Below are 113,884 nucleotides of genomic sequence, written 5' to 3' on the forward strand. Positions count from 1 at the left end.
CCGCGGTGGTGGCCCAGGAGTAGCGGGTGCGTGCCCGCTCCAGCGCGGCGGTGGCGTAGGCGAAGCGGCGGATCCGGTCGCCGAGCAGACCCCGGATCGCCGCGCCGAGCGCCGCCGGCTCCCGGGGTGGCACCAGGTCGCCGGTGCGTCCGGCCACCACCGTGTCGATCAGCCCGCCGACAGCCGTCGCGACCACCGGTACGCCGCAGGCCATCGCCTCCAGCGGGGTGAGCCCGAACGGCTCGTACCAGGGGGCGGCCACGAGCACGTCGGCCGACCGGTACCAGCGGCCCATCTCCTCCCGGGGGACCGCGCCGACCAGCCGTACCCGGTCGGCGACGCCGAGCGAGTGGGCCAGCGCGCGCAGGCGCAACGCGTACGGGTCGGTCTCCAGCAGCCCGGCCGGCGGCCCGCCGACGACGACGCACTCGGCATCCGGCACCTCGGCGACGGCCCGGATGACGTCCTGGAAGCCCTTGCGTTCGACCAGCCGGCCGACGGTGAGGACGCGGGCCCGGCCGCCGTCACGGTCGGCGACCGGGCCGAGCGGGGAGAACGTCGTGAGGTTCACCCCCGACGGCACGACAGTCATCCGGGACCGGGGCACGCCCATCCGGACCAGTTCGGCGACCTCGTCCTGGCACTGGGCGACCACCCGGTCCACCGAGCGGCCCAGCTTCCGCTCGTGCTCGACCCGGCCCGGCGGGCTGGTGTCCTGCACGCCCTGGTGGCGGCGCTTGACGGTGCCGAGCGCGTGGTACGTCTGCACCATCGGCACGCCCGCGCGGCGGGCCGCGGCGAGACCCGCCAGCCCGCTCATCCAGAAGTGCGCGTGCACCACCTCGGGCTGCCAGTCGCCGGTGCGCCACCGGTCGGCCAGCCACTGCCCGAACGACGGCATGTACGGCAGCAGGTCGTCCTTGGCCACCGGTTCGGCCGGCCCGGCCGGTACGTGGACCACCTCGTACCCGTCCGGGGTGCGGACGCTCACCGGCAGGTCCACCGCGTCGAGGCGGGTGTAGACGCGCACGTCGTGACCGGCGGCCGCGAGCGCGGCGGAGAGCTCCGCGACATGCGTGTTCTGGCCACCGGCGTCCTCCCCGCCGAGGACGGCGAGCGGGCTGGCATGCTCCGAGATCATCGCGATGCGCATACTTCCTCCTCCAGCAGCCGGTCCCAGTCGGCGAGGAATCGATCCAGGCCGTAGCGGTCCCGGGCGGCGGCCCGGGCCACGGCGCCCGCCCGGCGGGCGGACTCCGGGTCGTCCAGCAGGCCACGGGCGGCGTCGACGAGCGTGTCGACGCGGGTGGACAGCGCGCCCGCGGCAGGCGGCACCGCCTCCACCGCCTCGGTCGTGGCCAGTGCCACCACGGGCATGCCCATGGTCATGGCCTCGACGAGGCTGAGGCCGAGTGAGGTCCAGCGGCACAGGTGCAGGTACGCGCGCCGTTTGGCGAGTTCGGCGTGCATGGCGTGCTGGGGTACGTCGTCGTGGCTGGTCAGCCGGTCCTCGGGCAGGCCGAGGTGGGCGGCGAGACCGTCCACCTTCATGCCGTAGACGTCCAGCGGCGCCAGCGCGGCGAACCGGGCGAGCAGGTCGGTGCCGGTGACCCGCCAGCGGCGTACCGGCTCGTTGATGACCACGGCGAGGCGGTCGAGTTCCCCGGTCCACTCGACGTTCGGCGGTACGACGCCGTGGTCGACGACTGTGGTCCTGGTCGTGCCGTTGTCCCAGAACAGCTCGTTGAACGCGGTGACGTGCGTGAGCAGCAGGTCGTCGCGGTCGGCCATCGGGTGCCGGGTGTTCGGCACGTCGCCTTTCGGGGTGTTGTGCTCGACGTAGATGGCCGGCACGTCCCGGCCCGGCCGGCGGCCGAGCCACTCCGCCGCCAGGTCGAGTTCCTCCGGGCGTTGCAGGATCACCAGGTCCACGTCGGTGTCGCGCAGGTCTTCGGGAGTGACTTCGACGGCGCTGTCCGGCCACGGGTAGGTGCGCGCCCGGCCCAGCCCGTACGGACCCCGGTCCGGCGTGACCGGCACCAGGTAGCGGTGCTTGCCGTGCACGAAGGAGGTCGTCCACGACCCGTGGACGTGCCACAGCAGGATGTTCATCCGGCCACCCCGCCCGCCACCGGCGCCGGCACGCCGAGCAGCCGCAACGCCTCCAGGACCCGTCCCGGCTCGACAGCCGACAGGCACGGGTGGCCGGGGACCGGGCAGACGGTGGCGCGGGTGTCCCGGCACGCCGCCCCCGCGTCGCCCAGCCGCACCGTCGGCACCCGGTAGGGCCCCCACTGCCCGAACGGCACCGTCGGCGCGAACAGGCTCACCACCGGCACGCTGAGCGCGGCGGCCAGGTGCGCCGGGCCGGTGTTGCCCACCACCAGCGCCCCGGCGCCGGCGATGACCGCCGCCAGGTCGTCCAGCCCGGTCCGCCCGCCCAGGTCGACGCCGCCCGCCGCGGCGACGCGCGCGGTCAGCTCCCGCTCGTCCGGTCCGCCGGTGACCACGACCCGGTAGCCTGCGGCGCCGAGCACGCGGACCACGCGGGTGGCCAGTTCCTCCGGGCAGGCGCGGGTCTCCACCGACGATCCGGGGTGCAGGACCACGTAGCCGGGCTCGCCGGCGTCGGCCGCGCGCGGCGGAAGCCGGTCGGTGCGGATGCGCAGCGCCGGTTCGTCGTGGCCGGGCAGCGCGAAGCCGGCTGCGGCGGCGAGGGACAGGGCGCGTTCGGGTTCGGGTACGCCTGCCGGGACGCGGTGGCGGACGTCGAGCAGGCTGCCGGGGTAGTCGTCGCTGATGGCGCTGATCCGGGGTACCCCGGCCAGGCGCAGAAGCAGGGCCAGGGGCAGGGCGGACTGGTGGAAGGAGGTGAACACGACAGCCTCGTCGGCGCGTACCTCCGACAGCCGGTCGGTCAGCGCGCGCACGGCGCCGGGGTCGACGGGTGGGGCGGGCGCGTCGATCCACGGCAGCGGCGCCTCGATGATCTCGTCAACGCCTGGGAGCAGTTCGGCGGCGGCCCGGCCGCGTGGCCCGCACAGCAGCACCACCCGCTGCGCGCCGGCCGCGACCGCCCGGATGCCCGGCCCGGTCACCAGCACGTCGCCCGCCGCGTCGCTGCGCACCACCAGCACCGTGTCCCGGCGTGACCGGCGCGCGGGCTGCGGCGCGGCCGTCAGGCGCATCCGGGCCAGCACGATGCCCACCGCGTCCGGCAGGTCGGCCGCGACAGTGGGCGCGGCAGCCACCTCGGCGGCCCGGGTGGCGGGCGTGGGCACCATGATCGCCGCGGCGCCGGCCGCCGCGGCGGCTGCCGTGTCCGCGCCGATGTCCCCGATCACCACGCAGCGGGTCGGCGTGGTCCCGACCGCGGCCGCGGCCTCGTGCACGAGGCCGGGCGCGGGCTTGCGGCAGACGCACCCGTCGGCCTCGGCGTGCGGGCAGATCGCCCAGTGGTCGAACGGCCCGAGCAGTTCCTCCACCCGGGCGTTGACCAGGCGCAGGTCGTGCGCCGTGAAGCAGCCCCGGGCCAGGCCGGACTGGTTGGTGACCACCGCCAGCCGCAACCCGGCCGCCCGCAACCGGTCCAGCGCCTCCCGGGCGCCCGGCACCGGCCGGACCTTCTCCGGGTCGCCGTTGTACGGCACGTCCTCCACCAGCGTGCCGTCCCGGTCCAGCAGGACCGCGTCGTACAGGCCGGACGGGAACCGGTCAGCACCCGGGTCAACCCGGGCTGACCTGCACTGATCCCGCTCGTGGTCCCGTCGCACGGGCGGCGGGTTCCCGAGGCCCCGAGGAGTAAACGTCGACGTCGGCGCCAGGCCGCCCCGCCGGTGCCGCACAGCCGGGTGCACGCCTGCCACGACCGGCCCGGTCCGGCGATACCCGCCGCCCCGGAGAAGCTAACCCGCATCGCCGTTAGTGACGGCCCGCGCCGGGGTACCGCTCGGTGATGGCGGTTGTGGAGAAGGTGATCGACGCGCCCCCGGAGCAGGTCTTCGAGGTGCTCGCGGACGGGTGGACGTACAGCGACTGGGTGGTGGGCACCGCGCACGTGCGGGACGTGGACGACACGTGGCCGCGCGTCGGCAGCCGGCTGCACCACCGGGCCGGGCCGTGGCCGTTCTCGCTCCAGGACAAGTCGACGGTGCTGGAGTGCCAGTCGCCGCACCGGCTGGTGCTGCGCGCCGGGCTGTGGCCGGCCGGGGAGGCGATCGTGGCGTTCGCCCTGGAGCCGCTGGACGACGGCAGGACCCGGGTGACGATCGGCGAGGACTTCGCCGCCGGACCGCTGCGGTGGGTCCGGACCAAGCTCAACGACCTGGTGCTGCATCTTCGCAACCGGGAGACGCTGGCCCGGCTGTCCGACATCGCGACGAGGCAGAAGCCGGAGCGGTGATCGATCGGTGGCGGGGCGTCTGTGCGGCTGCCGCGCGAGGGACTGGCTACCCTCTCAGGTGAACCTGTCGGCTGACCGAGGATGTCCGTGATGATCGAACCCGTGCAGTTACCCTCCCCGTGGGGGGATGCGCGCCTGACCGTCGTCGTTCCGACCTACAACGAGGCGGGCAACCTCCCGGTGCTGGTCGAGCGCCTCCTCGCGCTGCCGCTGCCGGGGCTGAAGGTGCTGGTCGCCGACGACAACTCCCCGGACGGTACCGGCGAGGTCGCCGACAAGCTGGCCATCGAGCACCCGGACCGGGTGACGGTGCTGCACCGCCCGGGCAAGGAGGGTCTCGGCCGGGCGTACGTGGACGGCATCGGCCGGGCGCTCGACGACGGCGCGGACTTCGTCGCGCAGATGGACGCCGACCTGTCGCACCCGCCGGAGGCGCTGCCCGGCATGCTCGGCGCGCTGCTGTCCACCCAGGCTTCGGTGGTCATCGGCTCGCGCTACGTGCCCGGCGGTGAGCTGGACGAGAACTGGCCGCTGTACCGGCGCGCGCTCAGCGGCTGGGCGAACCTGTACGTGCACACGCTGCTGCGGGTACGCATCCGCGACCTGACCGCCGGCTTCAAGATCTGGCGGGCGGATGCGCTGCGCGCGATCGGGCTGGACCGGGTGCAGTCCAACGGCTACAGCTTCCAGGTGGAGATGCACTACCTCGCCACCAAGCTGGGCCACACGATCCTGGAGGTGCCGATCCGCTTCGAGGAGCGCCGCGACGGCGACTCGAAGATGACCACCGCCACGAAGATCGAGAGCGCGCTGATGCCGTTCAAGCTGCGCAGCCGGCACCGCAACCTGGATTCCTGACCCGCTCTCCCGCACGTCCACCGCGCCCTCACGCTGCGTCATTGTCACCGCGCGTGAGGGCGCGGTCGTCCCGCCACTTTCCTCGTCGGCCCCTTTGCTCTGCAGCCATCGGCGCAGCACCACCCTGAGCAGGGACGCTGTCCGGGACACCGTTTCACCGGGCGCCCGCCGCGGACACGGTGCGTGACCGATGCGTATGCGGGTGCAGAGCAAAGGCGGCGGTGCGTTGATACCGCCGGGGCAGCGCCGAATACTCGGCGTGACACACCGTGAACGGCCGTCAGCCGTCGATTGCGCGGCGGCGATCAGCAGTCGGCGCAGTTGGCGGTCAGCCGACACCGCTTTGAGCGCCTCGTCGCGAACAGCTCGCAGATCTTGGTAGGAAACGGCCCCCACAGGGGCACTTCCGTACCAAGATCTATGGCTGCATCCGGGTGGAGGCGCGGTCGGGTCAGCGGTAGACGGTGCGGTGGGCGGCGGCGATCGTCCGGGCGTACACCGCGCCGGTGACGGCCCGGTCGCGGGCCAGCGCGGCCCGCGCCGCGTTCGCCCCCGGCGCGCCGTGGACACCGCCGCCCGGGTGGGCGGAGGCGCTGGCCAGGTAGAGCCGGTCGACCGGGGTGTCGGCCCGGCCCAGCCCGGGGATCGGCCGCAGGAACAACTGCTGGTACGCCGCGGCAGTGCCGCCGCCCAGCGCTCCCCCGACCAGGCTCGGCTCGGCGGCCTCCAGGTCGGCCGGGCCGGCCACGTGGCGCCCGACGATCGACGCCCGGAAACCCGGCGCCGCTGCCTCCAGCACCTCCTCCATCCGCTCCACGTGCCCCGCCACCTCCTCGGCCCGCCAGTTCCGGCGGAACGGCAGGTGGGTGTAGGACCAGAGCGACTCGGTGCCGGGCGGTGAGTGACTCGGGTCGGCCACCGACATCTGTCCCACCAGCAGGAACGGATCCCGTGGCAGCTCGCCGCGGGCCAGCTCGGCCGCGTACGTGGTGAGGCCGTCGAGGTCGGCGCCCAGGTGCACGGTGCCGGCGCCGGCCAGGTCGCGGTTCTTCCACGGCACCGGCGCGGACAGCGCCCAGTCGACCTTGAGGGTGGAGCCGTCCCACTTGAAGTGCGCCAGGTCCTCGACCATCCGGGGCGGCAGCGCCGCCGCGCCGACCAGGTCGAGGAAGAGCGCAGGCGCTGGTACGTCGGCGAGCACAGCGCGCCGGGCCCGCCAGTCGGTGCCGCCGGCGGTGCGTACGCCCATCGCCCGGCCCCGGGCGGTGAGCACCCGCTCGACCCGGGCGCCGTACGTGATCCGCCCGCCCCGCTCGACCAGCCGCGCCACCAGCGCGTCGGTGATCTTCTGGGCGCCGCCCACCGGCACCGGCCAGCCCACCTGCTGGCCGAGCATGGCGAGCAGCCAGCCGTACACGCCGGAGCCGGCCTCCTCCGGGGACAGGTCGGTGTGCAGGGCGCATCCGGCCAGCAGCACAGTGCCGCCCTCGCCCTCGAACAGCTCCGCGCCGAGCTTGCGGACCGGGAGCACGAGGCGGCGGGCGAGCCGGAGCGCGCCGCCGACCCGGAGCTGCCGCAGCAGGCCCAGCCCGCCGCGTACCGGCGGGAACGGGGTGGTGATCGTCTGCAACATCGGCTCGGAGACCTGGCACCAGTCGGCGTACGCGTGCCGCCAGCGCTCCCCGTCGCCGGGCGCGAACGCCTCCAGCGAGGCGGCGGTGGCGTCCAGATCGCGGTTGACCACTGCGGCCCGGCCGTCCGGTAGCAGGTGCGCCAGCACGTCCGGCGCGTGCGTCCAGGACAGGCCGTGCCGTTCCAGGCCCAGCCCGTCGAGCACCGGGGAGGCGTAGCCGAGCGGGTAGAAGGAGCTGTAGAGGTCGCTGAGGTAACCGGGCGCGGTCACGTACGCGGAGCGGACGGCCCCGCCGGGCGCCTCGGTGGCCTCCAGGACCTCGACGTCCCAGCCGGCGTCCACCAGCAGGTTCGCGGCCACCAGCCCGTTGTGCCCGGCCCCGATGACGACGGCGTCTGCGGTGGAGGTCATCCGATCCGCCTACCCGGCCGGTCACCGGGCGAAACGCGTTTGCCCAGCCCATGCCGGGGCAAGCACGGCCGCATGTACACGGTTGCGCAGCTCATTGGTGGAGTGTGGGGCGCCGGCGGCGAGGGCGGCGAGCTGGTCGTCCACGATCCGGCGGACGGGTCGCCGGTGACGCGGACGCCGGTCGCGACGGCCGACGAGGTGGCCAAGGCGGTGGAGGCGGCCCGGGGCGTGGCGGCGGAGTGGGCCGCGACCGCGCCCGCGGACCGGGCCGCGGCGCTGCACCGGGCGGCGGACGCCGTCGAGGCGGCGGCCGACGAGTTGGCCGAGGCGACCACGGCGGAGATGGGCAAGCCGCTCGACGACGCGCGGGGCGGGGTGGCGGCGGGCGTCGGCACGCTGCGACAGTACGCCGAGCTGGCCCCGCTACGGGGCGGCCGGACGCTGCACGGCGCGCACGGCGCGCTGGACTTCATGGCTCCCGAGCCGCGCGGCGTGGTCGCCGCGATCACCCCGTGGAACGACCCGGTGGCGGTGTCCTGCGGCCTGCTCGGCGCAGCGCTGGTCACCGGCAACGTGGTGGTCTACAAGCCGAGCGAGCGGACCCCTGCCACCGGCTGGCTGCTCGCCCGCGCGCTGGACTCGGCGTTGCCGGCCGGGGTGCTGTCGCTGATCACCGGCGGCGGCGAGGTGGGCGCCGCGCTGGCCGGGCAGGAGCTGGACGTCATCGCGCACGTCGGTTCCACTGCGACCGGCCGGGTGATCGCCGCCGCGGGCGCGCGTACCGGGGCGAAGGTGCTGCTGGAGAACGGCGGCAGCGATCCGCTCGTGGTGGACGCGGACGTCGACCCGATCTGGGCGGCCGAACAGGCGGCGCTCGGCTGCTTCGCCAACGCCGGTCAGATCTGCGTGGCGGTGGAGCGGATCTACGTGCACCGCGACGTCGCCGAGGGCTTCCTGGACGCGCTCGTGGCGCGCGCCGAGGCGCTCACAGTGGGCCCCGGCCGTGACCCGGGCACACAGCTCGCGCCGCTCGTGGACCGGCGGCACCGGGACCACGTGCACGGGCAGGTGACCGCCGCGCTCGCCGACGGTGCCCGGGTACGCGCCGGCGGCGTGCTGCCGGACGGACCGGGCGCGTTCTACCCGGCCACCGTGGTCGAGGGCTGCCGCCACGACATGGCGCTGGTCCGGGAGGAGACGTTCGGGCCGGTAGCCCCGGTGGTGGTGGTCGACTCGTTCAGCGAGGGGCTGCGGTGCGCGGCCGACTCCCCGTACGGGCTGGCCGCCACAGTGCTGACCGGCTCGATGAGCCACGCCCAGCGCGCCTGGCGGGAACTGCCGGTCGGCACCGTGAAGATCAATTCGGTGTTCGGCGGGGCGCCGGGTGGCGCGGCCCAGCCGCGCCGGGGCAGTGGCCAGGGCTTCGGGTACGGCCCGGAGCTGCTGGACGAGTTCAGCACCGTCAAGGCGGTGCACCTGGAGGCGCCGGGCGGCGGCCACTGGTGAGACGGCACAGAGCGAGCCCGGGACCGCCTCGGTCCCGGGCTCGACGCGTACCCCCAGGGGTCAGCGACCCCCGCGGGCCTTGCGGGTCGCGTTGTTGTTGGCCTTCTCGATCGCCGTGACCAGTTCCGGCTTGGTCATCCGGGACCGGCCACGCACGTCCAGTTTCTTCGCCACCTCCATGAGGTGGTCCTTGGTGGCGTTGGCGTCCACCCCGCCGGCCGTCGGCGCGCGCCGGGCCGGGCCGCCGCCTTCGGCCTGCTTGTCGCTGGGCCCCTTGCGGCCCTTGGGCTCCCAGTGGTCGCCCACCTTCTCGAACTCGTGCTTGACCGCGGCGAAGGCGGTGCGGTGCGCCCGCTCCCCCTCGCCGTACGTCTCGACCGCCGAGTCGTGTGTCTTCTCCCAGGTCCGCTGCGCCTTCGCCGGGGAGCGCCGCAGCGTGCTGGGCAGTACCTCGCGCCCGGGCATCTCGTCCTCCTTCTGGAGTCTCGATCGGGTGTCTGGTGTGGTTCCCTCCCGCCCGGCGGGCAAACCGGCACCCGGTTTGTCGATTTCCCCCCGGGGGTACCGCCCGGCCACGCCCGGTGGCGGGGCCTGGAGGAGGCGGACATGACCGTGACGACACCACAGACGGTCGACGGCCGGACGCGGTCCCGTCTCCCCCGCCGGATCCGCCAGCTCAACTGGCGCACCTGGCGCGGCGTGCTGGTACGCAGCGGCAAGGGCTTCGTCACTGACAACTGCGCGGACTGGGCCGCGGCGCTCACCTACTACGGCGTGCTGGCCCTGTTCCCGTCCACGATCGTGGTGGTCGCGCTGGTCGGCCTGGTCTCCGACGGCCCGCGCACCGTCGACACCGTGATCGACCTGGCCCGGGAGATCGGCGCCGGCTCGGTGGTCGGCAACGACGCGTTCGTGGGCGTGGTGCGCAACGTGGTCGAGCAGCAGGGCTCGGCGAAGGTGCTGCTCAGCTTCGGTCTGCTCGGCGCCCTCTGGTCCGCGTCCGGGTTCATCGGTGCGTTCACCCGCGCCTCCAACGCGATCTACGGGGTACGGGAGGGACGGCCGTTCTACCGGCTGCGCCCGTTGCAGATCGGCATGGCCGCGGTGACGATCGTGCTGCTGGCGGTGGTGGCCACCGGGCTGATCGTCAGCGGCCCGGTCACCGACGCGGTGGGTGACCTGCTGCACGCCGGGGCGGTGGCCCGCACCACGTGGTCGGTGGCGAAGTGGCCGCTGCTCGCCGTGGTCGCGATGACGCTGCTGTCGCTGCTGTTCTGGATCGCGCCGAACGTCCGCCAGCCGCGGTTCCGCTGGCTCACCCCGGGCGGCGCGCTGGCGCTCGTGGCCTGGGTGCTCGCCTCCTTCGGCTTCGGCCTGTACGTGGCGAACTTCGGCTCGTACGACGTCACGTACGGCAGTCTCGGCGCGGTCATCGCGTTCCTGGTGTGGCTCTACCTGTCCAACTGCGCGCTGATGCTCGGCGTGCAGGTGAACGCCGAGCTGCAACGCGGGCGGGCGATGCAGGCGGGGGTCGAGGAGCCGGACGACCCGGTGCTGCCGCCGCGCTCCCCGGCCGACGACGAGAAGGCGGACGGGGAGAAGACGGCCGACCGGTTGCCGCCCGGATGACCGGCTCTCCCGGCCCGCGCCGGTTTACCGGCGATCCCCCGGGGCATCTCCCAAGGCATGGAACGTGGCAGCAGCAAGCACTCGCCCAGGGTCGACGACCAGATGAGCAGCGAGGTCAGCGGTCTCGTCCAGAGCACCGGGACCGGCGGTTCGCGGGCCGAGGAGTTCCGGATCCCCGAGCCGGCCGGCGAGGACCAGCCGGAGGCCACCACGGCGCCGGCCGGGGAGCTGCGCAGCGGCACGCCGCAGGGCATGAGCTCCGAGGACGTCGAGGCGCGCAGCCGGCTGGGACGGTTCATCACCATGACCGCCCTGCCCGGTGACCGGGAGGCGCTGCTGGCAAACGCGCGGGAGAACGAGGCGCCGACGGACATCGTCGCCGCCCTGGAGACCCTGCCTGCGGGCGCCCACTACCAGACGATCTCCGAGGTATGGGCCGCACTCGGGCACAGGAACGAGACGACGCGCTGGTGAGCGGGCCGGCCCACGGCCCGTACGAGACACACACCGGCGGAAGAGGAGGAACCCCGACATGAGTGGCGTTACCGAGCACGTGGACGTGGACGTCCCGATCCGGACCGCGTACGACCAGTGGACCCAGTTCGAGGAGTTCCCGCACTTCATGGACGGCGTGCAGGAGGTGCGGCAGCTCTCCGACACGATGACCCACTGGACCGTCGAGATCGCGGGCGTGAAGCGCGAGTTCGACGCCGAGATCACCGAGCAGCTGCCGGACGAGCGGGTGGCCTGGCGCTCCACCGGGGGCACCCAGCAGGCGGGCGTGGTGACCTTCCACCGCCTCGACGAGGGGCACACCCGGGTCACGCTCCAGATGGAGTTCGAGCCGCACGGCGTGGTCGAGCAGGCCGGCGACAAGCTGGGCGTGGTCGACCGGCGCGCCAAGGGCGACCTGGAGCGGTTCAAGCAGTTCATCGAGCGGCGCGGTCAGGAGACCGGCGCCTGGCGCGGCGCTGTCGACCGCCCCACCCCCTGAGCCACCTCCCCCGTACCCGAGTTTCGATGGCCGCCGGCGGTGCCGGCGGCCATCGCCGTGTCCGGCCGTTTGCGATCATCCGGTCCGGGTACCGCAGGGGAATGACCGACAACGACCGCCACGTGTGGCGCGACGAGGACCGCACTCCCCTGCACGAGCTGGACCAGGCCATCGCCCGGTCGGCCACGGACGGCCAGGGCGACGACGTCACCGCCAACGACGCCGGCGAGGAGGCCGCGTTCGGGCACGGCCCGGAGGCGGTGGACCGGGGCGCCGGCCCGGAGGCCGAGCGGCGTGAGATGACCGATGCGGACCGGGCCTACCGGCCGTCGACGATCGGGCGGACCGGCCCCGACAGCATGTGATCCGCCGGCGGCTGCGGCACCCGTGCCGATGCCCGCAGCCGCCGGATTCATGCTCGGCCGAAACGACAAAAAGTGCGGTACGGACGGCCGGGAAAACGGACAGCCCATCTAGAATCGGCCGAACGGCTGACGGCACTCCCCCTGATGCGCGCAAGACTTTCGGGATGCAACAGGGCTCCGGTTTCCTCTCCAACCGTCAGCGCAAGCTCGCGTGGCTGGGCTTCCTGCTCGCCGCGCTCCAGGCTCCGGTCTCCGCCCGGTTCACCGAGGACAGCTCCTGGCTGTTCAGCCTGGTGGTGGCGCTGATGGTCGCGACCGTGATCATCGCCGACGACGGCGCCCGCCGCCGCCCGGCCGACGCCCGCTCCTCCGACTGAGTCAGCGCGTGCCGGGGCGCGCCTCGTGCCCCGGCATCCCGCGGCTGCGGCGGCGCTCCTTCATCTCCGCTTCGTAGAGGTGCCGCCGGCCCTCGACCAGCTCGTCGCGGGCCTGCCGGTCCAGCTCCCGGAAGAGCGCGTAGTACCCGTCGTCGAAGTCCTCGACGATCTGGAACGTCCACCGCCCGGCGATGACGTTGCGGCCGAGCAGTTCCCTGTCGATCCGCTCGGCGAGCGCCGGGTGACCGGCGGCGCGGAACATCTCCACCGCGTCGTCGAGCATCAGGTCGGCGTGGCCGATGAGCTGGTGCATCTCGTACAGGTGGCCGCGGGCCCGCTCGACGCACTCCAGGGCCTCGCTGAGCTTGCCCAGCGCCTCGACCGTGGCGTCACTCACTCCCTCCGGGCGCCGGTGTGCCCGGTCCGGTCCGTCGGCCCGCTGTCCCATCGTGTCCCTCCGTGACCCCGGTCGCGTGGTCTGCGTACCGGACTTCTGCCCCCGCACGGGCGACTCAATCCCGCCGGACGACGAGACGGCTCCCCCGGACGACCCGGGCATCCCCCGCTCGGCCGAGGCCGGCCCGCGGCGGGCGGCGTTAGCCTCGGACACCATGCGCGTGCCGAACAACCGGGTCGCGACCCGCCGCTCCGCGGCCGTGGCCGCGCGGACGACCCTCACCTCGCTGACCGCCACCGTCGGCACCGCCGGCCTCGCCGCGGCCCACGCGAACCCCGGGCTGCTCGCCGAGGTCGACCAGCACGCCGCCGGGGTACGCGACAGCCTCGACGGCGACCGCCGGCCACTGACGGTGGCGGCGCTCGCCGGGTACGTCGAAGGGCTGCGCGACGCGGCGGCCGAGTACGGCTGGACGCCGCCGGCCGAGCCGGTGGACTGGTCCGAGCCGGACTGGACGCTCACCCGCCTGCTCGCGGTGTGCCTGCTGGCCCGCGGGCTGGACCCGCGCCACCTGGCCTGACCCGGACACGGCTACGGGGCGCCCGCGATCGCCCCGCGGACACCCCGTCACCCGTTGCCGTCAGCCGTTCGGCCGGCGGAACTGCTGTGTCTCGTCCCCTGCCTCGCCGGAGCGGTACGTGCCCGCGCCCGACATGGACGACTGCTGCGCCGCCGGTGCCGGTTGCCCGCCCCGGTCGGCCATCCGCCGCTCGTAGTCGCCGCGGCCGGCCTGCTGCGCCTGCCGCTGCTGCCGGATCGCCCGGGACTCCTCGGCGGCCCGGTGCAGCCAGCCGTCCCAGCGGTCCTGCATCGGCTTGACCAGACCACCACCGACACCGACGATCAGGATGCCGGCCACGGTGGCGAGGAACGCCACGAGCACCGGTGTGGTCACCGTGGTGGCGATGCCCACCTGGTTCAGCGCGGCGATGATGCCGAGCGCCAGGATGAAGATCGCCGTCACGTCGGCCAGCACCCGGCCGTACGAGAGCCCACCCAGCGCGCCGGAGACCAGGTCCCGGACGGCGTTGGCGATGGCGGCGGCGATCACCACGATCACGATCGCCACGAAGGCCCGCGGCAGCCAGGACACCACCCCGCGGATCAGGTCGCTGATCGCGTTCGGTCCCCACACCCCGAAGGCGAACTGCAGGGTGAACAGCAGGACCGCGTAGTAGGCCAGTTTGGCCAGGATGTCGCTGGCGTCGTACTTGGTGCGTTCCAGGGCCCGTTTGACGCCGCCGCGTTCGACGGCGCGGTCGAATCCCACCCGTTCCAGTGCCGCGTCCACGATTTTGAGGACGGCTCGGGCGATGAGCCAACCCACGACGAGGATCGCGATGAACGCGATCGCCCGCGGTACGAAGAGCAGCACCGACCTCCAGAAGTCGGTCCAGGCCGCACTGATGTCGACCTGTCCGACCGCGAGGGTTTTCGGCATGATGTCCCTCCTGTCGCGTGAACTGCGCCGCCCGCATACCCGGTGACCTGGGCAGCACGCCGAGCCGGACCGGGGCAATTTCCCGACATGCCCTGCCGAACCGGTCTGACCTGCCCGAACATCCGCGCCGCCCGGCACCCGCACCCGCCACGGACGCATGATCGGAACCACCCGGCCACGCTCCGGTTAGGCTGCGGTCATGCCAGGCACCGTCGGTCGGGTTCCCACACCGTCCGCCCCCGCACCGGGAGCGCCCACCGATCCCGTCGTCGGCGGGCAGGCGGCCGGGACCGCCCACCCGTGGGCCGGCACGTCGCTGGGCGCTCCGCACACCTGGGATCCCGCGGTACGCGCCGTGACGGACGTGGTGCTCGCCTCCCCCGTACCGATGGCCCTGCTCCTCGGTGACGACCTGGTGGTCTTCTACAACGACGGGTACGCCGAGCTGATCGGCGACCGGCACCCGGACGCGCTGGGCCGGCCGGCGGCCGAGGCGTTCGCCGAGGTGTGGCGCGACCCGAGCGCCGGCGAGGCGCTGGAACGGGTCTACCGGCACGGCGAGCCGTTCCTGCAACGGGAGGCGGTGCTACCGGCCGACCGGCAGGGCCCGGCCGAGCCGGCCGTGTTCACCAGGGGCCACTGCCCGGTACGCGACTCCACCGGCCGCATCGTCGGCGTGCTGACCGTCTCGGCGCAGACCACCCAGCTGACCCAGCAGTTGCAGAGCCTGAGCGACTTCGCGGCGGCACTGGCCGGCACGCTCACGCTCGACGACGTGGCCCGGGTGACGCTGCGCTACTGCCTGCACTCCTTCGACGCCGACCGGGTGTCGTTCGCGGTGGACGAGGGCAGCGCGTGGCGGCTGGTCCGCCGCATCCGCGGCGAACTGCTCGACGAGGCCGACGAGCGGCTGCCCCCGCTGTGGCGCCGGATGTCCGCCGAGTCACCGCTGCCCGCGGTGGTGACCGCGCGCAGCGGCGTGGCCTCGTTCACCGCCGACGGGCAGCCGCTGCGCGGCGTCGCGGCGGACCGGCACGACGAGAAGATCCGCGCGCTGGCGGCGCTGCCGCTGCGTACCACGGTGGTCCGGGGCTCGCTGACAGTGGGCTACCGGACGCCGCGCCCCTGGTCCCCCGCCGAACGGGCGCTGCTGACCGCCTCCTCGGAGCTGGTCGGCCAGGCCGCCGAGCGGGCCCGCCGCTTCGAGACCCAGCACGGCACCGCCCAGATGCTGCAACGCAGCATGCTGCCGGAACGGCTCCCGGACCTGCCCCGGCTGCGCATCGCCGCCCGCTACGACCCGGGCGTGGACGGCAACGCGGCCGGCGGCGACTTCTACGACGCGTTCCTGCTGCCGACCGGCGCGCTGGGCGTGGTGCTGGGCGACGTGGCCGGGCACGACGTGCAGGCCGCCGCCCGGATGGGCCAGGTACGCGCCGCGCTGCGCGCGCTCGCCCTGGTCGACTCCCGGCCGGACGCGGTGCTCGACGGGCTGGACCGGCTGGTCGCCAGCCTCGGCGTCGAGGGCGGCACCCAGGAGCTGTTCGTGACAGTGGTCTTCGGCGTGGTCGAGGCGGACCGGGAGCTGGTCACGCTCGCCAGCGCCGGTCATCCCGCGCCGCTGATCCGGCGCGCCGGACCCGGCGCGGCGGTGGCCGAGTTCGTCGACGTGCCGCCCGCTCCTCCGCTGGGCCTGGGAGGGCGGGCGCGTACCGCCACCGTGCCGTTCCGCCCCGGCGACACCCTGCTGCTCTACAGCGACGGCGTGGTGGAGCGGCGCTGGCAGGACCTGGCCGCCGGGATGGCCGGGCTGGGCGCGGCGGTGACCGGGGCGGCCGGCGGCGACCCGCGCGCGCTGTGCGCGGTGGCGACCGCGTCGGTGCCGGGCGCCACCGAGGACGACGTGGCGGTGCTCGCCGTCGAGTACGCAGTGCGCCCCAGCCGGTCGGCGAGCATGGAGGTGCCGGCCGAGCCGACCGCGCCGAGCCGGGTCCGGCACTGGATGACCGCGCAGCTCGGCGAGTGGCGGGTGCCGGAGGCGGTGATCGGCGCGGCGGTGCTGTGCACGAGCGAGCTGACCACCAACGCGCTGCTGCACGCCGGCACCGCCGCCCGGGTCGAGGTCGACCTGTCCGCCGAGCGGCTGCTGGTGTCGGTTGCCGACTCGGGCACCCGGGGTCAGGTCACCCGGGCGCAGACCGACACGCTCAGCAGCCGCGGCCGCGGGCTCGGCCTGATCGAGGAGCTGAGCGACGCCTGGGGCACCGACCCGACGGTACGCGGCTCGACGGTCTGGTTCGAGATCCTCATTCCGGCGGGTGAGCCGCGCGTCGGCGACGCCCCGGCCGGGTAGGAGCCGGACATGGCCGACGACAAGCGACGCGGTGTCCTGTTCGACGTGGACGGCACCCTGGTCGACACGACGTACCTGCACACGGTGAGCTGGTGGGAGGCGCTGCGCCAGGCCGACCACCGGGTGCCGATGGCGCGGATCCACAGGTCCATCGGCATGGGCTCGGACAAGCTGCTCGACCACCTGCTCGGCGCCGAGCGGGACCGGGACGCCGACGGCCGGCTGCGCGACGCGCACGACGCGCTGTACGCGGAGTACTGGGAGCGGCTGGCGCCGCTGCCCGGTGCCCGGGAACTGCTGCGCGCCTGCGCCGAGCGCGGGCTGCGGGTGGTGCTGGCGACCTCGGCCGCCGAGCACGAGGTGACAGCGCTGCGGGCCGCGCTGGACGCGGACGACGTGATCGACTCGGTCACCTCGTCGGCCGACGCGCAGGAGAGCAAGCCGGCGCCGGACATCCTGGTCGCCGCGCTGGACCAGTCGGGGCTGACCGCCGAGCGGGTGGTGTTCGTCGGCGACTCGGTCTGGGACGTGGCAGCCGCCGGCAAGCTGGACATCCCGTGCATCGGCCTGACCTGCGGCGGCACCGGCCGGGCGGAGCTGGCCGGCGCGGGCGCGGTGGCGGTCTACGACGACCCGGCGGCGCTGCTGCACGCCCTGCCGGACAGCGCCATCGGCACGCTCGGCTGACCGGCGGTCGACCGGCGGGCACGCGCACGCTTAACCGGACCCGCTTCGGGGCACTGCTGGACTCCACCGCCCGGCCGCCGGGCGCCGGAAGGGTGGTGTCGTGGAACCGGTCGATGTCGCGTTCGCTCTGCTGGGCGTCGGTGCGCTGCTGGCCGGGGTGCTGCCCCGGGTCCTGGAGCGGCGGCCGCTGTCGATGCCGATCGCGTTCCTCGGGCTCGGCATGCTCGTGTTCGTGCTGCCCACCGGTCTGCCCACACCGGACCCGCTGCGCTGGCCGGAACTGACCACCCACCTCACCGAGGTCGGGGTGATCGTCGCGCTGATGGGCGCCGGCCTGAAGATCGACCGTCCGCTGAGCTGGGCCCGCTGGTCGTCGACGTGGCGGCTGCTCGCGATCGCCATGCCGCTGTGCATCGCCGCGGTGGCGCTGCTCGGCTGGTGGTGGGCCGGTCTGGTGCCGGCCGCGGCGCTGCTGCTCGGCGCGGCGCTCGCGCCCACCGACCCGGTGCTCGCCTCCGACGTGCAGGTGGGCGAACCGACCGATGTGGAGGACTCGGAGGACGAGGTGCGCTTCGCGCTCACCTCGGAGGCGGGCCTGAACGACGGGCTCGCGTTCCCGTTCGTGTACGCGGCCATCGCGATCGCCACCACCGGGCTCGCGCCGTCCGGCTGGCTCGCCGAGTGGTTCGCGGTGGACGTGTTCTACAAGCTCGCCGCCGGGGTGGGTGGCGGGCTGCTCGTCGGCTGGCTGCTCGGCAAGCTGTTCTTCCGTGCCCCGAGCAAGCTGCGGCTGGCCCGGCACTCCGAGGGCTTCCTCGCGCTGGCCGCGACGTTCCTCGCGTACGGGCTGGTCGAGGTGATCGGCGGGTACGGCTTCCTGGCCGTGTTCGTGGCCGCCCGCGCGATCCGGGCCGCCGAGCGTACGCACGAGTTCCATTCAGTGCTGCACGACTTCGCCGAGCAGGTGGAGCGGCTGCTCACGGTGCTGTTGCTGCTGCTGTTCGGCGGCGCGGTGATCGGCGGGCTGCTCGCGCCGCTGACCTGGCCGGCGGCACTGGCCGGGCTGGCGCTGGTGCTGGTGATCCGGCCGCTGGCCGCGTGGCTGTCGCTGCGCGGGGCGCCGGGCAGACCGGCCGAGCACTGGGTGATCTCGCTGTTCGGCATCCGCGGCGTCGGCTCGTTCTACTACCTGGCGTACGCCACCAGCAAGACCGACTTCCCGCAGGCGGATCTGGTCTGGGCCACAGTCGGTCTCGTGGTGGTGGTGTCGGTGGTGGCGCACGGGATCGCCGCGACACCGGTCATGCAGTTGCTGGACCGGGAGGGCGAACGCACCGGCGAGGACACGCGGGCCGGGTCGGCGGCGCAACCGGTGGGCGCCACCGGCTGACCGGCCCGGGCCGAGGGCTGTCAGCCCAGCCGGGCGGCGAGCGCGCGGCCCAGGTCCCGGCCGGAACGCCAGGCGGTCTGCACGCGCGGGCGGCCGAACGCGTCACCGGCCAGGCCGATGCCGTCGTCGTCCAGGTGGAACGTGGCGCTCCCGGCGTGCGCGGCCGGGGACGCGTACGTCCAGCGGTGCACGTGGGCCGACACCGCCGGCTCGGGCAGTCCGAGCAGGTCGCGGACCGCCTGCTCGATCGCCGGGCGGGCGGCTGTGGGCTGGAGCAGGTGCCCGGCGGCGAACTCGGCTGTGGTGTGCGCGACGAGCACCGGCGCGCCGTCACCACGGCGGTCGCCGTCGTCGCAGACCAGGCTGAGTACGGGGTGGCCGTTGACGAACGCCCCGCGGAAGTCCGTCCAGCGGCGGGCCGGGAAGTGCAGCACCCCGCTCAGCGCCGGCGACCAGCGTTGCGCGGCCACCGCCCGGGTCGCCTCGGCCAGCGCCGGGTCCAGCAGCAGCGCCGCCTGCGGGCCGGGCATGGCGAGCACGACCGCCTCGGCCTCGGCGCCGTCCACCCGGAGGCCGGGCTCGACGCTCATCACCAGCCGGTCGTGCGTCACCGGCAGGTCGCCTGCGAGCTGCTCGACGAGTGAGCGCAGCCCGCGCGGGGCGGCCCAGCGCATCGGGCCGGTGACCTGCTCGCGCCCGCCCGGCCCGTACGCGACGAGCGTGTCGGTCCACTCCCGCGCCAGCCCGGCGGCCCGCCACCGGTCCACCACGGCGGCGAAGTCCGGGTCGTCCACCGTGAAGTACGCGGCGCCCAGGTCGGCCGGGCGGCCGTCGAAGCGCTTGCTGGCCATCCGCCCGCCGGTGACCCGGGCCCGTTCGCGTACCCGTACCGGGACACCGGCCCGCGCCAGCTCGGTCGCACACGCCACCCCGGCGACGCCCGCACCGACCACCACCACGCCCGCCCGCTCCGCCGTCACCAGCTGATCGTAGGCGGCGGGCGGCATGAACCAGCCGGGCCGGGGGTAGTGGTACACCTGTTCGAGGAGAGGTGATCAGCATGGCCGACCGCGCCAACACCAACGGCAGGAACGTGAACCCGGACGCCGCCGTCAAGGACCCGGACGACTGGGTCACCGGCGACGAGCCGCCCACCGCCGCCCAGGAGTCGTACCTGCACACCCTGGCCCAGGAGGCGGGCGAGCCAGTGCCGGAGGGCCTGACCAAGGCCGAGGCGTCCCGGCGGATCGACGAGCTCCAGGCGGAGACCGGCCGGGGCCGCTGAGGTCAGCGCGGGGGCAGGCGGTGCAGTTCGACCCGGTCGAGCCGCCCCGCCGCCACCCGGGCGGTCAGGTAGGTGGCGTACGGCTGCGCCCGCCGGTCGGTGGGTGAGCCGGGGTTGAGCAGGCGCAGACCACCCGGGGCGACGGTGTCCCAGGGGATGTGCGAGTGCCCGAAGACGAGCAGGTCGCAGTCGCCGTACGCGGCGGCGCAGCGCTCCTCGCGGCGGGTCTTCGGGCCGGTCTCGTGCACCACGGCGACCCGCAGGCCGTCCAGCTCGACCCGGGCCACCTCGGGCAGCCGGGCGCGCAGCTCCGGCCCGTCGTTGTTGCCGTACACGCCGACCAGGCGGCGCGACCGCTCCTCCAGCGCGTCCAGCAGCGCCACGTCCACCCAGTCCCCCGCGTGCACCACCAGGTCCGCGGCCTCGACGGCCGCCCACAGCGCCGCCGGAAGATCCCGCGCCCGCTTGGGCACATGCGTGTCCGCCATGATCACGAGTTCCACCCCCTCATCCTCCCCCACCCCCCGTTCCCGGGGTCGATCATGAAGTTGGCGGCACTCAGGGAGATCGACTTCGGCGTCAACCTCATGATCGACGCGAAGCGGGCGCGGGGTTGCGGTGGGAGGTGGGGGCCGGGGCGCGGGCGGCGGCGTCGGTGATGCGGCCGGCGGCGATGATCAGGCCGATGTGTGAGTACGCCTGCGGAAAGTTGCCGACCTGCTCGCCGGTGTCCGGGTCGATCTGCTCGGCGTACAGGCCGAGGTCGTTCGTGCGGGCGGCGAGCCGTTCGAACAGCCGCCGGGCCCGGTCCAGCTCCCCCGCCTCGGCCAGGCAGGCGGCCAGCCAGAACGAGCAGATCACGAACCCGGCCGGGTCGCCGTCCCAGCGGCGCAGCAGCCCGTCGCGGGACAACCGCCGCTCCAGCACGTCCATCGTGGCGCGCATCCGCGGATCGTGCGCCGGCAGGAAACCGACGAGCGGCATGACCAGCACCGAGGCGTCCAGGTCGTCGGACCCGAACGCCCCGGTGTACGCGCCGACCCGCTCGTTCCAGCCGTGGGTGAGCACGGCCGCCCGTATCTCGTCGCGCGCGGCGACCCAGCGTGCCACGTCGGCGGGCTCGCCGATGCGGGAGCCGAACCGGACCGCCCGGTCCAGCGCGGTCCAGCACTCCACCTTCGACGACACGTAGTGCCGCTCCGGGCCGCGCCCCTCCCACATCCCCGCGTCGGGCCGGTGCCAGCCGCGCTCGGCCTGGTCGGCGAGCGTACGCAGCAGGTCGCGGACCTCGGGTGACATCGGGTCGAGGTAGTACCGCATCAGCCAGGCGGCGTCGAGCACCTCGCCCAGCACGTCGTTCTGCCGCTGCCGCCAGGCGTCGTTGCCGACGAGCACCGGCCGGCTGTGCTCGTACCCGGCCAGGTGGTCGAGGTCGTGCTCGGTCAGGTCCCGCTCCCCCTCGACGCCGTACATGATCGGCACCGGCTCGTCGCCGATCCGGCCCATCGCCCGCGCCACCCAGGTGAACTGCCGGTCCGCCTCGTCCGGGCAGGCCGCCCGCCAGAGCGCCTGGAGGGTGAGGCTGAAGTCGCGCAGCCAGACGTAGCGGTAGTCGTAGTTGCGGTCGCCGCCGAGCCGCTCCGGCACCGAGGTGGTGGCCGCCGCGACGACCGCGCCGCTGGGCGCGTACGTCATGCCCTGCACCGCGAGCGCGCTGCGCCGCACCTCGTCGCGGTACTCGCCCCGGTAGTCGTGCAGCGCCGACCAGGACCGCCAGCCGGCGACCGTCCCGGCCACCACCTCGGCGGCGTCGGGCAGCGCGGGCGCGGCGCCGGCGTACGTCGGGGCGTACCCGAGGGTGAAGCGGTGGGTGCTGCCGGCGCGGGCGGTGAACCGCCCGGCGGCGGCCCCCTCGGCGACTGTCAGCGGAACGTCGGCGCGCAGCTCCAGCCGGCAGGCTCCGGCGGTGGCGGCCACCACCCCGTCGCGTTCGGTCAGGTAGGCGCCGACCCGGCCGTACTCGAACCGCGGCGCGTACTCGACGCACATCGGCACCTCGCCGGTGAGCCCCTCGACCAGCCGGGCGAGCACCCGGGGCGAGCGCATCCCGATGTCGTGACCGCGCGCGCCGGGCTCCAGCGCCAGCGCGTCGGTGACGGCGACCGTGCCGGTCGCCGTGGTGAAGACGGTACGCAGCACCAGCGTGTCGTCCAGGTAGGACCGCGTGCTGGTGGCCGCGCCCTCGGGGCGGATGCTCCAGTGCCCGGCGTCGGAGTCGAGCAGCCGCCCGAACACCGACGGGGCGTCGAACCGGGGTGGGCACCACCAGTTGACCGAGCCGTCGCGGTCGACCAGCGCCGCGCTGCGCCCGTCGGCGAGGAAGCCGTGCTCGCTGATGTGTCGGGTCGGCACGGGTGTGGCTACCCGGCCCGGGGCACCGGCATGCCTCGCCACATCGGTCCGGCCCGGCGCGTTACCGCTGCCCGGCGCCGGGAACGCGGCGGGTTGACGAAGGAGGATGCTCATGACCAGACCCTCGACTCCGACCGCGGCCTGGCAACCCGGAATGCCGGGCAGCGACAACCTCCCGTCCGGACCGGGCGGTCGCCCGACGCCGCCGAGCGGGGACGGGCACGGCCCGCATGCCGGGGCGCCGACCGTCACGATCGGCTCGTACCCGGACTATCCGTCCGCCCAGCGCGTGGTGGACTATCTGGCCGACAACCGGTTCCCGGTGGAACGTACCTCGATCGTCGGTACGGACCTCACGCTCGTGGAGACCGTGATGGGACGGCTCACCACGGGCCGGGCGGCCCTGCTCGGGGCCGGCACCGGCGCCTGGTTCGGTTTGTTCATCGGCTTGTTGTTCGGCATCTTCACCGCCGGGAACTGGCTGGCGGTGATCCTGGTCGGGCTGGTGATCGGCGCGATCTGGGGTGCGGTGTTCGGCGCTGTCGCGCACGCCATGAGCGGTGGGCAGCGTGACTTCACGTCGGCCAGTTCACTGCGCGCCGCCCAGTACGCGGTGACTGTGGACGCGGAGATGGCCGGCCAGGCCCAGCAGCTGCTGAGCCGGATGCACCTGACACCGACCGGCGCCACCGCCCGCTGACCGGCGGTACGCGACATCGAGGGAGGGCCCCGCCGGGGTCCTCCCTCGCCGCGTCAGTGGTACGCCCGCTCTCCTGCACGCAGCGGCACGTCCACCCGGTTCTCCGGCGGCGCCAGCGGGCAGGCCCACCTGTCGTCGTAGGCGCAACTCGGGTTGTAGAGGTAATTGGCGTCCAGGCGGACCCGGTCACCGGGGAGCACTGTCAGGCCCCGCCCGAAGGTGCCCTTGACCGTGTCGGTGAGGTACCGGCCCCCGCCGTACGAGCCGTCGCCGCAGGTGCCGTCGCGCAGCGGCAGGAACAGCCCGCCCCCGTACGCCTCGATCCACCACAGCGTGAGCGGTCCCCACGGCGTCCCGGCGACCGCGACCCGCCGGTACGCGACCACTCCGTCCGGGCCGCCGGTGTCGATGCGCAGCTCACCGGAGGCGGGGCGCAGCGGCGCCTCGACCACCGCCGACGGGTCGGGCGGGTACCAGCGCAGGCCGGTGAAGCCGGGCCGGTCGGCGGGCGGCACCGGGCTGCTGGGGTGGGTGCGGAACAGCTCGTCGCGCGCGGCCCGGAACCCGGTCAGGTCGAGGTCGGACAGGTAGAGCCGGGCCACCCGCTCCCGCCAGTCGAGCAGGTCGAGATCGTCCATCCCCCGACCCTAGCCGGGGTCACCCGTTCAGGTTTCAAAGACTCACCCGCGCCTGGCCAACCGAGCACGACAGAGGGACTTGTTTAAATTTTAAATAGTGCTAGTCTCGCAGGATGACGGAGAGCCTGGACGCGGAGCGGATGGCCTGCTGGCGCGCGTACATCGAGTCGAGCCAGCGGCTGTTCACCCGGCTCGAGGACGACCTGCGCGCCGACAGCGACCTGAGCTTCGCCGACTACCACGTGCTGGTGCTGCTCTCCGAGGCGTCCGGCCAGCGGCTGCGCATGGGTGAGCTGGCCGACCGGCTGGTGTTCTCACCGAGCCGGCTGACCTACCAGATCACCACGATGCGCAAGCGCGGCCTGGTCGCGAAGGAGGCGTGTCCGGCGGACCGGCGCGGCAGCGAGGCAGTGCTCACCGCGGCCGGCCTGCTCGCCCTGCGCGAGGCCGCGCCGCACCACCTGCGCTCCGTACGCGCCCACCTGATCGACGACCTCGACGACGCCGAGGTCGCCTGCCTCACCCGGGTCTTCGAGCGGCTCGGCCGGCGCCTGCGCGCCGACCGCACCGCGTCGTCCACCCCGGCCGACAAGTAAGGAGTCCCGCGATGCCCGCGATCACCGTCGACGACGTCCTCGTCCTGCCCCGCCTGCCCGAACTCGGCGAGGCCACCGAATACCGCCAGGTCCGCCGGGTCACCACCGCCCCCAGCGGGTACGAGGGCGAAGGCTTCCCGGTCCGCCGGGCCTTCGCCGGCGTGCCGATGACCGAGCTGGACCCGTTCATCCACCTCGACCAGATGGGCGAGGTCGACTACGCGCCGGGCGAGCCGAAGGGCACCTCCTGGCACCCGCACCGCGGCTTCGAGACGGTGACCTACATGATCGACGGGATCATGGACCACCAGGACTCGACGGGTGGCGGCGGCACCATCACCGACGGCGACACCCAGTGGATGACTGCAGGCAGTGGCCTGCTTCACATCGAGGCGCCGCCGGAGCACCTGGTGATGAGCGGCGGGCTGTTCCACGGCCTCCAGCTCTGGGTCAACCTGCCCCGGGTCGCCAAGATGAGCGCGCCGCGCTACCAGGACATCCGCGGCCGGGAGTCGGCGCTGCTGACCACGCCCGACGGCGGCGGCCTGATCCGGGTCATCGCGGGCGAGGTCGCCGGGCACCGGGGTCCGGGCTCGACGCACACGCCGATCACCATCGCGCACGTCACGTTGCAGCCCGGCGCCGAGCTGAGCCTGCCCTGGCGGTCCGACTTCAACGCGCTGGTGTACGTGCTGGCCGGCCGCGGCACGGTCGGCACCGACCGGCGGCCGATCCACCTCGGCCAGCTCGCCGTGCACGGTCCCGGCGAGGCGTTGCGGATCACCGCCGACCGGACGCAGGACTCCAACGCCCCGGCGCTGGAGCTCTACCTGATGGGCGGCCAGCCGATCCGCGAGCCGGTGGCGCACTACGGCCCGTTCGTGATGAACACCCGCGCCGAGCTGATCCAGGCGGTCGAGGACTTCCAGGCCGGCCGGCTCGGGGTGATCCCGACCGGGCGGGTGCCGCACAGCGACGGCCAGGGCGACCGGCCCTGACCTGCTACGGGCGCCCCGGTTCGCCGGGGCGCCCGGCCGGTCTCAGGAGACGGCGAAGATCCCGGCCACCCCGAGGATCACCATCAACAGGACCGCCACCAGCGCACCCCGCTCCCCCTCCACCGCCTGGTCGCGGTCGGTCACGGTGTTCGTCGTCTCGGCGGGCATCTCGGTGCCTCCTCGGTATCGCGATCCAGGGGTCCGGCGCACCCCTGACGCGCGGCACCCACGCCGACCTGCTGCTCGACGTGCGGGGCCCTGCCGGGGGTCCTACCGTGTGAGGACGTCGTCGACCTCGGGGGTGGAACGTGACTCTGCGGGACTGGTTCCTCACCGCACAGGAACGCGCCAACCCGAGGTCAGAGTTACCCGTCTGGACCGATGGAAACCTCGCCGAGCCCCTCATTCACGGTGCCGCGTACTTCGACCGCCTGGTCAGCGAGGTGGAGTCGCTCACAGCGGGCGACCACCTGTTCTTCACCGACTGGCGCGGCGACCCGGACGAGCGGATGCGCCCGGACGGCCCGACGGTGGCGCAGTTGTTCGCCCAGGCCGCCCAGCGCGGGGTCATCGTCAAGGGCCTGATCTGGCGCTCCCACCTCGACACGCTCTCCTACAGCGAGGAGGAGAACCGCGACCTCAGCGAGGCGATTCGCGCGGCCGGCGGCGAGGTGCTGCTCGACCAGCGGGTCCGGCGCGGCGGCTCGCACCACCAGAAGCTCGTGGTGCTGCGCCGCCCCGGCGAACCGCGCCGCGACATCGCCTTCGCCGGCGGCATCGACCTGTGCCACAGCCGCCGCGACGACGCCGGCCACGCCGGCGACCCGCAGCCGATCGGCATGTCCCCCCGGTACGGCCCCACGCCGCCCTGGCACGACGTGCAGCTGGCGGTGCGCGGGCCGGTGGTCGGCGCGCTGGACACCACGTTCCGGGAGCGGTGGACCGACCCGATGCCGCTGGACTCGGAGAACCCGATGGCGTACCTGCGGGACCGGCTGCGCGGCTCCGACCTGCGCCCGGACCCGCTGCCCGAGCAGCCCGCCGACCCGCCGCCCTGCGGGCCGCACCACGTGCAGGTGTTGCGCACCTACCCGGCGGTGCGGCCCCGCTACTCCTTCGCCCCCGACGGCGAGCGCACGGTGGCCCGCGGCTACACCAAGGCGGTACGCCGGGCCCGGCGGCTGATCTACCTGGAGGACCAGTACCTCTGGTCGACCGAGGTGGCCGAACTGTTCGCGCAGGCGCTGCACGAGCACCCGGACCTGCACCTGGTGGCGGTCGTGCCCCGGCACCCGGACGTGGACGGCCGGCTCGCGCTGCCGCCCAACATGGTCGGCCGGGAGCAGGCGCTGTCGCTGTGCCACCGGGCCGCGCCGGAACGGGTGCACGTGTTCGACGTGGAGAATCACGACGGGACGCCGGTGTACGTGCACGCCAAGGTCTGCGTGGTGGACGACGTCTGGGCCAGCGTGGGCAGCGACAACTTCAACCGCCGGTCCTGGACGCACGACAGCGAGCTGTCCTGCGCGGTGCTCGACGACACCCGCGACGAGCGGACGCCGGCCGACCCTGCCGGACTGGGCGACGGCGCCCGGGTGTTCGCCCGCGACCTGCGGCTGAGGCTGTGGCGCGAGCACCTGGACCGTGATCCCGGCGGCGCGCAGGACGACGACCTGCTGGACCCGGCGGACGCGGTCGCGGCGATCACCGCGGCGGCGGATGAGCTGGATCGATGGCACGCCGGGGGCCGGGCCGGTCCCCGTCCGCCGGGCCGGTTGCGGCCCCACCGCCCGGAGCGGTTGCCCTGGCGTACGCGGCTCTGGGCGCTGCCCGCGTACCGGCTGGTCTACGACCCGGACGGCAGGCCGCTGCGGGCCCGGCGGGCGGGCACCTGGTGAAGGTCCGCCACCTCGTCCGGCACGTTCGGGCGGGCCGGGTACGCGAACGACACGCGCGGCGAGTAGAAGCCCCAGCAGACGTGCAGCGGGTTGGTCGGCCGCAGCGCGTGGACCGGGTGCTCCGGCGCCGGGAACTCCACCGACTCGACCTCGAACGGTGACACCGGCTCGGCCACGTACGGGTAGTCGGTGACGATCAGCTCGCCGTCGCGGCGGGTGAGGTAGCGGTGGTGGCCGTTGTGCGCCTCGGTGCCGGTGTGCCCGATCCGGGCGGTGACCCGGATCAGCAGCGTGCCGTCGGCGGCCCGGGTCTCGGCGGTGAGCTGATCGCCGCGCAGGTCGAGGCGGGTCTCCCCGGCGGCGGCGGGAGCGCCCCGCGCGGCCGCGTACCGCCGGACCCGCTCGCTGGAGGCGAGGTAGTGCGTCCACAAGCCGCCGGGCGTCTCGCCGTCGGGCGGGTCCATGTCCGCCAGTGAGACACCCAGGTAGGTGAGCGAGTACGCCCCGAAGCCGGAGGTCTGCGTCTCGTCGTCGACGACGTACTGGCAGACGAACACCTGCCGCTGCGGGTGCGGGCGCAGACCGGCCGGAACCAGCGTCTCGACCGCGCCGGGATCCGCCGGGAGCCAGCTGAACAGCAGCGTCCGGGCGTTGATGACGAGTTGCGGCGCGGCGGGATCCAGCACGGTGCCTCCGTTGACGTGTCGCTACGGACGCTACGGGCGGTCCCGTCGGCGGGACAACGACAGAAAGGCGACACTTCGCCCACCTGTCGGATTCCACGTTGACCGGTCGGGGTACGACCGGGACCGACCGGTCAGCGCCACCCCACCACCCTGCCGAGCGCGATATCGACCGACTCACGTCTTTCGTGGCTGCTTACACCTTAAGTACATCGTACTTTCGGCTAGATTTCCGCAGCACGATCGGGCTATGGTGGCTTCCGAACGTACGACCGAAACCTAAACCTAAGCGTCACGTCTTTTTTCTTCCGTGGACGAGGTGCAGGGAGGACCACCCATGACCGCTCCCACGATCAGCGCCCGGGCGACCACGCCGGCCGCCTCCGCGAAGCTCGACCCCCGCTCGCTCACCGACAGCGCCGCCGACCTGCTCGCCGCGATGGCCGCGCTGCCCGCCGACCACCCGTCGCGGCCGGCGCTGCGCGACCGCGCCATCGAGGCGTGGCTGCCGCTGGCGAACCACCTGGCCCACCGCTACAGCGGCCGGGGCGAGCCCAACGACGACCTGGCGCAGACCGCAGCGATCGGCCTGATCAAGGCGATCGACAAGTTCGACCCGTCGCGCGGCGTCGACTTCGCCGGCTACGCCATCCCCACCATCATCGGCGAGCTGAAGCGCCACTTCCGCGACCGCACCTGGGACATCCGGGTGCCGCGCCGGCTCCAGGAGCTGCGCCTGGCGATCTCCGACGCCAACAGCACGCTGCTCCAGACGCTCGGCCGCTCGCCGACGGTCGCCGACATCGCCGCCCACCTCAAGCTCACCGAGGAAGAGGTGCTGGAGGGCCTGGAGGGCGCCCGCGCGTACAACGCGGTGTCGCTGTCCACCCCGACCGGCGACGGCGAGCGGGCCACCGAGCTGGGCGATCTGCTCGGCGGCGAGGACGGCGAGTTCGAGCTGGCCGAGATGCGTGTCGCCCTCGGCCCGGCGCTCGCCACGCTCGACCAGCGCGAGCAGAAGATCCTCACGCTGCGCTTCTACGGCAACCTGACCCAGTCGCAGATCGCCGAGCAGATCGGCGTCTCGCAGATGCACGTGTCCCGGCTGCTGGCCCGGGCGCTCACCAAGCTGCGCGGTCAGCTCGACGGAACGTACTAGCAAGGGGCGCGGCGGCCGGGTCGGCGGACCCGGCGCGGCGGCCCACCCGGCCCGGTCGGCGGTGCGCCGGCCGGGCCGTTCCGCGTTCCGGGGGCAGCGCGGACCGTCCGGCGGCGCGGTGCGAGAGTGGGGCCGTGCTCGCCGACATCCCGCTCGACCTGCCGGTCCGCCCGGTCCTGCCGGCGCTCGTCGGCGCGCTGCGCGAGCGCGGCGCCGCCGTCCTGGTGGCGCCGCCCGGCACCGGCAAGACCACCACCGCGCCGCTCGCGGTCGCCGACGCGGTCACCGGCCGCGTGGTGATCGCCCAGCCCCGGCGGGTGGCCGCCCGCGCCGCCGCGCACCGGATGGCCGCCCTGCTCGGCGAGCGGGTCGGCGACCGGATCGGGTACGCGGTGCGCGGCGAGCGCCGGACCGGGCCGCGTACCCGGGTCGAGGTGGTGACCACCGGCCTGCTGGTCCGCCGCCTGCACCACGACCCGGAGCTGCCGGGCGTGGACGCGGTGGTGCTCGACGAGTGCCACGAACGGCACCTCGACGCCGACCTGGCGCTGGCGTTCAGCGTCGAGGCCCGCGCCACACTACGCCCGGACCTCTGGCTGCTGGCGATGTCGGCCACCCCGCAGACGGACCGGTTCGCCGCGCTGCTCGGCGCCGGCGACCCCGCTCCCGTGGTACGCGCCGAGGCCGCGCTGCACCCGGTCGAGCGGGTGTGGGCGCCGCCGCCGCGCCCGGTGACGCCGCCCGGTGCCGGCCGGGTCGACCCGGCGCTGCTCGACCACGTGGCAGCCACGGTCCGCCGGGCGCTGCGCGAACGCGACGGTGACGTGCTCGTCTTCCTGCCCGGCGCGGGTGAGATCGGCGCCGTCGCGCGCCGCCTGGCCGCCCTCCGCGACATCGCGGTGCTGCCGTTGCACGGACGGCTGCCCGGGCCCGCCCAGGACGCGGCGCTCACCCCTGCTGCCGGACGGCGCGTGGTGCTCGCGACGGCGGTGGCGGAGAGCAGCCTGACCGTCCCCGGCGTCCGGGTGGTGGTGGACGCCGGACTGAGCCGGGTGCCCCGCACCGACCTGGCCCGAGGGCTGGGCGCGCTGGTGACCGTGCCGGTGTCGCGGGCCGGGGCCACCCAGCGCGCCGGCCGGGCCGGACGGGAGGCGCCCGGGGCGGTCTACCGCTGCTGGTCGGAGGCGACGCACGAGCGGCTCGCCCCGCAGCCCGAACCGGAGATCGCCACCGCCGACCTGACCGGGTTCGCGCTGGAGCTGGCGGCCTGGGGCACACCGGACGGCACCGGGCTGGCGCTGCCCGACCCACCGCCGCCGGCCGCGCTCACTGTGGCGCGGGAGACGCTGACCACGCTCGGCGCGGTGGACCACGACGGCCGGATCACCGCGCGGGGACGGGCGGTCGCGGCGGCGGGCACGCATCCCCGGCTGGCGCGGGCGCTGCTGGACGGCGCGCCCCGGGTGGGTGCCGACCGGGCCGCCCAGGTGGTGGCGATCCTCGGCGAGGACACGCTGGGCGGGACGGGAGACGACCTGCCCGCCCGCTGGCGCCGGCTGCGCGACGGCGCCGACCCGGCCGCCACCGCGCGCTGGCGCACCGAGGTACGCCGCCTGCGCGCCGCCCTGCCCGCCGACCGGCACCCCGCCGACACGCGCGCCGACTCGACGCCGCACCGCAGCGGGAGCGGTGGACGGTCGGCGGGGAACGAGCGGGAGCGCCTGCCGGACGATCTGGCCGCGGGGCTGCTCGCCGGACTGGCGTACCCGGAACGGCTGGCCCGCTCACGGCGGCCGGGCGGGTCGGCGTACCTGATGGCCGGCGGGACCGCCGCGGAGCTGGCGCCCGGGTCGGGGCTGACCGGAGCGGCGTGGCTCGCCGTCGCGGTGGCCGACCGCTCCCCCGGCGCGCCCGCCGCCCGGGTGCGGCTCGCCGCGCCGATCGACGAGGCGACCGCCCGGGAGGCCGGGGCGGCGCTGCTGGACACCGGACGGGAGGTGGCCTGGTCCGGCGGGGACGTGGTGGCCCGCGAGGTGGTCCGGCTCGGCGCCGTCGAACTGGTCGACCGGCCGCTCACCGCGCCGGACCCGGAGCTGGTCGCGGCGGCGCTGCTGGACGGGCTGCGACAGGAGGGGCCGGGCCTGCTGCGGTGGACGCCCGAGGCGACCGCGCTGCGCCACCGGCTGGCGTTCTGCCGCCAGGCGCTCGGCGACGGCTGGCCGGACGTCTCCGACGCCGCGCTGATCGCCGGCGCGCCCGTCTGGCTGGGCCCGGAGCTGGCCCGCGCCCGGCGCCGGGCCGACCTCGGCCGGGTGGACGTGGCGGCGGCGCTGCGGCGGCTGCTGGACTGGCGGCAGGCCGCGCGGCTGGACGAGCTGGCTCCGGAGCGCCTGGAGGTGCCGAGCGGCTCGCGGATCCGGATCGACTACGCGGACCCGGCCGCGCCGGTGCTGGCGGTCAAGCTCCAGGAGACGTTCGGCTGGCGGGACGTGCCGCGCATCGCCGACGGGCGGGTGCCGGTGCTGCTGCACCTGCTCTCCCCCGCCGGGCGGCCGGTGGCGGTCACCGCGGACCTGGCCTCGTTCTGGCGCACCGGATACCCGCAGGTACGGGCGGAGCTGCGCGGACGCTACCCGCGCCATCCGTGGCCGGAGGACCCGACCACAGCCGAGCCGACCCGCCGTGCCGCTCCGCGACGGCGGTGAGGGCTACTCCTCGACGACGTCGGCGATCACGACGGTGATGTTGTCCGGGCCGCCGGCCCGCAGCGCCAGGTCGATCAGCCGGGCCGCGCAGGCGTCGCGTTCCGGCTGCTCGCTGAGCACCTCGGTGAGCGTGTCCGCGCGGACCACGTTGGAGAGGCCGTCGCTGCACAGCAGCCAGCGGTCACCGGCCCGGGGCACCATCGTGGCGTACGACGGGGAGACCTCGTCGCCCTGCAACGCCTGGGTCACCACCGCGCGGCGGGGGTGGCTGCTGGCCTGCTCGGCGGTGATGACGCCCTGATCGACGAGCATCTGCACGAACGTGTCGTCCCGGGTGACCTGCTTGAGCACGCCCTCGCGGTACAGGTAGGCCCGGGAGTCCCCGACGTGCGCCAGCGCGAGGCAGCTGCCGGTGCGGGCGAACAGCAGCGCGGTGAGCGTGGTGCCCATGCCCTGGCGTTCCGGGTCCTCCTCGACGGCCTGCCGGATCTGCGCGGTGGCCAGCTCGATCCCGCCCTGGAGCGCGGCGACGAGCGCGTCCTCCGGCGTCTCCACGTCCAGCGGGGCGATCGCGTCGATGGCGATGCGGCTGGCCAGGTCGCCGGCCGCCATGCCGCCCATGCCGTCGGCGACCGCGACCAGCCAGGCACCCGCGTGCTGCGCGTCCTGGTTACCGCTGCGGATCAGCCCACGGTCGCTCGCTCCGACGGAACGAAGCTTCAGGGTCATGGGTCGCAGCCTGCCAGGTCGAGGGCTCGGATGTCTCTAGGAGATCACTGACATCGTACGTGGCGCGCCGAATCGCACCGCGCCCGGGCGCGCGCGCCTCATCGGGCCGGATCGATTGACAGCGGCGGAACGCGATGGAAACATCGGGCTGATATTGGGAGCGCTCCCAGCTCCTGGCCTCCCCCACCACCCCCGAGCACGGAAGGAACCTCCGTGACCCGATTCCGTCGTCGGCTCGCCGCACTCGCGGCCACCACGCTGGCGCTCACCGGCCTCACCGCCGGCCCGGCGAGCGCCGAGGTGCCGCCGGACGCCCCCGAACAACTCCGCAACGGCGACTTCAGCGCCGGTGTCTCACCCTGGTTCTCGTACGGCACCGGCGACCTCGCGGTCGTCGACGGCCGTCTCTGCACCTCCGTCGCGGCGGGCACCGCCAACCCGTGGGACGCCGGCATCGGCCAGGACGCGGTGCCGCTGACCCAGGGCGCCGAGTACGAGCTGTCCTTCGACGTCTCCGCGACCCCCGGCGCGGCCGTCAAGGCGGTGCTCCAGCTCGGCAGCGCCCCCTACACCACGTACGCGAGCGTCGACGCGACCGCAACCGGCACCGCGAAGCGCGTCACCACCACGTTCACCTCGCCGGCCGACAACCCCACCGCCCAGCTGATCTTCCAGGTCGGCGGCAGCGCCCAGGCGCAGACGTTCTGCCTGGACAACGTGTCGCTGCGCGGCGGGGAGCCGGCGCCGCCGTACGAGCCGGACACCGGCCCCCGGGTCCGGGTCAACCAGGTCGGCTACCTGCCCGGCGGGCCGAAGCACGCGACTGTGGTCACCGAGGCCACCGAGGCGCTGCCCTGGCAGCTCAAGTCCGCCGGCGGCGCGGTGGTCGCCAGCGGGCAGACCACGCCGCGCGGCACCGACGCGGCCTCCGCACAGAACGTGCAGACGGCCGACTTCTCCGCGTACCGCACGCCGGGCACCGGCTACACGTTGACCGTCGACGGCGAGACCAGCCACCCGTTCGACATCTCCGGCGCGCTCTACGACCGGCTGCGCGCCGACTCGCTCCAGTTCTTCTACGCCCAGCGCAGCGGCATCGAGATCGACGGCGACCTGATCGGCGAGGAGTACGCCCGCCCGGCCGGCCACCTCGGCGTCGCGCCCAACCAGGGCGACACCGACGTGCCGTGCCAGGCCGGCGTCTGCGACTACTCGCTGGACGTGCGCGGCGGCTGGTACGACGCGGGTGACCACGGCAAGTACGTCGTCAACGGCGGCATCGCCGCCTACCAGCTCCTGAGCACGTTCGAGCGGACCAAGACGGCCGAGACCGCCGGCGGCGGCGCCGCACTGGGCGACTCCACGCTGCGGCTGCCCGAGCGCGGCAACGACGTGCCGGACGTGCTCGACGAGGCCCGCTGGGAGCTGGAGTTCCTGCTGCGCATGCAGGTGCCCGCGGGCGAGCAGCTGGCCGGGATGGTCCACCACAAGATCCACGACCGGAACTGGACCGGCCTGCCGCTGCAGCCCCAGGACGACCCGCAGCCGCGCGAGCTGCACGCGCCGTCCACAGCCGCCACGCTGAACCTGGCCGCCGTCGCGGCGCAGTGCCAGCGGCTGTACGCCCCGTACGACGCCGCGTTCGCCGCGCGCTGCGGCACCGCCGCGAAGACCGCGTACGCGGCGGCCAAGGCGCACCCGGCGATCTACGCCTCGGCCAGCGACGGCACCGGCGGCGGCGCGTACGACGACACCAACGTCACCGACGAGTTCTACTGGGCCGCCGTCGAGCTGTGGCTGACCACCGGCGACAAGGCGTACCTGGCCGACGTCACCGGCTCGCCGCTGCACACCGCCGACGTGTTCGCCCCGAACGGCGCGTTCGGCTGGCAGAGCGTCGCCGCGCTGGGCCGCCTCGACCTGGCCACCGTGCCGAACACGCTGCCCGCCGCGGAGAAGACCCGCATCCGCGAGTCGATCACCGCCGCCGCCGACAGCTACCTGGCCACGATCGCCGGCCAGGCGTACGGGCTGCCGTTCCCGGGCAGCGCCGACGCGTACGTCTGGGGCAGCAACAGCAACCTGGTGAACAACGCCATCGTGCTCGCCACCGCGTTCGACCTGAGCCGGGACGCGAAGTACCGGGACGGCGCGGTGCAGGCCGCGGACTACCTGTTCGGCCGCAACGCGCTGAACATGTCGTACGTGACCGGGTGGGGTGAGCAGCACGCCCGCAACCAGCACAGCCGGATCTTCGGCCACCAGCTGAACCCGGACCTGCCGCGCCCGCCGGCCGGTTCGCTCGCCGGTGGTCCGAACGCCGCGCTCCAGGACCCGTTCGCGGCGAACCTGCTCGCCGGGTGCGCGCCGATGTTCTGCTACGTCGACGACATCAACTCGTACGCGACGAACGAGGTGGCGATCAACTGGAACTCGGCGCTGGCGTGGCTCGCGTCGTTCCTGGCCGACCAGGGTGACGCGGGCGCGGTGCCGGCGTCGTCCTGCGCGGTCACGTACACCACGCACGGGAGCTGGCCGTCCGGCTTCACCACCCAGGTGACGGTGCGCAACACCGGCACGACGGCGGTGAACGGGTGGAGCCTGCGCTGGGCCTTCCTCGGCGACCAGAAGGTGGGCCACGCGTGGTCGGCGCAGCTCGGCCAGAGCGGCGCCACTGTCACCGCGAAGAACCTGTCCTGGAACGCGAAGCTGGCACCGGGCGCGTCCACCACGTTCGGCTTCAACGGGATCGCCTCCCGGTTCCCCAACCCGGATCCGGGGCTTGTCACGCTGAACGGAAAGGCCTGCACGGTCTCCTGACCGGGATTCGAGCTCCACTCAGGCGCCATCGCAGGACCGGGTACGGTCCTGCGATGGCGTACCTGTTCCTGCTCGGCGCGATCACCGCCGAGGTGATCGGCACCAGCCTGCTCAAGGCCACCGACGGCTTCACCCGGCTCTGGCCCACTGTCGGCCTCGCCGTGGCGTACCTGTCCGCGTTCGGCCTGCTCTCGCTCGCAGTGAAGGACATCCCGGTCGGCGTCGCGTACGCGGTCTGGTCCGGCCTCGGCACCGCCGCCATCATGGCGATCGGCGCCGCGTTCCTCGGTGAGCCGCTGAGCGTGACGAAGGTGGTCGGGGCGGGACTCGTCATCGCCGGGGTGGTGGTGCTCAACCTCGGCGGCGCGCACTGAGCGCGGCCCGGCTCAGGCCGCCCGCCCCGCCGCCCGCCCTGCCGCCCGCATAAGCCGGAGTTGCCCGATCTCGGCCACGTTCTTCATCAGCTCGGCGTTCACCCACGCGGCCAGGTCCGCGACGGTGAGCCCGGCGTCGGCGGGCCAGGGGTACGCGGACGGCCGGTCCAGGCCGGCCTCGGTCAGCCCGTCCAGCGTGTCCGTCCACTCCGACCGCAGCTCCCGCAGCCACGCCACAGTCTCCGCGCCCGGTCCGGGCCAGCGGATGTCGTCGCGCTCCCGCGCCGGCCGCTGCCGCACGTGGTCGGCCGCGACCGACCACCACCAGCCGATGTGCCAGGTCAGCCACGCGATCGTGGGCACCGGGACCGGGTCCGGCTCGGTGTCGGCCCAGTCGGCACGCCACCCGCCGGCCGGGTCCTGGCGCATGGTCCAGCACAGCGCGGCCGGTTCCCAGAGGAAATCACCCGGCTCCAGCCGGTCGAGGTGGTACTCGGCAAGCGCCCAGGTCAGGTCGAACTGCCGGCGCAGCAGGGCGGTCACGGAGGCGGGCACCGCGCGATCGTGGCACGGTCCGCGCCCCCGGTCGACCGGTTAACACGCCCGCCCGGAAGCGGCGTGTCGCCCCGGAACAGAAGGGTTGTCCCTCCGGCGTCATGCCTCTCGGTCATATTTATGACTGAGAGGCATAACGCTCGGAAGCTCATCCTTCCCGCGGGGAGCTGCCGGCCGCGATTGTCACAGCCACGCCGGGCCGAGCGCCGTTTCGGTGCCGCCACGTCACCGGCCGGCCGAGAATCGGGTGTGGGCGGCAGCCAGCCGGTAGCCGCGACGCGCTCGCCGACACGGTCCGTCCGATGCTCGGCGACGGCGGTTTCACCGACTGGACCGCACGGCTGCTCGGCGACGCAACATGCCTCCCGAGCCCTCGGGTGTGACAGGGGTCGCCGGTTCCGGGACGCCGCGACAGCTGGCCCACGCCTAGCGTCGATCGCATGGCCCTCGCCGGACGCCGCTGATGGGACGCCTCTCGCCGCTCCCGCCGCCCGGGCCGCTGCGCACGCTCGCGTACGCCACGCTGGTGAACACCGTCGGCGCGGGGCTGTGGCTGGCGGGCGGTGCGCTCTACCTGACCCGGGACGTGGGCCTCTCCGCCACCTCGGTGGGCGCCGGGCTCACAGTCGCCGGGCTGGTCGGGCTCAGCGCCAGCGTGCCGCTGGGCGCGCTGGCCGACAGGTGGGATCCGCGTACGCTCCGGGCCGTCCTCCAGGTGGGTCAGGCGGTCGCCGCGCTGGCGTACCTGCTGGTCGGTTCGTTTCCGGCGTTCCTGGCGGTGGCGGTGCCGGAGGCGCTGCTCGCGGCCGGCAACCTGGCGGTACGGGCGGCGCTCGTCGCGGCGGTGGGCGGCCCGGACGGCCGGGTGCACGCGTTCGCGACGCTAAGGGCGGTGGCGAACCTGGGCATCACCGTCGGTACCGCGCTGGCCGGGATCGCGCTCGCCGTGGACACGCACCGGGCGTACCAGGTGCTGATCGTCGGCAACGCGGCCACGTACCTGCTCTCGGCGGCGCTGCTGCTGCGCCTGCCGCCGCAGCCCGTCGCCGCCGCGTGGCCGGCCGGCGCGGCGCACAGGTCAGCCGGCCCACACGGGCCAACCGGTACGCGACGGGGACCGCTGCGGGACGGGCGGTTCCTCGCGGTCAGCGGCGTCTCGGCGGTGCTCAGCACGCACGTGACGGTGCTCGTGCTCGTCGTGCCGCTGTGGACTGTGGACCGGGCCGGCGCGCCGCCACCCGTGGTGTCGGCGGTGCTGCTCGCGAACACGGTCCTCACCGTGCTGCTCGCGGTCCGGCTGAGCCGGGGCGCCGAGCGGGCCGCGCCGGCCGCCCGGAAGCTGCGCCGGGCCGGGCTGGTGCTCGCGGCGGCCACACCGTTGTACGCGGCGACGGCCGTCCTGCCGGTGCTCCCCGCGGTCGTCCTGCTGCTCGTCGCCACTGCGGTGTGGACGGTCGGCGACCTGTGGCACGGCGCGGCCGGCGCGGGCCTCGCCTACGACCTGGCCCCGCCCGGCGCGATCGGCGCCTACCAGGGCGCGGACGGCCTGCTCGCCGGGCTGGCCCAGGCGCTCGGCCGGGGCCTGCTCACGCTGCTGGTGCTCGGTGGCGGGCCGGTCGGCTGGCTGGTGCTCGGCGGGATCCTCGCCGCCGCCGGGCTGGCCGCCCCGGCTCTGGCCCGCCGGGCGATCGCGAACCGGCCGGCGCCGGAGGCACGGGCCGCCGGTGTGCCCGGGTGAGCCGCGTGTAGCAGCATGGCGGGATGACCGACCAGCAGAGCATCACCATCCGTCCGGGTGGGCCCGGCGACGCGCCCACGCTGCTGCGGCTGCTCGACAGCGCCACCGCATGGCTGACCGAACTCGGGCGTACCGACCAGTGGGGCACCGAGCCGGCGTCGATCGACCCGCGCCGCATCGCCCAGGCCGAGGCGTGGGCCACCGGCGACGGCCTGTACCTCGCCGAGATCGACGCGACGGTGGCGGGCGCGCTGGTGGTGGGCGCGGCGACCGAGTACGTGCCGCCCGCCACCGAGCCGGAGCTGTACGTGAACCTGCTGGTCACCGACCGGGCGTACGCCGGGCGCGGGGTCGGGGCGCGGTTGCTGGCGTACGCGGCGGAGCTGGCCCGCGAACGTGGCGTCGGCCTGCTGCGGGTGGACTGCTTCCGCAGCCCCGACCGGGCGCTCGTGCGGTTCTACGAGAGCTGCGGGTTCACCGCCACCGAGCCGTTCACGGTGGAGCGGCCGGGCCGCCCGACGTGGACCGGGCAGATGCTGGAGCGCCGGGTCGGCTGAGTCAGCCGATCTCCTCGTCCACGAAGCACCAGCGCCACGACTCCCCCGGCTGGACCGACCGCATCACCGGGTGGCCGCTCGCCTCGAAGTGCTTCGTGGCGTGCTGGTACGGCGACGAGTCGCAACAGCCCACGTGCCCGCAGGTCAGGCAGGCGCGCAGATGCACCCAGTCCGGGTTGCCGATCGCCACGCAGTCCGGGCACTCGGTGGTGGTGTCGGGTTCGGCCGTGCCCGCCTCAGCCAGGTGCCGGCAGCTCATTCGACGACCTCCTGTCGCAGCATGGACTCCTCCAGATCCAGATCACGATAGGCGCGGGTGAGCACCTCCTCCGGGATCTGGCCGGAGTCGCGGGCGGCCCGGAACACCTCCCGCTCCGCGTCGATCATCTCCTGCCGCAGGCGCGCGTACGCCTGGGAGGGGGTTTCCCGTTCGGTGCCGCCGAGCCGTTCCCAGGCCAGGTTGGCCCGGGAGGTGGTCAGCCCGCGAAGGCGTTCCACCACCGCCTCCGGCGCGCCGGCGGCCAGTTCGTCGAGCCGTTCCCGGGCCGCCCGGCTGGCCCGCTGCTGCACCCCGGCGGCGGACAGCGCGTCCTGCACCGGGTCGTCCGGGGGCAGCCGCAGCCGCCGGGCCACCCAGGGCAGCGTGGCGCCCTGCCCGACCAGCGTCGCGACGATCACCGCGAAGGCCAGCCAGATGAGCAGCGCACGCGGGTACGGCGCGTCGTCGGCCAGTGTGAGCGGCAGGCCCAGCGCGGCGGCGAGCGTCACCACGCCCCGCATGCCGGCCCAGCCGATGACGACGGGGAACTGCACCGGCGGCGCCGGGTCGCGCTGCCGGATCCGGGGCACCAGCCGGGCCAGGTAGGTGGCCGGGAACACCCAGACGAACCGGGACAGGAAGACGGCGGCCAGCACCGCGGCGGTGATCGCGGCCAGCGAGCCGAACGGTTCGTCGAGGTCGCGGACCACCTCCGGCAGTTGCAGGCCGACCAGCAGGAACACCAGTCCTTCGAGGAGGAACCGGATCAGCCGCCAGAACGCGGTCACCTGGAGCCGGGAGGCGGCCGACAGCAGCGTGGGCAGCTTGTGCCCGATGCCGAGGCCGGTCACCACCACCGCGACGACGCCGGAGGCGTGGATCTCCTCGGCGGCGAAGACCACGGCGAACGGCACGATCAGCGACAGCGCGTTGTCCAGCACCGGGTCGGTGATGCGCTTGTGCAGGTACCCGAAGACCACCACGCCCAGCAGGCCGACCAGGATGCCGCCGCCGGCCGCGACGACCACCTCGCGGGCCACGTCGCCGACGCCGACGCCGCCGGTGGTGGCGGTCGCGGCGACGATCGCCACCCGCAGCAGCACCAGCGCGGTGGCGTCGTTGACCAGGCTCTCGCCCTCCAGGATGGTGACGACCCGCCGGGGCAGGCCGACCCGCCGGGCCACCGCGGTGGCGGCGACCGCGTCCGGCGGCGCCACCACCGCGCCGAGCGCCAGGCAGATCGCGTACGGCAGCTCGGGCAGGAACCAGTGCACGACGGTGCCCACCACGAACGCGGTGAAGACGACCAGCCCGACGGCGAGCAGCAGGATCGGCCGCAGGTTGAGCCGGAACGCCGGCACCGACGTCTCCAGCGCCGCCACGTAGAGCAGCGGCGGCAGGATGCCCACCAGCACCAGGTCCGGGTCCAGCCGCACGTGCGGGAAGAACGGCAGGAAGGACAACGCGAGGCCGAGCACGACCAGCAGGATCGGCGCGAGCAGGCCGAGCCGGCGGGCCAGCGCCGCACCGAAGGTCGCGATGGCCAGGAAGACCACGACCTCGAACAGAGCATCCACGAACGACGAGCCTAAGCGCCGACGGGGTGATGTGTGATCAGGCGGCGGAGCGCAGCTTCGGCAGCACCTCGGCGCCGAACGTGTCGATGAACGCGCGCTGCTCCTGCCCGACGTGGTGCAGCGCGATCTGGTCGAAGCCCAGCGCCACGTACTCCTCCAGCCAGCCGATGTGCCGGCCCAGGTCGGCGGAGACGTTCACGGTCTCGGCGACCTTGGACATCGGCACATCGGCGCTCGCCACGTCGAAGTGCTCGGGGGTCTCCAGGTCCCAGCAGACCGGCGGCGCGAACACGTTGCTGCGCCACTGCTCGTACGCGATCGCCTCGGCCTGCTCCTGCTCGGGCGCCCAGCTCACGTGCACCTGGAGGTGCAGCGGGCCACGTCCGCCCGCGTCCCGGTAGGCGTCGATCATCTGCCGCAGGTGCTCGACCGGCGCGTTGACGGTGATCAGCCCGTCGGCCCACTCGGCGCACCAGCGCGCGGTGGCGATGCTCACGGCGGCGCCGACCAGTGCGGGCGGCTCCTCCGGCCGGGTCCACAGCTTCGCCCGGTCCACCGTGACGAGGCCGTCGTGGCTGACCTCCTCGCCTGCGAGCAGCGCCCGGATCACGTCGACGCACTCGCGCAGCCGGGCGCTGCGGATGTCCTTGCGCGGCCAGACCTCGCCGGTGATGTGCTCGTTCGCCGCCTCGCCGGTGCCCAGCGCGGCCCAGAACCGGCCCGGGTACATGGCGCCGAGCGTGCCGATGGCCTGCGCGATGATCGCCGGGTGGTAGCGCTGGCCGGGGGCGTTCACCACGCCGAAGGACAGGTTCGTGGCCTGGAGCGCGGCGCCGAGCCAGGACCAGGCGAACCCGGACTGGCCCTGTCGCTCGCTCCACGGCGAGAAGTGGTCGGAGCACATGGCCGCGTCGAAGCCGGCGCGTTCGGCGTGGATCACCGCCTCCAGCAGCCGGGCCGGGTGGATCTGCTCGTGGGATGCGTGGAAGCCGAACGCCGTCATGGTCGCCACTCCTACCCGTGACGGCGTCCGGCCAATCGCGTCTACTCGGAGTGCGCCCCGGCGCCCGCGCCGGCCTCGCCCTCGCCGATCCACACGGTCTTGGTGTTGCAGAACTCGCGCATGCCGGCGGCGGACAGCTCGCGGCCGTACCCGGAGTTCTTCACACCACCGAACGGCAGCTCCGGATAGGACGTGGTCATGCCGTTGACGAACACGTTGCCGGCGTCCAGGTCGACGGCGAAGCGCTCCTGCTCGGCCGGGTCGTTCGTCCAGGCGTTGGAGCCGAGGCCGAAGCTGGTGCCGTTGGCGACCTCGATCGCCTCGTCGTACGAGCCGACCCGGTAGAGCCCGGCGACCGGCCCGAACACCTCCTCGGACCACATGCGCATCTCCGGGCGCAGGTCGGTGACCACGGTCGGCGGGTAGTACCAGCCGTCCCCGGCCGGCTTCTCGCCGCCGCAGAGCACAGTCGCGCCCTGGTCCACCGCGTCGGTGACCTGCGCGTGCACCTCGTCGCGACCGCGCTCGCTGGCCAGCGGGCCGACGTCGGTCCCGTCGTCCATCGGGTCGCCGACGCGCAGCGCCGCCATCCGGGCGGCGAACTTCTCGGCGAACGCGTCGAACACGTCGGTGTGCACGATGAACCGCTTCGCGGCGATGCAGGACTGCCCGTTGTTCTGGCAGCGGGCGGTGGTGGCGACCTCGGCTGCGGTGTCCAGGTCGGCCGAGGGCATCACCACGAACGGGTCGCTGCCGCCCAGCTCCAGCACCGTCTTCTTGATCTCCCGGCCGGCGATCTGGGCGATGGACCGCCCGGCCGGCTCGCTGCCGGTGAGCGTGGCAGCGCGCACGCGGGGGTCGCTGAGGATCCGGTCGACCGCGTCGGAGCCGACCAGCAGCGTGGTGAACGCGCCCTCGGGGAAACCGGCCCGGCGGAACAGGTCCTCCAGGTAGAGCGCGGTCTGCGGCACGTTCGAGGCGTGCTTGAGCAGGCCGGTGTTGCCCGCCATCAGGGCCGGGGCGGCGAACCGCATCACCTGCCACAGCGGGAAGTTCCACGGCATCACCGCGAGCACCGGACCGATCGGCTGGTAACGCACGTACGCCCGCTTCGCCTTGACCGCGGCGGCGTCGGCCGGCTCGTCCGCGAGCATCCGGGGCGCGTTCCCGGCGTAGAAGCGGCAGGCGGTGGCGCACTTGGTGACCTCCGCCTTCGCGGCGGCGTACGTCTTGCCCATCTCGGTGGTCATCAGCCGGGCCGTCTCGTCGCGCTCGGCGTCGAGCAGGTCGGCGGCGGCGAGGAGCCACCGGGCCCGCTGCGCGATCGTGGTGTCGCGCAACTGCCGGAAGGCGAGGTCGGCCCGCTCGATCGCGGCGTCGATCTGCTCGTCCGACATCGCCTCGTACGTCTTGAGCACCTGTCCGGTGGCGGGATTGGTGGTGGCGATGGGCATGTCGTACTCCTGTCACTCGAACAGCGAGTGCCGCACGCCCGGCTCCTCCCGGCGGCGCGCGGCGCGGCGGCGCTGGATCACGACCAGGTCGACCACCGCCACCACGGCGAGCAGCGCGCAGACGACACCCAGCCAGGCGATGTCCGCGGCGAACGCGAGCACCGCGAAGACGGTCATCACGACCAGACCGAACGTGGCGAGCGCGAGCCGCAGGTTCAGGGCGCTGTTCGCGTGGCCGACCGTGCCACGGGCGCGGCGGGGCTGTGATCGGGTCATTCCTGGGGCCTACCCCGGCACGGGCGGGGATAACCGGCCGGCGCGGGAACGCCGGTGATCCGGGACACCCGGCGGGCGGTCGCCGGATGCGCCCGGCGGGCGGGTGCGTTACTTCGGGGTGCCGGTTTCCGGCGGAGATCCCGCGGAACGGTGGAGAGGATGGCATGACCACGACTCAGGCCGTACCCGTGACCGTCGCCGTGTCCCGGCGCGCCGACCCGGCGCGTACCGACGAGGTGGTGGCGTGGATGCGGGCCGGGACGGCGCTGGCGGAGAGCTTCCCGGGCTTCCTCGGCGCCGGTTTCGTCCGCAGCGCCCCCGGGTCCGGCGAGTGGCACGTGATGTACCGCTTCGCCGACGCGGACACCCTGCGCGACTGGGAGGACTCGCCGCAGCGGCGCTGGTGGCTCAGCTCGGCGCAGGGCATCGTCGAGCACACCCGGGTGGAGCGGCGCACCGGCATCGAGGGCTGGTTCGCCCCGCCGGTGGACCACGTGGTCGAGACGTTCGGCGAGCCGGAACCGGCCGCGCCGCCGCGCTGGAAGCAGGCGGTCACGATCTGGCTGGCGTTCTTCCCGCTCAGCCTGGCCGCCACGCTGCTGACCACCCGGTTCCTCGCCGGCGTGCCACTGGCCGGGCGGACGCTGCTGATGACGCTCGTGCTCACCCCGCTGATGACCTACCTGGTGCTGCCCCGGATCACCCGGGCGCTGCACCGGTGGCTGCACGGCCGGCCTGCGCCGACACGACAGATGTGAACGACAGTGGTCGATGCCTGATAGCCGACAGAACCGCCACCGGCTCTCCGCCGGGGCATAGGGTCGACGCGCCCGTTGCCGCCGCCGGACGGGGGACCGATGAGACGCTGGATCGCCGCGCTGGCCTGCCTGGCGGCGCTCGTCGCGCTCGCCTGTGACGGCTCCGGCGAGGCGTCACCCCGGCCTTCCGGCACACCCGCCCCCGGCGAGCCCCGGGTGCTGGTCGCGCTCGGCGACTCGGTCAGCACCGGCTACGGCTCCTGCCTGGTGCTGGTGAGCTGCGAACGCAACTCCTGGTCGACCGGGGACGGCCTGCGGGTGGAGAGCCTCTACCGGCGGCTGCGCGCCGACGCGCCGGGGCTGCGGGCGTACAACCGGGCCGTGCCCGGGGCCCGCGCGGCCGCGCTGACCGGCCAGGCCCGGTCGGCGGTACGCGACAGGGCCGACCTGGTCACCGTGCTGATCGGCGCGAACGACGCCTGCCGGGGCGACGTCGACGACATGACGCCGGTCGCCACCTTCCGCGACCAGGTCGACGCGGCGCTGGGCGTGCTGCGCGAGGGCCGGCCGAAGGCCCGGGTGCTGGTGGTCAGCATCCCGGACCTGTACCGGCTCTGGCAGATCGGGCACACCGAGCCCCGCGCCGTGCGGGCCTGGTCGCGGGGCGTATGCCCGTCGCTGCTGGCCGACGCCACGTCGACAGCGCCCGCCGCTGCCGCCCGCCGGGCCCGCGTCAGGGACCGGATCGAGGCGTACGACGGGCAACTGCGCGCCGCCTGCCGGGCGTACGGGTCACGCTGCCGGTGGGACGGCGGCGCGGTGCACCGCCATCGCTTCGACCTGGACCAGGTCAACGCGCTCGACTGGTTCCACCCGAACGCGACCGGGCAGGGCCGGCTGGCCGAGGTGGCCTGGAACGCCTCCGGCTGGTCAGGGCTGACGCGGGCCCGGTAGCTGCCGGGGGCCGGCGGCGCGGTAGAGGGCGCGCGTGCGGTCGGCCAGTTCCTTGGTGGCCGACGAGTTGGCCCAGGTGCCGAGCACGATCGCCGCGCCCGGCACGACCTTGGCGAACATCCGCTTGGCGGCACGCACCCCGGCCATCCGGGCCAGCCGGACCCCGAGCTGGAGCATCACCCGGCCCAGCGCCCGGTCACCGGCGGAGCCGAACAGCGCACCGGCCCGCTCCCGGCCGGCGGCCACGCCCAGCGCGAGACGGGCCGTCTCGGCGACCTTGTGCACCCGCTGGAGCACCAGCAGGTCGGTGGCCCGGTCCGGGTGCGCCGGGTCGACGCCGTAGGCGGCCGCGACGTGCAGCACCAGCCGGGCCTGGGTCCAGGCCAGCACGCCCACGTCGATCACCGCGCCGGGCAGCCCGGCCGCGCCGGACACCGCACCGGAGAGCCGGGCGTGGTTGACGAACTTGCGTACCGCCTGGTCGGCCAAGTGCTCCGGCGGGGCGGCCGGTCGCAGCGCCCGCTCCCGGGCGGCCCACTGGGCGGCCTCCGGGCCGAGCCGGCGTACCGCCTCCAGGGCCAGGTGCTCCGGCGCGTACTGCGGGTCGTCCCGCATCCGGTCCCACAGCTTGGCCGGTGGTGCCTCGGGCGCCCCCACCGGCGGGACGGGGGCGGCGGGGACGGCGTTGGGCTCCCCGTCGACGGGGGCGGGGTCGGTCACGAAGGGCTCCGGAGGCTCGTGCGGCGGGGGTGACGCGGGTCAGCGCCGGCGCGACTGCAGCCGGTTCGCGATCTGCCGCAGCCGGGCCTGGTTCTCCGGCTTCGACATCTCACGCCGGCCGCGGTCGACCAGCTGCTGGCCCCGCGGCGACCGCAGGAAGGCGGTGATCCGTTGCATCAGCGACATGAGGGTCCTCCCGTCCTGCGGTCCCCTTCATGTGTACCTGGGACCGGCAAGCCCTTGATACCCGAATCGGCCCTTCGGCAACCACCCGTCCGGGTCAGCCCAGGATCTCGGCCACCACTTCGCCGGCCCGCCACTCGTGCTGGGCGTACGCGTCCGGGAACGCCGAGATCTGCACGGCCTGGGCGGCCACGGAGAGCGGCAGGCTCTGCCAGCCGGGGATCTCCGCCAGCGCGGACAGGAACGCCTTCGTGGCGTACTCCGGGTCCATCAGCTGCTCGACGGTGCCCCAGCCGCTGCTCGGGCGCTGCTGGAACAGCCCGACCGAGTCGTGGTCCCAGCCGATCGCCTGGTGCGGGTAGTTCTGCGACTCGGGCAGCACGCCGCTGGCGTAGTTGAGCAGGGTGCTCTCCTGCATGGCGGTCGCCACCGCGATGACGAGGGCGCGGCGCGGCATGCCCATCTCCTTGCCGGCCTGCACGATCTTCTTCGCGTTGTTCATCTGGGTGCGGTCCAGGCCGGCGACCGGGACGATCTGCCGGACGGTCTTCTTCGGCTTGGGCTTGGCGGTCGCCTTCGGGCTCGCCGTCGCGGACGGGCTGGCGCTGGCGCTGGGGGCGGCGGGGGCGGTGCTCGGCCGGGCCATGGCCCGGGACGCCGGGTCGACCGCGGCACGCTCGGCGACCTCCGCCGAGGGCGCCGGGTCGGCGGCGCGGTCCGGGGCACCGAAGCCGGCCTGGCTGACGCCGACCAGGCCCAGGCAGCAGGCCGCGCCGGTGGCGACCGCCAGCTTCGTCCGGCCGGGCCGGGGGTTCGTGGGTGCCCAGAAGCGGGTACGCCGGACCAGTCCCCGGAGTGTGGCCAACCGATTGGTGGAGGGGGTATCGTCCGAACGGTCAGCCGGGCGGCCGGAGCCGAACGGGTCGTCGAGGTTGCCGTCGTTACGCATCCGACGAGGCTAGGCAGGGCAAACCGGGATCACCCAGGCCCAAAGGGTGGCCCTCGCCACACTTTGGCCGTTCCGAAGCGGACGGCCCATCCCAGTGCGACCCGGCGGACCACGGACCTCGGGAACCGGACCAATCACCCGGCCTGCAACCCGCGCAGCGGCCCGGGCAGGAACGCCGCAGACCTCCCGGTCCCGCCCGATGATCGACTAACTCGTCCGTTCGGACGATCCGGATATGGGTCGCCGGACCGGGGCGTAGCCGAATCGTGATCATCATCCGGGCATCGGACGTGGCCGTAACGGAATGGACCACCCGCCCCGGTACGTTGGCCGAACCGGGGACGCCGCACGCTCGGCGCTCCCCCGTACGCGTCGACAGGGAGGACCCCACCGGTGCTCGATCCACACGAGCTCTACGAACTCACCGACGAGCTGCCCGAGCTCGGCCAGCCGGTGCTGATCCAGGCGCTCACCGGCTTCGTCGACGCCGGCAACGCCACCCGGCTGGCCCGGGAACAGCTGCTCACCTCGCTCGACGCCCGGGTCATCGCCCGCTTCGACGTGGACCAGATCTTCGACTACCGCTCCCGCCGCCCGGTGATGACCTTCGTCGAGGACCACTGGGAGTCCTACGACGCCCCGGCGCTGGAGCTGCACCTGCTGCACGACGACGACGAGACCCCGTTCCTGCTGCTCACCGGCCCCGAGCCGGATCTTCAGTGGGAGCGTTTCGTGGCCGCCGTCGCCGGGCTCAGCGCCCGCCTCGACGTCCGGCTCACAGTCGGGCTCAACTCGATCCCGATGGCGGTGCCGCACACCCGGCCCAGCGGCGTCACCGCGCACGCCACCCGCAAGGAACTGATCGCCGGGCACGAGCCGTGGCTGCAGAAGGTGCAGGTGCCGGCCGGCGTCGGTCACCTGCTGGAGTACCGCCTCGGCGAGCAGGGGCGCGACGCCCTCGGCTTCGCCGCGCACGTGCCGCACTACGTGGCCCAGGCCGAGTACCCGGCCGCCGCCGAGGCACTGCTGTCCGCCGTGTCCCGCAGCACCGGCCTGCTGCTGCCCGTCGAGGCGCTGCGGACCGCCGCCGAGGCGGTCCGGGTGGAGATCGACCGCCAGGTCACCCAGACCGAGGAGGCGGCGACGCTGGTCCAGGCGCTGGAGGAGCAGTACGACACGTTCGCCCGCGGCCGGGGCGAGAAGAGCCTGCTCGCCGGCGAGACCGGGCCGCTGCCCACCGCCGACGAACTCGGCGCCGAGCTGGAACGCTTCCTCGCCGAGCAGACCCGACCCGGCGACACCCCGGAGCGCTGACCGGGCGGGGCGGGCGGGGATGCGGCAGGCTGGGGGCATGCGCCTGGCGACCTGGAACGTCAACTCGGTGAAGGCCCGCCTGCCCCGGCTGCTCGACTGGCTGGCCACCACGAAGCCCGACGTCGTGTGCCTGCAGGAGACCAAGTGCCCCGACGGGGCGTTCCCGGTCGCCGAGGTGGGCGAGCTGGGCTACGAGGTGGCCAGCCACAGCGACGGGCGGTGGAACGGCGTCGCCGTGCTGTCCCGGGTCGGGCTGGCCGACGTGACTGTCGGCTTCCCGGGCGAGCCCGGGTTCCCCGAGCCCGAGGCCCGCGCCATCTCGGCCACCTGCGACGAGCTGCGGGTCTGGTCGGTGTACGTGCCGAACGGCCGCGCGCCGGACGACCCGCACTACGCGTACAAGCTGGCCTGGTTCGCGGGGCTGCGCGACGCCCTCGAATCGGAGGTGGCCGGCGCGCTGCCGGTGGCCGTCTGCGGTGACTTCAACGTGGCGCCCACCGACGCCGACGTCTGGGATCCCGCGCTGTTCGTCACCTCCACCCACGTCACCCCGGCCGAGCGGGCCGCGCTGGCCGCGTTGCGTGACCTGGGACTGGAGGACGTGGTGCCGACGCCGATGAAGGGGCCGCACCCGTTCACGTACTGGGACTACCGGGCCGGGATGTTCCACCAGAACAAGGGCATGCGGATCGACCTGGTGTACGCGAGCGCGTCGTTCGCCCGCGCGGTCCGCTCCGCGTACGTGGACCGGGAGGCCCGCAAGGGCAAGGGCCCCTCCGACCACGCCCCGATCGTGGTCGACGCGGACCTGACACCGGCCGTCGAGACGTTCTGAGGGCAGCGCTCGTTAGGGTGGACACATGGCTGTCGTGAAGATCAACGCGATCGACGTCCCGTCCGGCGCCGGCGAGGAGCTGGAGAAGCGGTTCGCGGCCCGGGCCGGCGCGGTGGAGAACTCCCCCGGTTTCCTCGGCTTCGAGCTGCTGCGCCCGGTCGCCGGGGACACCCGCTACTTCGTGTACACGCGCTGGGAGACCGAGGAGGCGTACCAGGCGTGGGCGCAGGGCCCGTCCCGGGCCGCGCACGCCGAGGGCGGCGAACCCCGCAAGCCCGTCGCCACCGGCGCCACCCTGCTGGAGTTCGAGGTCGTCCAGCAGGTCCCCGCCAAACCCTGACCCGCCCTCCCCCGTCCCGGCCCTCGGGCCCTCCCGGCCCCCGGCCTTCCCCGTCGATCATGAAGTTGACGGCGTTCGCGGTCCGAATTGTCGCCGCCAACCTCATGATCGTCGGAGTGAGGGCGGGAGCGAGAGCGTCGGGTAGCGGTCAGCTCGCCAGGGACGCGAAGACGATCACGTTGTCCTGGTAGCCGGTACGGCCGCCGACCCACTCGCCGCCGCAGGTGATCAGGCGCAGCTCGGCCGGACCCGAGTCGCCGTAGACCCGGGCGGCGGGCAGGTTCGCCTTGTCGAAGTACTCGACGCTGTCCACCTTGAAGGTCACCACGCTGCGGTCGGCGCGGGTCACCTGGATCCGGGCGCCGGGCTTGAGCGAGCGCAGCCGGTAGAAGACGGCCGGGCCGCTCTTGGTGTCGACGTGACCCACGATGATCGCCCGGCCCGGGTCGCCGGGCACCGCTCCCCTGTCGTACCAGCCGGTCTGGTCGTGCTCGGTCAGCGGCGGCACGTCCACCGAGCCGTCCTTCGCCTGCCCGACCGGGGTGACCGGCGCGTTGACCTTGATGGCCGGCACGGCCAGGCGTACCGGCCGGCTCGCCGGCTTCCGGACCGGGGCGGCGGCACTCGCCGGGGCCACCGCGCCCGACCCGTTCGACCGGCTCGACCCGGTGGACGCGTCGGCGAAGTCGAACGGCCCGGCCGTGCGCCCGAGCCCGGCCCCGGTGGCGAACACGCCGACCAGCACCAGGACCACTGCCAGCGGCTTCGACCAGGAGCCCCGGCCCCGGTCCCGCCCGCCCGGCGACGCCGGTGGCGGTTCGACGGGCGGCGGCCCGGCGGGCCGGGGACGCAGGGCCGGCGGATCGGCCGACGGCGGGTACCACGGTCGCGACGCGGCGGGCGGCGGCATCCACGGCCGCGACCCGGAGACCGGCACGGCCGACGACCCGGTCCCGGCGGCCGGACTCTCCCCCGAGCGCGGGCCGGTCCGGGGCGCGGCGGCCGGGTCAGCCCTGGAGAACCGGGCGACCTCGGCAGGCGGGCCGGCCCGGGACGGGCGGGCGGCATCGGGCGGTGGTGCGGCGGGCGGGGGCAGTGCCAGGAACGGCCGGCCGGAGCGCCGTGCTCCGGCGGGCGGCGGAACGAAGTGCTCGGCCATGACCGGCCTCAGCGTCCGGCGGCGCCGCGGGCGTGCCGGCGGGACGCGGCCACGCCGAGCCCGGCGCCGACCACTGTCACCGCCAGCCCGACGGGCACCAGCAGGCCGCCGAGCCCGGGGCCGGCGGTGCCGCCGAATCCGGTCGCCGGGCCACGGCTGGGCAGGTGACTGGGCGGGTGGGTCGGCTGCCGGGTGGGCTGCCCCTGCTTGACCACCTGGAGCATGGTGGAGGCGGTCTCCCCACCCGGGCACTCCAGCTTCACGCGGTAGTTGCCGGGCCGGGTGCGCTCGTGGACCATCGGCGAGGCGGTGAGCAGGCCGCGCTGCGGCTGCACCTGGATCCTGCCGAAGGCGTCCGAGGTCACGATCGCCGGCACGGTGTTGTTCCGGCAGCTGGCCCGGATGCCGACGAGGTAGCCGGGCGAGACGGTGCCCGGGGTGACCTCCACGAAGATCACGTCGGCCGGGGGCTGTTCCGGCACCGGCTCGGCGGCGCGCGGCGCGGCCTGGGCGGGCAGCGCGCCGACCAGCGGGGCGGCGCACGCGGCGACCGCGACCAGCAGCGCCTCACGTACCCTGAACGACCCCATGACCCCTCCCGGCGTACGGGATGAATCCTCTCACCCCCGGCCGCACATCACATCCGATCCGGGTCGCGTAGGCTCGGGTCGCTGTGACCCTCCCCGACATCGCCGCCGGCCGCATCCGTACCTTCCATCCGCGTCGCGGACGGATGAGCGAGCGGCAGCGCGACGCGCTCACCCGGCTCTGGCCCGCGTACGGCCTCGAGATCGCCGCCCTCGACGGGCCGTGCGATCCGACGGCGCTGTTCGGACGACGGGCGCCGCTGGTGCTGGAGATCGGCTCCGGCATGGGCGACGCCACCGCCGCGATGGCGGCGGCCGACCGGGACCGACACTATCTGGCGGTCGAGGTCCATACGCCGGGAATCGCCAACCTGCTCGACCTGGTGGAACGCCACGGTCTGGACAACGTGCGGGTGGCCGAGGGCGACGCGCTGGACCTGGTCCGCGCCATGCCGGAGGGCTGCCTGGACGCGGTGCACGTCTTCTTCCCGGACCCGTGGCCGAAGACGCGCCACCACAAGCGGCGGATCATCGCGCCGGCGCACGTGGCGCTGCTGCGGTCCCGGCTGGCTCCGGGCGGCACGCTGCACTGCGCGACCGACTGGGCCGAGTACGCCGAGTCGATGCGCGAGACGCTCACCGCCGACCCGGAGCTGGTCGACGTGTACGGCGGTTACGCGCCCCGTCCGGCGCACCGGCCGGTGACGAAGTTCGAGCGGCGCGCGCTGACCGCGGGCCGGGAGGTCTTCGACCTGATCCACCGGCGGCGCTGAACCCGGTGCGCTGAACCCGGTTGGCGCGGCGTGGTGTGATCCAGGCACGATGGGAGCCGCCATGACTCTCACCGCCGCGCTGCCGAAGACCGCCGATCCCGACACCCTCTACGACGCGTTCGCCTCCTGGGCGTCCGAGCGCGGCCTGGACCTCTATCCCCATCAGGAGGAGGCGGTCATCGAGATCGTCTCCGGCGCGAACGTGATCATGAATACGCCGACCGGCTCGGGTAAGAGCCTGGTGGCGATCGCGGCGCACTTCGCGGCGCTGGCCGACGACCGGACGACCTTCTACACCGCGCCGATCAAGGCGCTGGTCTCGGAGAAGTTCTTCGCGCTCTGCGAGGTCTTCGGCGCGGAGAACGTCGGCATGCTCACCGGCGACGCCAGCGTCAACGCGGACGCGCCGATCATCTGCTGCACCGCGGAGATCCTGGCCAACCTGGCGCTGCGCGAGGGCCGCCGCGCCGACGTCGGCCAGGTGATCATGGACGAGTTCCACTTCTACGCCGAGCCGGACCGCGGCTGGGCCTGGCAGGTGCCGCTGATCGAGCTGCCGCAGGCCCAGTTCGTGCTGATGTCGGCCACGCTCGGCGACACCACCCGCTTCGTCGACGACCTGACCCGGCGCACCGGGCGGCCGACCGCCGTCGTCCGCTCGGCCGAGCGGCCGGTCCCGCTCCTCTTCTCGTACGCGACCACGCCGCTGCACGAGACGCTGGAGGAACTGCTGGAGACCAAGCAGGCCCCGGTGTACGTCGTGCACTTCACCCAGGCCGCCGCGCTGGAACGCGCCCAGGCGCTGATGAGCGTGAACGTCTGCACCCGCGCCGAGAAGGACATGATCGCGAGCGCGATCGGCAACTTCCGGTTCACCTCCGGCTTCGGCAAGACGCTGTCCCGGCTGGTCCGCCACGGCATCGGCGTGCACCACGCCGGCATGCTCCCGAAGTACCGCCGCCTGGTCGAGACGCTCGCCCAGGCCGGCCTGCTCAAGGTCATCTGCGGTACGGACACGCTCGGCGTCGGCATCAACGTGCCGATCCGTACCGTGCTGTTCACCGGCCTGAGCAAGTACGACGGCACCCGCACCCGGCTGCTCAAGGCCCGCGAGTTCCACCAGATCGCCGGCCGGGCCGGGCGGGCCGGGTTCGACACGCTGGGCCGGGTCGTGGTGCAGGCCCCCGAGCACGTGATCGAGAACGAGAAGGCACTCGCGAAGGCCGGTGACGACCCGAAGAAGCGCCGCAAGGTGGTGAAGAAGAAGCCGCCGGAGGGCTCGATCGGCTGGGGCGAGCCGACGTTCCAGCGGCTGGTCGAGGCCGAGCCGGAACCGCTCACCTCCAGCTTCCAGGTCAGCCACTCGATGCTGCTCAACGTGATCGGCCGCCCCGGCGACGCGTTCGCCTCGATGCGGCACCTGCTCACCGACAACCACGAGGACCCGGCCGCGCAGCGCCGGCACATCCGCCGGGCCATCGCCATCTACCGGGCGCTGCGCGCGGGCGGCGTGGTCGAGGAGCTGCCCGAGCCGGACGAGACCGGCCGCCGGGTACGCCTCACCGTCGACCTCCAGCTCGACTTCGCGCTGAACCAGCCGCTGTCACCGCTGGCGCTGGCCACGGTCGAGCTGCTCGACCGGGAGTCGCCGTCGTACGCGCTCGACGTGCTCAGCGTGATCGAGTCGATCCTGGACGACCCCCGCCAGGTGCTGTCCGCGCAGCAGTTCAAGGCCCGCGGCGAGGCGGTCGCCGCGATGAAGGCCGAAGGCATCGAGTACGAGGCACGCCTGGAACTGCTCGACGAGGTGACCTGGCCCAAGCCGCTGGCGGAGCTGCTGGACTCCGCGTACGAGATGTACCGGCAGGGCCACCCCTGGGTGGCCGACCACCAGCTCTCCCCCAAGTCCGTGGTCCGGGACATGTACGAGCGGGCCATGACGTTCCCCGAGTACGTCCAGTTCTACGGGCTGTCCCGCTCCGAGGGGCTGGTGCTGCGGTACCTCGCCGACGCGTACAAGACGCTGCGGCAGACCGTCCCCGAGGACGCGAAGACCGAGGAGCTGGTCGACCTCATCGAGTGGCTGGGCGAGCTGGTCCGCCAGGTCGACTCCAGCCTGATCGACGAGTGGGAGCGGCTGCGCAACCCGTCGGACGTGGCCGAGGTGGCCGCCTCGCTGGACGACCGGCCGCCGGCGGTGACCCGCAACGCGCGGGCGTTCCGGGTGCTGGTGCGCAACGCGATGTTCCGTCGCGTCGAGCTGGCCGCGCTGCGCCGCTGGGACCTGCTCGGCGAGCTGGACGCGGGCGACGGCTGGAACGCCGACGCCTGGGCCGACGCGCTGGAGCCGTACTTCGAGGCGTACGACTCGATCGGTGTGGGGCCGGACGCGCGCGGGCCGGCGCTGCTGATGATCGAGCAGGGCCGCGAGCGGTGGACCGTCCGGCAGATCCTGGACGACCCGGACGGCGACCACGACTGGGGCATCAGCGCCGAGATCGACCTGGCCGCCTCGGACGAGACAGGCGCGGCGGTGGTCCGCGTCACCGACGTCGGCCAGTTGTAGCGGCGTCGGCTGACGTACGCCGCGGGGGCGGAACCGGTCCGGTTCCGCCCCCGCGATCGTGTCCGATCAGTCGCGCGGGGCCTGGAACGCCACGCGACGACGACGGAACACGACGAACAGCACCGCGCCGGCCGCGAGCACGGCGGCGCCGACACCGGCGAGCGTGGCCGCCGGCGCACCGGTGATCGGCAGGCCGCCGCCGGTGCCACCGTTGCCGTCTCCGGAGCCACCGGTGCCCGGGCCGCCGTTGCCGACGGCGACGACGATGCGAGCGGTGTTGTTCGCCGGCTTCGACTCGGTCGAGGACGTGGCGCCGTCGACCACGATCGTGCCGTCGGTACCCGGCGTCGACTTGATCTTCAGCTGCACGGTGGGCTTGATCCGGCCGTAGCCGGAGGCCATGCTCGGGAACTCGCTCTCGAAGTTGCACCGCAGCTTCGCCGACTCGGGCAACGTCGTGCCCGGCTGGCCGTCGGTGTAGCACCACTCGCTGGGCAGCAGGACGGTGCCGCTCGGTGCGGTGATGAGGACACCGGGGCCGCCGCCGTCGGACGGGCCGTGGTTGACGACCTCGTAGGTGAGGTCGACGGTCTGGCCGACCGCCCCCTTCACCGGCGCGGCGGTGACGGCGACGTCGAGGCTGTTCTTCTTGCTCCAGAACCGGAAGTCGGCGTAGTTGTCCGACTCGTCGAGCTCGCGCTCCACGACGGCCTTGCGGGCCTGACCCGCCTTGACCGCCTTGGCGTGCAGCTTCTCGGCGGCGGTGGCGAACGACGGGCCGTTGCCCTTGGTCGCCGCGGCCTTCTTCGCCGTCTCCGCCTCACCGGCCAGCGCGGTGCTGAACAGGGCGTAGTTCTCGTCCGGGCCCGGCAGGTTGCGGCCGAACGTGATGTTGAACAGCGACTCGCCCGTCTCGTCGTCGAACAGCAGCAGCCCCTCGCCGGGCTTGAGCGTCAGCGGCACCGTGCAGGTGACCTGGCTCGGCCCGTAGACGTACGGCGGACCGCTGGCCTTCGGGTAGTAGCCGACGTAGGTGCAGTCGCTGTACCGCTCGACGAAGGTGGCGCCGGTGGGCAGGTCGACCCGGACGGTGAAGTCGGTCGCCGGGCTGTCGCCCTCGTTGAGCACACCGCTGTAGAGCGGGACCCGGTCGCCCTCACCGACCGGCTTGGACCTGTCGTTCAGGTCGTCGGCGGCGGCGACCAGATCGGGGCCCGAGGCGCGGATCGTGACCGGGAAGCTGATCGTGTTGTCGCCGGGGTTGGCGTCGTCCTGTGCGCCGGCGATGGTCACGCCGACCGAACCGGCGTCACCGGGGGTCGCACCGGTGCGGCTGGCCAGCGAGAGCGGATAGATGAGATCGGTCTGGCCGGCCACCAGGCCACCGACGGTGCAGGTGACCTTCCCCGCCGCGAGCTTGCAGGAGTCGTTCCAGTCCGGCACCGAGGCGACCACGTCGGACGACAGCTTGCCCAGGTCGAGCGTGACGGTCACCGCCGTCGCGTCGGCCTGGCCGTAGTTGTAGACGTACATCCCGACCGTGGTGCCACTGTTGTCGATCTCCGCGACGGGGTCGCTGCTGAAGGACACGAACAGGTCGGGCAGTTCGTCGGCGGCGTGCGCCGGGGTCGACGGGGCGAAGAGCGCGGTCGTGGCCAGCAGCGCCGCGGCGGCGGCGAGGCGGGGCCATCGGGCCGTGAGGGATCGCATGGGTACTCCGGGAGAGAGGTGTGGAAGAACCGCACTCTAGGGGACGGATCGATCGCGCGGTGTCCCGTCCGGATCGGCGGGCCGTCGGCGAACGGATCGACAATGCCCCTTTCGCACCCTGGGCGATGTCAGACCCGTCGATTAGAATGTATGTACTAATCGAGCTGCTGACCTGGGAGGATGCTCGTGACTGCGCCCACCTCCGCGACCCCTGTCACCCCCTACGCCACCCTCCTCGGATTCACCCGGTACGTCGACCGCACCGGCCCCACCAAGGCCACCTTCGTCGGCGGGCTGCGCCGGCAGCGGGCCAGCCGGCACGGCTTCAACCCGCACGGCCAGTTCGTCAAGGCGCTCAAGGCCGACGTCGCGTTCCACACCGGCGGTACGCACCTCGCGCAGGTCGCCGACCTGGTCAAGCCGCGCTGGCGACCGCTCTACGAGGCGCTCGTGCCGGGCGCGACCCGCTGGCTGCACTCGCTCGGCGAGCCGGCCGGCGTCGACCTGGCCCAGACGCGCGACGCGCTGGCCATGCTGGGCGACCTGCCCGTGAAGATCAACCCGCAGTTCGGCGTCCGGTACGCCGACGGCCGGGCCGAGGCGATCCGGCTGCACTTCGACGAGGCGCCGCCGAGCGAGGAGACGACGCTGGCCACACTGCACCTGATGGCCCGGCACATGGACGCGGTGCTGCCGCACGCCGAGCCGGTCCTGGTCGACGTGCGGCGCGGCGAGGCGCACCGGATGCCCGCCGACGTCAAGCCCGAGCAGATCGAGCAGTGGCTGGCCGGTGAGGCGGCCGCGTTCCGGGCCATCTGGTCCACCGCCGCCTGACCGACCGCCGCGGCACGCCATCCGGCGCACCGCGACCACGCCGCCGGACCGCGTACCCGGCGGCGACCGCCGCGCCGCCCACCTACCGAACGGCCGCCCCGCCACCCGGGGCGGCCGTTCGTCGTCCCGGGCGGTGCGCCGCACGGCGCCCAGCCGGTGGTCGTACAGCGGACGGCATCGTCCCGTGTCTGCTTTCCTCCTCCGGGCTCAGGTTGGTGGCATATATGGGCATCCGTCGGGAACACCCCCGCGTGGCCGCCCTCCCTGACACCCCCCGCCGTTCGCCGTTCGCCATCAGTCGTCCGTCGTTCGCCGTCGTCGAGGAGCAACAGTGGTAACAAACGACTCGTCCGTCGTACCCCCGCTACGGACCGCCCGCGCCCCACGCCCGGTACGTGGCCGGCTCATCCTGCTCGGGCCCGCGTTCGTGGCAGCGGTCGCCTACGTCGACCCCGGCAACTTCGCCACCAACTCCACCGCCGGTGCCCGGTACGGCTACCTGCTGGTCTGGGTGGTCGTGGCGGCGAACCTGGCCGCCATGCTGGTGCAGACGCTCACCGCCAAGCTCGGCCTGGCCACCGGGCGCAGCCTGCCGGAACTGTGCCGGGAACATCTGCCCCGGCCGCTCAACCGGGTCATGTGGGCGCAGGCCGAACTGGTCGCCATGGCCACCGACCTGGCCGAGGTGATCGGCGGGGCGGTCGCGCTGTACCTGCTGTTCGGCGTCCCGCTGCTGCCCGGCGGCCTGATCATCGGCGCCGCCTCGTTCGCCATCCTGGCGCTGCGCGCCAGGGGTTTCCGGACGTTCGAGATCGCCATCGCGGTGCTGCTCGGCGTGATCGTGCTGGCGTTCGCTGTCAACCTGGTCAGCGCGCAACCGGACGTGTCCGACGCTGCGGCCGGGCTGCTGCCCCGGATGCAGGGCACCGACAGCATGCTGCTCGCCGCCGGCATCCTGGGCGCGACGGTGATGCCGCACGTCATCTACGTGCACTCGGCGCTGACCCCGAACCGGCTGCCGGCGGAGGGCGAGACGCAGCGGCGCGTCGTCGCCAAGGGCCTGCGGGTCGACGTGCTGATCGCGCTGGGCATCGCCGGCGCGGTCAACCTGGCCATGCTGCTGGTCGCCGCTAGCAGCTTCCACGGCACGTCGATCCCCGGCACCGACACCCTCGAAGGCGTGCACGCCGGGCTCGCCACCACGCTCGGCACGGCGGCGGCGGTCGGCTTCGCGGTCGCCCTGCTCCTGTCCGGCCTCGCCTCCACGAGCGTCGGCACGTACGCCGGCGAGATCATCATGCAGGGCTTCCTGCGCCGCCGGATCCCGCTGCTGGTACGCCGGATGATCACCCTGCTGCCCGCGCTCGCGGTGCTCGCGATCGGCGTCGACCCGACCCGCGCGCTGGTGCTGTCCCAGGTGGTGCTGAGCTTCGGCATCCCGTTCGCGCTGATCCCGGTGGTGATGTTCACGCGCCGCCGGGACCTGATGGGCAGCCTGGTCAATCGCCGGGCCACCACCGCCGCCGCGGTCGCGATCACGGCGTTCGTGGTGGCGCTCAACGCGTTCCTGCTCTGGCAACTGGCGGCCTGAACACACCCGCGCCCGTCCGGCCCGGTGGGGCTGGACGGGCGCGGGTGATTCGGGGCTCAGGCGGCCAGGTACTTCTCCAGGTCGTCCAGGATCTTGTTGGCGGCGCCCACGCCGATGCCGGTCATCCAGATCTCGTCGGAGACCACGTGCGCCTTGCCGGCCTTGACCGCGGACAGGCCCTTCCACAGCGTGCCGCCGGTGACCTTGGCCTGCTCGGCGGCGGCCTTCTCGCCGTACGCGGTCACGAACACCACGTCGCCGTCGGCCTCGGCGATGCGCTCCGGGCTGACCCGGTCCATCCGCTTGTCCTCCTTGCCGGCGAGCATCTGCCGCTCGGGGCGGCCCAGGCCGGTGTCGCCGACGACGATGCCGGAGAACGAGTCCGGCCCGTACAGGCGGATCTCGGTCGGCATGAAGCGCACGATGGAGACCTTGCGGGACGAGGCGTCGCCGAGCTTCGCGCCGAAGTCCTTCGCCCGCTTCTCGTACTCGGCCAGCAGGTCCTTGGCCTGCTGCTCCTTGCCCAGCGCCGCGCCGTCGAGGAGGAAGTTCTCCTTCCAGGTGACACCCACCTTCTCGGTGAACACGGTCGGGGCGATCTTGGACAGCTCGTCGTAGAACTTCTCCTGGCGGAACTTGCTGCCCAGGATCAGGTCCGGGTTGAGCGCGTTGATCGCCTCCAGGTCCGGCTCGGTGAGCACGCCGACCTCGGTGATCCCGGCGAGCTTGTCCGCGCCGAAGTAGGTGGGCCAGCTCTTCGCCTCACCGGCGGTCGCCGCGCCGACCGGGGTGACGCCCAGCGACAGCGCGGTGTCGATCTTGTCGGTGTCGAGCACGACCACGCGCTTCGGCTCGGCGGGCACCTTCGTGGTGCCCATGGAGTGGGTGATCTCCCGGGTCTCCCCGGTGCCGGTGCCGGCGACGGGGTCGCTCTCCCCGCAGGCGGTGAGGCCGACGCCGAGTGCGAGGGCGGCGGTGAGTGCGACGGCGAGACGACGCATCAGGTTCCTTTCGGTGGTGCGGGTCGGCGCGCTCAGGCGTCGCCGACGGGGGCGCCGGCCGTGGCCGGCGTGACGGCCGGAACGGCCGAGGTCTGGGCGGATCCGGTCTGGGCGGATCCGGTCTGGGTGAGGGCGGGCACCACGAGCGGGGCGCCGCTGACCGGGCAGGGCACGACCACGCAGTCCAGCCCGAACACGTCGCGAACCAGGCCCGCGGTGAGGATCTCGCGCGGCTTGCCGGCGGCCACCACCGCGCCGTCGCGCATGGCGATCAGGTGGTCGGCGTACCGGGCCGCCTGGTTGAGGTCGTGCAGCACGGCCACCACTGTCCGGCCGCGTTCGGCGCGCAGCCGGTGCAGCAGGTCCAGCACCTCGACCTGGTGGGCCAGGTCGAGGAACGTGGTCGGCTCGTCCAGCAGCAGCGCGTCGGTGTCCTGGGCCAGCGTCATGGCGATCCACACCCGCTGGCGCTGCCCGCCGGAGAGCGTGTCCACCGGGCGGTCGGCGAGCGCGCTGACGTCGGCCAGCCGCATGGCCTCCTCGACCGCCCGTCCGTCCTCGGCCGACCACTGCCGCCACCAGCGCTGGTACGGCTGCCGGCCGCGCCCGACCAGGTCGGCCACGGTGATCCCCTCGGGCACCAGCGGGCTCTGCGGCAGGACGCCGAGCCGCCGGGCCACGTCCCGGGTCGGCAGGTCTCGGATCGCCGCGCCGTCGAGCAGCACCGCGCCGCGCCGGGGCGTGAGCAGCCGGGCCATCGTGCGCAGCAGCGTCGACTTGCCGCAGGCGTTCGGGCCGACGATCACGGTGAACGTGTCGGCCGGCAGGTCGAGGTCGAGTCCGTCCAGCACGGTGCGGCCCTCGTAGCCGACGACCAGGTCGCGGGTGGACAGCAGCGCGGTCACGACCGCCTCCCTCGGGTGCGGAGCAGCACGAAGATCAGGTACGGCCCGCCGATCGCCGCGGTGAGCACGCCGGCCGGCAGTTGGGTCGGCGCCAGCAGCCGGCGGGCACCGAGGTCGGCGAGGACCAGCAGCAACGCGCCGAGCAGCGCGGCGCACAGCAGCGGCGGGCGCTCGGCGCGGACCAGCCGGCGGGCCACCTGCGGGGCCACCAGCGCCACGAAGTCGACGGCGCCGACCTGGGCGGTGACCATGGCGGCGGCCAGCACACCGGTGCCGGCCAGCCCCATGCGCCGGGCCACCGGCCGCAGGCCGATCCCCCGCGCGGTGTCGTCGTCGAGCGCGCTGCTGCGCAGCGCCCACCCGGCCCAGAGCAGCACCGGCAGCAGGACCGCGAGCGTGCCGGCGATCCAGGCCGCCTCGCTCCATCCCTTGCCGGCGAGCGTGCCGATGAGCCAGATCTGGGCGCGCAGCCCGTCGATCGGGTCGGCGGTGAGCATGACCACCTCGATCAGCGCCCGGAACGCGAACGCCACCGCCACACCTGCGAGCACGAACCGCTGGGCCGCCAGGCCGTGCCGGGCGCCGAGCGCGAACACCACCACCGCGGCGGCCAGGCCGCCGAGCAGCGCCGCCGGCGCCACCAGCACCGCCGCCGCGCCGCTGGTCAGCGCGATCGTCGCGGCCAGCCCGGCGCCCTGCGTGACACCGATGACGTCGGGGCTGGCGAGCGGGTTGCGGGCCACGCTCTGGATCAGCGTGCCGGCCACGCCGAAGGCCGCCCCTGCCACCGCCGCGAGGACCGCGCGAGGCAGTCGCAGGTCGCGCACCACGAGGTCGTACGGGGTGCCCGCACCGGAGAGCGACCGCACCACGTCCACCGGGGCGACGTACGGCGTACCCAGCGACAGACTGACCACCACCGCGACGCACAGCAGCACGAACAGCACCGCCGCCACCACAAGGGGCCGCCACCGGAACGGCACCACCACCGCCCCGACCCGCAGCACTCCACGCCCCCGCGGCCGTCGCACCCCACCCCGTTGATCTTGCACTTCGGGCCCCTCGGGTGCCCGGAATGCCCCCTTCGTCGGGGCGGCAAGTGCAAGATCGCGGGAGCCGGGGGTGGGGGCGGGGGCGGGCGTGGGGGTGGTCATGTCGTCACCGTCTTGGCTCGGTGGACCAGGAAGGCCAGGAGCGGGGCACCGAGCAGGGCGGTGATGATGCCGGCCGGGATCTCGCCGGGCGGGGCGACGAGGCGGCCGGCCACGTCGGCGGCGAGCAGCAGCGCGGGGCCGAGCAGCGCGGCGACCAGGAGCGTCCACCGCTGGTCCGCGCCCACCAGCACCCGGGCCAGGTGCGGCACGGCCAGCCCGACGAAGGCGATCGGCCCGGCGGCGGCCACCGCAGCACCGGTGAGCAGCACGCCACCGGCCCCGGCGGCGAGCCGGACCAGTGCGACCCGGTGCCCGAGTCCCCGGGCCACGTCGTCGCCGAGGGCGAGCGCGTCCAGACCGCGGGCGGCGAGCGCGGCCAGCACCACCCCGGCCACCACGAACGGCAGCACCTGCCCGGCCACGCCGACGCCCCGGCCGGTCAGCCCGCCGACCACCCAGAAGCGGTACTCCTCGAACGTGCGGGCGTCGATGCTGAGCAGCGCGTACACGATGGCGCCGAGACCGGCGTCGAGGGCCGCGCCGACGAGCGCGAGGGTGACCGGGCTGGCGCCCTCGCGGGTGCGGTTGGCGATGGCGAACACGAGCAGCCCGGCGAGCAGTGCGCCGGCGATGCCGAACCAGACGTACCCGGCGAGCGTGCCCACCCCGAACACGGCGATGGCCAGCACCACACCGAACGACGCCCCGGCGCTGATGCCGAGGATGCGCGGCTCGGCCAGCGGGTTGCGGGTCACCGCCTGGAACAGCACCCCGGCCAGCGCCAGCGCCAGGCCGACGACGAGCCCGAGGGCGGTACGCGGCAGCCGCAGTTCCCGGACCACTGTGGTGGCGTCTCCGCCGTCCGGGGACACGAGCGCGTGCCACACCTGGTCGACGGGGAGGTGCCGGCTGCCGAGCGCGAGGCTGGCCAGCAGCGCCAGCAGGAGCAGGAGCGCCGCCGCCACGGTGACCGCGACGCGGCGGACGGTGCCGCGGCGGACGGGAGTCCCGGCCCGCGCGGGCCGGACGGCGACGGTGGTCACGAGGGGGCTTCGCCTTCCGATTAGGTGCGCCTTACCTTAGCTGACCTGGTAAGGCGTACCTAAGCGGGCACTGTCGATGGGGTTGCGCCTCCACCGGGGGGAGGCGCGATGGTGGGCGCATGGACGGTGCGGAGCGCTACTCGATCGGTGACCTGGCCCGGCGGACCGGGCTGCCGGTGAAGACCATCCGGTTCTGGTCCGACCGCGGCATCGTGCCGCCCACCGACCGGGGACCGGCCGGCCACCGCCGCTACGACGCGGCGGCGGTGGCCCGGCTCGACCTGGTACGGACGTTGCGCGAGCTGGGCGTGGACCTGCCCACCGTGCGCCGGGTGGTGGCGCGGGAGGTCAGCCTGGCCGAGGTCGCCTCGGCGCACGCGGACGCGTTGACCGCGCAGATCCGCCTGCTGCGGTCACGCCGCGCGGTGCTGACAGTGATCGCCCGGCGCGGGGCCTCCCCGTCCGAGGCCGACCTGCTGCACCGGCTGGCCGGCCTGGCCGCGCGGGAGCGGCGGCGGCTGGTCGACGAGTTCCTCGACGCGGCGTTCGGCGGCCTGACCGATCCGGGGTTCGCGGGGATCAGGCGGTCGCTCACGCCGGAGCTGCCCGACGATCCGGACGACGATCAGATCGAGGCGTGGGTGGAGCTGGCCGAGCTGGCCCTGGACCCGGGATTCCGGGCCGGGCTGCGCCGGCTGGCCGAGCAGCACGCGGCGGACCGGGAAGGCGCCGAGGGCGTACGCCGGGACGTGGTCGCCGTGGTCCGGGAGGAGGTGGCCCCGGCGCTCGCCGACGGCATCGAGCCGGCCGCGCCGGAGGCCGATCCGATCCTGGCCCGGGCGGCGGGCCGGTACGCGCGGCTCTGCGGCCGCTCGGACGACGGCGACCTGCGCCGGCGGATGCTGGACCGGTTGCGGACCGCGAGCGACCCTCGCCGGGAGCGGTACCTGGAGCTGCTCTCCGTGGTCAACGGCTGGCCGCCGGCCGAGAGCCTGGCGCCGGTGCTGGACTGGTCGATCCGGGCACTGCGCGCCCGGCAGCACCTAGCCTGAGGACATGCGATTCGACAGGCACACGGTGGTGCTCCTGGTCCGCCCGGACGACGCGCCGGACCTGCCGCAGGACGCCCTCGACCGGATCCAGGACGCCCACCTGGCGCACCAGGCCGGGCTGGTGGAGCAGGGCGCGGTGCTGGCGGCGGGGCCGTTCCTGGACGGCGACGACGGGCGTGTCCGCGGTTTCGTGGTGCTGTCGGTGGACCCGCAGATGGCCCGTGAGCTGTACGCGAACGACCCGGCGGTCCGCGCGGGACGACTCGTCGCGCAGGTCAGCAGCTGGATGGTGCCGGAGGGTCAGGTCCGCTTCGAGCAGGTGCCGGTCCCCCGCTCGATGCTGGAGGCAGCGGCCGGCGACTGAGTGTCGCGGCCGGCAGCGCCCGGAGCGGGGCGCGGTCAGTCCTCCGGGGCCTGCCGGCTGCCCGGCACCACAGGCGTCGGCCACACCCCGGCGCGGGCGGCCACCGGCACCTCGACCTGCTGGTCGGCCCAGACGTACGTCTCGGGCAGCAGGTCGGTGATCGGGATCGCGCGCAGCCCGTCGGCCGGGCCGACGATCACCTTGATCGACGGGAAGTAGTCGAGCAGCACCTGACGGCAGCGTCCGCACGGCGGCAGGACGCCCCGGCCGCGGTCCCCCACCGCGACGATCGCCTCCAGCTCGCCCGCGCCCTGGGTCGCGGCGGCACCGAGTGCGACCACCTCGGCGCACGGGCCGCCGGTGAAGTGGTAGACGTTCACGCCGCTGAACACCCGGCCGTCGGTGCTGCGTACGGCGGCGGCGACTGTGTGGTTGTCGCTGCGGCAGCGCAGCTTCGCGACGGCGGTGGCGGCCTGCACGAGCGCCCGGTCGGTGTCCCGCATGATCATCCCCGCCCCTCGTCGGCCTCGTCCGTCGGCCTCGTCGGCGGCAACTTTATCCGGCGGGGACGGCCGCACCAGGGAGGGCACGCCCAGCGCCGGTAACCCGGGGGCGGTCCGCCGCGCGGCTGCCTATCCTTGGCGACGACATGCAGAATCCAGCCGTACCCGCCGCCCCTGAGACCGCCCGCGACCTGCACCGCCGCCTCGCCCCCCTGATGTTCCGCGATCAGCGCCGGATCCAGCGGCGGCTCGACGGCGTGCGCCGGCTGCGCGACCCGCAGCGGCGGGAGGCGGCGCTGGCCGAGATCGCGGCCGAGGTGACCCGGGCCGAGGCGCGGCTGGAGTCGCGCCGCGCGGCCGTCCCGGCGATCGCCTACCCGCCGCAGTTGCCGGTCAGCGAGCGCAAGGACGACATCGCCGCCGCGATCCGCGACCACCAGGTGGTGATCGTGGCCGGTGAGACCGGCTCCGGGAAGACGACCCAGCTACCCAAGATCTGTCTGGAGCTGGGGCGCGGGATCACCGGCCTGATCGGGCACACCCAGCCCCGCCGGCTGGCGGCCCGCACGGTCGCCGACCGGATCGCCGACGAACTCGGCACCGAGCTGGGCGACGTGGTCGGCTACAAGGTGCGTTTCACCGATCAGGTGGGCGACAACAGCCTGGTCAAGCTGATGACCGACGGCATCCTGCTGGCCGAGTTGCAGACCGACCGGATGCTGCGGCAGTACGACACGCTGATCATCGACGAGGCGCACGAGCGCAGCCTCAACATCGACTTCATCCTCGGCTATCTCAGGCAGCTCCTGCCCCGACGGCCCGACCTCAAGGTCGTCATCACCTCGGCCACCATCGAGACCGACCGGTTCGCGAAACACTTCGCCGACGCCGAGGGCAACCCGGCGCCGGTGGTCGAGGTGTCCGGGCGCACGTACCCGGTGGAGGTCCGCTACCGGCCGCTGGTCGAGGTCACCGAGGCCGAGGAGGAGGACGAGGCCGACGAGGAGAACGTCCGGGACCAGATCCAGGCCATCGGCGACGCGGTCGAGGAGCTGGCCGCCGAGGGGCCGGGCGACATCCTGGTGTTCCTCAGCGGGGAGCGGGAGATCCGGGACACCGCCGACGCGCTGGGCAAGCTGGTGCAGTCCAAGCGGTCGCTGCTCGGCACCGAGATCCTGCCGCTGTACGCCCGGCTGTCCACCGCCGAGCAGCACCGGGTCTTCGCCGCGCACTCCAACCGCCGGGTGGTGCTGGCCACGAACGTCGCGGAGACCTCGCTGACGGTGCCCGGCATCAAGTACGTGGTGGACCCGGGCACCGCCCGGATCTCCCGCTACTCCAGCCGGCTCAAGGTGCAGCGGCTGCCGATCGAGCCGGTCTCGCAGGCCAGCGCCAACCAGCGCAAGGGCCGCTGCGGGCGTACCTCGGACGGCATCTGCATCCGCCTCTACGACGAGCAGGACTTCGACTCCCGCCCCGAGTTCACCGACCCGGAGATCCTGCGGACCAACCTGGCCTCGGTCATCCTCCAGATGACCTCGATCGGGCTCGGCGACGTCGCGGCGTTCCCGTTCATCGACCCGCCGGACCGGCGCAACGTCACCGACGGCGTGAACCTGCTGCACGAGCTGGGTGCGCTCGACCCGGCCGAGACCGACCCGGCGAAGCGGCTCACCGCGCTGGGCCGGCGGCTGGCCCAGCTCCCGGTCGACCCCCGGCTGGCCCGGATGGTCCTCGAGGGCGAGCGCAACGGCTGCGCCACCGAGGTCGTGGTGATCGCCGCCGCGCTGTCCATCCAGGATCCCCGGGAACGCCCGGCCGACAAGCAGGCCCAGGCCGACCAGGCGCACGCCCGGTTCGCCGACAAGGAGTCCGATTTCGTCGCGTACCTGAACCTGTGGCGCTACCTGCGGGAGAAGCAGCGGGAGCTGTCGTCCAGCGCGTTCCGCCGGATGTGCAAGGCCGAATACCTCAACTACCTCCGGGTACGCGAGTGGCAGGACATCGTCAGCCAGTTGCGCCAGGTGCTGCGTACCTCCGACAAGGGTGAGGGCCGGCGCGGCGCCGGCGCCGACCTGCCCGAGGAGATCGACACCCCGAAGGTGCACCAGTCGCTGCTGCCCGGCCTGCTGTCGCACCTCGGCCTCAAGGACGCGCAGAAGCACGAATACCTGGGCGCTCGGGGCGCGAAGTTCGCGATCTTCCCCGGGTCGGCGCTGTTCAGGAAGCCGCCGCGCTGGGTTATGGCGGCCGAGCTGGTGGAGACGTCCCGGCTGTGGGGGCGGGTGGCCGGGCGGGTCGAGCCGGAGTGGGTCGAGCCGCTGGCCCAGCACCTGGTGAAGCGCAGCTACAGCGAGCCGCACTGGGAGAAGAAGCAGGCCGCGGTGATGGCCTACGAGAAGGTCACGCTGTACGGCATCCCGATCGTCACCTCCCGCAAGGTGAACTTCGGGCGGATCGACGCAGGTCTGAGCCGAGAGCTGTTCATCAGGCACGCCCTGGTCGAGGGCGACTGGCAGACCCACCACCAGTTCTGGCGGGACAACCAGAAGCTGCTGACCGAGATCGAGGAGCTGGAGAACCGGGCCCGGCGCCGCGACATCCTGGTCGACGACGAGACCATCTTCGCCTTCTACGACCAGCGGATCCCCGCCGACGTGGTCTCCGGCCGGCACTTCGACTCGTGGTGGAAGAAGACCCGCCGGGAGCAGCCCGACCTGCTCACGTTCACCCGCGAGCTGCTCGTCAACGACGGCCGGGGCGGGGTGGACGAGGAGGACTTCCCGGACCAGTGGCGGGCCGACGGGGTGACGCTGCCGCTGACGTACACGTTCGACCCGACCGCGCCCACCGACGGCGTCACAGTGGACATCCCGCTGCCGCTGCTCAACCAGGTGCCGGCGGAGAGCTTCGACTGGCAGGTGCCGGGGCTGCGCGAGGAACTGGTGATCGCGCTGATCCGGTCGCTGCCCAAGCCGGTACGGCGCAACTTCGTCCCGGTGCCCGACTACGCGCGCGCCGCGCTCGCCGCGATCACACCGGGCGAGGAGCCGCTGCTGGCCGCGCTGACCCGGCAGCTGCGCCGGATGACCGGGGTGACGGTCCCGGCCGACGCGTGGGACCTCGGCAGGCTGCCGCCGCACCTGCGGGTCACGTTCCGGGTGCTCGGCGACGACGACAAGCCGGTCGCCGAGGGCAAGGACCTGCCGGCGCTGCAACGCGAGCTGCGCCAGGAGGTACGCCAGGTCGTGGCCGCCGCCGCGCCCGACGTCGCCCGGACCGGGCTGACCGAGTGGTCGATCGGCGCGCTGCCGCGCACCATCGAGCAGGTACGCGCCGGCTTCGCGGTGACCGCGTACCCGGCGCTGGTGGACGAGGGCGCGACGGTCGGGGTGAAGGTGTTCGACTCCGCCGCCGAGCAGGAGGCCGCGCACTGGGCGGGCACCCGGCGGCTGCTGCGGCTGACGATGCCGTCACCGGCGAAGTTCCTCCAGGGGCGGCTGAGCAACGAGGCGAAGCTGGCGCTGTCCCGCAACCCGCACGGCAGCGTGCCGGAGCTGATCGAGGACGCGGCCGGCGCGGCGATCGACAAGCTGATCGGCGACGCGGGCGGCCCGGCCTGGGACGCCGAGGGCTTCGCCGCGCTGCGCGACAGGGTCCGCGCCGACCTGGTGGACACCGTGGTCGAGGTGATGGAGCGGGTACGCCGGGTGCTCGCTTCCGCGTACGCGGTGGAGCAGCGGCTCGGCGCCACCCGCAACCTCGCCGTGGTGGCCGCGCTGGCCGACATCCGCAACCAGCTCACCGGCCTGGTGCACAAGGGTTTCATCACCGAGACGGGGTACGCGCGCCTGCCCGACCTGCTGCGCTACCTGACCGCGATCGAGCGGCGGCTGGACCGGTTGCCGGGCAACCCGCAGCGGGACAAGCAGCAGCAGGACCGCGTCGCCGTGGTGCAGAAGGAGTACCAGGACATGCTGGCCGCGCTGCCCCCGCCGCGACGTGCCTCGGCGGCGGTCCGCCAGATCCGCTGGATGATCGAGGAGCTGCGGGTGAACGTCTTCGCCCAGGCCCTGGGAACCCCCTACCCCGTCTCGGAGCAGCGAATCTACCGAGCCATGGACGACGCCGAGTCCCGCTGACCCACACCCCCGCCCGCCGCCCCCGCCTCGTCGATCTTGCACTTGGTGCCCCCGCGCAGTGGCATTCGCACCTTTCGCCGGGGCCGAAAGTGCAAGATCGCGCGGGAGAGAGGCGGCGGGAGAGGGGCGGTCAGAGGGGCTCTACGCCTGGGGGGAGTTCGGCGGTGGCGGTGGCGTCGTGGACGTACTCCAGGAGGATGCGGCGCAGCTCGCGCCCGGCGTGGGTGGGCACCACGTCGCGGCGGCGGGCCACCGCGATGGTCCGGCGGACGCCGGGCGGGACGAGCCGGGTGACCCGGATGCCGGCGCGGCGGGCCACCACGATGCCAGGCACCAGCGCGACGCCGAGCCCGGCCTCGACGAAGCTGAGCACGGCGTCCATCTCCCCGCCGTCGACGGACAGGGTCGGCTCGAACCCGGCCGCCCGGCACGCCTGGAGCGTGGCGTCGCGCAGGTCGTAGCCCTCGCGGAACATGACGAGCGGCTGGTCGCGCAGGTCGGTGATGCGCAGTTCCCCGGCTCCCGAGGCGCCCGGCAGCGGGTCGACCGAGGCGACCACCAGGCTCTCCCGCAGGATCGGGTCGGCGCGCAGCCCCGGGTCGGTGCCGGCCGACGGCATGATGATCAGGGCGAGGTCGAGGTCGCCGCGGAGCAGGTCCCGGACGAGGTCCTGCGAGCCGCCCTCCTCCACGCGCAGGTCGATCGTGGGGTGCGCGTCGCGGAACCGGCGCAGCACCGGCGGGGCGAGCGAGGTGGCGAGGCTGGGGGTGGCGCCGAGCCGGACCCGGCCCCGGCGCAGCCCCACCAGCTCCTGCACCTCGCGGGTGGCGGTCTCCACGTCGGCGAGGATCCGCTTGGCCAGCGGCAGCAGCACCTCACCTGCCGCGGTCAGTGTGATGTTGCCCCTTACCCGCTCGAACAGCGGTGCCCCCAGGTCGGTCTCCAGCGCGTGAATTTGCTTACTCAACGAGGGCTGGGTTATGCCGACAAGATCGGCCGCCTGGGTGAAATGTCGTACTTCGGCGACCGCCACGAAGTACCGAAGCTGATGGAGCTGCATCTACATAGCCTACGGCTATCAACGCTGCGATTTCGATGCATTGGACGCCTGATCGAAGTGCTCCTAGCGTCGACCGCGTGGTAATCACGAAAACTCGGTCGCCCATCCGCTCGAACGTCGGCCTCAAGGCCGTCATGGCGGTGACGGGCATCATCCTCGTGCTGTTCCTGATCGCGCACATGCTCGGCAACCTGAAGATCTTCACGGGTGAGACGTCGTTCGACCACTACGCGCACTGGCTGCGGGACATCGGCACGCCGCTGCTGCCGACGACGTGGTTCCTGTGGATCCAGCGCACCGTGCTCACCGTCGCCGTCCTCGGGCACATCGGCGCGGCCACCGTGCTCGCGATGCGGTCCCGGGCCGCCCGCCCGGTCCGGTACGCGCACCGCCGCAAGATCCACGTGAACTACGCGGCCCGCACGATGCGCTGGGGTGGTGTGATCATCCTGCTCTTCGTGATCTACCACATCCTCGACCTGACCACGGGTCACCTGAACCCGCAGGGCGACCCGGCCAACCCGTACGGCAACGTGGTCGCCGGCTTCGCGCCCGAGCGCTGGTACGTCACGCTCTTCTACACCCTCGCGCTGGTGACCCTCGGCTTCCACCTGCGCCACGGCGCCTTCAGCGCGTTCCGCAGCCTCGGCCAGCAGACGCCGAAGGGCGAGCGCCGGGCCCGGATCGCCGCGCTCGTCTTCGCCGTCGCGCTCGTCGGCGGCTACCTGCTGGTTCCGTTCGCCGTGATCACCGGATTGGTGTCCTGACATGGATCTCTACACCGAGGGCGACCCGATCGCCGACACCCGGGCCCCGGACGGCCCGATCGAGACGCGGTGGGACCGCCACCGCTTCGAGATGAAGCTGGTCAACCCGGCCAACCGCCGGAAGATGACGGTGATCGTGGTCGGCACCGGCCTGGCCGGCGGCTCCGCCGCCGCCACCCTGGCCGAGCAGGGCTACCAGGTGCGGTCCTACTGCTACCAGGACAGCCCGCGCCGGGCCCACTCGATCGCCGCGCAGGGCGGTATCAACGCCGCCAAGAACTACCGCAACGACGGCGACTCGGTGCACCGCCTGTTCTACGACACGGTCAAGGGCGGCGACTTCCGCTCCCGCGAGTCGAACGTGCACCGGCTGGCCGAGATGTCGGTGAACATCATCGACCAGTGCGTGGCCCAGGGCGTGCCGTTCGCCCGCGAGTACGGCGGCCTGCTGGACACCCGCTCCTTCGGCGGCGCGCAGGTGCAGCGCACCTTCTACGCCCGGGGCCAGACGGGTCAGCAGCTGCTGCTCGGCGCGTACCAGGCGCTGGAGCGGCAGATCGGCCTGGGCAACGTGGAGATGAACGCCCGCCACGAGATGCTCGAACTGGTCCTCGTCGACGGCCGCGCGCGCGGCATCGTGGTCCGCGACATGGTCACCGGCGAGATCAGCACCGAGATGGCCGACGCGGTCGTGCTCGCCTCCGGCGGCTACGGCAACGTCTTCTACCTCTCCACCAACGCCAAGGGCTGCAACGTCACCGCCTCCTGGCGGGCGCACCGCAAGGGCGCGTACTTCGCCAACCCCTGCTACACGCAGATCCACCCGACCTGCATCCCGGTCTCCGGCGACCACCAGTCGAAGCTGACCCTGATGAGCGAGTCGCTGCGCAACGACGGCCGGGTCTGGGTGCCCAAGGCCAAGGGCGACCAGCGCAGCCCGCGGGACATCCCCGAGGACGAGCGGGACTACTACCTGGAGCGGATCTACCCGTCCTTCGGCAACCTGGTCCCCCGCGACATCGCCTCCCGCGCCGCGAAGAACGTGTGCGACGAGGGACGCGGCGTCGGCCCGACCGGCCTCGGCGTCTACCTGGACTTCGCCGACGCGATCAACCGGCTCGGCCGTAAGGCCATCGAGGCCAAGTACGGCAACCTCTTCGAGATGTACGAGCGGATCACCGGCGAGGACCCGTACGAGGTGCCGATGCGGATCTACCCCGCCGTGCACTACACGATGGGTGGCCTCTGGGTCGACTACGACCTCCAGTCGACGATCCCCGGCCTGTTCGTGATCGGTGAGGCCAACTTCTCCGACCACGGCGCGAACCGGCTCGGCGCCTCGGCGCTGATGCAGGGCCTGGCCGACGGCTACTTCGTGCTGCCGAACACGCTCGCCAACTACCTGGCCTCCAACTCGCTGGACAAGGTCGACGCCAGCCACCCCGAGGCGGTCGCGGCGCGCACCGAGGTCGAGGACCGGATCAAGCGGCTGCTGGCGATCAACGGCGACCGTACGGTGGACTCGTTCCACCGCGAGCTGGGCCAGATCATGTGGGAGCACTGCGGCATGGAGCGCTCCGAGGCCGGGCTGCGCAAGGCGATCGACGAGATCCGCGCGCTGCGTGAGCAGTTCTGGCAGCGGGTGCGCGTGCCGGGTGACGGCGAGGGCCTCAACCAGTCGCTGGAGAAGGCCGGCCGGGTGGCCGACTTCTTCGAGCTGGCCGAGCTGATGTGCATCGACGCCCTGCACCGCGAGGAGTCCTGCGGCGGCCACTTCCGGGCCGAGCACCAGACGCCCGACGGCGAGGCGCAGCGCGACGACGACCGGTTCGCCTACGTGGCGGCCTGGGAGTTCACCGGCACCGGTGAGCCCGTGCTGCACAAGGAAGACCTGACCTTCGAATACGTCCACCCCACGCAGCGGAGCTACAAGTGAACCTGACCCTGCGCATCTGGCGCCAGACCGGCCCCGAGGACAAGGGTCGGATGGTGACCTACCCGGTGCAGGACGTGTCCCCGGACATGTCCTTCCTGGAGATGCTCGACGTGCTCAACGAGCGGCTCATCCTCGACGGCGAGGAGCCGGTGGCGTTCGACCACGACTGCCGCGAGGGCATCTGCGGCATGTGCAGCCTCATGATCAACGGTGAGGCGCACGGCCCGCAGCGCGGCACCACCGCCTGCCAGCTGCACATGCGGCAGTTCTCCGACGGCGACACGATCGACATCGAGCCCTGGCGGGCCCGCGCGTTCCCGGTCGTCAAGGACCTGGTGGTCAACCGCAACGCGTTCGACCAGATCATCGCCGCCGGCGGCTACGTCACCGCGCCGACCGGCAGCGCCCCGGAGGCGCACTCGGTGCCGGTGCCGAAGGCCGACGCGGACGCCGCGTTCGAGTCGGCTGCCTGCATCGGCTGCGGCGCCTGCGTGGCGGCCTGCCCGAACGGCTCCGGCATGCTGTTCACCGCCGCGAAGATCACCCAGCTCTCGCTGCTGCCCCAGGGCCAGCCGGAGCGCTACACCCGGGTGATCGGCATGGTGGACGCGCACGACGAGGCCGGCTTCGGCGGCTGCACCAACATCGGCGAGTGCGCGGCGGCCTGCCCGAAGGGCATCCCGCTGAACACCATCGGCCGCCTCAACCGGGACTACCTGAAGGCGACCGCCAAGCGCTCCGGCTCCTGACCGGACACCGCACCACCCCACGCGACCGCCGCGCCCGACTTCCGGGGCGCGGCGGTCGCGCTTGTCCGGGGGTACGCCCCGACGATTGGTACGGTGAAGCGCCAACCGCGTCACCGTCTCCCCCGGGAGGGCACCCATGGCCCGGACCGCTCCCGCGCAGGCGTCCTCCCCCGAGGCGGGTCACGACGAACCGGCCGGCCGGCCCGAGTCGCTGCTGGAACGCGCCTTCACCGAGGCGTTGCACAGCGCCGACGACAGCGACGAGGTGGCGACCCGGATCCTCGACGCGGCCTACGAGCAGTTCTGCCGGATGGGCATCCGCCGCTCCACGATGGAGGACGTGGCCCGGCGGGCGGGCGTCTCCCGGATCACCGCGTACCGCCGGTTCGCCACCAAGGACCGGCTGGTCGAGCAGGTGGTCCGCCGCGAGTTCCGGCGCTACTTCGACCGGTTCCTGGTCGACATCCAGCAGGCGGCCACCGTCGGCGACCGGGTGGTGCTGGGCTTCGTCAGCGCGCTGGACGCGATCCGCCGCAACCCGCTGATCGGCGGGCTGATGAGCGTCGAACCGGACGTGCTCATCCCCTCGATGATCAGCGACGGCGGGCGGACCCTGGCCACCGTGCAGCGGTTCGTCGCCGGGCAGCTGCGCCGCGAGCAGCGCGCCGGCACCATCGCCGCCACAGTCGACGTGGAGGTGGTCGCCGAGCTGATGACCCGGCTGTCCTGTTCCTTCCTGCTCACCCCGAGCCACGTCATCGACCTGGACGACGCCGACGAGCTGCGGACCATGGCCCGCCGGTTCCTCGTACCCATGCTGGAGCCCGGCTCACAGGCCGAGTGACCGGCCGATCACCTCCTTCATGATCTCGGTGGTGCCGCCGTAGATGGTCTGGACGCGGGCGTCCAGGTAGGCGCGGGCCACCGGGTACTCGCGCATGTAGCCGTAGCCGCCGTGCAGTTGGAGGCACCGGTCCACGACGCGCTGCTGCAACTCGGTGCACCACCACTTCGCCATCGCCGCCGTCTCCGCGGTGAGGTCCGGCGCGACCAGGCAGTTGTCGACGAAGACCCGGCCCAGGCGCAGCTCGGTGGCGAGTTCGGCGAGTACGAACCGGTTGTGCTGGAAACTCCCGATGGGACGGCCGAACGCCTGGCGCTGCTTGCAGTAGTCGAGCGTCTGCGCGAACACCGTCTCGGCCCCGGCGAGAGCCGCGACGGCTATCGACAGCCGCTCCAGCGGCAGGTTGCGCATCAGGTAGGCGAAGCCCTCGCCCTCCGCGCCGAGCAGGTTCGCCGCTGGTACGCGGACGTCGGAGAAGAACAGCTCGGCGGTGTCCTGCGCCTTCTGCCCGAGCTTGTCGAGGTTGCGGCCGCGCTCGAACCCCGGCATGCCGCGCTCGACCACGAGCAGGCTGATCCCCCGCCGCCCGGCGCCGGGATCGGTACGGGCCACCACGACGACCAGGTCGGCCAGGATGCCGTTGCTGATGAACGTCTTCTGCCCGTTGAGGACCCAGTCGTCGCCGTCGCGTACCGCTGTGGTGGTGATGCCCGCCAGGTCGCTGCCCGCGCCCGGCTCGGACATGGCGATGGCGGTGACGATCTCGCCGGAGCAGAAGCCCGGCAGCCAGCGCTGCTTCTGCTCCTCGGTGGTCAGGTCGGTCAGGTACGGGCCGATGATGTCGTTGTGCAGGCCGAACGCGGGCCCGCTCGCACCGGCCCGGGCGAGTTCCTCGGTCAGGACGGCGTGGAAGCGCCGGTCGGTGACCCCGGCGCCGCCGTACCGTTCGTCGACGAAGAAGCCGAGCAGTCCGGCGGCGCCGGCGGCCCGCCACACGCCGCGGTCGACGATGCCGTCGGCCTCCCAGCGCTCGTGGTGCGGGGTGATCTCCTTGTCGATGAAGGCGCGCACCAGTTCGGCGAACGCGAGGTGGTCGGCGGTGAAGATCGCGCGGTCCATGTGTGTCGGCTCCTCCCCTGCGCTACCGGACCATGTCCGCGACCGCGGCGACGAGGCGCCGCGTTTCCTCGCCCAGCGGCGCGACGTTGAGAATCGTCACGCCCGCGTCGCGGTACTCCTGGACCCGGTCACGCACGTAGCTCTCCGGTCCGATCAGGCTGGTGCGTTCCAGCAGTTCCGCCGGCACCGCGGCGGCGGCCTCGGCCTTGCGGCCGTCCAGGTAGAGCTCCTGGATGCGGTCCGCCTCGGCTTCGTAGCCGTAGCGGCACAGCAGGTCGTGGTAGAAGTTGCGGCCCTTGGCGCCCATCCCGCCCACGTACAGGGCGATCAGCGGCCGGGCGAGGTCGCGCAGCCCGGTCACGTCCGGGCCGATCGCCAGCGGCCCACCGGCCACCACCTCCAGCGGCCCGAGGTCAGCCGGCCGTTTCGCCCGGCCGGCCGCCAGCGCGGCACCCCAGACGTCGCCCGCGCGCTGCGGATCGTAGAGGAACGGCAGCCACCCGTCGGCGATCTCGGCGGTCATCCGGACGTTCCGGTCCCCGAGGCTCGCCACGTGGATCGGGATCCGGTCGCGGACCGGGTGGGTGAGGATCTTCAGCGGCTTGCCCAGCCCGGTGCCCTCGCCGGGCGGCAACGGCAGCCGGTAGAGGCCGTCGTTCGTCAGCGTCTCGCGCCGCCACACCCGCCGGCAGATGTCGATCACCTCGCGGGTGCGGGCCAGCGGCCTGTCGTACGCGACGCCGTGCCACCCCTCGATCACCTGCGGTCCGGACGCGCCGAGCCCGAGGATGGCTCGGCCACCGGACATCGCGTCCAGGCCCGCGGCGGTCTGCGCCAGCAGAGCCGGGGTACGCGAGAAGATCGGCAGGATCGCGGAGCCGATGTGGACCCGGCTCGTCCGGGCGGCGAGGTAACCCATCACGGTGGGCGCGTCGAAGCCGTACGCCTCGGACACCCAGACCACGTCCAGGCCGTCCTGTTCCCAGGCGGCCACGTCGTCGGCGCCGCTTCTGGGGTCGGCGGCGTACGCCAGTGTCGTCCCGATACGCATCAGTGCGCTGCTCCCTGCTTCCGGCCGACGACGCCGTCGTCCAGCCACCGCGGTAGGTGTGCGCCCAGTCCCCAGTCGGTGAGGACGGGCTCGGTGTCCGCGCCCGGCGCGGGCGGCGGGCCGCCGACCCGGCCGGGTGTCCCGGACAGGCGGGGCGCCACGGCCGGCTGCCGGACGCCGAAGTGCTCCTCGTACGTGCCGCGCGCGGCCAGGTGCGGGTGGCCCGGCGCCTCGGTGAGCGACAGCACCGGCGCGACGCAGGCGTCGGTGCCGTCGAACACCGCCGTCCACTCGTCGCGGGTACGGCCGGCGAACACCTCGGCGAAGCGGGCGCGCAGCACCGGCCATCCGGCCACGTCGTGCTGTGCCGGCAGGTCCGCGCCTGCGAGCCCGAGCAGCCGCAGCAGTTCGGCGTAGAACTGGGGTTCCAGCGCGCCCACAGCCATGTGCCCGCCGTCGGCGGTGGCGTACACGTCGTAGAACGGTGCGCCGCCGTCGAGCAGGTTGCGGCCCCGCTCGGGTCGCCAGGTGCCCTGCGCGAGCATCCCGGCGAACGGGGTGGTGAGGTGGGCCGCGCCGTCCACGATGGCGGCGTCGACGACCTGCCCACGGCCGGTGGCACCCGCCACGTGCAGCGCGGCCAGGATGCCGACGACCAGGTAGAGCGAGCCGCCGCCGAAGTCGCCGACCAGGTTGAGCGGGATCTGCGGCGGCCCGCCGGCGCGTCCGATCGGGTGCAGCGCCCCGGCTACGGCGATGTAGCCGATGTCGTGGCCGGCGGCGCGGGCCAGCGGCCCGTCCTGTCCCCAGCCGGTCATCCGCCCGTACACCAGGCCCGGGTTGCGGGCCAGCGCGGCCTCCGGGCCGACGCCGAGCCGTTCGGCCACGCCGGGGCGCCAGCCCTCGATCAGGATCGCGGCCCGGCCGGCCAGCGCGAGGACCACCTCGGCGCCGTCGGGGTGCTTCAGGTCCACCACGATCGAGCGTTTGCCCCGGTTGAGCAGGTTCCGCCCGGGGTCACCGGCCGGGAGCGCGCCGGGCTCCGGCCGGTCGACCCGGACCACGTCGGCGCCGAGGTCGGCCAGCAGCATGGCGGCGAACGGGCCGGGTCCGATCCCGGCCAGTTCCACGACCCGGACGCCGGCGAGCGGGCCGCTCACGCGCCGCCCCGTGGGGCGAAGCGGGGTGCGCGGCCCTGGGCCCGGCTGAGCAGGGCCTCGCCGAAGTCGGCGCCGGCCAGGGACTCGACCATGAGCCGGATCGCGTCGGCGGCGGCCTCGGCGGCGCCGGTCTCCGAGCCCGACCACACCTGCCGCCGGATCACCGCCATGGACGCCGGTGAGCAGTGCTCGGCCAGGGCCGCGGCATAGGCTTGTGCCTCGGCCAGTACCTCGTCGCGCGGGAGCACGCGTTGCACAAGTCCGATCCGGAACGCCTCGACCGCGTCGACCTTGCGGCCGGACAGCAGCAGGTCCAGCGCGGCGCCGACGCCGATCAGCCGGGGCAGCAGCCAGGCGCTGCCGTACTCGGCGACGAGGCCGAGCCGGCTGAACGAGGTGGACAGGCGCGCCTGCGCCGCCATGAACCGCACGTCGGCGTAGAGCGCGTGGACCAGGCCGAGGCCGGCCGCGCCGCCGTTCATCGCGGCGACGATCGGCGTGCCGAGCGTCAGCGGCAGGTGCGGTGGGTAGCCGAACTCGCCGGCGAGCAGGTCGCGGTTGCGTTCGTCGAGCAGCGCGGCGAGCGCCTCCGGGTCGGCACCGGAGCAGAACCAGTCACCGGAGCCGGTGACCACGACCGCCCGGACCTCCGGGTCGGCGTCCGCCGCCACCAGGGCCGCGTAGTAGTCGCGGAACATCTCCAGCGACATCGCGTTGCGCCGGTCGGGCCGGTCGAACCAGATGGTGCGGACGCCGTCGCTGGTGGCGGCCCGCAGTCCGGCGCCGGCCGGTTCGGACTCCGGCACGGTCGAGCTCATCGGCGCTCCTGTTCTGACATTTGACATTTGATACTCTGGGCTGGTGGCGGACCGCGGCAGGATCCAGAACGTCTCTCAGCCCCAGCTCTCCGAGACCGTGGCGAGCCTGCTGCGCGACCGGATCATGTCCGGCCAGCTGCGCCCCGGCGAACGCATCCGGCTCGAAGAGGTCGCCCAGGAGACCGGGCTGAGCATCACACCGGTACGCGAGGCGCTGCTGATGCTGCGCGCGGAGGACATGGTCGAGCTGCAACCGCGTCGCGGGCACGTGGTGGCGCCGCTGTCGCGGCAGGACATCATCGACGTGTTCAGCCTCCAGGGCCACATCGCCGGTGAGCTGGCCGCCCGGGTCGCCGTCAGCATCACCCCGGAGCAGCTCGACGACCTGCGGCAGCAGCACGAGCGGCTGCGCCGTGCCGCCCAGGCCCGGCAGGTCAGCCGGGTCGAGCAGCTCGAATACGAGTTCCACCGCCGGATCAACCGGCTCGCCGACGCACGCAAGCTGTCCTGGCTGCTGCGCACCGTGACCCGCTACACGCCGTCGCGGTTCTACGCCGCGGACGCGGAGTGGCGGGCCGGCATGGTCGCCGATCACGAGGCGCTGCTCGACGCGCTCGCGGCGGGCGACCCGGAGGCGGTCCGGCCGGTCATGGCCCGGCACTTCACCGACGGCGCGGAGCGGCTGGTCAAGCACCTGGACGGCCTGGGCGTGTGGAACGAGTGAGTCACCGGCGGCCATGACGCCACGCGAACATCGCCAGCGAGCGCTTCATCGCGGCGGCGGACGGCTGAAGCGTCATCACCTCGATCAGCGGCCGGAACCGCTGCCACGTCACCGATCGCGCCCGGGCGAACTCGCGCAGGCCGTCCGCGCCGTGGACCCGCCCGAACCCCGAGTCGCCCACGCCGCCGAAGGGCAGTGACGGCACGCCCGCGTACCCCAGCACCGAGTTGACCGACACCGCGCCGGCCCGCAGCCGCCCGGCGAGCGCCAGGCCACGACGGCGGTCGCGGGTGAAGATCGAGCCGGAGAGCCCGTAGCTGGTCGCGTTCGTGCGGCGGACCGCCTCGTCCGCGTCGGCCACCGGGTTGACCACGAGCACCGGGCCGAACGTCTCCTCGGTGACGGCGGTGCTGTCCTCGGGCACGTCGGTCAGCACGACCGGCTCCACGAACGGGGGCCGCACCGAAGCCGCGTCACCGACCACCGCCCGGCCGCCCCGGTCGAGCGCGTCGGTGACGTGGCGCCGCACGACCTCGGGCTGGGTGGGCGTGGTCATCGGCCCGTACGGCGCGTCCGGCTCGGCACCCGGCCGGACCTGCCGCGCCAGCTCGGTGAGCGTGGCCAGGAACGGCTCGTAGACGGACCGTTCGACGTAGACGCGCTCGACGCCGGCACACGTCTGCCCGGCGTTGCCGAGTCCCCCGAAGACCGCCGCCTGCGCTGCCGCGTCGAGGTCGGCGTCGGCGGTGACGATCAGCGCGTCCTTGCCGCCGCCCTCGATCACCACCGGTGTCAGGCTCTCGGCGCAGGCGGCCATGACGGCGCGCCCGGTCGCTGCCGACCCGGTGAACGCGATCTTGTCGACCGAGGCGCGGCACAGCGCGGCGCCGGTCGTGCCGTCGCCGGTGACCACCTGGAGGACCGGGTGGTCGGGAAGCAGCTCGTGCCAGCGCTCGGCCAGCCACACCCCGACGCCCGGGGTGAACTCGCTGGGCTTGAACACCACCGCGTTGCCGGCGGCGAGCGCGTGCGACACCGCACCCATCGGCGTGTAGACGGGGTAGTTCCACGGCCCGATCACGCCGACCACGCCGTACGGCACGTACTCGACCGAGGCGGCCTGGTTGAACGCGAGCATGCCGGAGGAGACCGACCGCCGCCTGAGCACCCGTGCGGCGTGCCGGGCCGCCCAGTCCAGGTGCTCGACGGCGAGCATCACCTCGAGTTGAGCCCCGGCGAGGCTCTTGCCGGTCTCGCTCCGGACGATGCCGGCCAGCTCCTCGATGCCGCCCGCGACCGCCGCCTTGTACGCCAGCAGGTGCCGGCGGCGCTGCCTGGCGTCCAGCCCGGCCCACCAGCCGGCCGCCTCGCGGGCCCGCGTCACGGCGGCGCGCACGGCGGCGTCGTCGGCGATGTCGTAGTCGGCGCGGTGCTCACCTGTCACCGGGTCGACGACGCGCAGCCGGCGGGGGTGCTCAACGAGGGACGTCATCGGCGGCCTCCTGACATTTGATATTCGATAGTCTAGCCTTGCTGTCAATCCCTCACGATGCGCTGGAGGTACCGCGGTGGAGTGGAGCGACGAGCAACTGTCACTTGTCGAGGCGGTGCGGGACTTCTGCCGCCGCGAGGTCGGCACCCGCGAGCAACGGCACCGTCTCACCGACGGCGGGCGGGAACCGCACAGCCCGGAGCTGTACCGGAAGATGGCCGAACTCGGCTGGCTCGGCCTGTCGCTGCCGGAGGAGTACGACGGCGGCGGCGCCGGCATGACCGAGCTGTGCCTGTTCCTGGAGGAGACCAGCCGGGCGATGGCGCCCATCGGCGGGTTCACCACCTCGATCATCGTCGCCGCCACGTACCAGCGGTTCGGCACGCCGGAGCAGAAGAAGCTGATCCTCAGCGGCGTGGCCCGCGGCGTGGTCGAGGCGGTCGCGATGTCCGAGCCCGAGGCCGGCTCCGACGTGGCGAACCTGAGCTGCCGCGCCGAGCGGCGCGGCGACGGGTGGGTGGTCAACGGGCAGAAGACGTGGTGCTCCAACGCCCACCTGGCCGAGCACATCCTGCTCGTCGCGCGCACCTCGGGCCGGGCCGGCGACCACCAGGGCCTGACCATGTTCCTGGTCCCGGCCGGCGCGCCCGGCCTGACCGTCTCCGGCATCGACACCATGGGCGGCCGCGAGGTCAACGACCTCTACTTCACCGACTGCGTGCTGCCCGCCGACGCGGTGGTCGGCCGGGTCGACCACGGCTGGCGGCAGCTGATGGCCGGGCTCAACATGGAACGCCTGATCCTCGCCAGCGTGGTGCTCGGCATCGCCCGGCGCGCGTTCGACGACGTGGTGGCGTACGTGAAGGACCGCCGCCAGTTCCGCCGGCCGATCGGATCGTTCCAGGTGATCCGGCACCGCCTGGCCGACCTGGCCACCGAGATCGAGTGCGCCCGGCTGCTGGTCTACGACACCGCCGCGAAGGTCGACAAGGCGCCGGACACGGTGCTGCCCCGGGAGAGTTCGATGGCGAAGCTCAAGGCCACCGAGACGGCCCGGCGCGTCGCGCTGGACGCGATGCAGATGATGGGCGGCTACGGCTACACCACCGAGTTCGACATGGAGCGCCTGGTCCGCTCGGCGATCGTGTCCACCGTGTACGGCGGCGCCAGCGAGATCCAGCGCGAGATCATCGCCAAGACGTACGGCCTGTCCGAGCAGATGTCCTGACCCACCCGGCCCTTCGGTCGATCGGAGGCACCGTGCACCTGTCCGACCGCCAGCGCGCCGCCCTGGCGAGCATCTGCGACACGTTCGCGCCGGGTGACGGCGCCGGGATCCCGTCGGCCAGCCGGCTCGGCGCGACCGAGGTGATGGCCGCACTCGTCCTGCACAATCCGCGCGCCGCCGAGGTCCGGCAGTTCCTGCGGCTGCTGGACCGGTGGGACTCCCCCGCCACCCAGTTCGTCCTCGGCGGTTCCGCGCGGCCGTTCTCCCGGCAGTCGCAGGAGCGCCGGGAGAAGACGCTGCTCGCGCTGGCCCACTCGCGGATCACCGCCAAACGGGCGCTGTTCCAGGCGCTCAAGGGCGCCGCCACCCTCTCCTACTACCTGACGCCGGGGCCGGCCGGGCACTCGCCCGTGTGGGACGCCATCGGCTACCCCGGACCGCTCGGGGTCCGGCCCGACGCGCCCGCGCCGCCGCTGACCCCGGTCCACCCGTCCGCGCCGACCACGCTGGACTGCGACGTCGTCGTCGTCGGATCCGGCGCCGGCGGCGGCACTGCCGCCGCGGTCCTCGCCGGGCACGGCCTGGACGTGGTCGTCGTCGAGAAGGGCGGCTACTACGACGACCGGGACTTCGACGGCGGGGAGCTGTCCGGACTGTCCCGGCTCTACGCCCCGGGCCCCGCCGCCACCGCCGAGGGCCAGCTCAGCCTCCTCCAGGGGCAGTGCCTCGGCGGGGGCACAGTGGTGAACTACACCACGTCGTTCCCCACCCCGGCCCGGGTACGCGAGGAGTGGGCCGCGCTCGGCGTGCCGCAGTTCGCCACCGACGAGTACGACAGCTGCCTCGACGCGGTGTGGTCGAGGCTCGGCGTCAACCGCGAGCACGGCCGGATCTCCTCCCGGGACGCGCTGATGGAGCGCGGACTGAACCGCCTGGGCTGGCACGTCGACGAGATGCCCCGCAACGTCGACGGCTGCGACACCGGTGTCGAGTGCGGGCGCTGCGGCCTGGGCTGCCGGATCGGCGCCAAACGGTCCGCGACGAAGACCTGGCTGGCCGACGCGGAGCGCGCCGGTACGCGGCTCGTCGTCGGCGTCGACGTGCGGACCGTCACCGTCGAAGCGGGCCGGGCGACGGGCGTGACCGGCCATACCGCGAACGGCCACCCGGTCGCCGTACGCGCCCGCGCCGTGGTGGTCGCGGCCGGCAGCGTGCAGACACCCGCCCTGCTCCGCCGCTCCGGGCTCACCAACCCGAACATCGGCCGGCACCTGCACCTGCATCCCGCGACCGGCGTGTGGGGCGTGTTCGCCGAGGAGGTGCGGCCGTGGGAGGGCGGGATGCAGACCCGGTACTCCACCGAACACGCCGATCTCGACGGCCGCGGCTACGGCGTCATCTACGAGACCGCCGCCACCAACCCGGCCACCGCTGTGTCGTTCATGAGCTGGACGGGCGGACGGGCACATCTGGACCGGATGCGCGCGCTGCCGCACCTCGGCGGGGTCGGCGTGATCACCCGCGACCGCGACAGCGGTGAGGTCCGGGTCGGCCGCGACGGCGAGCCGGTGGTGCACTACCGCCTTTCCCCCTACGACGCGGTCCATCTGCGAGCAGGGATCGCCGGCGCGGCCCGGATCGTCGAGGCGGCCGGAGCGCTGCGGCTCTGGTCCGGACACCAGCGCGGCCCGGTCTGGGAACGCGGCACGGGTTCCATCGACGAGTTCGTCCGGCACGTCGAGACGCTGGGGACCGCGCCCGGGCAGGTCGCCATGGCCGCCCTGCACATCATGGGCGCGGCCCGGATGGGCGGCAGCGCGGCGACGTCGGTGGCCCGGCCGGACGGCGCGACGTGGGAGGTCCCCAACCTGGTCCTCGCCGACGCGTCGACCTTCCCGGGGTCGCTGGGCGTCAACCCGATGATCTCCGTGGAGGCCATCGCGTACATGAGCGCCCAGCGACTCGCCGCCGCGCTCTGACCGCCGCTACTCGAACCGTTCGCCCCGCTCGGCCATGGCCGTCAGCAGCGGCGGCGGGTCGAACCGCTCGCCGTAGCGCTCTGCGAGCACCCGGGCACGGGCCACGAAGCCCGGCAGCCCGCCGTCGTACTGGTTGACGTACTGCAGGACGCCACCGGTCCAGCTCGGGTAGCCGATGCCCAGGATCGAGCCGACGTTGGCGTCGGCCACCGAGGTCAGCACGCCCTCCTCCAGGCACCGCACCGACTCGATCGCCTCGATGAAGAGCATCCGCTCCTTGAGGTCCTCGAAGGGCGTGTCCAGGTTCGTGCCGCCGAACTGCTCCCGCAGCCCCGGCCAGAGCCCGGCCCGCTTCCCGTCGCGGTAGTCGTAGAAGCCGGCACCGCCGGAGCGTCCGGTCCGGCCGCACTCGTCGATCATCCGGTCGATCACCGCGTCGGCGGCGTGCGGCTGCCAGGTGCCCCCGGCGGCCACTGTCGCGGCGGCCGTCTCCTGGCGGATCTTCCGGGGCAGGGTGAGGGTCAGCTCGTCCATCAGCGCGAGGACCGGCGCGGGATAGCCGGCCTGGCTGCTGGCCTGCTCGATGGTCGCCGCCGGAATGCCCTCGGCCAGCATCGCCACGCCCTCGTTGGTGAACGTGCCGATGACCCGGCTGGTGAAGAAGCCCCGGCTGTCGTTGACCACGATCGGCGTCTTGCGCAACTGGCGGACGACGCCCAGCGCGCGGCCCAGCGTGGCCTCGTCGGTCCGCTCCCCGCGGATCACCTCGACCAGCGGCATCTTGTCCACCGGGGAGAAGAAGTGCAGCCCGACGAACTCCTCCGGCCGGCTGACGCCCTCGGCCAGCAGCGTGATGGGCAGCGTGGAGGTGTTGGAGGCGATGAGCGCGTCCGGCGCGACCTGCTCGATCTCGGCGTACACCTTGTGCTTGAGCGCCGGGTCCTCGAAGACCGCCTCGATGGCGAGGTCGACGCCGGCCAGGTCGGCGAGGTCGCCGGTGGCGTGGATGCGGCCCAGGATCTCGTCCCGCTTCTCCGGCGTGGACCGGCCCCGCGCGACCGCCTTGTCGAGCAGGCCCGCCGAGTACGCCTTGCCCCGCGCCGCGCCCTCGGCGGTGACGTCCTTGAGCACCACCCGCATCCCGGCGCGGGCGCAGACGTACGCGATGGCGGCGCCCATCATGCCCGCGCCGGCGACGGCGACGATGCGTACCGGCTCGTGGTCGCCACCGGCGGTGCGGGACCGGGCGGTCTGGAGGTCGAAGAAGAGCGCCTTGATCATGTTCTTGGCGACCTGGCCGGTCGCCAGCTCGGTGAAGTACCGCCCCTCGATGACGAACGCGGTGTCCAGGTCCACCTGAGCGCCCTCGACGGCGGCGGCGAGGATGTTGCGGGGCGCCGGGTAGGGCGCGCCCTTGAGCTGCTTGCGCAGCAGCGCGGGCATGGCCGGCAACTGCACCGCGAGGCCGGGGCTGGACGGGGTGCCGCCGGGCATCCGGTAGTCCTTGCGGTCGTACGGCTGGGTCGCGTCCGGGTGGGCGGCGATCCACTCACGGGCGGCGGCCATCAGGGCGTCCCGGTCGGCGGCCAACTCGTCGACCAGCCCGTGCGCGAGCGCGTCCTGCGGCCGGCGGCGCTGGCCGCGCAGCAGCCAGTCGGTCAGCGCGGCGGTGACGCCGAGCAGCCGGACGGTACGCACCACGCCGCCGCAGCCGGGCAGCAGACCGAGCGTGACCTCGGGAAAGCCGATCTCGATGGCCGGGTCGTCGAGCACGACGCGGTGGTGGCAGCCCAGGGCCAGTTCCAGTCCGCCGCCGAGGGCCGATCCGTTGACGGCGGCGACGACCGGGCGGCCGAGCGTCTCCAGCCGGCGTACGGCCTGCTTGAGCGCGGCCGCGTCGGCCGCCGACGCCTCGGCGTCGGCGGGCGTGAGCCGCACCAGGGTCTCCAGGTCGCCGCCGGCGAAGAACGTCTTCTTGGCCGAGGTGACGATCACGCCGGTGATCCGGTCACGCTCGGCTTCGAGCCGGTCCACGGTGGCCGCCAGGCTCTCGCCGAACTCCGCGTTCATCACGTTCGCCGAGCGGCCGGGGTGGTCGAGGGTGAGCAGCACGATGCCGTCGTCGCCGTGCTCCCACCGGATGGTGTTTGCCATTCGTGCTCCTCAGATTCGTTCGATCACGGTCGCGATGCCCATGCCGCCGCCCGCGCAGAGCGTGGCCAGGCCGTAGCGGCCGCCGCGTCGTTCCAGTTCGTCGACGAGCGTGCCGAGGATCATGGCGCCGGTCGCGCCGAGCGGGTGGCCCATCGCGATCGCCCCGCCGTTGGCGTTGACGATGTCCGGGTTCAGGCCGAGGTCGGCGACGAACCGCAGGACCACCGCGGCGAACGCCTCGTTGATCTCCACCAGGTCGAGGTCGTCGACGCCGAGACCGGCCTTCGCGAGCGCCTTGCGGGCGGCCGGGGCCGGGCCGGTGAGCATGATGGTGGGGTCGGCGCCGCTGAGCGCTGTGGCCACGACGCGGGCGCGCGGGGTGAGACCGGCGGCGGCGCCTGCCGCCTCGCTGCCGATCGCGACGAGCGCAGCGCCGTCCACGATGCCGGAGGAGTTGCCCGCCGTGTGGACGTGCTCGATGCGCTCGACCCAGTGGTACTTCTGCAACGCGACCGCGTCGAAGCCCGCCTTCTCACCGATCTCGGCGAACGAGGGGCGCAGCGCGCCGAGGCTCTCCGCCGTCGAGTCGGCCCGGATGTGCTCATCCCGGTCCAGCACGGTCAGCCCGTTACGGTCGCGTACCGGCACCACGGACCGGGCGAAGTAGCCGTTGGCCCACGCCTTCGCGGCCCGCGCCTGCGACTGGAGCGCGTACGCGTCGACCGTCTCCCGATCGAAGCCGGCGATGGTGGCGATGAGGTCGGCGCTGATGCCCTGCGGCACGAACCCGGTGGTGAAGTTGACCTCCGGGTCGAGCGCCCAGGCCCCGCCGTCGGAGCCCATCGGCACCCGGGACATCGACTCGACGCCACCGGCGAGGACGAGGTCCTCCCAGCCGGAGCGCACCTTCTGCGCGGCGATGTTCACCGCCTCCAGCCCGGAGGCGCAGAAGCGGTTGAGCTGGACCCCGGCCACCGTGTCGGGCAGGCCGGCGGCGACGGCGGCGGTCCGGGCGATGTCGGCGCCCTGGTCGCCGAGCGGGGACACCACCCCGAGCACGATGTCGTCGATCAGCGCCGGATCGAGGCCGGGCATCCGCCGCAGGGTCTCCTCGATCAGGCCGGTGATCAGCGAAACCGGCTTCACCCCGTACAGCGATCCGGTCGGCTTGCCCCGCCCGCGCGGCGTGCGCAACGCGTCGTAGATGAACGCATCGGTCGTCATGCCAAGCTCCTCATTGCTCACCCGCATGCGAATTTCGCCTAACTTTTCTTGAGCCTGCCGCCGCTTGTCAAGACGCGTTCCGCGCTGTCCGGCTCCGACCCCGCCGGGGAAACGGCCGAGGGGCGTCACCGGATGTACGCGAGGGGGCGCTAACGTGTAGCTGTGCGACAAGCAGCCAGCGACACCGCCCCGGCACCGGTCAGACGGCCCAAGGACCGCAAGGCCCGAATCGCGCTCGCCGGGGCCGAGTTGTTCTGCGAGCGGGGCTACCACGGCGTCTCGGTGGACGAGATCGCCGCCGCCGTCGGCATCAGCGGGCCGGCCGTCTACCGGCACTTCCCGAACAAGTACGCGATCCTGGTGCACGCCACCCGGGAGGTCGTCGGCGCCCTGCTCGCCGCGACCGGACAGCCGGCGGCGAGTAACGCCGACGGGCTGCTCGACGAGCTGCTGCGCGCGCTCGCCGAGGTCGCGGTGAGCAGGCGGCGGGTGGCCGGGCTGTACCAGTGGGAGGGCCGCTACCTGACGCCCGAGCACCGGCAGGAGTTCGCCGCCTCGATGGCCACGCTCGTCGGCCGCGTCGCCGCGCCGCTGCGCGAGTTGCGTCCCGAGCTGACCACCGCGCAGGCCGACCTGCTGGTGAACGCGGCGCTGAGCGCGTTCGGCAGCGTGACCACGTACCGGGCCGCGGCCACCGGCGCCGACACCGAGCACCTGCTCACCCGGGTCGCCTGGACGCTGCTGCGGACCGACGCGCCGACGGTGCCGCTCCGGCGGCGTACCGCGCCGCAGGACATGCCCGCCACCGGGCCGGTGCGTCCGGCGTCGCGGCGCGAACTGCTGCTCATCGAGGCGATGCGCCTGTTCCACAGGCACGGCTACCACGCAGTCGCGGTCGAGGACATCGGCCGCGCCGCGGGCATGCAGGCGTCCAGCGTGTACCGCTACTTCCCCGGCAAGGCCGACCTGCTCGCGGCCGCCTACTACCGGGCCACCGACCGGCTCACCGGGGCCACCACCGCGGCGATCGCCGAGGCGAGCGACCCGGCCGACGCGCTGCACCGGGTGGTGCGCGCCTACGTCGACTTCGCGTTCGGCCAGAGCGACCTGGTCGCGGTGTACCTGGCGGAGAACAACAACCTGCCGGACCGGGACCGCCACCAGTTGCGCGGCGCGCAGCGGCTGCACGTCGAGGAGTGGGTGGGCCTGGTCCGGGCGGTACGACCGGACCTGCCGGCCGCCGACGCCCGTGTGCTCGTGCACGCCGCGCTGAACGTGGTCACCGACGTCGGGCGGCTCGGCCGCTTCGACCGCACCGCCGGCTACGACGACCAGACCGCCCGGCTCGCGCTCGCCGTCCTGCACGCCTGACCGGCGTCACCGCGAGCGCGCGGGCGGCGTGAGGCGCTGTGGTTGACTGACACCCATGGTCCCGTGCCCGTCCGCGTCCGCCCGGACGATCCGGTGACCACCGGGCCGGCCGCGGCCACCCGGCCCCGCAACCGCAGACAGGTCATCGTCGAGTCGGCCGGGCAGGTGTTCAGCGAGCGCGGCTACCACGGCGCGTCCATGGAGGAGATCGCCGCGGCGGTCGGGATCAGCGCGCCCGCGCTGTACCGCCACTTCCCGAACAAGTACGCGTTGTTCGCCGAGTGCGCCAACGTGATGGTGGACAACCTGGTCGGGGTCATCGACGAGTGGCCGCCGGACGCGGCGCTGGCCGACGTGCTGCTGGCCCTCACCCGGGTCACCGTCGCGCACCGCGCCTCCGGCGGCATCTACCGGTGGGAGGCCCGCTACCTCGGCCGCGCGGACCGCCACCTGCTCCGCGCGAAGTTCGGCCACGTCGTGGGCCGGGTGACCGAGATGGTACGGCGGGACTACCCGCTGCCCGACGAGCGGCTGCGGGCGGTGGCCGCGCTCGGGGTGATCGGCTCGGTGACCATGCACCGCACCTCGATCGCCCAGCGCCGGATCGAGGATCTGGTGCTGCGGTCCGCGATGCGGGTGGTGGCCACCGATCCGGCCACCGCTGCCGGGACGGCGCGGCTGGTCGAGCTGCCCGCCCAGCCGGTGCCCCGGACGCGGCGTGCGGAGATCCTGGCCGCGGCCGTACCGCTGTTCGCCCGGGACGGGTTCGCCACAGTCACCAACGCGCAGATCGCCCAGGCGGTGGGGCTCGCACCGTCCGCGATCTACCGCCACTATCCCGGCAAGGTGGACATCCTCGTGGCCGCCTGCCTCCAGGCGGCGGAACTGCTCGCCCAGGCGGTGGACCGCAGCCTCCAGCGGGCGGCCGACCCACGGCAGGCGGTGGTCGCGCTGGCGGCGGCGTACGTGGCCTACTGCTTCGAGCACAACACCCTCAACAGCGTGGCCGAGGCGGAGGTGGCCGGCCTGCCGGACGACGTACGGCGTCCGCTCATCCTCGCCCAGCGGGAGCACATCGCGGTCTGGGAGCAGCAGTTGCGGGCGGTCCGGCCGGACCTGGACCGGCGGCAGGCCCGGCTGCTCGTGCACGCCGGGTTCGGCGTGGCGGTGGAGGCCGGGCGCGCCCTGCGCTGGCAGGACTCGCCCGGCCACCGGGACGCGGTCACCGCGCTGGTCACCGGCGCCCTGACGCTCTGAGCCGGCACGGACTCAGGTGCCCGGCCGGTTCATGACCGGGATCGTGATCGGGGTGTGCGACGCGGACGAGCCGTTGTTGAGGAACAGCATCGCCAGCCCGCGGATGAACCTGTCGAACAGGCCGAACGTCTCCGGCATGAGCGGCGAGAGCCCTTCGCGGAACATCACGTACGTCGGCCAGCCGGCCTCGATCACGCCCCGGGAGATGTAGTCGCGGGGCAGCCGCAGCCAGTCGCCGATCCGGTCGGTGAGCACGTAGCGCGCGAACTCGCGCTGGAATCCCCGGGTGACGCCCAGGTCCACCGAGGACGTCAGGTTCAGCAGGATGTCGGCCAGGTCGATGCCCTCGGGCGTCGGCGCGAGCAGCGGGGACAGCGCGTACCGGGACTGCTCCTCGGCGGCGGCCCAGCTGTTCGGGATGAACTCGTCGCGCACGCCGAGCAGGTGCAGCGCGACCTGCCACATGTGCAGGTAGGCCTCCTCCTCCGCGGCCGACATCCGCAGTCCCCAGCGACGCCAGTCGAGCAGCTTGCGGTGCACGTACGTGCCGAGGCTGTGGAAGGTGATGAGGATGTCGCCGTTGCTGATCGGGATCGGGTGGTCGGTGACGCCGCGCCACGGCGCGGACTGCGGCAGCAGGTGCCGCACGGCCGCGTGGGTGAGCCGCGTCTTGTGCGAGGTGACCACGAAGCTGCCGGTGGCCTTGAACGCGTCGGGGGCGCTCAGGTCGTACCCGTAGGTGAAGGTCTTCGCGGCGCGCGACTTCATGTCCGCGCCGCCCTCGGACCAGTAGACGTTGCGGGCCTCGCGCGGGATCACCGTGCTCATGATCCCGCTGCCCAGGCCGTAGAGCAGGAACAGGTACATGCTCATGCGCTTGTTGAACTGGGCGGCGCGGTCCAGCTTGGCCTGGTCGGCCCAGGACGGCAGCGTGTTGACCCGCCGCAGGTAGGTGGTGAGCGCCGGGGGCAGGCCGGCGGGCAGCGCGTCGCCGTTGCGGATCCAGGACGCGAACGCGGTGTTCACCGCCGGGATCTGACCGGCGTCCAGCATCGAGGCGACGAGCGGGTCGGTGTCGTCGTCCCAGACGTCCCACGGGTCGGTGACCGTGTCGGTCCCGGCGATCGAGCCGGACGACGACCACGCCCACGCCTTCGGGGCGTCCGCCACCGCTACCAGTCCCAGCGCGGCGCCGAGCGTCAGGACGCTTCGTCTACTGAGATTCTCCATTAGCACCACTTCCCGGTTCGACCGGACATCGCCCTGAACACCGGCCCGTGAGGTGCGCCCAAGCAGGTTTCGAGTTATCCGGGGATGTGATTTTCTATTAACATAGAGGAGCTTGACTGCATCGGCAAGGGTGGACGGTGGGGGTGGTGGCGATGGCTCGTGACGGGCGGTACCGCTGGTTGCGCCGGATCGAGACGCTCGATCCGGTCCGCGACCACCACGAGATCTACCGGCTCTCCGCCGGATACGAGTTCCCCTTCGACTACCAGCGGGCGCTGGAGCTGGCGCTGCTGCGCACGTTCTGCGTGCCGAGCATCTCCGCGCTGCTCGACGCGACTGGCGAGTTCCGGCTGCGGGCGCAGCAGCGCTACGACGACACCGCGCTGCTGATGGCCGAGCTGCTGGAGCACGGGTACGACTCGCCGCGCGGCCGGGAGGCGCTGCGGGTGGTCAACCGGGCGCACGGCCGGTACGCGATCTCGAACGACGACATGCGGTACGTGCTGTCGACGTTCGTCTACGAGCCGATCGACTGGCTGGACCGGTACGGCTGGCGCCCGCTGCACGAGCACGAGCGGCTGGCCGCGTTCCACTACTACCGCGCGGTCGGCGCGCGCATGGGCATCCGCGACGTCCCGGCGGACTTCGACGCGTTCCGGGCGTTCAAGGACGCGTACGAGCGGGACACGTTCCGCCGTACGCCGAGCAACGAGCGGGTCGCGGCGTACACGCTGGACCTGTTCGCGTCCTGGTACCCGGCGCCGCTGCGCCCGGCCGCGCGGCTCGCGGTGCGCGCGCTGCTGCCGCCCGAGATGCGGGCCGCCTTCGGGCTGCCGGCCGCGCCGCGACCGCTGACCGCGCTGGTCGGCGGCGCGCTGCGCGCCCGGGCCGCCGTGGTGCGGCTGCTGCCCGCGCGGACCGTGAGCCGGCTGACCCGCGCGCCGCGCAACCGCACCTATCCCGGCTACCCGCGGGGGTACCGGCCCGCCGACCTCGGCGCGCCGCCACCCCCGCCCGGCATCGACCCGGCGCTACTCCGTGACGGGCTCCGCCACCGCGTCGCCCGGCCGGTAGAGGGCGTCGATCCGGTCGCCGTACCTGTCGACGATGACCCGGCGCCGTAGCTTCAGCGTCGGGGTCAGCTCGCCCGACTCCGGCGTCCACGCCGACGGCAGCACCTGGAACGTCTTGACCTGCTCCGGCCGGGCGAGGCGCGCGTTCGCCGCGTCCACCGCGGCCTGGATCTCGGCCAGCAGCACCGGGTCCGAGGCCAGCGTGGGCAGCTGCGGGTCGCTGACGCCGTGCGTGCGCGCCCACTGCGGCGCGACCTCCTCGTCCAGCACGATCAGCGCCGTGACGTACGGCCGCCGGTCGCCGATCGCGACCGCCTGACCGATGAGCGGGTGCGCCCGCAGCAGGTTCTCGATCTGCGCCGGCGAGATGTTCTTCCCGCTGGACGTGATGATGAGTTCCTTCTTGCGGTCGGTGATGGTGAGGAAGCCGTCGTCGTCGAGCGTCCCGACGTCGCCGGTGGCCAGCCAGCCGTCCGCGTCGACGACCGGCTCGACGCCACCGTCCTCGCGCAGGTAGCCGGAGCACACCAGCGGACCCCGGACGAGGATCTCACCGTCGCCGGCGAGGCGTACCTCCATGCCCACGTTCGGGCGGCCGACCGTCCCGGTGCGGAAGCGGTCGGGGGTGTTGAGGGTGGCGGTGCCGGTGGTCTCGGTCAGACCCCACACCTCCAGCACGTCGACGCCGAGCCCGGCGAGGAACCGCAGCACGTCCACCGGGATCGGGGCGGCGCCGCTGCCGGGCCAGGTCATGTTCTGCAGGCCGAGGGTGGCCTGCAACGGCCGCAGCACGGTGTCCCGGGCCTGCGCCACCCGGGCGGCCAGCTCGTCCGGCACCGGCTCTCCGGCCGCGCGCAGCTCGTACGCCTCCAGTGTCACAGCGCTCGCGGCGGCGACGGCGGCGCGGACCGCGGGCTCGGCGGTGGCCAGGTGGGCCTGGACGCCGGCGGCCATCTTCTCCCAGACCCGCGGCACCCCGAAGAACGAGGCGGGGCCGACGGTGCGCAGCGCCGCGACGAGCTGCGTGGCGTCGGGGCAGATCGTCACGTGCCCGGCGCGGTAGATCGGGTTGTAGATGCCGAGGAACCGTTCGGCGATGTGCGCGAGCGGCAGGTAGGCCACCGTCGGCGCGTGGTCGGGGACGGACACCATCGCGTCCAGCGCCACCGCCTGGTAGATCACGTTGTGGTGGCTGAGCACGACGCCCTTCGAGTTACCAGTCGTGCCGGACGTGTAGAGCAGCGTCACCGGATGCTCGGGCCGGATCGTGCGCCAGCGCCGCTCGAAGGCGTCCGGGTCCGCCTCGCGTGCGGCCCGGCCGAGGGTACGCACGCGCGACAGCGGCACCGCGTCGGCGACCGGTTCGGCGGGCTCGTCCACCAGCACCACCCGCAGCAGGTCGGGCAGATCGGCCAGGATCGGCCGCCAGCGCTCCAGCTCGGCCGGCCCCTCCAGCACGAGCACCTGGGCGGCGCTGTGCCGGGCCAGGTAGCGCATCTGCTCGGCGCTGAGCGTCGGGTAGATCGTGGACGGCACCGCGCCCAGGTGGACCGCCGCGAGGTCGACGAGCCAGTGCTCGGTGCGGCTGGACATCATGATCAGCATGTGCCGCCCGGCCTCCAGGCCGATCTCGGCCAGGCCGGCGGACAGCTCGGCGACCTCGTCGCGCAGCGCGGCCCAGGTGCGGGTGTCGTCCCGGCCGAGCGTGGTCAGCGCGGGCCGGTCGGCGTACTCGGTGGCGTTGCGGTGCAGCAGCGCCGGGACGGTCAGGTCGGCGGCTTTCTTGGCGCAGTCCTCGGCGAGGACGTGGGCGGGGTCCATGGGCTACTCCTTCACACGCAACCGGGCCTGGTGGTGGCAGGGCTGGCCGCACCCCTCGCCGTGGTGCCCGCGCGGGTTCCGCAGCCGATGGCAGCACTGTAAACGAGGGTTAACTTCCTGGGAAGGAGTGGCCGTGATCTGGCGCGGTATCGCGTCGTGACGGCAACCTGGCGACGAACGCGGACTAACCAAACGGCCCGCCGGTCACTGCGCGGTCCAGCCACCGTCCACGTGCAACACGCTGCCGGTGACGTAGCTCGCGGCGTCCGAGGCCAGGAACAGCACCGCGCCGACCACCTCCTCGGGACGGCCGAACCGGCCCATCGGGATACGGTCGCGCAGCCGCTTCGACCACTGCTCGTGGCCGCGCAACCCTTCGGTCATCGGGGTCTCCAGGTAGCCGGGCGCCACCGCGTTGACGCGTACGCCGACCGCCGCCCACTCCAGCGCCAGCGTGCGGGCGAGCTGCTCGACGCCGCCCTTGCTGGCGCTGTACGCGGCCAGGCGCGGGAAGCCGACCTGACCGTGCACGGAGGACATGTTGACGATGCTGCCCGCGCCCTGCTCGACCATGAGCGCGCCGGCCGCGCGGGCGCAGACGAACACCCCGGACAGGTTGGTGTCGATCACCTGCTGCCAGTCACCGAGGCTGAGCCGCTCGCTGCGGTGCAGCGCCGGGCTGATGCCGGCGTTGTTGACCAGGACGTCGAGCCGCCCCCACCGCCGCCGCGCCAGGGCCACCACGGCGTTCGCGGCCGACTCGTCGGCGACGTCACCGGCGACCACCTCCGCCGTGCCGCCGCCGGCCGCGATCCGGTCCCGCACCTCGTCCAGCGCGTCCGGCCGCCGGGACTGGAGGATCACCGACGCGCCGGCCCGGGCCAGCCCCTCGGCGACCGCCGCGCCGACGCCCTGACTGGCGCCCGTCACCCACGCCACCTTGCCCGACAGCATCCCCTCGACCAGCGCCACCGTGGACTCCCCTCATCGCAAACCATCGACAGTTGTCGTCATGAGCCTTGTGGACACCGTTACCACGTGCTCTCATGTGATACACGGGCGCAACATTCGTTTCACCGTATCAGCGGCCTCGACCCCGAGGAGTGAACGTGGAACCGGTAAGCAGGCGCAAGATGTTGAAGGCCGGTGGGGCACTCGGCGCGCTCGGCGCGCTCAGCGTCGCCGCTCCGGCACAGGCCCGGTCGGCGTGGACCTGGTCTCCGAAGGGATCGGTGGCCGGCGCCGGCGCGGGCGTGGACCCCCGCTGGGTGTGGGACGAGGAGGCCGACCCGCTCGTCGCCTCCCTCCTGGACCGGGGCGAGGCGCCACTGGTCAACCAACTGCTGCGGACGTGGACGAGGAACGGCCAGCCGCTGCCCTCCGGCCTCCCGGCGGACGTCCGCGCGTTCATCGAACGCGCACGCGTGCTGCCGTCCTGGGTGGACCAGGGCAAGCTGGCCACCGCCGTGCGCTTCAACGAGAAGCGCGGGCTCTACCTCGGCGTGCTCTACGGCCTGGCCAGCGGCATGATGAGCACAGTCATCCCGAAGGAGGCGCGCGCCGTCTACTACTCCAAGGGCGGCGCGGACATGAAGGACCGCATCTCCAAGACCGCCAAGCTCGGGTACGACATCGGCACCGCCAACGCGTACCAGCCCGACGGCTCGATGATCGTGACCGCCGTCAAGACCCGGCTCGCGCACGCCGGTGTGCGTCACCTCCTGCCGCAGTCGCCCGAGTGGGCCGACGTCGCGCCCGAGGACATCCCGATCAGCCAGCGGGACATGATGGTCACCTGGCACAGCCTGCCGACCACGGTCATGCGGAAACTGACCGACTGGCGGGTGCCGATCCCCGCCGCCGAGTCGACGGCCTTCCTGCACCTGTGGCAGGTGGCCGCGCACATGCTCGGCATCAGGGACGAGTACATCCCGGCCACCTGGAGCGAGGCGAACTCCCAGGCCGGCGAGGTCCTCGACCCGATCCTCGCGCCCACCCGCGAGGGCAACGCGCTCGCCGACATCCTGCTCGGCCTCGGCAAGGAGATCGACGCCGGGCTGCTCAGCAAGCCCATCCTCGGCTCGTTCACCCGGTTCATGCTCGGCAACCAGATCGCCAACTGGCTGGAGATCCCGCGCGACCTGCTCTGGGACACGCTGCTGCGGACGAGCTGGGGCCCGTTCATCGCGGTCCGGGAGGCGCTGCTGCCGTTCCCGCTCGCACCGGAGTGCTACTGGCTGTTCGACGAGTTCCTGCGCAAGCTCGCCCTGCTGTTCCTGTCCGAGGGGCAGTCCATCAACATCGAGATCCCGCTCGGCAACCGCGAGTTCTGACCACCGCGTCGCAGCCGGGCACCTCCCGTCCCCGGCTGCGACGACGAGCGCCCGGGTGAGCACCATGACCGTGTCCCTCCCTCCGTTCCTGGGGTACGTGCTGGCCGCGCCGGTCCTCGTGGCCGCTGCCGAACTCACCGCCGCGTACCCGGCCGCCGCCCGGACGCCGTCGCCGGACGTGGCCGGGCTGCTCGGACTCGGCGAGATCATGACGGCCACGGCCCTGCCCGGGGCGGCCCTGATCTCCGTCGAGGTCGCCCCGGACGGGACCGTGTCGTTCACGCTGCCGCCGGACCGGTACGACGGCGACACCTCGGCCGCCGAACTGATCGCCGACGGGCTCTCGGTGCCGCGCCGGCGCGTCCGTGTGCCACCGCCACGACCGGCAGCCGGCCGGACACGTGGCGCGCCCCATCCGGCCGTCGGAACCCGTACCCCGCTCCGGGTCGCCGTGGCGGTGGCCCGGCGGCGGCTGCTGGAGGCCGCGTCGGCGACGCTCGGCACGCCCGTCGCCGGCCTGCGGCTCGCGGCCGGCGCCGTCACCGACCGCGCCGGCCGCCGCCTCGACATCGGCGCCCTCGCCGCCACCGCCGCCAGCACCAGCACGATCGCCGTGGCTGTCGACCTCACGCCACGGTGACCGGCGCCGCCGATTCAACGGCCCTCTGCCGGGTAGCAGTCCGAGGGACGCCACCGGAGAGGGGACAGACAGGCATGAAGGCACTGACCTGGCACGGCAAGCGGGACGTCCGCGTGGAGGACGTCCCGGACCCCCGGATCGAGGAGCCGACCGACGCGATCGTCCGGATCACCTCGACCGCCATCTGCGGCTCCGACCTGCACCTGTACGAGGTGCTCGGGCCGTACCTGAAGCCCGGCGACATCCTCGGGCACGAGCCGATGGGCGTCGTCGAGGAGGTCGGGCCCGGCGTGACCCGGCTCAAGAAGGGCGACCGGGTGGTCGTCCCGTTCAACATCTCCTGCGGCTCGTGCTGGATGTGCGAGCGGCAGCTCTACGCACAGTGCGAGACCACGCAGGTGACCAGCCAGGGCAAGGGCGCGTCCCTGTTCGGCTACACCTCGCTGTACGGCTCGATCCCCGGCGGCCAGGCCGAGTACCTGCGCGTGCCGCAGGCCCAGTTCGGCCCGATCACCATCCCGGACAGCGGCCCGGACGAGCGCTGGCTCTACCTCTCCGACATCCTGCCCACCGCCTGGCAGGCGGTGAAGTACGCGGACACCCCGCCCGGCGGCACGCTCGCCGTGTTCGGGCTCGGCCCGGTCGGACAGTTCAGCGCCCGGATCGGCCGCCACCTCGGCGCCGGCCGGGTGATCGGGCTGGACCTGGTCCCCGAGCGGCTGGAGATGGCCCGCCGCCACGGCATCGAGGTGCTCGACGTCAGCCAGCTCGACGACGTACCCGGCGCGCTCATCGACCTGGTCGACGGACGCGGCCCGGACGCCGTGATCGACGCGGTCGGCATGGAGGCGCACGGCGCGCCGCTGGGCAAGATGGCCCAGACCGCCGCCGGGCTGCTGCCGGACAAGCTGGCCCAGGCGATGACCGACAAGGCCGGCGTGGACCGGCTGGTGGTGCTGCACGCCGCGCTCAAGGCCGTACGGCGTGGCGGCACCGTGTCGATCTCCGGCGTGTACGGCGGCGAGCAGGACCCGATGCCGCTGATGGAGATGTTCGACAGGGGCATCCAGCTGCGCATGGGCCAGTGCCACGTGCGGCGCTGGGTCGACGAGATCATCCCGCTGCTGGAGCGCGACGACGACCCGCTGGGCGTCGAGGACCTGCGGACCCACCGGCTGCCGCTGACCGACGCGCCGCGCGCGTACGAGATGTTCCAGAAGAAGGAGGACGGCTGCGTGAAGGTCGTGCTCGCACCGTGACCCGGACGGTGGTCGTCACCGGCGCGACCAGCGGGATCGGCCGGGCGACCGCCAGGGAGCTGGCGGGCCGCGGGGACCGGCTGGTTCTCGCGGCCCGCTCCCCCGCCACGCTCGACGAGGTACGCGACGAGTGCCGGGCGGCGGGCGCGCGGGCGATCGCCGTACCGATGGACGTGACCGAGCCCGGCGCGGTGGCCGCGCTCGCCGACGCGGCGCGGGCCGAGTTCGGCCGCGTCGACGCCTGGGTGCACACCGCCGCGGTGATGTCCTACGGCCGCTTCGACGAGACCCCGGCCGAGGTGTTCGAGCAGGTGGTCCGCACCGACCTGCTGGCCGCCGCGGCGGTGGCCCGGGAGGCGCTGCGCCGTTTCCGGACCACCGGCGGCGGCACGCTCGTGCTCACCGGCTCGGTGCTCGGGCACATCACCGCGCCCTACATGAGCGGCTACGTCGCTGCAAAGTGGGGTCTGCAAGGGCTGGCCCGCACGCTCCAGCAGGAGGCGCGGGAGACACCCGGCGTCGCGATCTGCCTGGTCAACCCGGGCAGCGTCGACACGCCCGTCTACCGGCAGGCGGCCAACTACCTGGGCCGCGTCGGCCGGCCGCCGCCCCCGATCGCCTCGCCCGAACGGGTGGCGCGGGCCATCGTCGGATGCCTCGACCGGCCCCGCCGGGAGGTGTCGGTGGGCCGGCTCAACGTGGTCATGCGCTTCGGCTTCACAGTCCTGCCCGGCGTGTACGACGTGCTGGTCGGGCCGCTGATGCGCCGGGCCGGACTGACCCGGACGCCGGTCGCCGCGCACCAGGGCATCGTGTTCACGCCCAACCCGGCCGGTGAGGCGGTCCGGGGCGGATGGCTGCCCGACGTGTCCCAGGTGGTCCGGGCCGTGGGCGGACGCGCGGCGACCGTGGCGTCCGCGGTACGCCGCCGGCTGCCCTGACGTCCTGTGGGTGGCTGTCGTGCGGGCGGGCCGTCGCGCGGGCGGGCCGTCGCGCGGGCGGGCCGTCGCGCGGGCGGACCGGGACGAGGGTCGTTACCGTGTACGACGGGACACGGCGGAGGGACGAGCATGCGGGAACCAACGGGGCGGGAACCGGACCGGACGCGCGGCGGGCGGGTGTGGAAGCTCGCCGGGCTGGCCGCCGTCGCCGGGATGGCCTGGGCGGCGCGGGACGTACCGGCCCAGCTCGGCGGCCGGCTCACCGGCGCCCGGGCGGAACGGGCGGCCCGGTCACCGCGCTTCCGCGACGGCACGTTCCACAACCCGGCCGGCGCCAGCGCCACGATGGTCGCCGACCCGGGCCGCAACCTGCTCCGGGAGCTGGTCTTCGGCAAGCAGAAGCGGCGGCCGGGCAGCCCGGTGCCGCTGCTGCACCCCGGCGCCGCGCCGGCCGGCGACCAGGCCCGCGAGCTGAACGTCGTCTGGTACGGCCACGCCTCCACGCTCGTCGAGATCGAGGGGCACCGGGTGCTGCTCGATCCGGTGTGGAGCGACAGGTGCTCCCCGTCCGGGCTGGTCGGCCCGCGACGCATCCACGAGCCGCCGGTCCGCCTGACCGACCTGCCCCCGCTCGACGCGGTGCTGATCTCGCACGACCACTACGACCACCTCGACATGGAGACCGTCCGCACGCTGGCCGACCTCCAGTCCGCGCCGTTCGTGGTGCCGCTCGGCGTCGGCGCGCACCTGGCCCGCTGGGGCGTACCCGAGCACCGCATCGTCGAGCTGGACTGGTCGGAGAGCCACCGGGCCGGCGGACTGACACTCACCGCGACCGCCGCGCAGCACTTCTCCGGGCGCGGCCTGCGCCGCGACGGCACGCTCTGGAGTTCCTGGACGATCACCGGTACGCACCGGAAGGTCTTCTACACCGGCGACTCCGGCTACTTCGACGGGTACGCCGCGATCGGCGCCGACCACGGCCCGTTCGACGTGACGCTCATGCAGATCGGCGCGTACGACAGGGCGTGGCCGCACATCCACATGTTCCCGGAGGAGGCGGTCGCCGCCCACCTCGACGTGCGCGGCGGACTGCTGGTGCCGGTGCACTGGGGCACGTTCAACCTGGCCCTGCACGACTGGTCCGAGCCGGTGGACCGGCTCTGGGCCGAGGCGAAGGCGCGCGACGTACGGCTGGCCGTGCCGCGTCCCGGCGAGCGGGTCGTGGTGGACGAGCCGCCGGCGGTGGACGGGTGGTGGCAGTCGGTCGCCTGACGCGGCGCGGTCCCTGGGTGGCGCTGTCGCCTTCGTGCTCCGCGCCGGCTCAGAGCACGAAGGCGTCCGTCCACAGCGCGCCCGAGCGGCCCGACAACGCGTCGAGCATCGCCACCGCCTGACCGTCGGTGAGCTGCGCGACGAAGTCGATGATCGCCCGGCCCCGGGCCCGGCCGATCCGGTCCGGGGTACGCGGGTGCAGCTCCGCCTCGGCCAGCTCCACCAGGTCGTGCAGGCGGCGCGGCAGCCGGGACTCCTCGTCCGGGTCCAGCAGCCACTCCCACAGCGCCTCCACCAGCGTGCCCAGCAACCGGGCCTGGCCACGCTGGTGCAGGGCCAGGTCCGGGCGGGCCAGCACGAACCGGTGGTGCACGAACTTGAGCACCTGCACCTCGTGCCACTGCGCCTTCGCCAGCAGCACGTACCCGGAACGGACCCCCGGGTCCGGCGTCACAGTGATGGCGTCCACGAAGCGGGTCGACCAGCGGGCGGAGAACCGGGCCACGTACTGCTCCGCCTCGATCGAGCCGTCGAACGGCAGCGCCAGCAGCCCTTCCACCAGTTCCTCGCGGACGTGCTCGACAGCGGCGGCGAACGCCTCGTCGTCGGCGATCCAGCCGTCCTTGCGGTGCAGTTGCCGGCGCAGCCGCTCGATCGCGGCTCCCGGCCGCCGGCCCGCCCCCTCCAGCGCCGACGCCGTGATCGACCGCAGGTGCCCGCACTCGCGCTGCCAGGCCATCAGCTCGGCCGCCACGGCGCCCTGCTGGAGCACCCCGACGCGGTAGAAGTCCTCCACGTCGTGGATCGCGTACGCGATGTCGTCGGCCGTGTCCATCACCGACGCCTCGGGCGTCTGCTGCCAGTCCGGGATCCGCCCGGCGAACGGCTCCCGTGCCTGCCGCAGGTCGTCCAGCTCGGTGCGGTACGCGCCGAACTTCACCGAACCGCTCTCCGGATCCTCCGGCGGCGCAGCCGCGCCCCGGGGCGCCGGGTCCAGGTGGCGCGGGTGCGGATCGGGGTGGTCCAGCCGGGTCCACGGGTACTTCAGCATGGCCGCCCGGACCGCGGCGGTCAGGTCCAGCCCGGTGGTCGCCGCGCCGCGGATCTCGGTGCTGGTGACGATCCGGTACGACTGGGCGTTGCCCTCGAAGCCGTCGGGCAGCCCGAGGCGCTGCCGGGCCAGCCGGTCGAGCACCCGCTCCCCCAGATGCCCGAACGGCGGGTGCCCGAGGTCGTGCGCGAGCGCGGCGGCCTCCACCACCTCCGGGTCGCAGCCGCCGAGCTTCTCCAGCAGGTCCCGGTGCGCCGGGTCGGCCGTCAGCCGCTCCGCGATCGCCCGGGCCACCTGGGCCACCTTCAGGCTGTGGGTGAGCCGGTTGTGCACCAGCAGCCCGGAACCACCCGGGCTGATCACCTGGGTGACGCCGTTCAGCCGGGCGAAGAACGGCGAGCCGACGATCCGGTCCCGGTCGGCCCGGAACGGGCCGGCGGCCAGGTCGCCGAGCGCCCGGGCGCTGCCGCCGAACAGCCGCCGGGCCCGCGGATCCGCAGGTGCCTCCATGATCGCCACGCTAGCGCAGCCGGCGGCGGGCCGGGCAGGGTGTGCCTAGAGGCGCTCGACCACCGGCCCGGAGCACCGGTTGCGGGCGTCGAACACGTAGCGGGCGCGGCGGGAGACCATCTCGTAGTCGAAGACGTCGTGGTCGGTCGTGACGACCACCGCATCGGCCGCGTTGACCTCCTGCTCGGTCAGCGGCACGACGAGCACCCCACCCGGGATCTGGTGCGCCTCGGCGTACGGCTCGACGGCGCGGACGTCCGCGCCGAGGTCGCACAGCCGCCGGGCGACGTCCACCGCCGGCGAGTCCCGCATGTCCCCGGTGTTCTTCTTGTACGCCAGGCCGAGCATCAGCAGGCGCGCGCCGTTGACGGCACGGCCGGTGCGGTTCAGGCCGGTCATCACCCGCTGCGCCACGTGCTCGGGCATCTCGTGGTTGACGTCGTTGGCCAGCTCGATGAACCGGAACTGACGGCCGAGACGCCGCTTGACCTGCCAGGACAGGTAGCAGGGGTCGATCGGCAGGCAGTGTCCGCCGACACCGGGTCCGGGCCGGAACGGCATGAACCCGAACGGCTTCGTCTCCGCGGCGTCGATCGCCTGCCAGACGTCGATGCCCAGGTGGTGGGAGAGCACCGTGAGCTCGTTGATCAGGCCCAGGTTCACCTGACGGAAGGTGTTCTCGATCAGCTTGGTCAGCTCCGCGACCCGGGTGGAGGACACCGGAACGGTCCGCTCCACGATGCGGCGGTAGAAGCCGTCCACCCGTTCCAGCGCGGGCGCGTCAACGCCGGAGACCACCTTGGGCGTGTTCTCCAACCGCCAGGTCGGGTTGCCGGGGTCGATGCGTTCCGGGCTGTACCCGAGGTGGAAGTCGCCAGGCGCGTGGAGCCCGCTGGCCGTTTCGAGCAGCGGACGCAGCAGTTCCTCGGTGGTGCCCGGATACGTGGTCGACTCCAGCACCACTGTGCTGCCCGGCCGCACGTGCGGGCCGATACCCCGGCCGGCCTGCTCGACGTAGCTCAGGTCCGGCGTGCCGTCGCGCAGCGGGGTCGGCACCGTGATGACGCAGACGTCGAAGCCCTCGGCGTCGGCGTACTCGGTGCTCGGCAGGTAGCGGCCGCTGCCGAGCGCCCGCCCCAGCCGGTCGGCGGGGATGTCCTCCACGAAGGATTCACCGGAGGCGAGCCGCTTGACCCGGTCGGCGTCGACGTCCAGCCCGACCACGTCGAAGCCGGCCTCGACGGCCCGCATGGCCAGCGGGAGACCGACGTACCCCTGACCGATGACGACCACTTTCTCAGCGCTCACCCGGGCTCCAGACAACCGTAGGAAATCACCTGATTGGAGGCTAGAGGGGTTTCTGGGGCCGGAAGTCCGTTTTCGGGATATCGGCCCGGACCCGCCGTCCGGCCGGTGCGGCACGTGCCGCAGCAACGGGCAGAATGCACGACGGAACCCACCCGAGAAGGCGGATCAGATCGTGACCCAGTCTGTGCACCAGCGGATCGCCGAGGAACTCGGCGTCGCCGAACGGCAGGTAAGGGCGGCAGTCGAGCTGCTCGACGGCGGCGCCACAGTGCCGTTCATCGCCCGCTACCGCAAGGAGGCCACCGGCCTGCTCGACGACGCGCAGCTGCGCACGCTGGAGGAGCGGCTGCGCTACCTGCGCGAGCTGGACGAGCGGCGCGCGGCCGTGCTGGAGTCGATCCGGAGCCAGGGCAAGCTCGACGAGGCGCTGGAGGCGCAGATCCTCGCCGCCGACTCCAAGTCCCGCCTGGAGGACATCTACCTGCCCTACAAGCCGAAGCGGCGCACCCGCGCGCAGATCGCCCGCGAGGCCGGGCTGGAGCCGCTCGCCGACACGCTCCTTGCCGATCCGGCCCAGGACCCGAAGACGGTCGCCGCCGGGTTCGCCGACCCGGACAAGGGCGTCGCGGACGCCGCTGCCGCCCTGGACGGGGCGCGGGCCATCCTGATCGAGCGCTTCGCCGAGGACGCCGACCTGATCGGCACGCTGCGCGAGCAGATGTGGTCGCGGGGCCGGCTGGTCTCCCGGGTACGCGAGGGCCAGGAGACCGCCGGCGCGAAGTTCGCCGACTACTTCGACTTCGCCGAGCCGTACCCGAAGCTGCCCTCGCACCGCATCCTCGCCGTGTTCCGGGGCGAGAAGGAGGGCGTGCTGGACCTGACCATGGACCCGGAGGCCGAGGGCGACGCCGACGCGGCCACCGGGCCGAGCCGCTACGAGGCCGCCGTGGCCGGACGCTTCGGCATCAGCGACCAGGGGCGGCCCGCCGACCGGTGGCTGGCCGACACGGTGCGCTGGGCCTGGCGTACCCGGATCCTGATCCACCTGGGCGCGGACCTGCGGATGCGGCTGTGGCAGGCGGCGGAGGAGGAGGCCGTGCGGGTCTTCGCCACCAACCTGCGTGATCTGCTGCTGGCCGCGCCGGCCGGGGCACGGGTGACGATGGGCCTCGACCCGGGCCTGCGTACCGGCGTGAAGGTGGCGGTGGTCGACGCCACCGGCAAGGTGGTCGCCACCGACACCATCTACCCGCACGAGCCGCGCCGGCAGTGGGACGCGTCGCTGCACACGCTCGCCACGCTGGCCGCCGCGCACGGCGTCGAGCTGGTCGCGATCGGCAACGGCACCGCCAGCCGGGAGACCGACAAGCTGGCCGGCGACCTGATCAAGCAGCACCCGGAGCTGAAGCTCACCAAGGTGGTGGTCTCCGAGGCCGGCGCGTCGGTCTACTCCGCGTCCGCGTACGCCTCGCAGGAGCTGCCCGGTCTGGACGTCTCGCTGCGCGGCGCGGTGTCGATCGCCCGCCGTCTCCAGGACCCGCTGGCCGAGCTGGTGAAGATCGACCCGCGGTCGATCGGCGTCGGGCAGTACCAGCACGACCTGTCCGAGGTGAAGCTGTCCCGTTCGCTCGACGCGGTGGTCGAGGACTGCGTCAACGCCGTCGGCGTGGACGTCAACACCGCCTCCGCGCCGCTGCTCACCCGGGTGTCCGGCATCGGCGCCGGGCTGGCCGAGAACATCGTGCTGCACCGTGACGCCAACGGGCCGTTCCGCACCCGCGCGGAGCTGAAGAAGGTGCCCCGGCTCGGGCCGAAGGCGTTCGAGCAGTGCGCCGGCTTCCTGCGCATCCCCGGCGGCGACGACCCGCTGGACTCCTCCAGCGTGCACCCGGAGTCGTACCCGGTGGTGCGCCGCATCCTCTCCTCCACCGGGCAGGACCTGCGGGCGCTGATCGGCAGGTCGGCCATCCTGCGCGGCCTGCGCGCGACCGACTTCGTCGACGACACGTTCGGTCTGCCCACCGTCACCGACATCCTGGCCGAGTTGGAGAAGCCCGGCCGCGACCCGCGTCCGGAGTTCCGGACCGCGACGTTCGTCGAGGGCGTGGAGAAGATCAGCGACCTGCAGCCCGGGATGATCCTGGAGGGCGTGGTCACCAACGTGGCCGCGTTCGGCGCGTTCGTCGACGTGGGCGTGCACCAGGACGGACTGGTGCACGTCTCGGCCATGTCGCACACCTTCGTCAAGGACCCGCGCGACGTGGTGAAGTCCGGCGACGTGGTCAAGGTCCGGGTGCTCGACGTGGACGTACCGCGCAAGCGGATCTCGCTGACGCTGCGGCTGGACGACGAGGCGCCGGCCGGTGGCCGTCCCGCGGCCGGGGGGCCGGGCGGCGAGGAGCGCGGCGGCCGGCGCGGTGGCGGGCAGCGCGGCGACGGTAGCGGGCAGCGCGGCGACCGTGGCGGGCAGCGCGGCGACGCCGGCGCCCGGCGTGGCGGCCAGGGCGAACGGGGCGGCTCGCGCGGTGGTCAGTCGCCGCGGCAGGGACGAGGTGGCGGAGCGGCGGCGCCGGTGAACGACGCCATGGCGGAGGCCCTGCGCCGCGCCGGTCTGGCCTGACGGTCTGCGGCCGCCGGTCGGGCTGACGTCACGAACGAGTCAGCTCGACCGGTGCCCGCCCGACGACGGATCGGTCCGGGCGGACGCGGGGTCACGGTCGGCCCGCTGCCGGGGCACCGGCTGCCGGGACCGCCGCGCCACACGCCGCCACCAGGAGCGCTGGACCAGCAGCGTGAGCAGACCCGCCAGCACGATGGCGGCCAGGTTGACGACCAGCTGGAGCGCGGAACCGGCCGCCTCGTGCCAGACGCCGTACGCGGCGGCGACCGCCACGTTCGCGGCCGCCGGCACGGTGGTCACCGAGATCAGGACGCCGACCAGGGAGCCGGACTTCTTCGAGGTCAGCGACAGCATCCCGGCGATGCCGGCGAGCAGGCCGACCACCCACGACAGGGCGTCCGGGCGCCAGATGAAGTCCGTCAACGGCCGCTCGGCCAGCAGCATCTCCCGGCTCACCAGACCGGCCGCGTCCAGCGCCCAGGTGCTGACCACGGTGGCGAGCATCGCCGCCACGAAGCCGACGACGAGCGCCTGCACCGACCGGACGACGACACCCCCCTTGCCGCGCAGCAGCGCCACGCAGAGCGCCGCGAGCGGGCCGAACTCCGGGCCGACGACCATCGCACCGACGATGAGGATGGGCTGGTCGAGCAGCACGCCGATGCCGGCGATCATGGTGGCGACGACGATCAGCGCCAGGAAGATGCCGGTGAGCACCGTCTGCTCACCCGTCTTCGCGGCGACCTCGTCCCAGATAAGCGCGTCGTCACCGTGGCCCGGAGCGGCCTCGGCGGCCCGGTCCGCGGCGGCCGAGAGGGTCAGCTCCACGTCGTCGGCGGCGATCGCCCCGCGCGCCTCGACCCCCATCTCCCGCAGCCGGCGCAGGACACCGTCGGCGCTCTCCCGGACCACGTCGCAGGTGATGTAGTCGCCGGCCGGCTGACGCGCCGCGCCCGGCAACACCACCAGGTGGGTCACACCGGGGTCCGCGGCAAGCATGTCGGCGATGTCGGACGAGCGGTCCGCTGGTGCGATCACCCGGATGTGCAGCACGAACCAGGCTCCTCGATGGGCGCGACGGACGTCAGCACTCTAGACGATCCACGCGGCGGCGGGTGGTCGCGCGACGACCGGGCACGCCTTCTCCGCCCGGCCCGGGAGCGGCCGGGTCGGGCGGGCGCGGCGGTGGGCGTACCCTCGCGGTCGTGGGTGCCGACGACGACGAGCGGTGGCGGGAGCGGCGACGCCACGCGGTGCGGGCGCACGCCGAGGCCGACGCCCGGCAGCGCGCCGCGGAGCAGGCCGAGGCCACGGAGCTGGTCGCCCGGTTCGCGGCCGAGGCCGCCGGGCGCGGCCTGCGCACCGAGCGGCTCGTGGCCACGCCCTACAGCGGACGCGGCCGCTACCGCACCCCGCTGGTCGGGTGGTACGTGGACCGGGCCCGGAGCCGGGCGGTGGACACCGAGGGCCGCTACTACCTGCTGACCGTGCCGGCCGGGCTGCGCGCCCGGCTGCTCGGCGCCCGGCCGGAGCCGTCCACGCCCTCACTCGTCATCGGCCGCGGCGGGCGCGACGGGGAGTCCCTTCCGCTGACTGCGCTGCTCGGCGCGCGCCTCGAAGCGGGCGACGACTGGCCCTGACCCGGCCCGGCCACCTGTCGACACCGTCCCGGCCGATCCTCGTTACCCAGAACGGACGACACGTGGCCGGCCGCCATCGGGGCGGCCGTGGCCAGGCGACGGGGAGCGCAGATGCGACTGGAGATCCTGGACGCCCGCAAGCCGGCGGACGACGAGCGCTGGCGCGCTCTGCACCGGGACTGGGACCGGCGTGAGGTCTTCGCCCACCCGGCCTACCTCCGGCTGTTCGCCGGGCCGCAGGACGAGCCGCTGGCCGCGTACGCCCGGACCGAGCACGGTTTCGTGCTGTATCCGTTCCTGCTCCGCCCGGTCGACGCGCCGCACCTCGCCGAGCCCGGGCGACGGTACCGGGACGTCGTCAACGCGTACGGCTACGGAGGCGCCTTCGCCGAGGGCGCGACCGAACTCGACGCGAAGGAGTTCTGGGGGGCGTTCGACGCCTGGTGCGGGTCGCGTCAGGTGGTCTCCGAGGTCACCCGGCTCACGCTCTTCGACGAGGACCGGCTGCCCCCGCCGGGACCGGTCCGGCAGAAGCTGGTGAACGTGGTCCGCGACCTGCGCACCGGCGAAGAGGAGATGTGGCGCGAGTTCGACCACAAGGTCCGCAAGAACGTCAACAAGGCCCGCCGCAACGGCGTCATCGTCGTGGTCGATCTCGACGGGGGGCGGCTCGACGACTTCCTGGGCATCTACGAGCGCACGATGGACCGGCGCGCCGCGGCGAGCGGCTACTACTTCCCCCGCGAGTTCTTCGAGCGGATCGTCGACGAACTGCCCGGCCAATTCGCCTTCTTCCACGCCGTGCACGAGGGACGCGTCGTCTCGACCGAACTGGTGCTGGTCTCCGCGCTCAACCTCTACTCGTACCTCGGCGGCACCGACGAGGCGGCGTTCGACCTGCGGCCCAACGATCTCCTCAAGTTCGAGATCTGCCGATGGGGACGCGCTCAGGGGCGGATCCGGTTCGTCCTGGGCGGCGGGTACGCACCCGACGACGGCATCTTCCGGTACAAGCGCGCCTTCGCACCGAACGGTCTGGTCCCGTTCCACCTGGGCACGCGGGTGCTCGACGAGCCGGCGTACCGGCGGCTGTCGACGGCGCACCGGCGGGAGGGATCCCGGCGGGATCCGGCCTGGTCCGCGTCCTCGGACTACTTCCCCGAATACCGGTGCCCGCTGCCCGAGCCCGCCGGGCCGTGAGGCGTCGGCCGCAGTCGGCCGGCACACCGTAACGGCCGCCACGGTCGGCGCGTTGAACCAGTCGGTCCCGACTCGACGGGCCAGGTCGCAGCGGCGCGACGATCAGGTCCGCGCGTACGTCCCGTTTCCCTGCGCGTCGCCGGGTGACACCCACACTTCCATCGGAGACCAGCACCGTGGCACAGGACTACTCACTGATGGCTCGACCCGCCCATCAGCAGGACGGCACGAGTGTCAGCAGACGGATCTATCTCTCTCCGCCGGACGTCGGTCCGGCCGAGGAGGCGTCCATCCTGGCGGCGGTCCGTTCGGGCTGGGTCGCGCCGGACGGGCCCGACCTGGCTGCGTTCGAACGCGAGCTGGCGGACCGGGTGGGCAGCGGCCACGCCGTCGGCGTGAGCTCCGGGACCGCCGCCCTGCACCTGGCGCTGACGGTGATCGGAGCCGGGCCCGGCTCCGTCGTGGTGGTGCCCACCATGACGTTCGTGGCGACCGCCAACGTGGTGCGGTACACCGGGGCCGAGCCGGTCTTCGTGGACTGTGACGCCGCAACCGGGCACCTCGACCCCGAGCTGCTGCCGCCGCTGCTGCGCCGGCTGCGGGAGCAGGGCCGCCGCGTGGCAGCCGTGATGACGGTCGACCTGAACGGCGGCTGCGCGGACTACGACCGCATCCTGCCCGCCTGCGCGGACTTCGACGTCCCGCTGGTCGAGGACTCCGCACAGGCGCTCGGCGCGTCCTGGCGCGGCCGCAACGCCGGCACGTTCGGCCGGCTGGGTGTCTTCTCGTTCAACGGCAACAAGGTCATGACGACCTCGAGCGGCGGGATGCTCGTCTCCGACGACGGCGACCTGATCGACCGGGCACGCCACCTGGCGACCCAGGCCAGGGAACCGGTCGCGCACTACGAACACCGGCAGGTCGGCTACAACTACCGGCTGAGCAATCTGCTCGCCGCGCTCGGGCGGGCACAGCTACGGCGGCTGAACGGCATGATCGAGCGTCGCCGGGCGATACGGGAGCGGTACGCCAAGTTCTTCGCCGCGGTTCCCGGCACCCGGATCCTCGGCGACGGCGACCCCGGGTCGAACTGCTGGCTCACCACCCTCGTCGTCGACCCCGCCCGGGCCGGGTGGCGGGCCGACGAGCTGGCCGCGCACCTGGCCCGGCACGACATCGAGACGCGTCCGATGTTCAAGCCCATGCACCAGCAACCCGCTCATCGCGGGCACGAGGCGGTCCTGAGCGGCGCGGCGGATCGTCTCTTCGCCACCGGCGTCTCCCTGCCCAGCGGGTCGACCCTGCTCGGGGCCGACGCGGACCGGCTATTCGGCGCGCTCGACGAATTCCTCGCCGCACGCTGACCAGCCGGAGAATCGCATCCGAAAGTGATTCGAATGCGTCGAGGAACGAGTGACGGGCGAACGGGTTACGGCACCGTCCAAGTCAATGCGATAAACGCAATCGCCGCCTATGGGAGACCTTTCCTGCTAGACATTTGAATGCAGCCGGCACGCATGTGGAGCGGAATCCGCTCTCGCCCCCCGGCCGCTCCCGGTCCGGAGTGTCCGTACACCGATTTGGAGTCTCCGTGGAGCTGAGCACCACCACCGCGATATGGCTGACCCTCGCGGTCAGTCTGGCGATGCTGCTGGCCCTGTTCCTCCGGTCCGGTCGCACCGATCTCCTGCCCTACGTCTTCGCCTACCTCGCCTTCTTCGGCCTGGGACCGGCGATCAACTACGCCCTCGGCAACGAGATCTACATCGGCATCGTCACCGACAAGATCCCGGCCGCCTGCCTCGTGCTGGCGCTGGCGCTCGGCGGTGTGACGCTGGTCGGCCTGCTCATGCCGGTCCGGGACCGGCTGCCGGACCTGACCGCACTCGGCCGGACACCGCGCGAGAATCCGGTCCTTCCGGTGGTGCTCTACGGACTGGCCGCCTACACCCTCGCCATCCTGGTCACCCGTGGCCCGGCGATGCTGGCCGCCGACAAGCTCGGACGGATCGAACTGGCTGGTCCCCTGCACACCCGCTATCTGGTCGTCGAGATGTGCGCCTGCTCGATCTACTTCCTGGCCCGGGCGGTGCGCCCGGCCCGGATCGCCTACTGGGTGAACCTCGGCCTCTACGTGCTCTACTGCCTGGCCACCAGCGAACGGGACTTCCTCTTCGTCCTCTTCGCCGTCGTGCTGCACGTCCTGTTGCTGCAACGGCGACGGATCTCGCCGAAGTTCGGCATCGCCGGCGTCGCGTTCGTCCTGGCCGCCACCTATCTCAGCGCCGTTCGCAGCGGGGACGCGCTGAACCTCAGCAAGGTTCTCAACGAGGGCTCGACCCTCTTCGTGGACACCTTCGTCCTGACCAACGCGGCCGACAGCCTGCGACTGTGGCCCGGCGAGAGCTACCTCAACGGTTTCCTCACCGCGATGCCGTCGGCGCTGGTCCCGGAACGGCCGATGCTCATGTCCTGGCTGGTCGACGCCTGGCTGCCGGGCTCGTCGTCGGGTTTCGGCTTCTCGCTGACCGCGGAGGCGTACGCCAACTTCGGGTACCTCGGCGTACCCGTCGTCTTCGCCGCGCTGACCCTCGGGCACCGGCTGCTCTTCTTCCGCGCCGCGCAGGGCCACGTCTACGCCTACGCGAGCATCCTCTACACGATCAGCTGGATGTACGGGTTCCGCGGGGAGAGCGCCAGCCTGCTCGCCACTCTCCTGCACGGCGTCGCCTTCTACACCGTCATCTGGCTCGGCTCGTTGAAGGGCCGCTCCGTCCAGCCGACCGCGCGCCCCGAGGCGCGCGTCCCGCACGGCAACCTGGTTCCCGTAAACCGATAGGACATCTCGCGTGAGGCTCACCATCACCGAGGAGTGCCGGTACCTCCGCACTCCGGACAACCGATTCTGGGTGGACTTCGGCACCGGCTACGCGCTCTGGGCGCGATACCTGGCGGCCTTCGACGAGGTACGGGTGGTGGCCCGGGCGCGGGACGTACCGGAGATCCCGCCGAACGCGGTCCGGGTCGACGGCGACGGGGTGACCGTGGCACCCATCCCCCACTACCTCGGACCGCAGGAGTACCTGCGACGCCTGCCCCGCATCGACCGGGCCGTCCGCCGGATCGCCGCGGACGCGGAGGCGGTGCTGCTCCGGGCGCCGTCGTCGATCGCCACGCTGATGCACCGGCACATCACCCGTCGCGGTCTCGCCTACGCCATGGAGGTCATCGGCGACCCGTACGCGGTCTTCGCCCCCGGGGTGATCGAGCACCCGCTGCGGCCCTTCTTGCGTGTGTGGAGCACCCGCAACCTCCGGCGTCAGTGCCGTTCCGCCGTCGCGGTGTCGTACGAGACGAAGCGCTCGCTCCAGGAGCGGTATCCCACCCGCCCGGGGGCGCTCTCCATCGGTCTCAGCTCGGTGAACCTGCCGCCGGCGGCGTTCGTGCGGGAGCCCCGCCCGCCCCGGCTGCCGGCCGGGCCGGTGACCCTCGTGTCGGTCGGTTCCCTGGAACAGCTCTACAAGGGCATCGACACGCTCATCGAGGCGATCTCGTTGCTGCGGTCCTCGGCCCCGCCGGTACGGCACGTGCACATCGGCCCCGGGCGCTGCCAGCCGGTGCTGGAGGATCTGGCCACCCGCCTCGGGGTCCGCGACCGGATCACGTTCGCCGGCCTGATCACCGATGTCGAGGCGCTGCGCCGGCACCTCGACGCCGCCGACCTGTTCGTCATGCCGTCCCGGACCGAGGGCCTGCCCCGGGCCCTGATCGAGGCGATGGCCCGCGGGCTGCCGGCCATCGGCTCGCGTGTCGGTGGCATACCCGAACTGCTGCCACCGGAGATGCTGGTTGCGCCGGACGACCCCGACAGCCTGGCCAACGCCATCCGCCGTACCCTCGCGGACCCCGACGCCATGGCTGCCGCCTCGCGTCGCAACCTCGCGGTCGCCCACGAGTTCGCCGCGGACCAGCTGACGCCGCGGCGCAGCGAGTTCTACCGGGCGGCCCGGGACCTGATGGCGAACCGCCGTCCGCTGCCGCAGTCCGCCGCCCCCGCCGTGGAGTCCGTCGAGCAGGAGAACCGACCGGTATGAGGACCGGCCGGCCCGACACGGGAGAGACGATGTCCAGCGCGAGCCACAGCGACCCGGCGACGACGAGCGTGTCCGGTCCGCCGGTTCCCCGGCCTCCGGAGATCCGCGTGGTACGGGTTCTCGGCGCGTTCGACATCGGCGGCGCCGAGCAGCGCACCATAGAACTGCTGCCCCGGCTCGCGGCGTCCGGGGTGCGGACGTCCTTCGTCACGCTCAGCGGCGTCAAGGGCGCGCGCGGCGACGAGGTGGAGCAGTTGGGCTCACGGATCCACCCGATCCGGCTGGACCGTCGGTTCCCGGTCCGCTTCTACCGTCTGCTTCGGCAGGTCCGTCCGCACGCCGTGCACTCGGACGTCGCGACGTTCTCCGGTTTCGTGCTGTTCCTCGCCGCACTGGCGCGGGTGCCGATCCGGATCGCGCACTTCCGGTCCGACCGCGACGGACATCCGGACAGCCTGCGCCGCCGGTTGCAGCGGGGCGTGATGGTGCGCCTCATCCACTTCTGCGCGACGGACGTGCTCGGCGTCGCCCCCGGCGCTCTCACCTCGTGCTACCGGCCGTCGTGGGAGAACGACCCGCGGTGCCGGGTGCTGCCCAACGGTCTCGACCTGGGCCGCCTGCACCGCCGGTCGACGCTGCGGCTCCGCGACGAGATCGGCGCCGCCCCGGACGACCTCGTCTGCGTGGTGATCGGCCGCCCGCACCCGCTCAAGCGGCGGTCGATGGTGCCGTCGATCGTCGCCGCGTTGCGCGAACGCGGGATCGGCTGCCGGGCCGTGTTCGTGGGTCCGCACGACGACCGGGACGACGACGCCGTCCGGCAGTCCGCCACCCGGCACGACGTACTCGACCGGATGCACCTGGTGGGTCCGCGGGCTGACGTCGGGGAGTTCCTGGCCCAGGCCGACCTCCTGCTGCAACCCTCCGCGCTCGAAGGTCTGCCCGGCACGGTCCTGGAGGCCCGCGCCGTCGGCACCCCTGTGGTCGCGTCCGACCTGCCCGGCGCACGGTTCATCGACGACCAGCTCGCCGGTGTCGCCCTGGTCCCGGTCGACGCCGACGCCGAGAGCTGGGCTGACGCCGTGCACCGCCTGGGCCTCGTGCCGGGACGGCCGAGAAGCGGCCGGCGGGCGCTGGCGGCCTTCCAGGACAGCGTCTTCACGATGGAGCGGTCGGTCGAGCAGCACCTGGCCATCTACGGCCGGAACACCGTGGCGCCGCGCGGCGGAGCGGACCGGCCGGCGGTGCCCACCGGATGAGCCGCCGCCATCTGGGCACTATCGTCCTGCTGACCGGCGCCAACGGCATCGCCGCCCTGAGCAGCAGCGGCGTCGCCGTCCTCGCCACCCTGGCGCTGGGGCCGGCCGACCGGGGCGTCATGGTGTTGGTCCTCACGGTCGCCGGCGTGGTGATGCTGGTCGGCCGCCTGGGCTGCGGCACCGCCATGCGCGCGCAGTTGCCGCAGGCCGCCTCCCGGCACCGCCGCGACGAACTGCTCTCCGCGTACTGCTGGATGACAGTGGTGGCCGCGGTCTGCACCGGGGCGGCCGCGGCCGCCGCGGTCCGTCTCTCCGCGCCGCTGCTCGGCCCCGCGCTGACC

103 protein-coding genes (2 of these 103 running past the window's edge) are annotated in these 113,884 nt (G+C 73.5%); 58 read left to right on the top strand and 45 right to left on the bottom strand.

Annotated features, from left to right (window positions below; translation table 11 throughout):
* The 3 genes in view from FHX31_RS19670 to FHX31_RS19680 are tightly spaced (each overlapping or abutting the next) and all read right to left on the bottom strand, a layout consistent with a single transcriptional unit that may run on beyond the window.
* Positions 1–1,153, bottom strand: the 5' portion of a protein-coding gene (locus FHX31_RS19670; RefSeq protein WP_013285399.1) for a glycosyltransferase. It extends 65 nt beyond the left edge of the window; the window shows 1,153 of its 1,218 coding nt (coding positions 1–1,153); the start codon lies at positions 1,151–1,153; its stop codon lies beyond the left edge, outside the window.
* Positions 1,138–2,112 carry a glycosyltransferase gene (locus FHX31_RS19675; protein WP_184976966.1) on the bottom strand — a complete coding sequence of 325 codons (975 nt, stop codon included), beginning with the start codon at positions 2,110–2,112 and terminating at the stop codon, positions 1,138–1,140. Before FHX31_RS19675 ends, FHX31_RS19670 begins: the two co-directional genes overlap by 16 nt.
* Entirely contained in the window at positions 2,109–3,773 is a 1,665-nt protein-coding gene (locus FHX31_RS19680) for an HAD-IIIA family hydrolase (RefSeq protein WP_184976967.1), read from the bottom strand. Before FHX31_RS19680 ends, FHX31_RS19675 begins: the two co-directional genes overlap by 4 nt.
* 182 nt (positions 3,774–3,955) lie before the next feature.
* On the opposite strand from FHX31_RS19680, the gene FHX31_RS19685 reads away from it, so the two are divergent.
* Both FHX31_RS19685 and FHX31_RS19690 read left to right on the top strand, forming a co-directional pair.
* Complete coding sequence (locus tag FHX31_RS19685) at positions 3,956–4,402, top strand: SRPBCC family protein (RefSeq protein WP_013285396.1); 447 nt, start codon at positions 3,956–3,958, stop codon at positions 4,400–4,402.
* A gap of 90 nt (positions 4,403–4,492) precedes the next feature.
* Positions 4,493–5,260, top strand: coding sequence for a polyprenol monophosphomannose synthase (locus tag FHX31_RS19690; protein ID WP_013285395.1), 768 nt, complete (start codon positions 4,493–4,495; stop codon positions 5,258–5,260).
* A gap of 451 nt (positions 5,261–5,711) precedes the next feature.
* On the opposite strand, the gene FHX31_RS19695 is transcribed toward FHX31_RS19690, so the two are convergent.
* Positions 5,712–7,304 (bottom strand): phytoene desaturase family protein, encoded by a 1,593-nt coding sequence (locus tag FHX31_RS19695; RefSeq protein WP_013285394.1) that lies wholly within the window; start codon positions 7,302–7,304, stop codon positions 5,712–5,714.
* A gap of 72 nt (positions 7,305–7,376) precedes the next feature.
* Here FHX31_RS19695 and FHX31_RS19700 point away from each other — a divergent pair, with 72 nt between their 5' ends.
* The gene (locus FHX31_RS19700) at positions 7,377–8,810 is read left to right on the top strand and encodes an aldehyde dehydrogenase family protein (RefSeq protein ID WP_013285393.1); all 1,434 of its coding nucleotides are present in this window, start codon (positions 7,377–7,379) and stop codon (positions 8,808–8,810) included.
* A gap of 60 nt (positions 8,811–8,870) precedes the next feature.
* Here FHX31_RS19700 and FHX31_RS19705 read toward each other — a convergent pair whose 3' ends face one another.
* Positions 8,871–9,275 carry a ChaB family protein gene (locus tag FHX31_RS19705; protein WP_013285392.1) on the bottom strand — a complete coding sequence of 135 codons (405 nt, stop codon included), beginning with the start codon at positions 9,273–9,275 and terminating at the stop codon, positions 8,871–8,873.
* Positions 9,276–9,416: 141 nt separating this feature from the next.
* Between FHX31_RS19705 and FHX31_RS19710 the strand changes: the two genes are divergently transcribed.
* The 5 genes from FHX31_RS19710 (at position 9,417) to FHX31_RS19730 (ending at position 12,175) form a co-directional block, all read left to right on the top strand.
* Positions 9,417–10,439, top strand: coding sequence for a YihY/virulence factor BrkB family protein (locus FHX31_RS19710; RefSeq protein WP_013474828.1), 1,023 nt, complete (start codon positions 9,417–9,419; stop codon positions 10,437–10,439).
* 57 nt (positions 10,440–10,496) lie between these two features.
* A complete protein-coding gene (locus FHX31_RS19715; RefSeq protein WP_013285390.1) occupies positions 10,497–10,913 on the top strand; it encodes a DUF2795 domain-containing protein in 417 nt (138 codons plus the stop codon).
* Between the two features lie 58 nt (positions 10,914–10,971).
* A complete protein-coding gene (locus FHX31_RS19720; RefSeq protein WP_013285389.1) occupies positions 10,972–11,433 on the top strand; it encodes an SRPBCC family protein in 462 nt (153 codons plus the stop codon).
* Between the two features lie 101 nt (positions 11,434–11,534).
* On the top strand, positions 11,535–11,798 hold the full coding sequence (locus FHX31_RS19725; protein ID WP_030270328.1) for a hypothetical protein: 264 nt from the start codon (positions 11,535–11,537) through the stop codon (positions 11,796–11,798).
* Positions 11,799–11,962: 164 nt separating this feature from the next.
* Positions 11,963–12,175 (top strand): hypothetical protein, encoded by a 213-nt coding sequence (locus FHX31_RS19730; protein WP_013285387.1) that lies wholly within the window; start codon positions 11,963–11,965, stop codon positions 12,173–12,175.
* A 1-nt stretch (position 12,176) separates the two neighbouring features.
* On the opposite strand, the gene FHX31_RS19735 is transcribed toward FHX31_RS19730, so the two are convergent.
* Positions 12,177–12,623: a hypothetical protein gene (locus FHX31_RS19735; RefSeq protein WP_184976968.1), complete on the bottom strand. Its 447-nt coding sequence runs from the start codon at positions 12,621–12,623 to the stop codon at positions 12,177–12,179.
* A gap of 163 nt (positions 12,624–12,786) precedes the next feature.
* Here FHX31_RS19735 and FHX31_RS19740 point away from each other — a divergent pair, with 163 nt between their 5' ends.
* The gene (locus FHX31_RS19740; protein ID WP_030270331.1) at positions 12,787–13,152 is read left to right on the top strand and encodes a DUF6401 family natural product biosynthesis protein; all 366 of its coding nucleotides are present in this window, start codon (positions 12,787–12,789) and stop codon (positions 13,150–13,152) included.
* Between the two features lie 60 nt (positions 13,153–13,212).
* On the opposite strand, the gene FHX31_RS19745 is transcribed toward FHX31_RS19740, so the two are convergent.
* Positions 13,213–14,073 (bottom strand): mechanosensitive ion channel family protein, encoded by an 861-nt coding sequence (locus FHX31_RS19745; protein ID WP_013474825.1) that lies wholly within the window; start codon positions 14,071–14,073, stop codon positions 13,213–13,215.
* Between the two features lie 199 nt (positions 14,074–14,272).
* Between FHX31_RS19745 and FHX31_RS19750 the strand changes: the two genes are divergently transcribed.
* The 3 genes from FHX31_RS19750 (at position 14,273) to FHX31_RS19760 (ending at position 18,503) form a co-directional block, all read left to right on the top strand.
* On the top strand, positions 14,273–16,426 hold the full coding sequence (locus FHX31_RS19750) for a SpoIIE family protein phosphatase (RefSeq protein ID WP_030270333.1): 2,154 nt from the start codon (positions 14,273–14,275) through the stop codon (positions 16,424–16,426).
* A gap of 9 nt (positions 16,427–16,435) precedes the next feature.
* The gene (locus tag FHX31_RS19755; protein ID WP_030270335.1) at positions 16,436–17,113 is read left to right on the top strand and encodes an HAD family hydrolase; all 678 of its coding nucleotides are present in this window, start codon (positions 16,436–16,438) and stop codon (positions 17,111–17,113) included.
* A 100-nt stretch (positions 17,114–17,213) separates the two neighbouring features.
* Complete coding sequence (locus FHX31_RS19760) at positions 17,214–18,503, top strand: cation:proton antiporter (protein ID WP_047894735.1); 1,290 nt, start codon at positions 17,214–17,216, stop codon at positions 18,501–18,503.
* 20 nt (positions 18,504–18,523) lie between these two features.
* On the opposite strand, the gene FHX31_RS19765 is transcribed toward FHX31_RS19760, so the two are convergent.
* Positions 18,524–19,462 carry an NAD(P)/FAD-dependent oxidoreductase gene (locus FHX31_RS19765; RefSeq protein ID WP_184977832.1) on the bottom strand — a complete coding sequence of 313 codons (939 nt, stop codon included), beginning with the start codon at positions 19,460–19,462 and terminating at the stop codon, positions 18,524–18,526.
* A gap of 101 nt (positions 19,463–19,563) precedes the next feature.
* Here FHX31_RS19765 and FHX31_RS19770 point away from each other — a divergent pair, with 101 nt between their 5' ends.
* Entirely contained in the window at positions 19,564–19,788 is a 225-nt protein-coding gene (locus FHX31_RS19770; protein ID WP_013474820.1) for a DUF3072 domain-containing protein, read from the top strand.
* Positions 19,789–19,790: 2 nt separating this feature from the next.
* Here the strand turns inward: FHX31_RS19770 and FHX31_RS19775 are convergent, their stop codons facing one another.
* Both FHX31_RS19775 and FHX31_RS19780 read right to left on the bottom strand, forming a co-directional pair.
* Positions 19,791–20,291, bottom strand: a complete 501-nt coding sequence (locus FHX31_RS19775) for a metallophosphoesterase family protein (RefSeq protein ID WP_184976969.1) — start codon at positions 20,289–20,291, stop codon at positions 19,791–19,793.
* An 82-nt stretch (positions 20,292–20,373) separates the two neighbouring features.
* The gene (locus FHX31_RS19780) at positions 20,374–22,200 is read right to left on the bottom strand and encodes a glycoside hydrolase family 15 protein (protein WP_184977833.1); all 1,827 of its coding nucleotides are present in this window, start codon (positions 22,198–22,200) and stop codon (positions 20,374–20,376) included.
* Between the two features lie 112 nt (positions 22,201–22,312).
* Here FHX31_RS19780 and FHX31_RS19785 point away from each other — a divergent pair, with 112 nt between their 5' ends.
* Positions 22,313–22,900: a general stress protein gene (locus tag FHX31_RS19785; protein WP_013285375.1), complete on the top strand. Its 588-nt coding sequence runs from the start codon at positions 22,313–22,315 to the stop codon at positions 22,898–22,900.
* A 53-nt stretch (positions 22,901–22,953) separates the two neighbouring features.
* On the opposite strand, the gene FHX31_RS19790 is transcribed toward FHX31_RS19785, so the two are convergent.
* A complete protein-coding gene (locus FHX31_RS19790; protein ID WP_013285374.1) occupies positions 22,954–23,538 on the bottom strand; it encodes a DUF1684 domain-containing protein in 585 nt (194 codons plus the stop codon).
* 113 nt (positions 23,539–23,651) lie between these two features.
* Between FHX31_RS19790 and FHX31_RS19795 the strand changes: the two genes are divergently transcribed.
* A complete protein-coding gene (locus FHX31_RS19795) occupies positions 23,652–24,134 on the top strand; it encodes a MarR family winged helix-turn-helix transcriptional regulator (RefSeq protein WP_013474817.1) in 483 nt (160 codons plus the stop codon).
* An 11-nt stretch (positions 24,135–24,145) separates the two neighbouring features.
* Positions 24,146–25,132, top strand: coding sequence for a pirin family protein (locus FHX31_RS19800; protein WP_013285372.1), 987 nt, complete (start codon positions 24,146–24,148; stop codon positions 25,130–25,132).
* A 42-nt stretch (positions 25,133–25,174) separates the two neighbouring features.
* Here the strand turns inward: FHX31_RS19800 and FHX31_RS32780 are convergent, their stop codons facing one another.
* Positions 25,175–25,300 carry a hypothetical protein gene (locus FHX31_RS32780; protein ID WP_013285371.1) on the bottom strand — a complete coding sequence of 42 codons (126 nt, stop codon included), beginning with the start codon at positions 25,298–25,300 and terminating at the stop codon, positions 25,175–25,177.
* 140 nt (positions 25,301–25,440) lie between these two features.
* Between FHX31_RS32780 and FHX31_RS19805 the strand changes: the two genes are divergently transcribed.
* Positions 25,441–27,030, top strand: a complete 1,590-nt coding sequence (locus tag FHX31_RS19805) for a phospholipase D family protein (RefSeq protein WP_184976970.1) — start codon at positions 25,441–25,443, stop codon at positions 27,028–27,030.
* Here FHX31_RS19805 and FHX31_RS19810 read toward each other — a convergent pair.
* Positions 26,979–27,716 carry a hypothetical protein gene (locus tag FHX31_RS19810; RefSeq protein ID WP_184976971.1) on the bottom strand — a complete coding sequence of 246 codons (738 nt, stop codon included), beginning with the start codon at positions 27,714–27,716 and terminating at the stop codon, positions 26,979–26,981. The genes FHX31_RS19805 and FHX31_RS19810 overlap by 52 nt on opposite strands.
* 334 nt (positions 27,717–28,050) lie before the next feature.
* Between FHX31_RS19810 and FHX31_RS19815 the strand changes: the two genes are divergently transcribed.
* Both FHX31_RS19815 and hrpB read left to right on the top strand, forming a co-directional pair.
* Entirely contained in the window at positions 28,051–28,872 is an 822-nt protein-coding gene (locus FHX31_RS19815; RefSeq protein ID WP_013285368.1) for a SigB/SigF/SigG family RNA polymerase sigma factor, read from the top strand.
* 134 nt (positions 28,873–29,006) lie between these two features.
* A complete protein-coding gene (gene hrpB / locus FHX31_RS19820; RefSeq protein WP_184976972.1) occupies positions 29,007–31,577 on the top strand; it encodes an ATP-dependent helicase HrpB in 2,571 nt (856 codons plus the stop codon).
* Between the two features lie 3 nt (positions 31,578–31,580).
* Here the strand turns inward: hrpB and FHX31_RS19825 are convergent, their stop codons facing one another.
* The gene (locus FHX31_RS19825) at positions 31,581–32,306 is read right to left on the bottom strand and encodes a PP2C family protein-serine/threonine phosphatase (RefSeq protein WP_013285366.1); all 726 of its coding nucleotides are present in this window, start codon (positions 32,304–32,306) and stop codon (positions 31,581–31,583) included.
* Between the two features lie 213 nt (positions 32,307–32,519).
* Between FHX31_RS19825 and FHX31_RS19830 the strand changes: the two genes are divergently transcribed.
* A complete protein-coding gene (locus tag FHX31_RS19830; protein ID WP_184976973.1) occupies positions 32,520–35,126 on the top strand; it encodes a glycoside hydrolase family 9 protein in 2,607 nt (868 codons plus the stop codon).
* 53 nt (positions 35,127–35,179) lie between these two features.
* On the top strand, positions 35,180–35,500 hold the full coding sequence (locus FHX31_RS19835; RefSeq protein ID WP_013285364.1) for a DMT family transporter: 321 nt from the start codon (positions 35,180–35,182) through the stop codon (positions 35,498–35,500).
* A gap of 12 nt (positions 35,501–35,512) precedes the next feature.
* On the opposite strand, the gene FHX31_RS19840 is transcribed toward FHX31_RS19835, so the two are convergent.
* Entirely contained in the window at positions 35,513–36,055 is a 543-nt protein-coding gene (locus FHX31_RS19840) for a DinB family protein (protein ID WP_184976974.1), read from the bottom strand.
* A gap of 463 nt (positions 36,056–36,518) precedes the next feature.
* On the opposite strand from FHX31_RS19840, the gene FHX31_RS19845 reads away from it, so the two are divergent.
* Positions 36,519–37,793, top strand: coding sequence for an MFS transporter (locus tag FHX31_RS19845; RefSeq protein WP_184976975.1), 1,275 nt, complete (start codon positions 36,519–36,521; stop codon positions 37,791–37,793).
* 23 nt (positions 37,794–37,816) lie between these two features.
* Positions 37,817–38,350, top strand: coding sequence for a GNAT family N-acetyltransferase (locus tag FHX31_RS19850; RefSeq protein ID WP_184976976.1), 534 nt, complete (start codon positions 37,817–37,819; stop codon positions 38,348–38,350).
* 1 nt (position 38,351) lies between these two features.
* On the opposite strand, the gene FHX31_RS19855 is transcribed toward FHX31_RS19850, so the two are convergent.
* The 5 genes from FHX31_RS19855 to FHX31_RS19875 are packed head-to-tail and all read right to left on the bottom strand — an operon-like array spanning position 38,352 to position 42,919.
* Entirely contained in the window at positions 38,352–38,609 is a 258-nt protein-coding gene (locus tag FHX31_RS19855; RefSeq protein ID WP_013474807.1) for a UBP-type zinc finger domain-containing protein, read from the bottom strand.
* Positions 38,606–40,186 carry a Na+/H+ antiporter gene (locus tag FHX31_RS19860; protein WP_013474806.1) on the bottom strand — a complete coding sequence of 527 codons (1,581 nt, stop codon included), beginning with the start codon at positions 40,184–40,186 and terminating at the stop codon, positions 38,606–38,608. The genes FHX31_RS19855 and FHX31_RS19860 overlap by 4 nt, the downstream gene beginning before the upstream one ends.
* 37 nt (positions 40,187–40,223) lie before the next feature.
* A complete protein-coding gene (locus FHX31_RS19865; protein ID WP_255352863.1) occupies positions 40,224–41,198 on the bottom strand; it encodes a TIGR03885 family FMN-dependent LLM class oxidoreductase in 975 nt (324 codons plus the stop codon).
* A 32-nt stretch (positions 41,199–41,230) separates the two neighbouring features.
* Positions 41,231–42,643 carry an NADP-dependent succinic semialdehyde dehydrogenase gene (locus tag FHX31_RS19870; RefSeq protein ID WP_091329034.1) on the bottom strand — a complete coding sequence of 471 codons (1,413 nt, stop codon included), beginning with the start codon at positions 42,641–42,643 and terminating at the stop codon, positions 41,231–41,233.
* A 12-nt stretch (positions 42,644–42,655) separates the two neighbouring features.
* A complete protein-coding gene (locus FHX31_RS19875) occupies positions 42,656–42,919 on the bottom strand; it encodes a DUF6343 family protein (RefSeq protein ID WP_013285356.1) in 264 nt (87 codons plus the stop codon).
* A 164-nt stretch (positions 42,920–43,083) separates the two neighbouring features.
* Between FHX31_RS19875 and FHX31_RS19880 the strand changes: the two genes are divergently transcribed.
* A complete protein-coding gene (locus FHX31_RS19880; protein WP_013285355.1) occupies positions 43,084–43,677 on the top strand; it encodes an antibiotic biosynthesis monooxygenase in 594 nt (197 codons plus the stop codon).
* A gap of 99 nt (positions 43,678–43,776) precedes the next feature.
* The gene (locus FHX31_RS19885) at positions 43,777–44,631 is read left to right on the top strand and encodes a GDSL-type esterase/lipase family protein (protein ID WP_030270362.1); all 855 of its coding nucleotides are present in this window, start codon (positions 43,777–43,779) and stop codon (positions 44,629–44,631) included.
* Here FHX31_RS19885 and FHX31_RS19890 read toward each other — a convergent pair.
* The 3 genes from FHX31_RS19890 to FHX31_RS19900 all read right to left on the bottom strand — a co-directional run bounded on the left by FHX31_RS19890 (position 44,608) and on the right by FHX31_RS19900 (position 46,483).
* Positions 44,608–45,351 (bottom strand): EcsC family protein, encoded by a 744-nt coding sequence (locus FHX31_RS19890; RefSeq protein WP_184976977.1) that lies wholly within the window; start codon positions 45,349–45,351, stop codon positions 44,608–44,610. The genes FHX31_RS19885 and FHX31_RS19890 overlap by 24 nt on opposite strands.
* Positions 45,352–45,390: 39 nt before the next feature.
* Entirely contained in the window at positions 45,391–45,537 is a 147-nt protein-coding gene (locus FHX31_RS19895) for a hypothetical protein (protein ID WP_013285352.1), read from the bottom strand.
* 94 nt (positions 45,538–45,631) lie between these two features.
* Complete coding sequence (locus FHX31_RS19900) at positions 45,632–46,483, bottom strand: peptidase M23 (RefSeq protein WP_091329038.1); 852 nt, start codon at positions 46,481–46,483, stop codon at positions 45,632–45,634.
* Between the two features lie 393 nt (positions 46,484–46,876).
* Between FHX31_RS19900 and FHX31_RS19905 the strand changes: the two genes are divergently transcribed.
* Genes FHX31_RS19905 through FHX31_RS19915 form a run of 3 tightly spaced genes read left to right on the top strand, consistent with a single transcriptional unit; the run spans position 46,877 to position 48,972 of the window.
* Positions 46,877–47,797: a proteasome assembly chaperone family protein gene (locus tag FHX31_RS19905; RefSeq protein ID WP_013285350.1), complete on the top strand. Its 921-nt coding sequence runs from the start codon at positions 46,877–46,879 to the stop codon at positions 47,795–47,797.
* A 37-nt stretch (positions 47,798–47,834) separates the two neighbouring features.
* Positions 47,835–48,632, top strand: coding sequence for an exodeoxyribonuclease III (locus FHX31_RS19910; protein ID WP_184976978.1), 798 nt, complete (start codon positions 47,835–47,837; stop codon positions 48,630–48,632).
* Between the two features lie 25 nt (positions 48,633–48,657).
* Positions 48,658–48,972: an antibiotic biosynthesis monooxygenase family protein gene (locus FHX31_RS19915; protein ID WP_030270374.1), complete on the top strand. Its 315-nt coding sequence runs from the start codon at positions 48,658–48,660 to the stop codon at positions 48,970–48,972.
* Positions 48,973–49,120: 148 nt separating this feature from the next.
* Here the strand turns inward: FHX31_RS19915 and FHX31_RS19920 are convergent, their stop codons facing one another.
* Both FHX31_RS19920 and FHX31_RS19925 read right to left on the bottom strand, forming a co-directional pair.
* The gene (locus FHX31_RS19920; RefSeq protein WP_230651898.1) at positions 49,121–49,825 is read right to left on the bottom strand and encodes a class F sortase; all 705 of its coding nucleotides are present in this window, start codon (positions 49,823–49,825) and stop codon (positions 49,121–49,123) included.
* Between the two features lie 314 nt (positions 49,826–50,139).
* Entirely contained in the window at positions 50,140–50,721 is a 582-nt protein-coding gene (locus tag FHX31_RS19925) for a hypothetical protein (RefSeq protein ID WP_013285346.1), read from the bottom strand.
* A 143-nt stretch (positions 50,722–50,864) separates the two neighbouring features.
* Here FHX31_RS19925 and trmB point away from each other — a divergent pair, with 143 nt between their 5' ends.
* Both trmB and FHX31_RS19935 read left to right on the top strand, forming a co-directional pair.
* Positions 50,865–51,491: a tRNA (guanosine(46)-N7)-methyltransferase TrmB gene (trmB, locus tag FHX31_RS19930; protein ID WP_221489093.1), complete on the top strand. Its 627-nt coding sequence runs from the start codon at positions 50,865–50,867 to the stop codon at positions 51,489–51,491.
* 61 nt (positions 51,492–51,552) lie between these two features.
* Positions 51,553–54,057: a DEAD/DEAH box helicase gene (locus tag FHX31_RS19935; protein WP_114919955.1), complete on the top strand. Its 2,505-nt coding sequence runs from the start codon at positions 51,553–51,555 to the stop codon at positions 54,055–54,057.
* A gap of 66 nt (positions 54,058–54,123) precedes the next feature.
* Here FHX31_RS19935 and FHX31_RS19940 read toward each other — a convergent pair whose 3' ends face one another.
* Positions 54,124–55,767: a peptidase gene (locus FHX31_RS19940; RefSeq protein WP_184976980.1), complete on the bottom strand. Its 1,644-nt coding sequence runs from the start codon at positions 55,765–55,767 to the stop codon at positions 54,124–54,126.
* Positions 55,768–55,953: 186 nt separating this feature from the next.
* On the opposite strand from FHX31_RS19940, the gene FHX31_RS19945 reads away from it, so the two are divergent.
* Together FHX31_RS19945 and FHX31_RS19950 are read left to right on the top strand one after the other, a co-directional pair.
* Positions 55,954–56,601 carry a hypothetical protein gene (locus FHX31_RS19945; RefSeq protein WP_013285342.1) on the top strand — a complete coding sequence of 216 codons (648 nt, stop codon included), beginning with the start codon at positions 55,954–55,956 and terminating at the stop codon, positions 56,599–56,601.
* A 331-nt stretch (positions 56,602–56,932) separates the two neighbouring features.
* Entirely contained in the window at positions 56,933–58,192 is a 1,260-nt protein-coding gene (locus tag FHX31_RS19950) for an Nramp family divalent metal transporter (RefSeq protein ID WP_013474789.1), read from the top strand.
* 56 nt (positions 58,193–58,248) lie between these two features.
* Here the strand turns inward: FHX31_RS19950 and FHX31_RS19955 are convergent, their stop codons facing one another.
* From FHX31_RS19955 to FHX31_RS19970, 4 genes are all read right to left on the bottom strand, one after another.
* Positions 58,249–59,193: an ABC transporter substrate-binding protein gene (locus FHX31_RS19955; protein ID WP_013285340.1), complete on the bottom strand. Its 945-nt coding sequence runs from the start codon at positions 59,191–59,193 to the stop codon at positions 58,249–58,251.
* Between the two features lie 32 nt (positions 59,194–59,225).
* The gene (locus tag FHX31_RS19960; RefSeq protein ID WP_184976981.1) at positions 59,226–60,098 is read right to left on the bottom strand and encodes an ABC transporter ATP-binding protein; all 873 of its coding nucleotides are present in this window, start codon (positions 60,096–60,098) and stop codon (positions 59,226–59,228) included.
* Positions 60,095–61,129: a FecCD family ABC transporter permease gene (locus tag FHX31_RS19965; RefSeq protein WP_236619405.1), complete on the bottom strand. Its 1,035-nt coding sequence runs from the start codon at positions 61,127–61,129 to the stop codon at positions 60,095–60,097. Before FHX31_RS19965 ends, FHX31_RS19960 begins: the two co-directional genes overlap by 4 nt.
* A 119-nt stretch (positions 61,130–61,248) precedes the next feature.
* Positions 61,249–62,295 (bottom strand): iron ABC transporter permease, encoded by a 1,047-nt coding sequence (locus FHX31_RS19970; protein ID WP_184976982.1) that lies wholly within the window; start codon positions 62,293–62,295, stop codon positions 61,249–61,251.
* Positions 62,296–62,414: 119 nt separating this feature from the next.
* Between FHX31_RS19970 and FHX31_RS19975 the strand changes: the two genes are divergently transcribed.
* Positions 62,415–63,347 carry a MerR family transcriptional regulator gene (locus tag FHX31_RS19975; RefSeq protein ID WP_184976983.1) on the top strand — a complete coding sequence of 311 codons (933 nt, stop codon included), beginning with the start codon at positions 62,415–62,417 and terminating at the stop codon, positions 63,345–63,347.
* Positions 63,348–63,351: 4 nt separating this feature from the next.
* Positions 63,352–63,711 carry a YciI family protein gene (locus FHX31_RS19980; protein WP_013285335.1) on the top strand — a complete coding sequence of 120 codons (360 nt, stop codon included), beginning with the start codon at positions 63,352–63,354 and terminating at the stop codon, positions 63,709–63,711.
* A 35-nt stretch (positions 63,712–63,746) separates the two neighbouring features.
* On the opposite strand, the gene FHX31_RS19985 is transcribed toward FHX31_RS19980, so the two are convergent.
* Positions 63,747–64,220: a cytidine deaminase family protein gene (locus tag FHX31_RS19985; protein WP_071095845.1), complete on the bottom strand. Its 474-nt coding sequence runs from the start codon at positions 64,218–64,220 to the stop codon at positions 63,747–63,749.
* A gap of 140 nt (positions 64,221–64,360) precedes the next feature.
* Here FHX31_RS19985 and hrpA point away from each other — a divergent pair, with 140 nt between their 5' ends.
* Positions 64,361–68,356 (top strand): ATP-dependent RNA helicase HrpA, encoded by a 3,996-nt coding sequence (gene hrpA, locus FHX31_RS19990; protein WP_184976984.1) that lies wholly within the window; start codon positions 64,361–64,363, stop codon positions 68,354–68,356.
* Between the two features lie 130 nt (positions 68,357–68,486).
* On the opposite strand, the gene FHX31_RS19995 is transcribed toward hrpA, so the two are convergent.
* Positions 68,487–69,416, bottom strand: a complete 930-nt coding sequence (locus tag FHX31_RS19995; protein WP_184976985.1) for a LysR family transcriptional regulator — start codon at positions 69,414–69,416, stop codon at positions 68,487–68,489.
* 35 nt (positions 69,417–69,451) lie between these two features.
* On the opposite strand from FHX31_RS19995, the gene FHX31_RS20000 reads away from it, so the two are divergent.
* The 4 genes from FHX31_RS20000 to FHX31_RS20015 all read left to right on the top strand — a co-directional run bounded on the left by FHX31_RS20000 (position 69,452) and on the right by FHX31_RS20015 (position 73,712).
* Entirely contained in the window at positions 69,452–70,183 is a 732-nt protein-coding gene (locus FHX31_RS20000; RefSeq protein ID WP_174361705.1) for a succinate dehydrogenase cytochrome b subunit, read from the top strand.
* Between the two features lies 1 nt (position 70,184).
* Positions 70,185–72,119, top strand: a complete 1,935-nt coding sequence (locus tag FHX31_RS20005) for a fumarate reductase/succinate dehydrogenase flavoprotein subunit (RefSeq protein WP_013285330.1) — start codon at positions 70,185–70,187, stop codon at positions 72,117–72,119.
* On the top strand, positions 72,116–72,868 hold the full coding sequence (locus tag FHX31_RS20010; RefSeq protein WP_013285329.1) for a succinate dehydrogenase/fumarate reductase iron-sulfur subunit: 753 nt from the start codon (positions 72,116–72,118) through the stop codon (positions 72,866–72,868). Before FHX31_RS20005 ends, FHX31_RS20010 begins: the two co-directional genes overlap by 4 nt.
* A gap of 136 nt (positions 72,869–73,004) precedes the next feature.
* Positions 73,005–73,712, top strand: a complete 708-nt coding sequence (locus FHX31_RS20015; RefSeq protein ID WP_013474782.1) for a TetR/AcrR family transcriptional regulator — start codon at positions 73,005–73,007, stop codon at positions 73,710–73,712.
* Here the strand turns inward: FHX31_RS20015 and FHX31_RS20020 are convergent.
* From FHX31_RS20020 to FHX31_RS20035, 4 genes are read right to left on the bottom strand one after another with little or no spacing between them, the layout of a single operon-like run.
* Positions 73,698–74,831, bottom strand: a complete 1,134-nt coding sequence (locus FHX31_RS20020; RefSeq protein WP_013474781.1) for an acyl-CoA dehydrogenase family protein — start codon at positions 74,829–74,831, stop codon at positions 73,698–73,700. The two genes, FHX31_RS20015 and FHX31_RS20020, sit on opposite strands and share 15 nt — an antisense overlap.
* Positions 74,832–74,853: 22 nt before the next feature.
* Complete coding sequence (locus FHX31_RS20025) at positions 74,854–75,882, bottom strand: LLM class F420-dependent oxidoreductase (protein WP_184976986.1); 1,029 nt, start codon at positions 75,880–75,882, stop codon at positions 74,854–74,856.
* Positions 75,882–77,042: a CaiB/BaiF CoA transferase family protein gene (locus FHX31_RS20030; RefSeq protein ID WP_013474779.1), complete on the bottom strand. Its 1,161-nt coding sequence runs from the start codon at positions 77,040–77,042 to the stop codon at positions 75,882–75,884. Before FHX31_RS20030 ends, FHX31_RS20025 begins: the two co-directional genes overlap by 1 nt.
* Entirely contained in the window at positions 77,039–77,860 is an 822-nt protein-coding gene (locus tag FHX31_RS20035; RefSeq protein WP_184976987.1) for an enoyl-CoA hydratase-related protein, read from the bottom strand. The genes FHX31_RS20030 and FHX31_RS20035 overlap by 4 nt, the downstream gene beginning before the upstream one ends.
* A 43-nt stretch (positions 77,861–77,903) precedes the next feature.
* Between FHX31_RS20035 and FHX31_RS20040 the strand changes: the two genes are divergently transcribed.
* Positions 77,904–78,584 carry a GntR family transcriptional regulator gene (locus FHX31_RS20040; protein ID WP_013285323.1) on the top strand — a complete coding sequence of 227 codons (681 nt, stop codon included), beginning with the start codon at positions 77,904–77,906 and terminating at the stop codon, positions 78,582–78,584.
* 1 nt (position 78,585) lies between these two features.
* Here the strand turns inward: FHX31_RS20040 and FHX31_RS20045 are convergent, their stop codons facing one another.
* Entirely contained in the window at positions 78,586–80,076 is a 1,491-nt protein-coding gene (locus FHX31_RS20045; protein ID WP_184976988.1) for an aldehyde dehydrogenase family protein, read from the bottom strand.
* 76 nt (positions 80,077–80,152) lie between these two features.
* Between FHX31_RS20045 and FHX31_RS20050 the strand changes: the two genes are divergently transcribed.
* Both FHX31_RS20050 and FHX31_RS20055 read left to right on the top strand, forming a co-directional pair.
* A complete protein-coding gene (locus tag FHX31_RS20050; protein ID WP_013474776.1) occupies positions 80,153–81,304 on the top strand; it encodes an acyl-CoA dehydrogenase family protein in 1,152 nt (383 codons plus the stop codon).
* Positions 81,305–81,336: 32 nt separating this feature from the next.
* Entirely contained in the window at positions 81,337–83,283 is a 1,947-nt protein-coding gene (locus FHX31_RS20055; RefSeq protein WP_184976989.1) for a GMC family oxidoreductase N-terminal domain-containing protein, read from the top strand.
* A 6-nt stretch (positions 83,284–83,289) separates the two neighbouring features.
* Here the strand turns inward: FHX31_RS20055 and FHX31_RS20060 are convergent, their stop codons facing one another.
* Both FHX31_RS20060 and FHX31_RS20065 read right to left on the bottom strand, forming a co-directional pair.
* Positions 83,290–85,437 carry a 3-hydroxyacyl-CoA dehydrogenase NAD-binding domain-containing protein gene (locus FHX31_RS20060; protein WP_184976990.1) on the bottom strand — a complete coding sequence of 716 codons (2,148 nt, stop codon included), beginning with the start codon at positions 85,435–85,437 and terminating at the stop codon, positions 83,290–83,292.
* Between the two features lie 9 nt (positions 85,438–85,446).
* Positions 85,447–86,661, bottom strand: a complete 1,215-nt coding sequence (locus FHX31_RS20065) for an acetyl-CoA C-acetyltransferase (protein ID WP_013285318.1) — start codon at positions 86,659–86,661, stop codon at positions 85,447–85,449.
* 162 nt (positions 86,662–86,823) lie between these two features.
* Here FHX31_RS20065 and FHX31_RS20070 point away from each other — a divergent pair, with 162 nt between their 5' ends.
* Entirely contained in the window at positions 86,824–88,032 is a 1,209-nt protein-coding gene (locus tag FHX31_RS20070; RefSeq protein WP_184976991.1) for a TetR/AcrR family transcriptional regulator, read from the top strand.
* A gap of 63 nt (positions 88,033–88,095) precedes the next feature.
* A complete protein-coding gene (locus tag FHX31_RS20075) occupies positions 88,096–89,289 on the top strand; it encodes a TetR/AcrR family transcriptional regulator (RefSeq protein WP_236619404.1) in 1,194 nt (397 codons plus the stop codon).
* Between the two features lie 12 nt (positions 89,290–89,301).
* Here FHX31_RS20075 and FHX31_RS20080 read toward each other — a convergent pair whose 3' ends face one another.
* Complete coding sequence (locus tag FHX31_RS20080) at positions 89,302–90,519, bottom strand: oxygenase MpaB family protein (RefSeq protein WP_013285315.1); 1,218 nt, start codon at positions 90,517–90,519, stop codon at positions 89,302–89,304.
* A gap of 152 nt (positions 90,520–90,671) precedes the next feature.
* On the opposite strand from FHX31_RS20080, the gene FHX31_RS20085 reads away from it, so the two are divergent.
* The gene (locus tag FHX31_RS20085) at positions 90,672–91,643 is read left to right on the top strand and encodes an oxygenase MpaB family protein (protein ID WP_013474771.1); all 972 of its coding nucleotides are present in this window, start codon (positions 90,672–90,674) and stop codon (positions 91,641–91,643) included.
* Here FHX31_RS20085 and FHX31_RS20090 read toward each other — a convergent pair.
* Both FHX31_RS20090 and FHX31_RS20095 read right to left on the bottom strand, forming a co-directional pair.
* On the bottom strand, positions 91,551–93,413 hold the full coding sequence (locus tag FHX31_RS20090) for an AMP-dependent synthetase/ligase (protein ID WP_184976992.1): 1,863 nt from the start codon (positions 93,411–93,413) through the stop codon (positions 91,551–91,553). The two genes, FHX31_RS20085 and FHX31_RS20090, sit on opposite strands and share 93 nt — an antisense overlap.
* Positions 93,414–93,617: 204 nt before the next feature.
* Positions 93,618–94,385 carry an SDR family NAD(P)-dependent oxidoreductase gene (locus tag FHX31_RS20095; protein ID WP_184976993.1) on the bottom strand — a complete coding sequence of 256 codons (768 nt, stop codon included), beginning with the start codon at positions 94,383–94,385 and terminating at the stop codon, positions 93,618–93,620.
* A 137-nt stretch (positions 94,386–94,522) separates the two neighbouring features.
* Between FHX31_RS20095 and FHX31_RS20100 the strand changes: the two genes are divergently transcribed.
* The 5 genes from FHX31_RS20100 (at position 94,523) to FHX31_RS20120 (ending at position 99,861) form a co-directional block, all read left to right on the top strand.
* Positions 94,523–95,746, top strand: a complete 1,224-nt coding sequence (locus FHX31_RS20100) for an oxygenase MpaB family protein (protein ID WP_184976994.1) — start codon at positions 94,523–94,525, stop codon at positions 95,744–95,746.
* A 64-nt stretch (positions 95,747–95,810) separates the two neighbouring features.
* The gene (locus FHX31_RS20105) at positions 95,811–96,386 is read left to right on the top strand and encodes a hypothetical protein (RefSeq protein ID WP_013474767.1); all 576 of its coding nucleotides are present in this window, start codon (positions 95,811–95,813) and stop codon (positions 96,384–96,386) included.
* A 74-nt stretch (positions 96,387–96,460) separates the two neighbouring features.
* Positions 96,461–97,645, top strand: coding sequence for a zinc-dependent alcohol dehydrogenase (locus FHX31_RS20110; protein WP_013285309.1), 1,185 nt, complete (start codon positions 96,461–96,463; stop codon positions 97,643–97,645).
* Positions 97,642–98,586: an SDR family NAD(P)-dependent oxidoreductase gene (locus FHX31_RS20115; protein WP_114919936.1), complete on the top strand. Its 945-nt coding sequence runs from the start codon at positions 97,642–97,644 to the stop codon at positions 98,584–98,586. The genes FHX31_RS20110 and FHX31_RS20115 overlap by 4 nt, the downstream gene beginning before the upstream one ends.
* 129 nt (positions 98,587–98,715) lie before the next feature.
* Positions 98,716–99,861 carry an MBL fold metallo-hydrolase gene (locus FHX31_RS20120; protein ID WP_030270435.1) on the top strand — a complete coding sequence of 382 codons (1,146 nt, stop codon included), beginning with the start codon at positions 98,716–98,718 and terminating at the stop codon, positions 99,859–99,861.
* 49 nt (positions 99,862–99,910) lie between these two features.
* Here the strand turns inward: FHX31_RS20120 and FHX31_RS20125 are convergent, their stop codons facing one another.
* A complete protein-coding gene (locus FHX31_RS20125; protein ID WP_071098804.1) occupies positions 99,911–101,422 on the bottom strand; it encodes a deoxyguanosinetriphosphate triphosphohydrolase family protein in 1,512 nt (503 codons plus the stop codon).
* A gap of 45 nt (positions 101,423–101,467) precedes the next feature.
* Positions 101,468–102,844: a nucleotide sugar dehydrogenase gene (locus FHX31_RS20130; RefSeq protein ID WP_396783979.1), complete on the bottom strand. Its 1,377-nt coding sequence runs from the start codon at positions 102,842–102,844 to the stop codon at positions 101,468–101,470.
* A gap of 58 nt (positions 102,845–102,902) precedes the next feature.
* Between FHX31_RS20130 and FHX31_RS20135 the strand changes: the two genes are divergently transcribed.
* On the top strand, positions 102,903–105,350 hold the full coding sequence (locus FHX31_RS20135; RefSeq protein ID WP_184976996.1) for a Tex family protein: 2,448 nt from the start codon (positions 102,903–102,905) through the stop codon (positions 105,348–105,350).
* A gap of 39 nt (positions 105,351–105,389) precedes the next feature.
* Here the strand turns inward: FHX31_RS20135 and FHX31_RS20140 are convergent, their stop codons facing one another.
* On the bottom strand, positions 105,390–106,403 hold the full coding sequence (locus tag FHX31_RS20140) for a DUF389 domain-containing protein (protein WP_013285303.1): 1,014 nt from the start codon (positions 106,401–106,403) through the stop codon (positions 105,390–105,392).
* A gap of 152 nt (positions 106,404–106,555) precedes the next feature.
* Between FHX31_RS20140 and FHX31_RS20145 the strand changes: the two genes are divergently transcribed.
* The 7 genes from FHX31_RS20145 to FHX31_RS20175 form a co-directional block, all read left to right on the top strand.
* Positions 106,556–106,990 (top strand): hypothetical protein, encoded by a 435-nt coding sequence (locus FHX31_RS20145; protein WP_114919933.1) that lies wholly within the window; start codon positions 106,556–106,558, stop codon positions 106,988–106,990.
* A 111-nt stretch (positions 106,991–107,101) separates the two neighbouring features.
* Positions 107,102–108,190: a GNAT family N-acetyltransferase gene (locus FHX31_RS20150; RefSeq protein WP_114919932.1), complete on the top strand. Its 1,089-nt coding sequence runs from the start codon at positions 107,102–107,104 to the stop codon at positions 108,188–108,190.
* A 197-nt stretch (positions 108,191–108,387) separates the two neighbouring features.
* Entirely contained in the window at positions 108,388–109,554 is a 1,167-nt protein-coding gene (locus FHX31_RS20155) for an aminotransferase class I/II-fold pyridoxal phosphate-dependent enzyme (protein WP_184976997.1), read from the top strand.
* A 227-nt stretch (positions 109,555–109,781) separates the two neighbouring features.
* The gene (wzy, locus tag FHX31_RS20160; protein WP_030270446.1) at positions 109,782–111,029 is read left to right on the top strand and encodes an O-antigen polysaccharide polymerase Wzy; all 1,248 of its coding nucleotides are present in this window, start codon (positions 109,782–109,784) and stop codon (positions 111,027–111,029) included.
* Between the two features lie 10 nt (positions 111,030–111,039).
* Positions 111,040–112,284: a glycosyltransferase family 4 protein gene (locus FHX31_RS20165; protein WP_184976998.1), complete on the top strand. Its 1,245-nt coding sequence runs from the start codon at positions 111,040–111,042 to the stop codon at positions 112,282–112,284.
* Positions 112,285–112,313: 29 nt separating this feature from the next.
* Entirely contained in the window at positions 112,314–113,543 is a 1,230-nt protein-coding gene (locus FHX31_RS20170; protein ID WP_184976999.1) for a glycosyltransferase, read from the top strand.
* On the top strand, positions 113,540–113,884 hold the start of the coding sequence (locus FHX31_RS20175; RefSeq protein WP_013285296.1) for a lipopolysaccharide biosynthesis protein. 948 nt of this gene lie beyond the right edge of the window; 345 of the gene's 1,293 nt are visible here — the first part of the coding sequence; the start codon lies at positions 113,540–113,542; its stop codon lies beyond the right edge, outside the window. Before FHX31_RS20170 ends, FHX31_RS20175 begins: the two co-directional genes overlap by 4 nt.

The sequence above is a fragment of the Micromonospora sp. CNZ286 genome, assembly GCF_014207755.1.

What these genes read in the sequence shown, in the direction of transcription:
- FHX31_RS19900 (WP_091329038.1), bottom strand. Translation starts at nt 46,483, where the DNA reads ATGCGTAACGACGGCAACCTCGACGACCCGTTCGGCTCCGGCCGCCCG.
- FHX31_RS20090 (WP_184976992.1), bottom strand. Translation starts at nt 93,413, where the DNA reads ATGGACCCCGCCCACGTCCTCGCCGAGGACTGCGCCAAGAAAGCCGCC.
- hrpA (WP_184976984.1), top strand. Translation starts at nt 64,361, where the DNA reads ATGCAGAATCCAGCCGTACCCGCCGCCCCTGAGACCGCCCGCGACCTG.
- FHX31_RS19795 (WP_013474817.1), top strand. Translation starts at nt 23,652, where the DNA reads ATGACGGAGAGCCTGGACGCGGAGCGGATGGCCTGCTGGCGCGCGTAC.
- FHX31_RS19725 (WP_030270328.1), top strand. Translation starts at nt 11,535, where the DNA reads ATGACCGACAACGACCGCCACGTGTGGCGCGACGAGGACCGCACTCCC.
- FHX31_RS19850 (WP_184976976.1), top strand. Translation starts at nt 37,817, where the DNA reads ATGACCGACCAGCAGAGCATCACCATCCGTCCGGGTGGGCCCGGCGAC.
- FHX31_RS19705 (WP_013285392.1), bottom strand. Translation starts at nt 9,275, where the DNA reads ATGCCCGGGCGCGAGGTACTGCCCAGCACGCTGCGGCGCTCCCCGGCG.
- FHX31_RS19995 (WP_184976985.1), bottom strand. Translation starts at nt 69,416, where the DNA reads ATGCAGCTCCATCAGCTTCGGTACTTCGTGGCGGTCGCCGAAGTACGA.
- FHX31_RS19745 (WP_013474825.1), bottom strand. Translation starts at nt 14,073, where the DNA reads ATGCCGAAAACCCTCGCGGTCGGACAGGTCGACATCAGTGCGGCCTGG.
- FHX31_RS19925 (WP_013285346.1), bottom strand. Translation starts at nt 50,721, where the DNA reads ATGGGGTCGTTCAGGGTACGTGAGGCGCTGCTGGTCGCGGTCGCCGCG.
- FHX31_RS20060 (WP_184976990.1), bottom strand. Translation starts at nt 85,437, where the DNA reads ATGGCAAACACCATCCGGTGGGAGCACGGCGACGACGGCATCGTGCTG.
- FHX31_RS32780 (WP_013285371.1), bottom strand. Translation starts at nt 25,300, where the DNA reads ATGCCCGCCGAGACGACGAACACCGTGACCGACCGCGACCAGGCGGTG.
- FHX31_RS20025 (WP_184976986.1), bottom strand. Translation starts at nt 75,882, where the DNA reads ATGCGTATCGGGACGACACTGGCGTACGCCGCCGACCCCAGAAGCGGC.
- FHX31_RS19685 (WP_013285396.1), top strand. Translation starts at nt 3,956, where the DNA reads ATGGCGGTTGTGGAGAAGGTGATCGACGCGCCCCCGGAGCAGGTCTTC.
- FHX31_RS20045 (WP_184976988.1), bottom strand. Translation starts at nt 80,076, where the DNA reads ATGACGTCCCTCGTTGAGCACCCCCGCCGGCTGCGCGTCGTCGACCCG.
- FHX31_RS19720 (WP_013285389.1), top strand. Translation starts at nt 10,972, where the DNA reads ATGAGTGGCGTTACCGAGCACGTGGACGTGGACGTCCCGATCCGGACC.
- FHX31_RS19885 (WP_030270362.1), top strand. Translation starts at nt 43,777, where the DNA reads ATGAGACGCTGGATCGCCGCGCTGGCCTGCCTGGCGGCGCTCGTCGCG.
- FHX31_RS19880 (WP_013285355.1), top strand. Translation starts at nt 43,084, where the DNA reads ATGACCACGACTCAGGCCGTACCCGTGACCGTCGCCGTGTCCCGGCGC.
- FHX31_RS20065 (WP_013285318.1), bottom strand. Translation starts at nt 86,661, where the DNA reads ATGACGACCGATGCGTTCATCTACGACGCGTTGCGCACGCCGCGCGGG.
- FHX31_RS20150 (WP_114919932.1), top strand. Translation starts at nt 107,102, where the DNA reads ATGCGACTGGAGATCCTGGACGCCCGCAAGCCGGCGGACGACGAGCGC.
- trmB (WP_221489093.1), top strand. Translation starts at nt 50,865, where the DNA reads ATGAGCGAGCGGCAGCGCGACGCGCTCACCCGGCTCTGGCCCGCGTAC.
- FHX31_RS19770 (WP_013474820.1), top strand. Translation starts at nt 19,564, where the DNA reads ATGGCCGACCGCGCCAACACCAACGGCAGGAACGTGAACCCGGACGCC.
- FHX31_RS19785 (WP_013285375.1), top strand. Translation starts at nt 22,313, where the DNA reads ATGACCAGACCCTCGACTCCGACCGCGGCCTGGCAACCCGGAATGCCG.
- FHX31_RS19790 (WP_013285374.1), bottom strand. Translation starts at nt 23,538, where the DNA reads ATGGACGATCTCGACCTGCTCGACTGGCGGGAGCGGGTGGCCCGGCTC.
- FHX31_RS19735 (WP_184976968.1), bottom strand. Translation starts at nt 12,623, where the DNA reads ATGGGACAGCGGGCCGACGGACCGGACCGGGCACACCGGCGCCCGGAG.
- FHX31_RS19975 (WP_184976983.1), top strand. Translation starts at nt 62,415, where the DNA reads ATGGACGGTGCGGAGCGCTACTCGATCGGTGACCTGGCCCGGCGGACC.
- FHX31_RS19730 (WP_013285387.1), top strand. Translation starts at nt 11,963, where the DNA reads ATGCAACAGGGCTCCGGTTTCCTCTCCAACCGTCAGCGCAAGCTCGCG.
- FHX31_RS19675 (WP_184976966.1), bottom strand. Translation starts at nt 2,112, where the DNA reads ATGAACATCCTGCTGTGGCACGTCCACGGGTCGTGGACGACCTCCTTC.
- FHX31_RS20170 (WP_184976999.1), top strand. Translation starts at nt 112,314, where the DNA reads ATGTCCAGCGCGAGCCACAGCGACCCGGCGACGACGAGCGTGTCCGGT.
- FHX31_RS19800 (WP_013285372.1), top strand. Translation starts at nt 24,146, where the DNA reads ATGCCCGCGATCACCGTCGACGACGTCCTCGTCCTGCCCCGCCTGCCC.
- FHX31_RS20110 (WP_013285309.1), top strand. Translation starts at nt 96,461, where the DNA reads ATGAAGGCACTGACCTGGCACGGCAAGCGGGACGTCCGCGTGGAGGAC.
- FHX31_RS19935 (WP_114919955.1), top strand. Translation starts at nt 51,553, where the DNA reads ATGACTCTCACCGCCGCGCTGCCGAAGACCGCCGATCCCGACACCCTC.
- FHX31_RS20125 (WP_071098804.1), bottom strand. Translation starts at nt 101,422, where the DNA reads ATGGAGGCACCTGCGGATCCGCGGGCCCGGCGGCTGTTCGGCGGCAGC.
- FHX31_RS20085 (WP_013474771.1), top strand. Translation starts at nt 90,672, where the DNA reads ATGGCTCGTGACGGGCGGTACCGCTGGTTGCGCCGGATCGAGACGCTC.
- FHX31_RS19700 (WP_013285393.1), top strand. Translation starts at nt 7,377, where the DNA reads ATGTACACGGTTGCGCAGCTCATTGGTGGAGTGTGGGGCGCCGGCGGC.
- FHX31_RS19845 (WP_184976975.1), top strand. Translation starts at nt 36,519, where the DNA reads ATGGGACGCCTCTCGCCGCTCCCGCCGCCCGGGCCGCTGCGCACGCTC.
- FHX31_RS19690 (WP_013285395.1), top strand. Translation starts at nt 4,493, where the DNA reads ATGATCGAACCCGTGCAGTTACCCTCCCCGTGGGGGGATGCGCGCCTG.
- FHX31_RS20005 (WP_013285330.1), top strand. Translation starts at nt 70,185, where the DNA reads ATGGATCTCTACACCGAGGGCGACCCGATCGCCGACACCCGGGCCCCG.
- FHX31_RS19710 (WP_013474828.1), top strand. Translation starts at nt 9,417, where the DNA reads ATGACCGTGACGACACCACAGACGGTCGACGGCCGGACGCGGTCCCGT.
- FHX31_RS19910 (WP_184976978.1), top strand. Translation starts at nt 47,835, where the DNA reads ATGCGCCTGGCGACCTGGAACGTCAACTCGGTGAAGGCCCGCCTGCCC.
- FHX31_RS19940 (WP_184976980.1), bottom strand. Translation starts at nt 55,767, where the DNA reads ATGCGATCCCTCACGGCCCGATGGCCCCGCCTCGCCGCCGCCGCGGCG.
- FHX31_RS19715 (WP_013285390.1), top strand. Translation starts at nt 10,497, where the DNA reads ATGGAACGTGGCAGCAGCAAGCACTCGCCCAGGGTCGACGACCAGATG.
- FHX31_RS20120 (WP_030270435.1), top strand. Translation starts at nt 98,716, where the DNA reads ATGCGGGAACCAACGGGGCGGGAACCGGACCGGACGCGCGGCGGGCGG.
- FHX31_RS20015 (WP_013474782.1), top strand. Translation starts at nt 73,005, where the DNA reads ATGGCCCGGACCGCTCCCGCGCAGGCGTCCTCCCCCGAGGCGGGTCAC.
- FHX31_RS19895 (WP_013285352.1), bottom strand. Translation starts at nt 45,537, where the DNA reads ATGTCGCTGATGCAACGGATCACCGCCTTCCTGCGGTCGCCGCGGGGC.
- FHX31_RS20080 (WP_013285315.1), bottom strand. Translation starts at nt 90,519, where the DNA reads ATGGAGAATCTCAGTAGACGAAGCGTCCTGACGCTCGGCGCCGCGCTG.
- FHX31_RS19695 (WP_013285394.1), bottom strand. Translation starts at nt 7,304, where the DNA reads ATGACCTCCACCGCAGACGCCGTCGTCATCGGGGCCGGGCACAACGGG.
- FHX31_RS20155 (WP_184976997.1), top strand. Translation starts at nt 108,388, where the DNA reads ATGGCTCGACCCGCCCATCAGCAGGACGGCACGAGTGTCAGCAGACGG.
- FHX31_RS19980 (WP_013285335.1), top strand. Translation starts at nt 63,352, where the DNA reads ATGCGATTCGACAGGCACACGGTGGTGCTCCTGGTCCGCCCGGACGAC.
- FHX31_RS19825 (WP_013285366.1), bottom strand. Translation starts at nt 32,306, where the DNA reads ATGACCCTGAAGCTTCGTTCCGTCGGAGCGAGCGACCGTGGGCTGATC.
- FHX31_RS19835 (WP_013285364.1), top strand. Translation starts at nt 35,180, where the DNA reads ATGGCGTACCTGTTCCTGCTCGGCGCGATCACCGCCGAGGTGATCGGC.
- FHX31_RS19855 (WP_013474807.1), bottom strand. Translation starts at nt 38,609, where the DNA reads ATGAGCTGCCGGCACCTGGCTGAGGCGGGCACGGCCGAACCCGACACC.
- FHX31_RS19985 (WP_071095845.1), bottom strand. Translation starts at nt 64,220, where the DNA reads ATGATCATGCGGGACACCGACCGGGCGCTCGTGCAGGCCGCCACCGCC.
- FHX31_RS19915 (WP_030270374.1), top strand. Translation starts at nt 48,658, where the DNA reads ATGGCTGTCGTGAAGATCAACGCGATCGACGTCCCGTCCGGCGCCGGC.
- FHX31_RS19755 (WP_030270335.1), top strand. Translation starts at nt 16,436, where the DNA reads ATGGCCGACGACAAGCGACGCGGTGTCCTGTTCGACGTGGACGGCACC.
- FHX31_RS20035 (WP_184976987.1), bottom strand. Translation starts at nt 77,860, where the DNA reads ATGAGCTCGACCGTGCCGGAGTCCGAACCGGCCGGCGCCGGACTGCGG.
- FHX31_RS19875 (WP_013285356.1), bottom strand. Translation starts at nt 42,919, where the DNA reads ATGACCCGATCACAGCCCCGCCGCGCCCGTGGCACGGTCGGCCACGCG.
- FHX31_RS19955 (WP_013285340.1), bottom strand. Translation starts at nt 59,193, where the DNA reads ATGCGTCGTCTCGCCGTCGCACTCACCGCCGCCCTCGCACTCGGCGTC.
- FHX31_RS20000 (WP_174361705.1), top strand. Translation starts at nt 69,452, where the DNA reads ATGCATTGGACGCCTGATCGAAGTGCTCCTAGCGTCGACCGCGTGGTA.
- FHX31_RS20105 (WP_013474767.1), top strand. Translation starts at nt 95,811, where the DNA reads ATGACCGTGTCCCTCCCTCCGTTCCTGGGGTACGTGCTGGCCGCGCCG.
- FHX31_RS20020 (WP_013474781.1), bottom strand. Translation starts at nt 74,831, where the DNA reads ATGGACCGCGCGATCTTCACCGCCGACCACCTCGCGTTCGCCGAACTG.
- FHX31_RS19750 (WP_030270333.1), top strand. Translation starts at nt 14,273, where the DNA reads ATGCCAGGCACCGTCGGTCGGGTTCCCACACCGTCCGCCCCCGCACCG.
- FHX31_RS19870 (WP_091329034.1), bottom strand. Translation starts at nt 42,643, where the DNA reads ATGCCCATCGCCACCACCAATCCCGCCACCGGACAGGTGCTCAAGACG.
- FHX31_RS19740 (WP_030270331.1), top strand. Translation starts at nt 12,787, where the DNA reads ATGCGCGTGCCGAACAACCGGGTCGCGACCCGCCGCTCCGCGGCCGTG.
- FHX31_RS19815 (WP_013285368.1), top strand. Translation starts at nt 28,051, where the DNA reads ATGACCGCTCCCACGATCAGCGCCCGGGCGACCACGCCGGCCGCCTCC.